Annotated in this window: 102 protein-coding genes, 3 tRNA genes, 1 other RNA gene, 7 pseudogenes and 1 riboswitch (2 of these 114 only partly in view); of the genes and pseudogenes, 57 read left to right on the forward strand and 56 right to left on the reverse strand. The window is 59.1% G+C overall.

Features of this window, described 5'->3' with window-relative positions:
• The 6 genes and pseudogenes from napH to moaA all read right to left on the reverse strand — a co-directional run.
• Positions 1–90, reverse strand: the start of a protein-coding gene (gene napH / locus NMD14_13390; protein ID XEI31767.1) for a quinol dehydrogenase ferredoxin subunit NapH. 786 nt of this gene lie to the left of the window's left edge; 90 of the gene's 876 nt are visible here — the first part of the coding sequence; the start codon lies at positions 88–90; its stop codon lies beyond the left edge, outside the window.
• Positions 87–824 (reverse strand): ferredoxin-type protein NapG, encoded by a 738-nt coding sequence (gene napG / locus NMD14_13395; protein XEI31768.1) that lies wholly within the window; start codon positions 822–824, stop codon positions 87–89. The genes napH and napG overlap by 4 nt, the downstream gene beginning before the upstream one ends.
• A 16-nt stretch (positions 825–840) precedes the next feature.
• Positions 841–3330 carry a nitrate reductase catalytic subunit NapA gene (gene napA, locus NMD14_13400; protein XEI31769.1) on the reverse strand — a complete coding sequence of 830 codons (2490 nt, stop codon included), beginning with the start codon at positions 3328–3330 and terminating at the stop codon, positions 841–843.
• A 101-nt stretch (positions 3331–3431) separates the two neighbouring features.
• The gene (locus NMD14_13405; GenBank protein XEI34764.1) at positions 3432–3686 is read right to left on the reverse strand and encodes a chaperone NapD; all 255 of its coding nucleotides are present in this window, start codon (positions 3684–3686) and stop codon (positions 3432–3434) included.
• 29 nt (positions 3687–3715) lie between these two features.
• Positions 3716–4258 (reverse strand): ferredoxin-type protein NapF, encoded by a 543-nt coding sequence (gene napF, locus NMD14_13410; protein ID XEI31770.1) that lies wholly within the window; start codon positions 4256–4258, stop codon positions 3716–3718.
• Between the two features lie 238 nt (positions 4259–4496).
• Positions 4497–5491, reverse strand: a pseudogene (gene moaA / locus NMD14_13415) (GTP 3',8-cyclase MoaA).
• A riboswitch (molybdenum cofactor riboswitch) is annotated at positions 5479–5632 on the reverse strand. It overlaps the preceding pseudogene by 13 nt.
• Positions 5633–5710: 78 nt before the next feature.
• Between moaA and narQ the strand changes: the two are divergent.
• The 3 genes from narQ (at position 5711) to NMD14_13430 (ending at position 8788) form a co-directional block, all read left to right on the forward strand.
• Positions 5711–7423 (forward strand): nitrate/nitrite two-component system sensor histidine kinase NarQ, encoded by a 1713-nt coding sequence (narQ, locus tag NMD14_13420; protein XEI31771.1) that lies wholly within the window; start codon positions 5711–5713, stop codon positions 7421–7423.
• Positions 7423–8061, forward strand: a complete 639-nt coding sequence (narL, locus tag NMD14_13425) for a two-component system response regulator NarL (GenBank protein ID XEI31772.1) — start codon at positions 7423–7425, stop codon at positions 8059–8061. Before narQ ends, narL begins: the two co-directional genes overlap by 1 nt.
• Positions 8062–8164: 103 nt before the next feature.
• The gene (locus tag NMD14_13430) at positions 8165–8788 is read left to right on the forward strand and encodes an LON peptidase substrate-binding domain-containing protein (GenBank protein XEI31773.1); all 624 of its coding nucleotides are present in this window, start codon (positions 8165–8167) and stop codon (positions 8786–8788) included.
• A gap of 202 nt (positions 8789–8990) precedes the next feature.
• Here NMD14_13430 and NMD14_13435 read toward each other — a convergent pair whose 3' ends face one another.
• Both NMD14_13435 and NMD14_13440 read right to left on the reverse strand, forming a co-directional pair.
• A complete protein-coding gene (locus NMD14_13435; GenBank protein ID XEI31774.1) occupies positions 8991–11087 on the reverse strand; it encodes an ATP-binding protein in 2097 nt (698 codons plus the stop codon).
• A 31-nt stretch (positions 11088–11118) separates the two neighbouring features.
• Positions 11119–12303, reverse strand: coding sequence for an FIST C-terminal domain-containing protein (locus NMD14_13440; GenBank protein ID XEI31775.1), 1185 nt, complete (start codon positions 12301–12303; stop codon positions 11119–11121).
• A gap of 113 nt (positions 12304–12416) precedes the next feature.
• Between NMD14_13440 and yvcK the strand changes: the two genes are divergently transcribed.
• Positions 12417–13331, forward strand: a complete 915-nt coding sequence (gene yvcK / locus NMD14_13445; GenBank protein ID XEI31776.1) for a uridine diphosphate-N-acetylglucosamine-binding protein YvcK — start codon at positions 12417–12419, stop codon at positions 13329–13331.
• Positions 13332–13370: 39 nt separating this feature from the next.
• On the opposite strand, the gene NMD14_13450 is transcribed toward yvcK, so the two are convergent.
• The 4 genes and pseudogenes from NMD14_13450 to lpcA form a co-directional block, all read right to left on the reverse strand.
• Positions 13371–13706 (reverse strand): Hpt domain-containing protein, encoded by a 336-nt coding sequence (locus tag NMD14_13450; GenBank protein XEI34765.1) that lies wholly within the window; start codon positions 13704–13706, stop codon positions 13371–13373.
• A gap of 313 nt (positions 13707–14019) precedes the next feature.
• A pseudogene (locus NMD14_13455) lies at positions 14020–15218 on the reverse strand (ISL3 family transposase).
• Between the two features lie 63 nt (positions 15219–15281).
• Complete coding sequence (locus NMD14_13460) at positions 15282–16115, reverse strand: class II glutamine amidotransferase (GenBank protein XEI31777.1); 834 nt, start codon at positions 16113–16115, stop codon at positions 15282–15284.
• 162 nt (positions 16116–16277) lie between these two features.
• Entirely contained in the window at positions 16278–16856 is a 579-nt protein-coding gene (gene lpcA, locus NMD14_13465; protein ID XEI31778.1) for a D-sedoheptulose 7-phosphate isomerase, read from the reverse strand.
• 255 nt (positions 16857–17111) lie between these two features.
• Here lpcA and fadE point away from each other — a divergent pair, with 255 nt between their 5' ends.
• Entirely contained in the window at positions 17112–19568 is a 2457-nt protein-coding gene (gene fadE / locus NMD14_13470) for an acyl-CoA dehydrogenase FadE (GenBank protein XEI31779.1), read from the forward strand.
• A gap of 179 nt (positions 19569–19747) precedes the next feature.
• Positions 19748–21004, forward strand: coding sequence for an amidohydrolase (locus tag NMD14_13475; GenBank protein ID XEI31780.1), 1257 nt, complete (start codon positions 19748–19750; stop codon positions 21002–21004).
• A 71-nt stretch (positions 21005–21075) separates the two neighbouring features.
• On the opposite strand, the gene NMD14_13480 is transcribed toward NMD14_13475, so the two are convergent.
• The 3 genes from NMD14_13480 to NMD14_13490 form a co-directional block, all read right to left on the reverse strand.
• On the reverse strand, positions 21076–24750 hold the full coding sequence (locus tag NMD14_13480) for a DEAD/DEAH box helicase (protein XEI31781.1): 3675 nt from the start codon (positions 24748–24750) through the stop codon (positions 21076–21078).
• 208 nt (positions 24751–24958) lie between these two features.
• Positions 24959–25306 carry an RnfH family protein gene (locus NMD14_13485; GenBank protein XEI31782.1) on the reverse strand — a complete coding sequence of 116 codons (348 nt, stop codon included), beginning with the start codon at positions 25304–25306 and terminating at the stop codon, positions 24959–24961.
• The gene (locus NMD14_13490) at positions 25299–25733 is read right to left on the reverse strand and encodes an SRPBCC family protein (protein ID XEI31783.1); all 435 of its coding nucleotides are present in this window, start codon (positions 25731–25733) and stop codon (positions 25299–25301) included. The genes NMD14_13485 and NMD14_13490 overlap by 8 nt, the downstream gene beginning before the upstream one ends.
• A gap of 169 nt (positions 25734–25902) precedes the next feature.
• Here NMD14_13490 and smpB point away from each other — a divergent pair, with 169 nt between their 5' ends.
• The 5 genes and pseudogenes from smpB (at position 25903) to NMD14_13515 (ending at position 29588) form a co-directional block, all read left to right on the forward strand.
• Complete coding sequence (gene smpB, locus NMD14_13495; protein XEI31784.1) at positions 25903–26391, forward strand: SsrA-binding protein SmpB; 489 nt, start codon at positions 25903–25905, stop codon at positions 26389–26391.
• A 164-nt stretch (positions 26392–26555) separates the two neighbouring features.
• Positions 26556–26915, forward strand: a transfer-messenger RNA (tmRNA) gene (gene ssrA, locus NMD14_13500).
• Positions 26916–27079: 164 nt separating this feature from the next.
• A complete protein-coding gene (locus tag NMD14_13505) occupies positions 27080–27634 on the forward strand; it encodes an integrase arm-type DNA-binding domain-containing protein (protein ID XEI31785.1) in 555 nt (184 codons plus the stop codon).
• A gap of 27 nt (positions 27635–27661) precedes the next feature.
• Positions 27662–28804: an IS4 family transposase gene (locus tag NMD14_13510; GenBank protein XEI31786.1), complete on the forward strand. Its 1143-nt coding sequence runs from the start codon at positions 27662–27664 to the stop codon at positions 28802–28804.
• A 28-nt stretch (positions 28805–28832) separates the two neighbouring features.
• Positions 28833–29588: pseudogene (locus NMD14_13515) on the forward strand (tyrosine-type recombinase/integrase).
• Positions 29589–29722: 134 nt separating this feature from the next.
• On the opposite strand, the gene NMD14_13520 reads toward NMD14_13515, so the two are convergent.
• Positions 29723–30022, reverse strand: a complete 300-nt coding sequence (locus NMD14_13520; protein ID XEI34766.1) for a hypothetical protein — start codon at positions 30020–30022, stop codon at positions 29723–29725.
• 154 nt (positions 30023–30176) lie between these two features.
• Here NMD14_13520 and NMD14_13525 point away from each other — a divergent pair, with 154 nt between their 5' ends.
• The 3 genes from NMD14_13525 (at position 30177) to NMD14_13535 (ending at position 32147) form a co-directional block, all read left to right on the forward strand.
• Positions 30177–30560, forward strand: a complete 384-nt coding sequence (locus NMD14_13525; protein ID XEI31787.1) for a hypothetical protein — start codon at positions 30177–30179, stop codon at positions 30558–30560.
• Between the two features lie 581 nt (positions 30561–31141).
• A complete protein-coding gene (locus NMD14_13530) occupies positions 31142–31669 on the forward strand; it encodes a type II toxin-antitoxin system MqsA family antitoxin (GenBank protein ID XEI31788.1) in 528 nt (175 codons plus the stop codon).
• Entirely contained in the window at positions 31662–32147 is a 486-nt protein-coding gene (locus NMD14_13535; GenBank protein XEI31789.1) for a hypothetical protein, read from the forward strand. The genes NMD14_13530 and NMD14_13535 overlap by 8 nt, the downstream gene beginning before the upstream one ends.
• Before the next feature lie 12 nt (positions 32148–32159).
• Here NMD14_13535 and NMD14_13540 read toward each other — a convergent pair whose 3' ends face one another.
• Positions 32160–32330: a regulatory protein GemA gene (locus NMD14_13540; protein XEI31790.1), complete on the reverse strand. Its 171-nt coding sequence runs from the start codon at positions 32328–32330 to the stop codon at positions 32160–32162.
• A 29-nt stretch (positions 32331–32359) separates the two neighbouring features.
• On the opposite strand from NMD14_13540, the pseudogene NMD14_13545 reads away from it, so the two are divergent.
• Together NMD14_13545 and NMD14_13550 are read left to right on the forward strand one after the other, a co-directional pair.
• Positions 32360–33706, forward strand: a pseudogene (locus NMD14_13545) (molybdopterin-dependent oxidoreductase).
• Positions 33707–34061: 355 nt separating this feature from the next.
• Positions 34062–34397: a hypothetical protein gene (locus tag NMD14_13550; GenBank protein XEI34767.1), complete on the forward strand. Its 336-nt coding sequence runs from the start codon at positions 34062–34064 to the stop codon at positions 34395–34397.
• A gap of 213 nt (positions 34398–34610) precedes the next feature.
• Here the strand turns inward: NMD14_13550 and NMD14_13555 are convergent, their stop codons facing one another.
• The 3 genes from NMD14_13555 to NMD14_13565 all read right to left on the reverse strand — a co-directional run bounded on the left by NMD14_13555 (position 34611) and on the right by NMD14_13565 (position 40276).
• Complete coding sequence (locus tag NMD14_13555) at positions 34611–35468, reverse strand: aldose 1-epimerase (protein ID XEI31791.1); 858 nt, start codon at positions 35466–35468, stop codon at positions 34611–34613.
• Positions 35465–36916, reverse strand: coding sequence for a sugar porter family MFS transporter (locus tag NMD14_13560; protein ID XEI31792.1), 1452 nt, complete (start codon positions 36914–36916; stop codon positions 35465–35467). Before NMD14_13560 ends, NMD14_13555 begins: the two co-directional genes overlap by 4 nt.
• Before the next feature lie 81 nt (positions 36917–36997).
• Positions 36998–40276 carry a DUF5107 domain-containing protein gene (locus tag NMD14_13565; protein XEI31793.1) on the reverse strand — a complete coding sequence of 1093 codons (3279 nt, stop codon included), beginning with the start codon at positions 40274–40276 and terminating at the stop codon, positions 36998–37000.
• Between the two features lie 119 nt (positions 40277–40395).
• On the opposite strand from NMD14_13565, the gene NMD14_13570 reads away from it, so the two are divergent.
• The 3 genes and pseudogenes from NMD14_13570 (at position 40396) to NMD14_13580 (ending at position 43800) form a co-directional block, all read left to right on the forward strand.
• Complete coding sequence (locus tag NMD14_13570; protein XEI31794.1) at positions 40396–41592, forward strand: ROK family protein; 1197 nt, start codon at positions 40396–40398, stop codon at positions 41590–41592.
• Positions 41593–41914: 322 nt separating this feature from the next.
• Entirely contained in the window at positions 41915–42472 is a 558-nt protein-coding gene (locus tag NMD14_13575; GenBank protein XEI31795.1) for an IS1595 family transposase, read from the forward strand.
• A gap of 129 nt (positions 42473–42601) precedes the next feature.
• A pseudogene (locus NMD14_13580) lies at positions 42602–43800 on the forward strand (ISL3 family transposase).
• Positions 43801–43984: 184 nt separating this feature from the next.
• On the opposite strand, the gene NMD14_13585 reads toward NMD14_13580, so the two are convergent.
• Positions 43985–44060: transfer RNA gene (locus NMD14_13585), tRNA-Thr, on the reverse strand.
• An 89-nt stretch (positions 44061–44149) separates the two neighbouring features.
• A complete protein-coding gene (locus NMD14_13590; GenBank protein XEI31796.1) occupies positions 44150–44890 on the reverse strand; it encodes a phosphatase in 741 nt (246 codons plus the stop codon).
• Positions 44891–45363: 473 nt separating this feature from the next.
• On the opposite strand from NMD14_13590, the gene NMD14_13595 reads away from it, so the two are divergent.
• The 6 genes from NMD14_13595 (at position 45364) to NMD14_13620 (ending at position 53738) form a co-directional block, all read left to right on the forward strand.
• Positions 45364–46017: a TetR family transcriptional regulator gene (locus tag NMD14_13595; GenBank protein XEI31797.1), complete on the forward strand. Its 654-nt coding sequence runs from the start codon at positions 45364–45366 to the stop codon at positions 46015–46017.
• 48 nt (positions 46018–46065) lie between these two features.
• Positions 46066–48405 carry an acyl-CoA dehydrogenase gene (locus NMD14_13600; GenBank protein ID XEI31798.1) on the forward strand — a complete coding sequence of 780 codons (2340 nt, stop codon included), beginning with the start codon at positions 46066–46068 and terminating at the stop codon, positions 48403–48405.
• A 167-nt stretch (positions 48406–48572) separates the two neighbouring features.
• Entirely contained in the window at positions 48573–51635 is a 3063-nt protein-coding gene (locus tag NMD14_13605; protein XEI31799.1) for an efflux RND transporter permease subunit, read from the forward strand.
• A 15-nt stretch (positions 51636–51650) separates the two neighbouring features.
• A complete protein-coding gene (locus NMD14_13610; protein ID XEI31800.1) occupies positions 51651–52700 on the forward strand; it encodes an efflux RND transporter periplasmic adaptor subunit in 1050 nt (349 codons plus the stop codon).
• Positions 52701–52815: 115 nt separating this feature from the next.
• Entirely contained in the window at positions 52816–53337 is a 522-nt protein-coding gene (gene ruvC, locus NMD14_13615) for a crossover junction endodeoxyribonuclease RuvC (GenBank protein ID XEI31801.1), read from the forward strand.
• A 152-nt stretch (positions 53338–53489) separates the two neighbouring features.
• On the forward strand, positions 53490–53738 hold the full coding sequence (locus NMD14_13620; protein ID XEI31802.1) for a DUF3297 family protein: 249 nt from the start codon (positions 53490–53492) through the stop codon (positions 53736–53738).
• A 127-nt stretch (positions 53739–53865) separates the two neighbouring features.
• Here the strand turns inward: NMD14_13620 and NMD14_13625 are convergent, their stop codons facing one another.
• Together NMD14_13625 and puuR are read right to left on the reverse strand one after the other, a co-directional pair.
• Positions 53866–55143 carry an FAD-binding oxidoreductase gene (locus tag NMD14_13625; GenBank protein XEI31803.1) on the reverse strand — a complete coding sequence of 426 codons (1278 nt, stop codon included), beginning with the start codon at positions 55141–55143 and terminating at the stop codon, positions 53866–53868.
• Positions 55144–55188: 45 nt separating this feature from the next.
• Positions 55189–55790: pseudogene (gene puuR / locus NMD14_13630) on the reverse strand (HTH-type transcriptional regulator PuuR).
• A 404-nt stretch (positions 55791–56194) separates the two neighbouring features.
• Here puuR and NMD14_13635 point away from each other — a divergent pair.
• The 6 genes from NMD14_13635 (at position 56195) to NMD14_13660 (ending at position 64557) form a co-directional block, all read left to right on the forward strand.
• A complete protein-coding gene (locus tag NMD14_13635) occupies positions 56195–57658 on the forward strand; it encodes an NAD-dependent succinate-semialdehyde dehydrogenase (protein XEI31804.1) in 1464 nt (487 codons plus the stop codon).
• Positions 57659–57838: 180 nt separating this feature from the next.
• Entirely contained in the window at positions 57839–59131 is a 1293-nt protein-coding gene (gene gabT / locus NMD14_13640; GenBank protein XEI31805.1) for a 4-aminobutyrate--2-oxoglutarate transaminase, read from the forward strand.
• A 207-nt stretch (positions 59132–59338) separates the two neighbouring features.
• The gene (locus tag NMD14_13645) at positions 59339–60661 is read left to right on the forward strand and encodes an APC family permease (protein XEI31806.1); all 1323 of its coding nucleotides are present in this window, start codon (positions 59339–59341) and stop codon (positions 60659–60661) included.
• A gap of 489 nt (positions 60662–61150) precedes the next feature.
• A complete protein-coding gene (locus tag NMD14_13650) occupies positions 61151–62458 on the forward strand; it encodes an APC family permease (GenBank protein XEI34768.1) in 1308 nt (435 codons plus the stop codon).
• Between the two features lie 305 nt (positions 62459–62763).
• Entirely contained in the window at positions 62764–63912 is a 1149-nt protein-coding gene (locus NMD14_13655) for a Na/Pi symporter (GenBank protein ID XEI31807.1), read from the forward strand.
• A gap of 174 nt (positions 63913–64086) precedes the next feature.
• Complete coding sequence (locus tag NMD14_13660; protein XEI31808.1) at positions 64087–64557, forward strand: FKBP-type peptidyl-prolyl cis-trans isomerase; 471 nt, start codon at positions 64087–64089, stop codon at positions 64555–64557.
• Between the two features lie 349 nt (positions 64558–64906).
• Here the strand turns inward: NMD14_13660 and NMD14_13665 are convergent, their stop codons facing one another.
• Complete coding sequence (locus NMD14_13665) at positions 64907–65305, reverse strand: META domain-containing protein (protein ID XEI31809.1); 399 nt, start codon at positions 65303–65305, stop codon at positions 64907–64909.
• Between the two features lie 157 nt (positions 65306–65462).
• On the opposite strand from NMD14_13665, the gene NMD14_13670 reads away from it, so the two are divergent.
• Positions 65463–65942: a hypothetical protein gene (locus NMD14_13670; GenBank protein XEI31810.1), complete on the forward strand. Its 480-nt coding sequence runs from the start codon at positions 65463–65465 to the stop codon at positions 65940–65942.
• A gap of 3 nt (positions 65943–65945) precedes the next feature.
• Here NMD14_13670 and NMD14_13675 read toward each other — a convergent pair whose 3' ends face one another.
• On the reverse strand, positions 65946–66425 hold the full coding sequence (locus NMD14_13675) for a putative 4-hydroxy-4-methyl-2-oxoglutarate aldolase (GenBank protein ID XEI31811.1): 480 nt from the start codon (positions 66423–66425) through the stop codon (positions 65946–65948).
• A gap of 42 nt (positions 66426–66467) precedes the next feature.
• Entirely contained in the window at positions 66468–66875 is a 408-nt protein-coding gene (locus NMD14_13680; GenBank protein ID XEI31812.1) for a DUF3293 domain-containing protein, read from the reverse strand.
• A 397-nt stretch (positions 66876–67272) separates the two neighbouring features.
• On the opposite strand from NMD14_13680, the gene arcA reads away from it, so the two are divergent.
• Positions 67273–67992, forward strand: coding sequence for a two-component system response regulator ArcA (gene arcA, locus NMD14_13685; protein ID XEI31813.1), 720 nt, complete (start codon positions 67273–67275; stop codon positions 67990–67992).
• Positions 67993–68147: 155 nt separating this feature from the next.
• Here arcA and NMD14_13690 read toward each other — a convergent pair.
• Positions 68148–68222, reverse strand: a tRNA-Gly gene (locus NMD14_13690).
• Positions 68223–68237: 15 nt separating this feature from the next.
• Positions 68238–68311, reverse strand: a tRNA-Gly gene (locus tag NMD14_13695).
• 201 nt (positions 68312–68512) lie between these two features.
• Here NMD14_13695 and cydD point away from each other — a divergent pair.
• From cydD to NMD14_13715, 4 genes are all read left to right on the forward strand, one after another.
• Positions 68513–70282 carry a cysteine/glutathione ABC transporter permease/ATP-binding protein CydD gene (gene cydD, locus NMD14_13700; protein ID XEI31814.1) on the forward strand — a complete coding sequence of 590 codons (1770 nt, stop codon included), beginning with the start codon at positions 68513–68515 and terminating at the stop codon, positions 70280–70282.
• Positions 70275–72005 carry a cysteine/glutathione ABC transporter ATP-binding protein/permease CydC gene (gene cydC / locus NMD14_13705; GenBank protein XEI31815.1) on the forward strand — a complete coding sequence of 577 codons (1731 nt, stop codon included), beginning with the start codon at positions 70275–70277 and terminating at the stop codon, positions 72003–72005. The genes cydD and cydC overlap by 8 nt, the downstream gene beginning before the upstream one ends.
• 174 nt (positions 72006–72179) lie before the next feature.
• Positions 72180–72551, forward strand: a complete 372-nt coding sequence (gene rcsF / locus NMD14_13710; GenBank protein ID XEI31816.1) for an Rcs stress response system protein RcsF — start codon at positions 72180–72182, stop codon at positions 72549–72551.
• A 9-nt stretch (positions 72552–72560) separates the two neighbouring features.
• A complete protein-coding gene (locus NMD14_13715) occupies positions 72561–72947 on the forward strand; it encodes a DUF488 family protein (protein XEI31817.1) in 387 nt (128 codons plus the stop codon).
• Positions 72948–73099: 152 nt separating this feature from the next.
• Here the strand turns inward: NMD14_13715 and NMD14_13720 are convergent, their stop codons facing one another.
• Positions 73100–74098 (reverse strand): NAD-dependent epimerase/dehydratase family protein, encoded by a 999-nt coding sequence (locus tag NMD14_13720; protein ID XEI31818.1) that lies wholly within the window; start codon positions 74096–74098, stop codon positions 73100–73102.
• Positions 74099–74309: 211 nt separating this feature from the next.
• Between NMD14_13720 and tsaA the strand changes: the two genes are divergently transcribed.
• The 4 genes from tsaA to NMD14_13740 all read left to right on the forward strand — a co-directional run bounded on the left by tsaA (position 74310) and on the right by NMD14_13740 (position 78126).
• Positions 74310–75014: a tRNA (N6-threonylcarbamoyladenosine(37)-N6)-methyltransferase TrmO gene (tsaA, locus tag NMD14_13725; GenBank protein XEI31819.1), complete on the forward strand. Its 705-nt coding sequence runs from the start codon at positions 74310–74312 to the stop codon at positions 75012–75014.
• 300 nt (positions 75015–75314) lie between these two features.
• Positions 75315–75863, forward strand: a complete 549-nt coding sequence (locus tag NMD14_13730) for a cytochrome b (protein XEI31820.1) — start codon at positions 75315–75317, stop codon at positions 75861–75863.
• Positions 75864–76069: 206 nt separating this feature from the next.
• On the forward strand, positions 76070–76744 hold the full coding sequence (locus NMD14_13735; protein XEI31821.1) for a response regulator transcription factor: 675 nt from the start codon (positions 76070–76072) through the stop codon (positions 76742–76744).
• Positions 76744–78126, forward strand: a complete 1383-nt coding sequence (locus tag NMD14_13740) for an ATP-binding protein (GenBank protein XEI31822.1) — start codon at positions 76744–76746, stop codon at positions 78124–78126. Before NMD14_13735 ends, NMD14_13740 begins: the two co-directional genes overlap by 1 nt.
• Here the strand turns inward: NMD14_13740 and NMD14_13745 are convergent.
• Both NMD14_13745 and NMD14_13750 read right to left on the reverse strand, forming a co-directional pair.
• A complete protein-coding gene (locus NMD14_13745; protein XEI31823.1) occupies positions 78107–78319 on the reverse strand; it encodes a hypothetical protein in 213 nt (70 codons plus the stop codon). The genes NMD14_13740 and NMD14_13745 overlap by 20 nt on opposite strands.
• A gap of 5 nt (positions 78320–78324) precedes the next feature.
• The gene (locus NMD14_13750) at positions 78325–78666 is read right to left on the reverse strand and encodes a DUF805 domain-containing protein (protein XEI31824.1); all 342 of its coding nucleotides are present in this window, start codon (positions 78664–78666) and stop codon (positions 78325–78327) included.
• Between the two features lie 533 nt (positions 78667–79199).
• Here NMD14_13750 and NMD14_13755 point away from each other — a divergent pair.
• The 13 genes from NMD14_13755 (at position 79200) to NMD14_13815 (ending at position 91764) form a co-directional block, all read left to right on the forward strand.
• Entirely contained in the window at positions 79200–79592 is a 393-nt protein-coding gene (locus NMD14_13755) for a hypothetical protein (GenBank protein ID XEI31825.1), read from the forward strand.
• A gap of 35 nt (positions 79593–79627) precedes the next feature.
• Positions 79628–80167 (forward strand): hypothetical protein, encoded by a 540-nt coding sequence (locus NMD14_13760; protein ID XEI31826.1) that lies wholly within the window; start codon positions 79628–79630, stop codon positions 80165–80167.
• A 226-nt stretch (positions 80168–80393) separates the two neighbouring features.
• On the forward strand, positions 80394–81062 hold the full coding sequence (locus tag NMD14_13765; protein XEI31827.1) for a winged helix-turn-helix domain-containing protein: 669 nt from the start codon (positions 80394–80396) through the stop codon (positions 81060–81062).
• Complete coding sequence (locus NMD14_13770) at positions 81059–81538, forward strand: hypothetical protein (GenBank protein XEI31828.1); 480 nt, start codon at positions 81059–81061, stop codon at positions 81536–81538. The genes NMD14_13765 and NMD14_13770 overlap by 4 nt, the downstream gene beginning before the upstream one ends.
• 610 nt (positions 81539–82148) lie before the next feature.
• On the forward strand, positions 82149–84056 hold the full coding sequence (locus NMD14_13775) for a fructose-specific PTS transporter subunit EIIC (protein XEI31829.1): 1908 nt from the start codon (positions 82149–82151) through the stop codon (positions 84054–84056).
• A 445-nt stretch (positions 84057–84501) separates the two neighbouring features.
• Positions 84502–84807, forward strand: coding sequence for a PTS fructose transporter subunit IIB (locus NMD14_13780; GenBank protein ID XEI31830.1), 306 nt, complete (start codon positions 84502–84504; stop codon positions 84805–84807).
• On the forward strand, positions 84807–85574 hold the full coding sequence (locus tag NMD14_13785) for a PTS sugar transporter subunit IIA (GenBank protein XEI31831.1): 768 nt from the start codon (positions 84807–84809) through the stop codon (positions 85572–85574). Before NMD14_13780 ends, NMD14_13785 begins: the two co-directional genes overlap by 1 nt.
• A 104-nt stretch (positions 85575–85678) precedes the next feature.
• Positions 85679–86602: a 23S rRNA pseudouridine(2457) synthase RluE gene (gene rluE / locus NMD14_13790; GenBank protein ID XEI31832.1), complete on the forward strand. Its 924-nt coding sequence runs from the start codon at positions 85679–85681 to the stop codon at positions 86600–86602.
• Positions 86602–87093, forward strand: coding sequence for an NUDIX hydrolase (locus tag NMD14_13795; protein ID XEI31833.1), 492 nt, complete (start codon positions 86602–86604; stop codon positions 87091–87093). The genes rluE and NMD14_13795 overlap by 1 nt, the downstream gene beginning before the upstream one ends.
• Positions 87094–87250: 157 nt before the next feature.
• The gene (gene mnmA / locus NMD14_13800) at positions 87251–88357 is read left to right on the forward strand and encodes a tRNA 2-thiouridine(34) synthase MnmA (protein ID XEI31834.1); all 1107 of its coding nucleotides are present in this window, start codon (positions 87251–87253) and stop codon (positions 88355–88357) included.
• Positions 88358–88380: 23 nt separating this feature from the next.
• Entirely contained in the window at positions 88381–88995 is a 615-nt protein-coding gene (gene hflD / locus NMD14_13805) for a high frequency lysogenization protein HflD (protein XEI31835.1), read from the forward strand.
• Between the two features lie 129 nt (positions 88996–89124).
• Positions 89125–90495, forward strand: coding sequence for an adenylosuccinate lyase (gene purB / locus NMD14_13810; GenBank protein XEI31836.1), 1371 nt, complete (start codon positions 89125–89127; stop codon positions 90493–90495).
• Between the two features lie 138 nt (positions 90496–90633).
• Positions 90634–91764 carry a cupin domain-containing protein gene (locus NMD14_13815; GenBank protein XEI31837.1) on the forward strand — a complete coding sequence of 377 codons (1131 nt, stop codon included), beginning with the start codon at positions 90634–90636 and terminating at the stop codon, positions 91762–91764.
• Positions 91765–91825: 61 nt separating this feature from the next.
• On the opposite strand, the gene NMD14_13820 is transcribed toward NMD14_13815, so the two are convergent.
• The 6 genes from NMD14_13820 to NMD14_13845 form a co-directional block, all read right to left on the reverse strand.
• Positions 91826–92347, reverse strand: coding sequence for an N-acetyltransferase (locus NMD14_13820; GenBank protein ID XEI31838.1), 522 nt, complete (start codon positions 92345–92347; stop codon positions 91826–91828).
• 6 nt (positions 92348–92353) lie between these two features.
• A complete protein-coding gene (locus tag NMD14_13825) occupies positions 92354–93985 on the reverse strand; it encodes a GNAT family N-acetyltransferase (protein ID XEI31839.1) in 1632 nt (543 codons plus the stop codon).
• Complete coding sequence (locus tag NMD14_13830; GenBank protein ID XEI31840.1) at positions 93985–94599, reverse strand: glutathione S-transferase family protein; 615 nt, start codon at positions 94597–94599, stop codon at positions 93985–93987. Before NMD14_13830 ends, NMD14_13825 begins: the two co-directional genes overlap by 1 nt.
• Positions 94600–94635: 36 nt before the next feature.
• Positions 94636–95274, reverse strand: a complete 639-nt coding sequence (gene pdxH, locus NMD14_13835) for a pyridoxamine 5'-phosphate oxidase (GenBank protein XEI31841.1) — start codon at positions 95272–95274, stop codon at positions 94636–94638.
• A 143-nt stretch (positions 95275–95417) separates the two neighbouring features.
• Positions 95418–95747, reverse strand: a complete 330-nt coding sequence (locus NMD14_13840; protein XEI31842.1) for a hypothetical protein — start codon at positions 95745–95747, stop codon at positions 95418–95420.
• Positions 95744–97750: a M12 family metallo-peptidase gene (locus NMD14_13845; GenBank protein XEI31843.1), complete on the reverse strand. Its 2007-nt coding sequence runs from the start codon at positions 97748–97750 to the stop codon at positions 95744–95746. The genes NMD14_13840 and NMD14_13845 overlap by 4 nt, the downstream gene beginning before the upstream one ends.
• A 216-nt stretch (positions 97751–97966) precedes the next feature.
• Between NMD14_13845 and NMD14_13850 the strand changes: the two genes are divergently transcribed.
• Positions 97967–99178 carry a methyltransferase domain-containing protein gene (locus NMD14_13850; GenBank protein XEI31844.1) on the forward strand — a complete coding sequence of 404 codons (1212 nt, stop codon included), beginning with the start codon at positions 97967–97969 and terminating at the stop codon, positions 99176–99178.
• Positions 99179–99297: 119 nt separating this feature from the next.
• Positions 99298–100496 (forward strand): annotated as a pseudogene (locus tag NMD14_13855) (ISL3 family transposase).
• Between the two features lie 54 nt (positions 100497–100550).
• Here NMD14_13855 and NMD14_13860 read toward each other — a convergent pair.
• Positions 100551–100895, reverse strand: a complete 345-nt coding sequence (locus NMD14_13860) for a Grx4 family monothiol glutaredoxin (protein XEI31845.1) — start codon at positions 100893–100895, stop codon at positions 100551–100553.
• A 288-nt stretch (positions 100896–101183) separates the two neighbouring features.
• Between NMD14_13860 and sodB the strand changes: the two genes are divergently transcribed.
• Positions 101184–101768, forward strand: a complete 585-nt coding sequence (gene sodB / locus NMD14_13865; GenBank protein XEI31846.1) for a superoxide dismutase [Fe] — start codon at positions 101184–101186, stop codon at positions 101766–101768.
• 111 nt (positions 101769–101879) lie between these two features.
• On the opposite strand, the gene NMD14_13870 is transcribed toward sodB, so the two are convergent.
• The 17 genes from NMD14_13870 to NMD14_13950 form a co-directional block, all read right to left on the reverse strand.
• The gene (locus tag NMD14_13870; protein ID XEI31847.1) at positions 101880–102692 is read right to left on the reverse strand and encodes a VacJ family lipoprotein; all 813 of its coding nucleotides are present in this window, start codon (positions 102690–102692) and stop codon (positions 101880–101882) included.
• 84 nt (positions 102693–102776) lie between these two features.
• Entirely contained in the window at positions 102777–104045 is a 1269-nt protein-coding gene (gene ccmI / locus NMD14_13875) for a c-type cytochrome biogenesis protein CcmI (GenBank protein XEI31848.1), read from the reverse strand.
• Positions 104042–104521 (reverse strand): cytochrome c-type biogenesis protein CcmH, encoded by a 480-nt coding sequence (locus NMD14_13880; GenBank protein ID XEI31849.1) that lies wholly within the window; start codon positions 104519–104521, stop codon positions 104042–104044. The genes ccmI and NMD14_13880 overlap by 4 nt, the downstream gene beginning before the upstream one ends.
• Before the next feature lie 11 nt (positions 104522–104532).
• Entirely contained in the window at positions 104533–105063 is a 531-nt protein-coding gene (locus NMD14_13885) for a DsbE family thiol:disulfide interchange protein (GenBank protein XEI31850.1), read from the reverse strand.
• On the reverse strand, positions 105060–107015 hold the full coding sequence (locus tag NMD14_13890) for a heme lyase CcmF/NrfE family subunit (GenBank protein XEI31851.1): 1956 nt from the start codon (positions 107013–107015) through the stop codon (positions 105060–105062). Before NMD14_13890 ends, NMD14_13885 begins: the two co-directional genes overlap by 4 nt.
• A gap of 82 nt (positions 107016–107097) precedes the next feature.
• Complete coding sequence (gene ccmE / locus NMD14_13895) at positions 107098–107589, reverse strand: cytochrome c maturation protein CcmE (protein ID XEI31852.1); 492 nt, start codon at positions 107587–107589, stop codon at positions 107098–107100.
• Positions 107586–107792, reverse strand: coding sequence for a heme exporter protein CcmD (gene ccmD / locus NMD14_13900; protein XEI31853.1), 207 nt, complete (start codon positions 107790–107792; stop codon positions 107586–107588). Before ccmD ends, ccmE begins: the two co-directional genes overlap by 4 nt.
• 2 nt (positions 107793–107794) lie before the next feature.
• Entirely contained in the window at positions 107795–108535 is a 741-nt protein-coding gene (locus tag NMD14_13905; GenBank protein XEI31854.1) for a heme ABC transporter permease, read from the reverse strand.
• Between the two features lie 170 nt (positions 108536–108705).
• On the reverse strand, positions 108706–109374 hold the full coding sequence (ccmB, locus tag NMD14_13910) for a heme exporter protein CcmB (protein ID XEI31855.1): 669 nt from the start codon (positions 109372–109374) through the stop codon (positions 108706–108708).
• Positions 109375–109378: 4 nt separating this feature from the next.
• Entirely contained in the window at positions 109379–110023 is a 645-nt protein-coding gene (ccmA, locus tag NMD14_13915; protein XEI31856.1) for a cytochrome c biogenesis heme-transporting ATPase CcmA, read from the reverse strand.
• Between the two features lie 198 nt (positions 110024–110221).
• Positions 110222–110599: a DUF2802 domain-containing protein gene (locus NMD14_13920; GenBank protein XEI34769.1), complete on the reverse strand. Its 378-nt coding sequence runs from the start codon at positions 110597–110599 to the stop codon at positions 110222–110224.
• 28 nt (positions 110600–110627) lie between these two features.
• Complete coding sequence (locus tag NMD14_13925) at positions 110628–111116, reverse strand: chemotaxis protein CheW (GenBank protein XEI31857.1); 489 nt, start codon at positions 111114–111116, stop codon at positions 110628–110630.
• A 69-nt stretch (positions 111117–111185) separates the two neighbouring features.
• Positions 111186–112058, reverse strand: a complete 873-nt coding sequence (locus tag NMD14_13930) for a chemotaxis protein CheW (GenBank protein ID XEI31858.1) — start codon at positions 112056–112058, stop codon at positions 111186–111188.
• Positions 112055–112849, reverse strand: a complete 795-nt coding sequence (locus NMD14_13935; GenBank protein XEI31859.1) for a ParA family protein — start codon at positions 112847–112849, stop codon at positions 112055–112057. The genes NMD14_13930 and NMD14_13935 overlap by 4 nt, the downstream gene beginning before the upstream one ends.
• A 4-nt stretch (positions 112850–112853) precedes the next feature.
• Positions 112854–113774, reverse strand: coding sequence for an OmpA family protein (locus NMD14_13940; protein XEI31860.1), 921 nt, complete (start codon positions 113772–113774; stop codon positions 112854–112856).
• Positions 113775–113776: 2 nt separating this feature from the next.
• Positions 113777–114514, reverse strand: a complete 738-nt coding sequence (locus NMD14_13945) for a flagellar motor protein (protein ID XEI31861.1) — start codon at positions 114512–114514, stop codon at positions 113777–113779.
• Between the two features lie 2 nt (positions 114515–114516).
• Positions 114517–115343, reverse strand: the 3' portion of a protein-coding gene (locus NMD14_13950) for a chemotaxis response regulator protein-glutamate methylesterase (protein ID XEI31862.1). The gene runs 292 nt beyond the window's last position; the window shows 827 of its 1119 coding nt (coding positions 293–1119); its start codon lies beyond the right edge, outside the window — the gene reads right to left on this strand; the stop codon is at positions 114517–114519.

Raw genomic sequence — 115343 nt, forward strand, 5'->3', positions numbered from 1 at the left:
GAATTGACTCAGCCGACGCAGCAGCAGGAAGCGGTGGGAACGCCACCACCCCAGCTTGATGCGAGCCTCTTCCCCCGGATAACGACTCATAACCCCTCCGGTTTGCGGGTGGGCAGGGTGAGCCTATCGCCGATGAGCGACTTGTTCCCCGCCTTGGCCTTCTCTTCCCAGCCGAGCCGGTAGTGATGACCCAGCTCCCCCTTGGCGAGCTGGCGAGGCACCACCTTGATGGCCGCTTCCTCCAGCACGCAGGCGTGCTCGCACTTGCCACAGCCGGTACAGATATCGCTGTGTACCGTAGGCAGGAACATGGCGTGCTTGCCGGTGCGCTGGTTATGTTGCAGCTCAAGGGTGATCGCCTTGTCAATCAGCGGACAGACCCGATAGCAGACATCGCAGCGCAGACCCAGATAGTTGAGGCAGGTCTCGTGATCGATGAGCACTGCCACTCCCATCCGGGCCTGATCGATGTCGGTCATCTGCTGATCCAGCGCCCCGCTCGGACAAGCCGCCACACAAGGGATGTCATCACACATCTCGCACGGCACGGCACGCGCCTTGAAATAGGGGGTGCCGGTGGTCACAGGGTCAAACAGCCGGGCGAGCTTGAGGGTGTCGTAGGGGCACGCCTCGACGCAGAGCCCGCAACGCACGCAGGCGCCGAGAAACTCTGCTTCATCGAGGGCGGCAGGCGGGCGCAGCGCCTGGGCAGGCACAGCTTGTACCTGCTGGCGTGCCACGCCACCGAGCCCCACGCCAAGCAGGCCCACACCGCAGGCCCCCTTGGCCATGTCGGCCAGAAACTGGCGACGACTACGACTCATCTCGCACTCCCCCGCCTTAAGCCTTCATCACCTTGACGGCGCACTTCTTGTAATCGGTCTCTTTCGAGAGCGGATCGGTGGCGTCCAAGGTCAGCTTGTTGACCAGCTGGCTGGCATCAAAGAAGGGCATGAAGACCAGTCCTTTCGGCGGACGGTTGCGACCACGGGTCTCGACACGGGTCTTCACCTCGCCACGGCGGGAGGAGACGATCACCTCTTCGCCACGACGCACGCCGCGAGCCTTGGCATCATCCGGGTGCATAAACAGCACCGCATCCGGAAAGGCGCGATAGAGCTCGGGCACCCGACGGGTCATGGTGCCGGTGTGCCAGTGTTCCAGCACACGACCGGTGGAGAGCCACAGATCGTACTCTTGGTCCGGCGACTCGGCGGCGGGCTCGAACGGCAGGGCGAAGATGACCGCCTTGCCATCGGGCTTGCCATAAAAACGCACCCCCTCGCCCGCTTTCACATAGGGGTCGAACCCTTCGCGATAGCGCCACAGGGTCTCTTTGCCATCGACTACCGGCCAGCGCAGACCGCGCGCTTCGTGGTACTGATCGAACGGTGCCAGATCGTGACCGTGGCCGCGACCGAAGCTGGCGTACTCCTCGAACAGACCTTTCTGAACGTAGAACCCGAAGTGCTCGGCCTCGTCGTTCAGCAGCCCTTTGCTCTGCTCTTTCGGGAACTGGTTTACCTGACCGTTGGCATAGAGCACGTCGAACAGGGTTTTGCCCTTCACTTCCGGCATCTTGGCAATCAGCTCAGCCGGCCACACCTCCTCAACCTTGAAGCGCTTGGAGAACTCCATCAGCTGCCACAAGTCGGACTTGGCCCCTTCCGGCGCTTTCACCTGCTGGTGCCAGAACTGGGTGCGGCGCTCGGCGTTACCGTAGGCCCCCTCTTTCTCCACCCACATGGCGGTGGGCAGGATGAGGTCAGCGGCCTGGGCGGTGACGGTCGGGTACGGGTCAGAGACCACGATGAAGTTGCGCGGGTCACGATAGCCAGGCAGGCGATCGGTATTCATGTTGGGACCGGCCTGCATGTTGTTGTTACACATCACCCAGTAAGCGTTGAGCTTGCCATCCTTGAGCATGCGATCTTGCAGCACGGCGTGGAAACCCACCTTGTCGGGAATGGTCCCCTCCGGCAGTTTCCAGATCTGCTCGGCAATGGCGCGGTGCTTGGGCTCGGTCACCACCATGTCGGCAGGCAGACGGTGAGCAAAGGTACCCACTTCACGCGCGGTGCCACAGGCAGAGGGCTGACCGGTCAGTGAGAAAGGACCATTACCCGGCTCGGAGATCTTGCCGGTCAGCAGGTGGATGTTGTAGCAGAGATTGTTGGCCCAGACGCCACGGGTATGCTGGTTGAAACCCATGGTCCAGTAGGAGACCACCTTCTTGCCCGGGTCGGCATAGAGCTTGGCCAGCTTTTCCAGCTTATCTTTGGAGACGCCGGAGAGCTTGGAGACCGACTCCACATCGTAATCCGCCACGAACTTGGCAAACTCCTCGAAGGTCATCGGAGTGGCGTCGCCGCTGTCCGGGTTCTTCGCTTTCTGCTGCAGCGGATCGGTCGGGCGCAGGCCGTAACCGATGTCGGTGACCCCCTTTTTGAACACAGTGTGCTTGTTGACGAAGTCCCAGTTCACCTTGTCGTTCTGGATGATGTAGTTGGCGACATAGTTGAGGATCGCCAGATCGGTCTGCGGAGTGAACACCATGCCGTTGTCCGCCAGCTCGAAGCTGCGGTGCTCGAAGGTGGAGAGCACGTGCACCTGCACATCCGGGTTGGAGAGACGGCGATCAGACATCCGCGACCAGAGGATGGGATGCATCTCGGCCATGTTGGAGCCCCACAGCACGAACGCATCGGCCTGCTCGATATCGTCGTAGCAACCCATCGGCTCGTCCATACCGAAGGTACGCATGAAACCGACGACCGCAGAGGCCATGCAGTGACGGGCATTGGGGTCGATGTTGTTGGTACGGAAACCGGCCTTCATCAGCTTGGCGGCGGCATAGCCTTCCCAGACGGTCCACTGGCCGGAGCCGAACATGCCGACGGCGGTTGGCCCCTTCTCTTTCAGGGTGGCCTTGAACTTCTCGGCCATGATGTCGAACGCCTGATCCCAGCTGATGGGGGCGAAGTCGCCATCCTTGTCAAACTGGCCGTTCTTCATCCGCAGCATCGGCTGGGTCAGGCGATCCTGGCCATACATGATCTTGGAGAGGAAGTAGCCCTTGATGCAGTTGAGGCCACGGTTGACCGGTGCATCGGGGTCGCCCTGAGTCGCCACAACCCGACCATCCTGAGAGCCCACCAGCACGGAGCAGCCGGTACCGCAGAAGCGGCAGGGAGCCTTATCCCAATGGATGGCCGTCTTGTCGGTACTGGTGATGAGATTGGCTGCCAGCGTGGGGGCACTGACACCGGCCACGGCAGCGGCAGCTGCCACCGCGTTGGCCTTCATAAAGTCGCGTCGACTCAGCTTCATGGCATATCCTCACATTGCTTATCGCGTAATAGTTGTCGAATCTGTCGAACGGGAGCCAGCCATCAGCGGCAGAGGGCACGCCCGGCATCCCATCACTCTTTTCAGTGACCGCCCAGTTCATCGAACTGGTGGTAAATCAGGGCGGCAGAGAGCACACCCGGCATCGCCTGTATCGCATCAATGGCCGCCATGATCGGCCGCTGGCTCGGACCTTCCAGGGTCACTACCAGCTTGCCCTCGTCACTGACGGCGTGGATCTCGGCCCCTTCAAGGGCACCAATCTGCTCGGCGAGCTGATGGCGCAAGGGGGGCTGGGTCAGCACCACCAGACTCGATACATGGAACTCCTGATCCATTGTGGCTTCTGTGTCACACGGCTTCTGACTCATTCTGACTCCTGCTTGAGGGTGGGCTGGCTCGCACCACCGGATGGGGCGGCTCGCCCGTCGACCTTGATGCTGCCAACCGGACAATCCTGCACACAGGCGCCGCAGCCGTTACAGCGATCCGGCGCCACTGTCGGGGTGGGCACGCGCCCCAGTACCGGAATAAAACGAATGGCATTGGGCTCGCAGCTGTCCTGACAGCGCTGGCAGAACACCTGGCCATTGGCCAGACAGTTGGCCTCGATATGGGCCTTGTAGTGCCAGGGGGACTCGCTGGTCGGGCGAAACAGCGGCGCCTTGCAGACCGTGACGCACTCGGTGCAGAAAGTGCACTCACCACGCTGGAAATCGACAACCGGAAAACCGCCCTCGCCACTCACCAGGATCTGCTCCGGGCAGGCGGCCAGACAGTCGCCGCAGCGGGTGCAGTCGGCGACAAATGCCGACCAGTTGACTGACCAGGGCAACTGCACCGGCGGTTCGGCAGTTCTCAGCCGACCCCGGAACAGACCGCGGCGGGCAAGATCGATCTCATCCGGCATGTTGACTCCTGTCCTGGCGAGGAATGGACCAAGTTGAATATCTTATTGGCATTCTTGATACCAATTATAAGAGTGGGTCTATATTGCGGCCCTGACAAGTTCAGGGATATACCACCAGGGAGATAAACAGGAGGGATTCTTGCGCCAGATCAAAGCCTTGCAGCGCAATAAAAATGGAGGTATCGGTTAAAATACCTCCATGTGAGGATTGCTATTTAATCGTTGGCGATTTTTGCGGTTATCCGCCGATCGAGGCGAGATGAGGGGTGATGCCGGCATTGCCCTCATGGAGACGATGGGTGGCACTCTTGCCCGCCAGTGCCGCGCGAATGCGCTGTTGCAGCTCATCGGATTGCGCATCTGCGCCGAGCAGATCCCGCAGGTCGATGCCGTTGTCGCCAAACAGGCACAGATGCAGCTTCCCCAGTGAGGAGACCCGCAGCCGATTGCAACCGGCACAGAAATCCTTGCTATAGGGCATGATGAGCCCCACCCCACCTTGCGAATCGGGGTGCATAAAGACCTGCGCCGGGCCGTCATCCGTGCCCCGCAACTGCTGCACCCAGCCGCTCTCCAGCAAACGCTGTTTGATCTGCTCGCCGCTGACATGGTGGTCACGAAACAGGGCATCCATCTCGCCGGTCTGCATAAGTTCGATAAAACGCAACTCGATGGGCTTGTGCCTGATCCAGCCCAGAAAGGCATCGAGCTGGTAGTCGTTGAGCCCCTTGAGCAGCACCGCATTGATCTTCACCGATATAAAACCGGCGGCCAGTGCCGCTTCGATCCCCTCCATCACCTCCGCCAGCTTGTTTTCACCGGTGATCTGGTGAAACTGGCGGGGGTCGAGACTGTCGACACTGACATTCAGCGCGTTGAGTCCGGCATCAAACCACTCTTGGGCCCGCTCCTTGAGGCGATAGCCGTTGGTGGTCATGGCGACCTTCTCGATACCCGGGGTGGTAGCAATCACATTGACGATCTCGGTGAAATCGCGGCGCAGGGAAGGCTCGCCCCCCGTGATGCGCACCTTGCGGGTGCCCATGGCGGCAAAACCGCTGACCACGCGGCGGATCTCGTCAATCGAGAGAAAGGGTTGACGCCCCGCTTTGTGACCTTCCGGGGGCGATAGCCGTCAGGCAGGCAATAGGTGCAACGAAAATTGCACACATCGGTGACTGACAGACGCAAATAGTAAAAACGACGGGAAAAACCATCTTCAAGTGGCAACATAAACACCTTTCCAAATACGGGAGGCCAGGGCATTTCTTTCCTGACCCTTACAGCTCGACGATTGTGTTCAACTGTCGGCTGACGGCTGGTTTCCCCCTATCGCTAGGACGTAGGCAAAACCGCTCGGAGTTCATCTAGTTTTTCGATGCTAACACAAGTTGGAGTACACTCCCACGCATCTTGCGGGGTCCTTATCACTATCCAGAGGTGCGCATTAGTATGGGAAAACGGTTCAGGGTCCATTCGGTCAGCAGCGCCATTGGCCGCGCCATGGTGTTGATCCTCTTCATGGCCAGCCTGATCGCGCTGGTCGCCATGGTCACCCTCTTCTACTCGGTCCCCGATGCCAAGGCGATCAACCTCTCCGGTTCGTTGCGGATGCAGGCCTACCGGATGGCCTACGAAATCGAGCGGGGCGACAGCGTACTGGGGCGCCTCTCCCAGTTTGAAGAGACTCTGCACGCCGAAGAGCTGCAAGAGACCCAGCGCTGGATCACGCCCGCCTCCCTGCGTCGCACCTATGGCGAGGTGCTCGACCAGTGGCAGGTGATGCGCCAGCACATCGAGGATCGCACCCCCAGACGCTACACCGATAACACCGAGCAGTTTGTGGCAGCCATCGACCATTTCGTCAATCAGATGCAGTACCACGTGGAGTTCAAGGTGCGGATGCTGGCGCTAGCGGAGGGGCTCGGGCTGCTGGCCATTATCACCATCGCCTGGTTCACGGTGCGCTTCACCCGCCAGCAAGTGGTCGCCCCCCTCAACCAGTTGGTCTACTGCGCCCGCCAGATCCAGCGGCAGGATTTCAATCTCCAACTGCCCACCCACGGCGAAAATGAGCTGGGGGAGCTGTCGCGCGCCTTCGTCACCATGGCGGACGAGCTGGGCAAGCTCTATCGGGAGCTGGAGAACAAGGTGGAAGAAAAAACCGCCAAGTTGCAGCAGGCCAACGACACCCTCTCGTTTCTCTACTCGACCGCCCAGAAGCTACACGCCGCCCCGCTCAGCACTCGCACGCTGATCAAGCTGCTGGATCGCGCCGCCGCCCACCAGCATATCGACCATATCCGGCTGACTCGCTTCGAGCACAATGCCATGCCGGTCTATATCTCGGGGCGCACCGGCTGGCCCGGTGATCTCGACGCGGTGGCCAGCTTCTATCTGCAGATGGATGAGCAGGAGTTCGGCCGCCTCGATATCATCAGCCAGCACCCCATCGATGAGCGGTTGATCAAGAACTTCACCATGCTGCTGGCTCAGGTGCTGCACAAGGACCAGACCCTGCTGCAACAGCAGCGACTGCTGCTGATGGAGGAGCGGGCGGTGATCGCCCGGGAACTGCACGATTCGCTGGCGCAGGCCCTCTCCTATCTCAAGATCCAGTCCACCCTGCTCAAACGCTCCTACGCCAAAGGCCAGCAGGATAAGGCACAAGAAGCGATGCAGCAGATCGACGAGGGGCTCAGCAATGCCTATACCCAGTTGCGCGAACTGCTTGGCACCTTCCGCCTCACCATCGGCGATGCCAATCTGGGGGAAGCAATTCGGGTGATGCTCGATCAGCTGCAACCCCAGACCCAGGCCGACATCCGGTTCCATTACGGGCTGGCTGACAACGACCTGGAGGCGGGTCAGCATATTCACATTTTACAGTTGATCCGTGAGGCAGTGCTCAATGCCATCAAACATGCCAACGCGCAAGTGATTGATGTTAGCTGTGAGACCCTCGCCAATGGTAACATCGAGGTTCAGATTTCAGATGACGGTGTCGGGATCGGACTCGCCAGCTCGGCGATCAACCATTACGGTTTGAGCATCATGAACGAACGTGCCAGCAAACTGCATGGTCTGCTGACCATCAACGAGCAGCAACCACAAGGCACCTGCGTGCATCTGACCTTTCCCACCAGTCTAGCGAGAGACGCCTGATGGACGAGATGAAATACACTGTTCTGGTCGTAGATGACCATCCCCTCATGCGCAAAGGGATTGTGCAGTTGCTGGCTCTGGAAGAGAACATGGAGGTGACAGGTGAAGCCTCCAACGGCACCGATGCCGTGGCACTGGCCAAAGAGTCCGAGCCGGACCTGATCCTGCTGGATCTCAACATGAAAGGACTCTCCGGCCTTGATACCCTCAAGGCGCTGCGGGCCGAAGAGATCACCTCCCGGGTGGTGATCCTCACCGTCTCCGATGCCCGCCAGGATGTGGTGGCCCTGCTCAAGGCCGGTGCCGATGGCTACCTGCTCAAAGATACCGAGCCTGATCTGCTGCTGGCCCAGCTGGCCGACGTGATGACAGGCAAACAGATCCTGAGCGAACCGCTGCGCCCCTATCTCGAAAACATCTACGAGCTGGATCACCTGCAGCAGAAGATGGAAAGCTTAACGCGTCGCGAAATGCAAATCCTGCGCGAAATTGCAAAAGGCCTCTCCAACAAACAGGTCGCCTCGGTACTCCATATCTCCGAGGGAACGGTCAAGGTTCACGTGAAGAGCCTGCTGAAGAAACTCGAGGCGCAAAGCCGTGTGGAAGCGGCTGTCATGTATCTGGAGCAGCGCAACTAAGCGCCCTCAACCGCCCGAAAAGCCACCCTCCGGTGGCTTTTTTCATCCTCTGGCACAGTCGCTGCATTGTCCGATTCAGCAACGACTCAATGGAGGATGGAACATGAAACTACAACCTTTGGCACTGTTCCCCTTGCCTTCCCACATACTGCCGGGCGGCAAGCTTCCTCTGCGTCTGTTCGAGCCACGCCACCTGCAGATGCTCAAGGAGTCATTCATCAACGATCAGGGCTTTGGCATCGTGATGGAAGAGTCCACCACCTCGGGACAATCCGGCCGCATTCTGCCGGTGGGCACCCGGGTCAAGGTGACGGACTTCTACAGCCTCAATGATGGCCTGCTGGGGGTAACGGTGCTGGGACTGGAGCGCTTCTGCATCCACGAGATGGAGACAGACGAGATAGGCCTGCGCCGGGCCAAGGTGGAGATGCTGCCCAACTGGCCGAGTACCCACTCAAATTTCAACGACAAGTTGCTGGTCAACCGCCTGCGGGAAGTATTCGAGCAGTATCCGGAGCTTGATGAGCTCTATCCAGACAAGCGCTTTGAAGATGCCGCCTGGCTCTGCCAACGCTGGCTCGAGATATTGCCGATGCCGATTTATGAAAAGCAGATGCTGATTGCCAAACAAAACAGCGAAGCAGCCCGTAAATTTCTGCATCGCCTGATTTCACAATCACAAAAACAAGCATTGCAAAATGCAATTATTCCAACAATGAAAATCTGAAATTTGCATTTTGCGAATGAGTAGGAACACAACAAACCATAACAAGAGAGAGCCGCTGCGCTAAACGGCCAAAATTGAACACAAAAGAGTCCTAAAAAAGTTGGCACAGATTTTTCATATAGATTGATACAACCCGATTTATCCCGTGCTCTCTTCAGTATTTGCTGAAGAACTGGTCAACCCACAAAGTTGACCATTTTTTTTATCCGCGCGTCGGCAACCGCTGACCAAAGTGACGCTGCAAACACTCTCTCAGCCGTGACAAGGTGATGGGCTTGGCGAGAAAGTCATCCATCCCCTGCGCCAGACAGCACGCCTTGTCCTCTGCCATCGCATTGGCAGTCAAGGCGATGATAGGCATGGTGCATCCCAACTCACGCAAGCGCCGGGTGGCTTCCAGTCCGTCCATCAGGGGCATCCGCATATCCATCAGGATCAGATCCGGGAGCTGCTCATCCACCTGCGCCAGCGCCTCCAGACCATTGGCTGCCAGCCGTACCTTGCCCACCAGTTTTTGCAGCATCAGCGACACCACCAACTGGTTCACCGGGCTGTCTTCCACCACCAACACATCCAGTGGTAGCAGTACCGGAGCCCCCTCCTCCCGCTGCGGCTGGCTATGGCAAGGCAGCGCCATGCCAGGCAGTTCGAACCAGAAACAACTTCCCTGGCCCGGCTCGCTCTTCAGGTGGATCTCACCTCCCATCAGGGCAACCAGACGCTTGCTGATGGCAAGGCCCAGGCCGGTACCGGAAAAACGCCGAGTGGCCGAGTTGTCAACCTGGGAGAAGGGTTCAAACAGCAGCGCCTGATCCGCATCAGCGATCCCGATCCCGGTGTCGGAGACCGAGATCAGCAGCTTCTCATTCTGCCAACCCAGGTGCAGTGTCACCTGCCCCTGCTCGGTAAATTTGAGGGCGTTGTCCAGCAGATTCCCCATCACCTGCGACAGACGCATCTGATCGCCCTGCAACTCCCAGGGGACCGACTCATCGACCCGATAAACCAGTGCGATCCCCTTGGCGGTCGCGCGAGCTTGCAGCGGCTCGACCAGAGATTGGCAAAGCTGGACGGGTTGCAGGGTCTCGCAGTGAAACACCAGGGTTTGCGACTCGATTTTCGAAAAATCGAGCACGTCATCGATGATGGTTTGCAGCAATCTGGCCGAGTGGGTGGCATGGCGCAGCAGGCTCTGTTGCTCCGGCGCCAGCTCGGCATGCTGCACCAGATCGAGCATTCCCAGCACCGCATTCATGGGCGAGCGGATCTCGTGGGTCATCATGGCCAGAAACTGGGACTTGGCACGGTTGGCAGCTTCGGCCTCATCCCGCGCCCGCGCCAGATCCTCTTCCCTACGGATCTGGTTGCTGATATCCCGGGCAGTGCCGCGATAACCAATAAACAGGCCATCATGGTCAAAGCAAGGCTCGGCGCTCACCTCCATCCAGCAGGGGCCGTGTTGCAGCGCGACCTGCATCCGCACCCCTCGCACCGGCTGGCGCAGCTCCAAAAGCTGCAGGTATTTCTGGGCATCGCAGCTCTGCTTGTTGCAGACGTAGTCATAGAGGGTCGGCCGGGTCGCCTGCGGGGTCATCTCATCCAGATAACCCGGCTCTGAGGCATAACTGAGGCGATGTTCGGCATCGGTCTCCCAGAACCAGTCGGAGGCCATGGCGGCGAAGCTGCGAAAACGGATTTCGCTGGCCTGCAGCGCCTCGGTCTTCACCGCCACCTGCTCCTGCAAGCGGGCCCGATAGGTGATGTTGACCAGCGCCTGGGCGATAAGCGGGCGGCAACGCTCCATGGCGGCCTTGCTGGTAAGATCGAAGGTGCCCGCCCGGGCATGGCGGCAGATGAGGGTGGCGGTAAAACCGGGAGCCTGCAGCCCGGTCAGCATCACGCTGGCCCAGCCCGGCTCGTTCGCCAGCGGCGCCAGCTCAGGCAGCTGGGCAGGATCGTAAATTACCAGGGTTTCACCCGAGATGGCGCGGGCAAAGGCCGGGGTCATGCGCCAGCTGCGAACAGAGAGCATCGGTTCGGTACTGAGGTGGGTGCTCCCCCGCTCCCCTTCCCAGGCCACCACATCCGCGTGCTCAAAGCCGATAAAGGGTTTGAGCACCTGGATAAGGCTCTCCAGTACCTGCTCCAGCGTCTTGGCATCGGCGAGGGTGGCCACCCCGCCCAGCAGGGTCTGGGACTCGTGACGATACTTGGCCTCGCGCTCGCGGCAACGCACAAGGTCGACTAGCGTGGTCTGCAATTTGTCGCCGAGGGCTTCCAGTTCACTGTTGCCAATCATCTTGTTGCCTGCTCTGTTATGTTCTGCCGACTCAACGGGTCAGGAAAATCACGCTCGATACCATCAGGTTGCCGTGGGCCAGCTCGCCATTGGGCAGCCGCCCCTGCTCGCCGAAGGTAAAGGGGGTGATAAACGGGATCTTGCCGAGACGAGCCTGGCTCTGCTCGACAAATTGGCACAACATATCACCAAGAGCCAAACGGCAACCAGCACAAAAGATGATGAGGGCGCCGATAGGCTGCCATTCCACATCGACTCCATAGCCCGGCTCAATGCGCATGGCATTGAGGCTGCGCTGCAACAACCCCTCCTGACTGCTGTACATCAGCAGCAGGCGCTCCCCCTGCACCACATCGGTAAAGAGCCGCAGCCCGCCCTGTTCGGTCACCGCCTCGGGATGAGTGAGCTTGTAGTAGGGAATGCCATCCAGCGATCCCACTTGACGGGCCAGCGGGGTGAGCGTGGTCTCCCGCAAAATCGCCCCCACCGGCCAGGGCTGCTCGCGTCCGCACCAGCGGGCATAAACCTCGGCGGCGGGCTGGTGATCGATGGTGAGCACCTCCCGCCCGTCGCAGGCGGTGATCTCGCCGCTGAATTCGGCAGGGACATAACCGGAGTGAAACTGAAAGGCCAGCTGGCAATCGGGATAGAGCACCGCCAGCGCGATGCCATCCTGACTCACCGCCTCATCCCAGCAGAGTTGCCAGTCACCGCTGACGCTGTTGTCTGCCGCGGATCCACCGACCACCGGCACCGAGGCACCGAGCTCGGCCTCGATACCGGCCAGCAGCCCCTCCTCCTTGCCGGGACTGGCGTGAAACAGGATCAGCTGGGGCAACTCGCCCGGTCGACCACAATCGCTCATGGCACGGCGCAGCAACTGCCGCACATCCACCCCGTCACCGCAGGCACCGGCCACCCCGAAGGCCCCTTTTTCGTCATAAAAAGCTGCAACCGCCACTCCGAACCCCTCTATGGCGTGGTGTCCCATCTCGGTCATCACCCCGCCACAGGAGCTGCACCCCAGCAGGCGGGTCGTCGGGAACTGGCGTTTGAGCGCTTCGCGCAGTATCGCCCCGTCATGGGCTTGGGTAAAATAGAGTAACAGCAGGGAGGGGGCCTGATTGGCATGGTGGCGCAGCTGCGTGCAGATCTCTTGGGCCGCCAGCGATGAATTCCGGGCGAGGGAATGAACGGTCAGAAACTCCAACACCATCTCCTTGTTTTATCGGATAGCAGTCGCAAGCAAAAATCATACCCTTATCAAACAATTATCTCGCTTCGCTTGCTAACATAGCGGTCAACTGAGACCAATGACAGGACGCCCATATGTGGCAAAAAAACATCAATGACTTCGATCGGGTCGTTGCCATCGGTGGTGGCCACGGCATGGGGCGAGTGCTTTCGTCCCTCTCGTTTCTCGGTCAACGGCTCACCGGCATCGTCACCACCACAGATGATGGCGGCTCGACCGGACGCCTGCGCAAGAGTCAGGAGTGCATCGCCTGGGGCGATCTGCGCAACTGCCTGAACCAGCTGGTGACCGATCCCAGCATCGGCAGCCTGTTGTTCGAGTACCGCTTCGCCGGCAAAGGCGAGCTGGCGGGCCACAACCTTGGCAACCTGATGCTGCTGGCGCTCGATAATCTCTGTGTCCGTCCTCTTGATGCTATCAAGCTGATCAGTGACATGCTCAAAATCGAGTCACAACTACTACCCATGTCTGAATTTCCCACCGACCTCTGCGCCCATATGGAGTGTGGCACCCAGATCCTGGGAGAGGTCTCCATCGACCAACTGGCAACGCCCCCCCTCTCCCTCGGCCTGATGCCGGAGGTGCAAGCGACCCGGGAAGCAGTGCTGGCACTGCAGCAGGCTGACATGATCATTCTGGGGCCGGGCAGTTTTCTCACCTCCATCATGCCGCCACTGCTGCTGGCCGAGATCGCCCAGGCCATCAACGAGAGCAGCGCCATGCTGGTCTTTGTCTGCAATCTGGTGGCGGAAAATGGCCCTGCCAGCCAGCTGGATCTGATGAGTCAGTGTCGCTGGCTGGAGTCCCGGGTCGGTCAGGGTCGGCTGGATGCTATCCTGGCCCCACAGGGCGCGGGTGATGCGGGGGACTGGCAAGGACGATTGATCGAAGCCGAGCTGGGCGAGCTTGAGCTGCCCCATCGGCACGATCGGTTGAAGCTGAAACTGGCGCTGGACCGGATCATCCAGCAACTGCTCAACCAGCGTTAGTTAACGGTCACGGCGCCCCGGTATCCCTGCATGGCGCCGTTACTGATAATCGGCAAGAAACGCCAGCACCTGGGGCAAGGAGACCTCCAGAAGTTGCAACTGGCGCTCTGCCTCGGCCACATCGGCCTGCTTGCTGGCCATCTCCAGCGCCATCACCTGCTGGTAGCTCGGCATAGCACCATAGCTGCCACAGGATGATTTCATGCTGTGCGCCACCCGAGCCAGCGCCTCCCATTCCCCCTGCTCATAGAGGGGTCTGAGCTGACTCAACTGCTCGCCCACCTCTTCAATAAATACTGCGATGACCACGGGCAGCATATCCTGACCGATATCCTCGGCCAGCTGCTGCAACACCTTGCGATCCACCCACTCCATGCGAGGCACCTCCAGAACGGTATTCAAACAGACCATACTATAGATAGTTTTCGATGTCGTGGCTCACGGCCAGGCAGTGACGACCCATCCGATTGGATGGCTCAGGGAATAAAGTGGCAAAAAATGTGATCAATATCGAAATAGCGATACTGAAATGCCCATCAAGACAACAACTTAATTGCCATAAATTAACAAATGATCAACAATCAAATTCGTCAGAGTGCTGCTGCTCAGCAACACCTCTCATCCCTTTTGCCTTTTATGGCTGCTGCGAAGAACCAGGGTAGGTATCTACCCTGGTATTTTTTTAGGTTCATCGCGTCTTTCCGGGGAAGGCGGCCTTGATTTTCAGGAAAAAGTATTCTGAGTCCCGAAATCCATAAGCCATGCGTTTGATCACCTTGATCCGATTATTCACGCCCTCCAGCAGGCTGGTGTGCATGGGAAAGATTGCGCTGGCCAAAATCCCCCGGGTGTAGCGGCGAAGGTTTTTGGCAAAACGCTCTAAGGGCTCCAGGCCACTTTCCTTCGCTTGTCGCATCCAGGCCTTCCATCGTCGCCAACCTTCCCTGACACTCGGGGCGTACCAGATTTCCTTCAGGGCCTCCTTGAGAACATATGCTGTCGCCAAGGGCTTATTGGCTTCCAATAGCTCTTGTAATTTCACCGCCTGGTCTTCCTTGAGATTTTCTCGATTGCGCAGGAGTAACCAACGCGCCAGCTTGACGACCTTGCGAGCCGGCTTGTCATGCTTTAATGCATTGGCTTGATCCACCCGAATTCGGTCGAGCACTTTGCGGCCATAACCGGCCACCACATGGAACAAGTCATACACCACCTCCGCCTGTGGACAGTGCTGTTTCACTTCCAGATCGAAGGCGGAGTTCATGTCCATGGCCACCGCTTCAATCTGTTGGCATCGTTCGCCCATCAGCTCGAAAAAGGGGCGAATAGCCTCTCGGCTGTTGCCATGCCCCACCCACAAAACGCGAGTCCGTTCAGCATCCATGATCACTGTGGCATAGCGGTGGCCTTTATGCAGGGCGAATTCATCCATCACCAGCCGCCGCACCGAGCCGGGCTCAAAGGTGCCAACACTGGCCTGTAGCCGACGCTTGTCGATGGCCTTGATGGTATGCCAGTGCAGTCCGGTGAGCTGGCTGACATGACTGATAGGCATCAACTCAAGCAAGGCCTCTACCCAGCGCAGCAATCGCTGTGTCAGCCGGGAGCTGGGGGTAACCAATCGATATGCTCAGAAACCCGACCACACCGCAGGCAGTCAACCCGACGGACGGGGACTTGCAGATGTACGCGAAGTTCAAGGAGGTCACGGTCACGAACCGTGCGCATTCGGCGGTCATGGATGAGTGGACAGGGCTGATGGCACTGACCACAGAGCGGTAGATGATTGGCGAGAGGCTCAAGAGCCAATGTGATTTGTGTGGCAGAGCGGCGATGGACAGAAACGTCGTAACCTGGCCAGAACGAGGCAAAATCAATATGATGCATAGCGACAGCAGGGTAAGGGAGTCGGGTTGTTTGGCGACTACCAGTTTACCCGAACCCTGTCTGTCAACTTACTCTTCCCCACGCTTCCGCGAAGAACCTTTTTTTATCTCGCTCAGGCACGCCCTGATTGGTCGCTACCCGCTCCCCCATGCGAAACAGATTGAATTCGCCGGGCGCCATTTTGACCCAGTTCTCATTGCCGGTCAGCGGACGGGTGGTGATCAGGGTCACCACATCGTTGGGGGTGGTCTCGCGTTGAAAGTCGATCACCACCTCCTCATCCAGCAGGCTCGCCTCGCCAAACGGCGCACAGCGGGTCAGCCAGTGCAGGTTGTTGCTGCAGTAGCTCATCACATACTCCCCGTCCGAGAGCAGCATGTTGAACACCCCGAACGCTCTGAGCTCGTCACACAAGGTGGCGAGATAGCGAAACATGGCGGGAAAGTTGGCAGGACGCTTGGGATATTTTTGCTCCAGCCGATCGAGCAGCCAGCAGAAGGCGTGCTCACTGTCGGTATCCCCCACCGGACGGTGACGGCCGGTTGGCAGCTTCTTGTAGCCAGTCAGCTGACCATTGTGGGCGAAGGTCCAGTAACGGCCCCACAGCTCACGGGTAAAGGGGTGGGTATTTTCCAGCGACACGCAGCCACGGTTGGCCTGCCGAATGTGGCTGACCACGGCGCAGCTCTTGATGGGCAGCGCCTGTACCAGTCTGGCGATGGGAGATTGGGCGCTGGGCTCGGGATCCTTGAAGGTGCGAAAGCCCTTCCCCTCGTAAAAGGTGATCCCCCAGCCATCCTTGTGGGGCCCGGTCTTGCCGCCGCGCAGCATCAACCCGGTAAAGCTGAAGCAGATATCGGTCGGCACATTGGCACTCATGCCGAGCAGTTCGCACATATCCGGCAGACTCCTTTCATGATTTGGCTTGTGTCATGGTCGACCAGCACGCTGGTTCGATAGACAAGGGGAAGGCGCAATCCCTTCCCCTGTGACTGGCAATAACCGATCGATGGCGAACCATGCTACCGGCGTTGCCCTTGTCTGGTGACGATGGCCTGATTACTTGGCCATCTCTTTTTCGACCAGCTGGATCAGGATGTGGATCACCTTGATGTGCACTTCCTGAATACGGTCGGCATAGCCAAAGTGCGGCACGCGGATCTCGACATCCGCCAGACCCGCCATCTTGCCGCCATCCTTGCCGGTCAGGGCGATCACTTTCATCCCTTTGGCGCGGGCAGCCTCGATGGCTTTCAGGATATTGCCGGAGTTGCCGCTGGTGGAGATGCCGAGCAACACGTCGCCACGGCGGCCGACCGCTTCTACGTAGCGGGAGAAGACATAGTCATAGCCAAAGTCGTTGGAGACGCAGGAGAGGTGGCTCGGGTCGGAGATGGCGATACCGGCGTAACCCGGACGGTTCTCGCGATAGCGACCGGTCAGCTCTTCGGCAAAGTGCATGGCGTCACAGTGGGAACCACCGTTGCCGCAAGAGAGCACTTTCCCCTCTTCTTTGAAAGAGTCAGCGAGCAGTTTGGCGGCCGCTTCGATGTTTTTCAGGTTCTGCTCATCAGCCAGGAAGGCCTGCAGCACGCTGGCAGCTTCGGTCAGTTCATTGCGGATCAATTCTTGGTACATGATGTCTCTTCCACTGTTTTTAGTGTGCGTGTAGATCGCGGCTATTCTCGCACAAGCGAATCGCCCAGTCGCCCCCTGCAAGCCACAGCGCTGGCGGTGCGTGAGCGTTATGGGGATCACAGAGGGAAGGTAATGAAGATGTAAACAGCTTGATAACTTTATGCGTATGAATTACAACAGGGGCCATATCCAACAGGTCAGACCTCTGGATCAGTGACGCCACGTTGGCAACCTTATACACGCAAGGAGCAAGCAATGACGACGACCCTCACTCTGCTCGGGGTGATCCTGGTTATCGGAGCCCTGGCCTATCGCCGGGTATCCCTGTTCATCTCCACCCTGGTCACCGGCGCCACCCTGGTGCTTGGCGCCATCTATGGTCACGTGCCCTTGCTGGTATGGGCGCTGTTCGCGGTGATCGCCATCCCGCTCAACCTGGTGGAATTTCGCCGCAATCAGATAACCAAGCCGCTTTTCAAGCTCTACAAATCGATCATGCCGGAGATGTCCCGCACCGAAAAAGAGGCGATCGAAGCGGGCACCACCTGGTGGGAAGCCGATCTGTTCGCGGGCAATCCGGACTGGAAAAAGCTGCACGCCATCCCGGTCAGTACCCTCTCTGCCGAAGAGCAGGCCTTTATGGATGGTCCGGTCGAGGAAGTGTGCCGCATGGTGAGTGACTGGGAAGTGACCCACGAGCGCGCGGATCTCTCCCCCGAGGTGTGGCAATACCTGAAGGACAACAAGTTCTTCGCCATGATCATCAAGAAGAAATATGGCGGCCTCGAATTCTCGGCCTACGCCCAGTCCTGCGTCCTGCAAAAGCTGTGCGGTGCCAGCGCCGTGCTCGCCTCCACCGTCGGCGTTCCCAACTCGCTGGGCCCGGGCGAACTGCTGCAGCACTATGGCACTGACGAGCAGAAAGATTACTACCTGCCCCGCTTGGCGGTGGGCAAAGAGATCCCCTGCTTCGCCCTGACCAGCCCGGAGGCGGGTTCTGACGCCGGCTCCATCCCCGACTTCGGTATCATCGCTAAGGGCGAGTGGGAAGGCAAAGAGGTGCTCGGTATGCGCCTCACCTGGAACAAGCGCTATATCACGCTCGCACCTATCGCCACCGTACTGGGCCTCGCCTTCAAACTGCGTGATCCCGAACACCTGCTGGGTGACGAGGAAGAGCTCGGTATCACCTGCGCGCTGATCCCCACTCACATCAAGGGGGTCGGCATTGGCCGTCGCCACTTCCCGCTCAACGTGCCGTTCCAGAACGGCCCGACTCAGGGCAAGGATGTGTTCGTCCCGCTCGATTTCATCATCGGCGGCCCGGCCATGGCAGGTCAGGGCTGGCGTATGCTGGTCGAGTGTCTGTCAGTCGGTCGCGGCATCACCCTGCCCTCCAACAGCACAGGTGGCGTCAAGATGCTGGCCCTGGCGAGCGGTGCCTACAGCCGCATCCGCCGTCAGTTCAAACTGCCCATCGGCAAGATGGAAGGGATTGAAGAGCCGCTGGCCCGCATCGGTGGCAACGCCTACATCATGGGCGCCGCAGCCAACCTGACCGTGACCGGTATCGACCTTGGCGAGAAGCCGTCGGTCATCTCCGCCATCGTCAAATACCACCTCACCGACCGTGCCCAGAAGTGCATCATCGATGCCATGGACATCCACGGTGGCAAGGCCATCTGCATGGGCCCCAACAACTATCTGGCACGCGGCTATCAGGGTGCCCCCATCGCCGTTACGGTGGAAGGGGCCAACATCCTGACCCGCAGCATGATCATCTACGGTCAGGGCGCCATCCGTTGCCACCCGTATGTACTGCCGGAGATGCTGGCTGCCAGCCATCCCGACAAGGAGCAGGCGCTCAAGGATTTCGACAAGGCAGTATTCAGCCACGTCGGCTTTGCCATCAGCAACCTGGTGCGCAGCTTCTGGCTGGGTGTGACCGGCGCTCGCTTTGCCGCGGCCCCTTACAAGGATCAGACCAAGGGCTACTACCAGCAACTCTCCCGCCTCTCGGCCAACCTGGCGTTCCTGTCAGACATGGCGATGGGCACCCTGGGTGGCGAGCTCAAGCGCAAGGAGCGGGTCTCCGCCCGCCTTGGCGACGTGCTGAGCCAGCTCTATCTCGCCTCCAGCGCCCTCAAGCGCTATCAGGACGAGGGACGCCAGCAGGCCGACCTGCCGCTGCTGCACTGGGCACTGCAAGATGCCATGTTCAAGGCCCAAGAGGCGATCGACGAGCTGCTGCGCAACTTCCCGAACCGCTGGATTGGCCTGGCCCTGCGCGCCGTGGTGCTGCCGCTGGGGCGTGACCTCAATCGTCCTTGCGACAAGCTGGACCAACAGGTTGCCCGTCTGCTGCAAACCCCGAGCGAAACTCGCAGCCGCCTGGCCAAGGGCCAATACCTGACCCGTGAAGAGGGCAACCCCTTCGGTCTGCTGGAGCAAGCGCTCGATGACGTGCTGGCCGCCGAGCCGCTGTTCGAGAAAGTCTGCAAGGCTGATGGCATCAAGCGCCCCTTCATGGCACTGGACAAGGTGGCCGACATGGGTCTGGCTGCTGGCGTACTGACCCAGAGCGAAGCCGAGCTGCTGCGCCGCGCCGAAGTGAGTCGCCTGCGCACCATCAACGTTGATGATTTTGACCCCATCGATCTGGTAGCCAACAAGAAGCTGTTTGAAGCCTCCGCTTACCATCACGCGGCCTGATAACCAGCTATCGACAACGCCTCCCTTGTGGAGGCGTTTTTTATGGGCGCTCACCACTATTCACGGCTCTCACAGCCACCACTCGCACACACAGCACCCCCGACCAGCTGCTGGCCCCGTGTGGTAAGCCGCGAAAAAAGGCACAATAGCCGACAAATCGAATCACCAAGGAAGCCAAGATGACCCTTGAGCACCTGATCCTGTGGCGCCGCGACCTGCACCGCCTGCCGGAAGCCGCCTGGAAAGAGTTTCGCACCACCAGCCTGATTGCCCACCACCTGAGCGAGCTCGGTTATCGCATTGTGCTCGGCGACAAACTGCTGGCCAGCAATCTGATGATGGGGCGCGATGTCGATGTGGCGGCCGAGAAGGCTCGCGCCCGCCGTCAGGGAGCCCATCCCGACTGGCTGGAGCGGATCGGCGATGTCACCGGGCTGATGGGAGAGCTGGATACCGGCCGTCCCGGCCCGACCCTGGCCTTTCGCTTCGACATAGATGCGGTGGAGGTGGAAGAGTCCGACGCCGAACAACACCAGCCGCAGCAGGAGGGTTTTACCTCCCACAACAAGGGGTGGATGCACGCCTGCGCTCACGATGGCCACACCGCCATCGGCATGGGGCTGGCCAGCCAGCTGATGACGATGAAAGAGCAGCTTTGCGGTCGCATCAAGCTCTTCTTCCAACCCGCCGAAGAGGGGTGCCGCGGTGGCAAGGCGCTGGCCGCCGGGGGAGCACTCGATGACGTGGATGCCCTGCTCTCGCTCCATATCGGTATTCACGCCGGTAGCGGCGAGCTGGTGATCAACCCCACCGAGTTTCTCTGCTCCACCAAGTTCGACGTCCACTTTATGGGCACCGCCGCCCACGCGGGGCTCGAACCCAACGCCGGTAGCAATGCGCTGGCCGCCGCCTGCATGGCCACCACCGCCATGCTCGGCATTCCCCGCCACCGCGACGGCATGACCCGCATCAACGTCGGCCAGCTTCACGGCGGCAGCGGGCGCAACGTCATTCCTGACCATGCCGAGCTGCACGGTGAAACCCGTGGCGCCGACAGTGCCCTCAACGACTACATGTTCAGTCAGGTACAGCGCATCGTCGAAGGGACCGCCCTCGCCCACGGTGTCACCTATCGCATCATCAAGCAGGGTGAGGCCATTGCCCTCGACAACAGCCCGGCACTGCAGGCCGAGCTGGCGGCGCTGGCCCGCAAGCAGGGGCTCGCCACCATCCAGACTCGCCGCTTTGGCGCCAGCGAAGATGCCGGTTTTCTGATGGAGCGGGTGCAAAAACAGGGGGGCGAAGCGGCTTACCTCATTCTGGGGGCCGATCTGGCGGCACCACACCATCACAACGAATTCGATTTCGATGAGCGGGTGATGCAAAGCGGGGTCGAGCTGCTGGCCGCCTGGATACACGCCAGGTTAAGCATCTGACCCATGAAAAAAAGCGGGAACGGCAATAACGCCATTCCCGCCAGATCCAACCAGGCCACGGTGATTCAACATTACCGTTCGGTCAGCAACCCCTTAATGACATTGGCATCGATCTGGGCCACCTCATTCTGATCGCCCAACACCCCCTCGGCCAGTTCCCGCTTCTGGGCATGCAGCGCCACAATTTTCTCTTCCACCGTCTGCTCGCACACCAGTCGATAGACGGTGACTGGCTCGGTCTGGCCAATGCGGTGAACCCGGTCACTGGCCTGATCTTCCACTGCCGGGTTCCACCAGGGATCGAGGTGAATAACCGTGTCGGCCTCAGTCAGGTTGAGCCCGGTCCCTCCCGCTTTCAAACTGATCAGAAACAGCGGGATGGCCTGATTTTTGAAACGCCCGATCGCCTCCTGCCGCTGTTTGGCGCTGCAACTACCATCGAGATAACAGTAATCAAGGGATACCGCCTCTAGGCGCTGCCGCAACAGGGTCAGCAGATCGACAAACTGGCTAAAGACCAGGATCCGGTGGCCGTTATCTATCGCCTCCTGCACTAATTCGAGCGCCGCATCCAGCTTGCTTTGTGGCTGTTGCCAGTCAGGCAGCAGCAAGGCCGGTGAACAGCAGATCCGGCGCAGCCGGGTGAGGTTGCTTAGCATCAACATCAGGTTGTGCCCCTCACCTCCCTCCATCTGACTGATGGCCTCGCGGCGACTCGCCTCATAAAGAGCGAGCTCGGGCCCGGAGAGCTGGATGTGATGAACGATCTCGGTTTTTTCTGGCAACTCGGCCAACACCTCGCGTTTGAGGCGGCGCAGCACGAAGGGAGCGATCACCCCTTTCAACTGGGCAAGATGAGCCGGATCCCGACTCGCCTTGCCAAAGCGCTGTTTGAAGTGGGTTTTATTGCCGAGCAGCCCCGGGTTGATGAAGTTGAACAGGCTCCAGAGCTCACCGAGATGGTTCTCGACCGGAGTGCCACTCAGGGCGAGTCGGAACTCACCATCCAGCTTGAACAACGCCTTAGCGCGTGCCGTACTGGCATTTTTAATCTGCTGCGCCTCATCGGCCACTATGGTGGCCCATTTAATCTCACTCAGCTCACCTTGGTTGGTCACCAGCCCGTAGGTGGTCAACAACAGGGAACCTGGCCCCAGATTAGCCAACGCAGCCCCGCGGTCTTGCTGCTCATTGAGCACCTGCACCGCCAGCTCAGGGGCAAAACGGGCCGCCTCCTCACACCAGTTAGCCAGCAGTGAGGTAGGCACAATCACCAGGGCCGGCCCCTGCTCTTTTCGCAGGCGCAGCAGGGTTAACGCCTGGATGGTTTTGCCCAGACCCATATCATCGGCAAGGCAGGCACCGAAGCGGTGCTGTGCCAGATTGGCCATCCACTGCACCCCCACCCGCTGATACGCCCGTAGCGGCGCCATCAACTCGGCAGGACAGCTGGCCTCCTGACGCCAGGAGTCGGTCAGCGTGCGCCAACCTTGATCCCCGTTGACCGTGCTTTGCTCAAGCAGATGCATCAGCGGATAGGCCAACCGCTGGCTTACCTGCTGCTGCTCATCCACCAGCGCCGCCAGCGTGGTCAGCCGCGCAAGCAAGGCATCACTTAACATGAGCTGGGCCTGCTTGCCCTCCAGCGTGATGTAACGCCGGCCCCCGGCTATTTGCCGCAGCAACATGCGCAGGTCCAGCACCTGTTGCCGATCGACCTGCAGCTCACCATCTATGGCAAACCACTCCTGCTGCTGCTCGATCCGCAGAGTCAGTGACTCTTCCCCCAGCAGACGCACCCGCTGGCTGTCGCTATGCCATTGCAGGCGAACCCCTAGCTCGTCGAGTACCGCGAACCGATCCAGCATGGGGAGCATCTCAACACCGCTCAGCGACCAAGGCCCCTTGCCAGCCAGCCCCAGTGCCTTGGCCACGGTTTTGGTCAGCGCACTCTCTTGCTTCAATGTCCGCTGCCAATAGTGATGTGGCGTTTGCCAATCTTTAATGAACTCCGCCCCCAGTCCCAAGGGGATCGCCTTGCCCCCCACCAACTGGTTAACCAACTGCAGATTAAGCGTCTCTTTTTGCAAATCAGCCAATAGCACCGCATCGATGGGACAAGGGCTTAACCGGGTATGGCTGCAAAGCGCCGGATGCGCACTGATCCAGTCGAGTTCAGGCTGATTGTTGAGGGTATCAGCCAATTTGGGTAATGCCTCGACTGGCAGTTCAGGCATCCGCTCAAGATGGGGCAGCAACGCCTGCACCTGTGCAGGCACCGCCTCCACTTGCCACAGATCGGCGGCAATGGGGGTAATTTTCTTACTCCTGGTCACCGGAACCGCGGTACCGTCACTCATCAGGGTCGCTTGCCAGCGACCTTCGCGCTCTTCAATGACCACCAGTGGCGAATTGAACAACAGGGCGAGCGAAGTCCCCTCGGCGGTTTGCAGCCGGGGATGTTCCGCCAGCATCCGTAATGTGCCGATATCCGGTGTACCGTAATAGGTATTGCGCATGCTATGGGCAATACGCAGATCCTGCTCATCGGCCACCTCGGGATAAAGATTCTCGATATCCCACATATTGTGGATCACCCGGCCACCGCTCCAGCCACCTTTGACACTCTCTTTTTGCAGCCGGCAGACCAGCTCCGCGCCACGCTTGTCAAGCTGCCACACCAGCCGTTCACGCTTAACCACTTCTGGCGGTGACAGAGGTAACGTTTGAAGCCAGCGCTCCCACAATGCGGGACGATGGATCGCAAAGATTCTCAAGGCGGTTGGTCGCTCCTGCAACAGACGCAGCAGATCCTGACAGAGCGCCATCAACAGATTCTCGGGGACCGCATTCAAAAAAGGTTCAACCCGCCAGTTGGCCAATTCGTCAACGTCAACGCCCGACTGCCCTGCCTGCCATAACACACAGAGCACCAGCCAGAGTTGTCCTAGAGGAAGATGGAGCTGGGAGCCAAACGCCTCAACCGGGCCACGCCACTCACGCATCAGGAGGAGGGGAGAAACACGATCTTTCTCGCCCAAAAGCTGTAAGGGCTCCACGAGCCAGGGATGCTGTTTCTTTGCCCAGGTGATCGCCGGTTTGTGCCACTTGGTGATATCTCCCCCCACCACTGCCAGCAGGCCGAACCAGATCACGGTCAAACCACCAGGGAAAAAGCCTTTCTGACCGGTTCGCGCTCGCCATGTCAGCAACGCCAGCTCCAGCTCGCCTGCTTGCCCGACGCTATCCCCCTGATAGTCATGCAACAAATCGACAAACTCGCGCGGACCTCTCGCATAGTCAGATGTCCGTTGCGCCAGCAGACAATCCTGCTCGAATTGCATATAGGAGAGCTGCTCCGCTATCGCATCCCCCTCTCCCTCATCCCGCAACTCACCCCACGGGTAACCTTGGATACCATTGAGGAACGCCTCCTCATGCCAGCATCTTGCAATCACTTGTTGCATCGAGAGGGAGAGATAACCAAAGACCCGGGTGGCCCCATGGGCGCCGAACAATTCCCGATCTACCTCCCTCAGCTCACGCTGATACCAGATTGCTTTTTTCCCTTGCATCAGGGTGCTGGCGTAGGAGGAGTAATTCCAGCTGGAGAAACGCACCCCATCCGGAAAAGCGTCTGGTTGACGGAAGTGGAGATAAAGCAGATACCAGAACCCCTCGGTTGCCAAGACATAGAGTCCGTTTCGCTCCTTACTAATCATCTCGGTATCAACCAACTCGGCCAAGGCCTTTCTCTCAACCGGTGTGAGCGTATGACCCCGCAGCCGTCCAAGCTGAGTCATATTGCAGTGATGCTGCTTGGCCACATAAAAAAGTAGTTGGTTATGAACAGTGCTTAAGTGCATGGCGGCACTCCTGAAATGCTAGAAATGGCAGAGGCGATAACAGTGGCTTACGGGGGTTAGCGGGGCGATGACGAACAAACAGGGCCCCTTATTCGCCCCGTTTGCGGTGAATGTCGGGGCGACCGCCGGTCACGCTATCGGCTCTCCCCTCCTCTTTGGCCTTCTCGGCGCGCTTTTTGCGCATCTCGCGGGGATCGGCGATGAGCGGGCGGTAGATCTCGATGCGATCGCCGTCGTGCAACGGCTCGCTCCCTTTCACCGGGCGGCTGTAGATGCCGAACTTGTTGACCGCCAGATCGATCTCGGGATGCTTGTGCACGATGCCGGACTGCTCGATGGCCGCCTGTACACAGGTCTCGGGCGCCACCCGCAGGGCAATCACCGTCTGCTGCTGGGGCAAGGCATAGACCACTTCGATATTGAGCAGATCAGACACCGTACACCACCTTAGCGCGGTTGGAGAAGGCGGAGACCATAGAGCTCACCAGATCGCGGAACACCTGACCGAACGCCACCTCGATGAGCTTGGAGGTGAATTCGAAATCGAGATCAAACTCCACCTTGCAGGCGTCCACATCGAGCGGGGTAAAGGTCCACCAGCCCGCCAGCTTGCGGAACGGGCCATCCACCAGCTCCATCCTGATCTGACGGTTCACATCCAGCTGATTGCGGGTGGTAAACGTCTTGGCAATCCCCGCCTTGGCCACATCGACCGACGCCATCATGTAGTCATCGCCAGCCTCGTGGACACGGCTGCCGACACAGCCGGGCAAAAACTGCGGATAGGCATCCACATCGTTAACCAACTTGAACATCTGTTCTGCACTGAACATCACCAGGGCACTGCGCGTAATTCGGGGCATGGCTTTTCCTCATCCAATCGGCGCGATTTTATCACCATGTTTCGGGTTGTGGAGGTAAAACCTCAGTCAAACCGCTCAGAAAGCCACCACTTGACCTGCTGCGCGTTTTACAGCCGCCCCTGCCTACGTATAATACGAGCCTCCTAGTCATTGCCGGAAATCGCCCGTCATGAGCAAAAAAAACAGTAAAAACAAAGCCGGGTCCAGCACCATTGCACTCAATAGAACCGCGCGCCACGAATACTTCATCGAAGAGAAGATCGAAGCGGGTCTGTCCCTGCAAGGGTGGGAAGTCAAATCCCTGCGGGCGGGCAAGGCCAACATCAGCGAGGCCTATGTCATCTTCCGCGATAGCGAAGCCTACCTGTTCGGCTCCAGCTTCCTGCCACTGCAAGCGGCCTCCAGCCACGTGGTATGTGACCCGACCCGCACCCGCAAACTGCTGCTGAGCCGTCGTGAACTCGACAAGCTCGAAAGCCTGATTGCCCGTCAGGGCTACACCGTGGTTCCCCTCGCCCTCTACTGGAAACAGTGCTGGGTCAAGGTCGAGATCGGTCTGGTGAAGGGCAAGAAAGAGCACGACAAGCGCGAAGATACCAAGGCCCGCGAATGGGATCGGGAAAAAGCCCGCATCATGAAGAACAAGCATCGCGGCTAACCTGCTAAGCAGGATCAGGACGCCAGTTCACCTTCCCCCAGCGCAGCTGGCCCTTCAGGCTCAGCTGCGTACAATAAATCGGCAAACAGACTGGTTGCCAGAGGGAATGGGTATCAACGCCTTGCTATGACAGCATTTTTGCGTACAATCGCAATTAACAACTTGGGGCTGATTCTGGATTCGACAAGATTCACGAAACCCAAGGTGCATGCCGAGGTGCGGTAGGCCTCGTTAACAAACCGCAAAAAAATAGTCGCAAACGACGAAAACTACGCACTAGCAGCTTAATAACCTGCATAGAGCCCTTCTACCCTAGCTTGCCTGTGTCCTAGGGAATCGGAAGGTCATCCTTCACAGGATCGTGTGGAAGTCCTGCTCGGGGCGGAAGCATTAAAACCAATCGAGCTAGTCAATTCGTGGCGTGTCTCTCCGCAGCGGGTTGGCGAATGTAAAGAGTGACTAAGCATGTAGTACCAAGGATGTAGTAATTTTGGACGGGGGTTCAAATCCCCCCAGCTCCACCACATACCGGTCCAACAGTGACCAACAAAGTCCAAGAAACCCGCATAGCGTAAGGCTTTGCGGGTTTTTTGTTGTCTTACGCTGTCCAATGGGATGCGTTGCCATCCAGCCCTTTTAGGCATATCGTTAGGTATATGGTTCTGTATACCTTCAGGAGCGTATGCCTATGCCTCGTATCACCCGCCCCTTGTCCCCAACCGAGATCAAAGCAGCCAAGCCCAAGGAGAAGGAATACACCCTCTGCGACGGGGCGGGCCTAGAGCTCGTCATCAAGCCCAATGGTTCTAAATTGTGGCGCCTGCGTTACTACCGCCCTCTCACTAAGCAGCGAAATATGATCAGCTTCGGCTCATACCCTACGATGTCATTGGCTGACGCAAGAGAGAAGCGCTCCGAAGCCAAAACGTTGCTGCAACAAAACATCGATCCCCAACACCATCGTGACGAGCAGGTATCCGCTGCGTTATCGCTGAGCGAGCACACCTTTGAAGCCGTCGCCAAACGCTGGCTTGATGTCAAACGCCCTTCCGTTACCCCTGCATATGCTGAGAATCTTTGGCGCTCGCTCGAAGTGTACCTGTTCCCCGAGATAGGCACAGTGCCCGTTATGGAAATAAAGGCACAGCGAGCCATCAAGATCATCGAGCCTATCGCAGCCTTAGCCATCCCCTCATATGAGCGAGGCATGACGCGGTTTTCGGGGTATGATCGCCGGTATTGACCGACAAATACCGAGCGACAGCCCGCCATGTTCAATCACGAGATGATCCTTAACCACATCGATGACATATTCGGCCACGACATGCATGCCAAGCGTGCCTTGTCGCTCGCCAATGCCACTCTTGGCGTTATCGAGTCAGGAGCATTAGCCATTCATGCCATCGGCAATGGCCTCTCGCTGGCCAATGGGCTGGAGCGAAAGCATGCCGTCAAACAGGTCGACCGCCTGCTCACCAACACCAGCTTCAACGTCTGGAACCTGTTTGATGACTGGGTGCCCTATGTGGTGGCCGAGCGCACCGAAATCGTCGTTTCAATGGACTGGACCGAATTTGATGCGGATGACCACAGTACCCTGGTTATCAGCCTGCAAACCAGCCATGGCCGCAACACGCCGCTCTTGTGGAAGACCCACCAGAAATCGCTGCTCAAAGGCCAGCGCAATGCCCATGAGAAAGCGCTGCTGACCAAGCTCAAACAGACCTTGCCGGAAGGGGTATTTGTCACCGTGGTCGCCGACCGGGGCTTTGGCTATAGGGAGCTGTTTGAATGCCTTGAGCAAGAGCTGGACTTTGCGTATGTCATTCGTTTTAAAGGAAATATTCTGGTTGGCTATCCCGATATGGAACAGGTGCCAGCCAGTGACTGGCTGACGCCAACCGGACGGACTCGCACACTCAAAGAGGTGGAGCTCACCGGCCAGCGGCAACGGGTCGAGCGGGTCTATTGCTGTCACAAGAGCGGCATGAAAGAGCCCTGGTTTCTAGCCAGCAATCGGGTCGATTTGAGCGCCGCCAAGGCATTGCAACTCTACGGCCAACGCTGGGGTATCGAGACCAGTTTTCGTGACATCAAGGACTACAAATTCGGCATGGGGATGGGAGAGGTACACATCAAAAATCCGGCCCGCCGCGACCGGCTGTTTCTGTTCAGTGCGCTGGCGATAGTGCTGTTAACCCTGCTGGGCAAGGCGGGTGACAGTGCAGGTCTGGAGCGGACCATCAAGGTCAATACGAGCAAAACGCGGACCTACTCGTTCTTCCGGCAGGGGGTCATTTATTACCAATTACTGCCCAAGATGAAAGAGGACTATGCTCGCTTACTGATGGAAAAGTTCACCTATTACCTGAAGCAGCACCGGTTATATACCCGCACATTTGGAATTATTTGAGTCTTAAAAAATGAGGGGATCAGTAAGTATCGCAGCAGCAGGAAAACTCGAAACCGTGCGTCGCCTCACCCAGCGGGTGAACGAAATCATGACCTTCGCCGTCAACTCTGGTCTGATCGACGCCAACCCTTGCTCGGGGATCAGCAAGGTATTTCAGCGTCCAGCCAAACAGCACATGCCCAGCATTAACTCCAACCAGTTGCCGGAACTGATGAATCGGCTATCGAAAGCCAGTATCAATTTGCAGACACGCTGCCTTATCGAATGGAGCCTGCATACCTTGGCTCGCCCCAGCGAAGCAGCCGGAGCCCGGTGGGCAGAGATCGATATGGAAAAGAAACTCTGGCGGATCCCACCAGAGAGAATGAAGAAGCGCAGAGGTCATGATGTGCCATTAACACCACAGACCCTTGCCTATCTGGAACTCATGCGACCGATCAGCGGCCATCGTGAATTTATCTTCCCTGGTATCCGTAATCCTAAAACGCACACCAACGAGCAAACAGCCAATGCGGCCTTAAAACGAATGGGATATGAAGGGACCTTGGTCGCTCATGGCCTGCAAGCCTTGGGCAGCACAACCCTTAACGAGAGAGGATTTGATCGAGACGCTATCGAGTCCGCCTTGTCACATTCTGACAAGGACGAGGTGCGTAGCGCCTATAACCGCACGGATTATCTGGAACGTCGCAGAGAAATGATGGTCTGGTGGTCAGAGCATATAGATGCCGCATCCAAGATCGGCTCAGCGCTGACATGGATACCACCAACAATGGCTGGTTAAGTTATTTACTGGCCCCGAACTGATTATCAATAAAGCAGAAGACAAAAAAAAGACTCCATTGGCACCCACAAAACAAGTATCAGATGATCCTGTTGGATGTGATCACTACTCGTTGAGGTTTGCCTGATACAACATTAGATACAGGGGAGAGCCTTGGCTCTCTCCTGCGACAAGAACCTATAAAGATCCCGCCTCCTGCCTTTTGATGTGACGACCGCAGAAATACTCCGCCTGTGTAGCGTTATCACCGTAAAGCCGGTGCCTGCATCAAACACGACGATAGAGAGGGCCGGGCTTAGGCTGGCAATCAGGTCACAGCGGGCGGGCGCCCAGTAGTTCTGGCGATAAAAGGGCTCGGTATGGGCTGGGGTCAGATGGTTATCCCCGGTTTTTTTCAACCAGACCCGATGCAATTTGCTGCGGGAACTTTGCACTTCCACATCATACCTGCGCAGGTATTTCACATAATCTGGGGGGCGATAGCATTGATCGGAGTAATGATAATGTTCAGTGGTATCAACCTCACTCGATCTCGTCTAAAAAAGCTCAGAAACCGCCTCTACTGCCGACTCGCCCCAAGGAGGGGAAATGGCACGACGTTATTATCGGCGCAAACGGAGCTCACTGGTCAGCGATACTGCCAGCACCATGCTGCGGATCAGCTGGCTAGGCGCACTCATATTCGGGGTGGCCGGTTTCATTATCTTCTCTCTGCTTGTGCCCTGGTTTTTGCAAAGCTTGCTGGCATCGCAGCAACATGCGGTATCACCGGGCACCTTTGACCCGACCCCCTTGCTGGCTCAGGTGTTCGGTCGCCGTCTGCACTGGGCTGAAAGATTGGGTGAAATACTACTTTGGCTTGGGGTAGTCGTCGCAGCACTAAAGCTCTTTTTGGGAAATCTGGCTAACTACAACCACCATCCCGGCCTGCTCGGTTTTCTGGCTCGCTTGTTGGCGCGGTGGAGTGACTAGACAAGATGCTGGCGAATGTAGTTCAAACATCCGGGGTAGAACCCACTGCCCCCCCAGCCATTATGATAGTATTGTCATCTAGCCTCGCACGGGTATGTTTTGTGAGCTGCACACCCTTTCATCAAAGAATAAGTGGAAAAAAATTACCATAATGGTAAATAATGTCAGTGCCTACACAGGGCAACCACCCGCAGAGGACGCATCTGATGCCGAGCGCCGTCTAGCTGGTCCCCTTTATAACCCAGCCGATGTGATGGCAGTGTTGTCAAGCGGGAGCACTATCCCATGGACAAGAGATTGCAAGAGTGACTTGCAAGGATTGGCGTTTGACGAGGCTGATATTCAACAGTTGCTGCGTGACACACTGCAGCATGGGCGGTACCTCAATTCTCAATGGTGTGTACAACGCCCAACTGGCCCTTGGGCTGCTTGTGACGCATACCAATTAGGCCGAGATGAGTGGAATGAGTACGCGCACAGGGATTTGCGCGTGGAGTACTACATCAAGTTCGCGATAGGTAAAACAGGCAAGATACTACTGTTGGTATCGGCCCACGTACCTACACGCTAGGAGGTTCAAGATGGCTGCAACCGTATGTCCGATTTGCGAATCGGGCCATCTGCATCATCAGATTGAAGATATCGAAGTCGAATACATGGGTCACACTGCCATGCGCCCAAGCCACTACTCTGTGTGTGACGCTTGCGGTAGTGAGCAGGCAACGGCTGCCGACCTACGGCACAACAAACGAGACACACTGGCGTTTAGAAAAATGGTGATGGGTCTCCTCACGGGAGCCCAAGTACGAGCATTACGGCAACGCTGGGGGATGACCCAAGAAACCGCTGCTCGTGTATTTGGTGGTGGTCCTGTCGCATTTTCCAAGTATGAAGCGGACGATGTTATCCAATCTGAAGCCATGGACAAGTTATTGAGACTTGCTGATGAGATGCCCTTGGTTCTGCAACGACTGAGACGAGATGCAGGGGTCGTCTATCAAGCGCAAGATCCATGGCAGATCGTTGCTATCGATATGGCAAACGCCGGACGTCAGCAAGCGGTCATCACGACCAGACGTAACTTCCAGCATGAGGTTAGTTATGGCTAAGGCCAACAAGGTACTGCAAGAGGCCATTGATGCTCTTGTTATCAACGACGTCTACTTGCATTCCTCACATGCAGCTTGCCTTGATGATTTTGATCCAAAGTACTTTAGCGGTATGGATCAATTGCAGGTGCAGCAAATGCACATTGTTGAACAAAGCCAGTTATTGACGCTGGATGGTGGGCAAGAACTGCTGCGAATTTTTATCCGTATGGGCACTCGCTGGATCCAACCTGTTACAGAGGGTGAACATGACGAAGAAAGTGAGCCTCAAATCAAGGCAATCATCGAAGCTGACTTTGTTGCAGAATACCAAGTCAAGACGGCACTATCGCAAGAGTGTATAGATGCGTTTTCTTTGCAAAACGCCAGCTATCATGTCTGGCCTTACTGGCGAGAATATCTCTGCTCCCAATGTGAACGGATGAGGTTACCCAGAGTTGTTTTACCCACTTTGCAAGTTCCTCGATCAAACAAGTAACCACTCGCACAGTTAACGCTGTGACCACTTTTTCAGCGCCTCCAGCACTTTGACGGCCAGAGGCGCATCCAGCCAGCCCACCTCGGCCACCCCTACCCCGCCGTTTAAACGGGCGGTCATCCGTTGAACCCAGTGGTTTAATGCAGTTTCCGAACCATCCCTGATGATGCCAAGGCGGGCCATCTCGCACCAGATGGCTGCCGGTCAATACCATCTGCACCTACTGCGGGGTCGGCTGCGGCGTCACCCTCTATGTCGATGAGGCGCGCAACCGCATCCGCTATGTGGAGGGGAACCGCAACTCACCGGTCAACCAGGGGCTGCTCTGCGTCAAGGGACGCTTCGGCTTTGACTTTATCCAGAGCGAGGAGCGCCTCACCACCCCGCTCATCCGCAAGGATGGCGAGCTGGTGCCCGCCAGCTGGCAAGATGCCATTGAGTTGGTTGCAGAACGCTTCACCGCCCTGCGCCAACGTTATGGCAGCGATGCGCTGGCAGGTTTCTCGTCGGCCAAAACCACCAACGAAGAGAACTACCTGTTCCAGAAGTTCATGCGCCGGGAGCTGGGTACCAACAACGTGGATCACTGCGCGCGGCTCTGCCACGCCTCCACCGTCACCGGGCTGGAAGCGTCACTCGGCAGCGGCGCCATGACCAACGACATCCCGAGCATCGACCACTCGGATCTCATCTTCATCATCGGCTCCCATATCAAGCGAGCCGTCACCACGGGCAAGGCCCGGCTGGTGGTGGCCGACCCGAAGCGGATCGAGATGGCCGATCATGCCAGCCTCTATCTGGCCCACCGCCCCGGCACCGACGTGATGCTGCTAAATGGCCTGATGCAGCAGATCATCCAGCACGACTGGCACGACAAGGCCTATATCGCCGAGCGGGTGGAAGGGTTCGAGGCGCTGCAAGCAGAAGTGCTCTCCCCCGCCTATGCACCGGACAAGGTGGCCCTTGTCACCGGCGTACCGGCCGAGCAGGTGATCGAGCTCGCGCGCCTTATCGGCAGCGCCGAGCGCACCGCCATCTACTACTCGATGGGGATCACCCAGCACACTACCGGCCACGACAACGTGCGGGCCATCGCCAACCTGCAACTGCTGTGCGGCAACATCGGCATCGAAGGGGGTGGCATCAACCCGCTGCGGGGCCAATCCAACGTGCAGGGTGCCTGTAACATGGGGGCGCAGCCCAACTGCCTGCCCGGCTATCAGAAGGTGGCCAGCCCCGAAGTGCATGCCCGCTTCGCGGCCGCCTGGCAGCAGCCAGACTTGCCGCGCACACCCGGCCTTACCCTCACCGAGACCATCGATGCCGCCTGCGCGGGCAGCATCAAGGGGCTCTACGTGATGGGTGAAAACCCGGTGCTGAGCGATCCGGATCAGCACCACGTCATCGAAGGGCTCAAGCAGCTGGAGTTTCTGGTGGTGCAGGATATCTTCCTCCCGGAAACCGCACAGCTCGCCGATGTGGTGCTCCCCTCCTGCTCCTTTGCCGAGAAGAGCGGCCACTTCACCAATACCGAGCGGCGGGTGCAGCGCATCTCCCCCGCCCTCAAGGCACCGGGTGAGGCGCGGGAGGATTGGTGGATCATCCAGCAGATCGCCAACGCCATGGGTGGCGACTGGCGCTATCAACACCCGCAGGAGATCACCGCCGAGATCTGCCGGGTCACCCCGCAATACGCCGGCATCCAGTGGGACAAGGTGGGAGCGCAAGGGCTACAGTGGCCTTGCAACGATGCGGCGCCCGAAGGCACTCGCCTGCTCCACGGCAAGCAGTTCACCCGCGGCAAGGGGGGAGATGGTCGCCACCCCGTTCCGCTATGCCGCCGAACTGCCCGACGAGACCTATCCCATCGTGCTCACCACCGGCCGCCTGCTGGAGCAGTTCCACACCGGCACCATGACCCGCAAGACCAAGGGGCTCGACAAGCTGGCTGGGCCACGGGTGATGATGAGCGTGGTGGATGCGCAGCGGTTGGGCATCAGCAACAGCGAGCGGGTGAAAGTCACCAGTCGCCGCGGCCATATCGAACTGCCCGCCTTCGTGACCAAACGGATGCAACCGGGTGTAGTCTTTATCCCGTTCCACTTCGCCGAAGCCCCGGCCAACCGGTTCACCATCAATGCCACCGACCCTCACGCCAAGATCCCCGAGTTCAAGGTGGCAGCGGTGCGCATCGACAAGCTGACCAGCCAACACAACTCAACACGACAACCAGAGATGGAGATAGCCTGACCGGAGATCAGGTAACACGCAGGATAATCCGCAATAAAAAGAGCCACCTGACGGGTGGCTCAGACTATTGAAAAACCCCCTAATTTCAGAAAAACAGGGTTTTCTCATCAAGTAAAATCAATGCGTTACGATGACGATTTTGGCTTTGTCAGCAATCTGAGCCACCTGACGGGTGGCTCTTTGCGCTCACCAATACCACAAGCCAGATCATTATCAGCCCCCGGACGCCACTGTCAGGGTCATACCGATACTCATACGGTCACCTCTGGCGAGTAGCCGCAAACCGGGGTGACCGGCCAGGTGGTGGGCATTGGCGGCATGACTCTGGGGCTCCAGACAGACGAAGCCACTCCCCTCATCGGGCTGATAGAGCATCAGGAAGGCACACTCGCTTGAAACCAGCAGCCGCTGCTGGCGGGCAGGATGGTCAAGCTCGGCCTGACCGCGCCAGCCGCCATAACAGTGGTTGAGCCACCCTTGTGGTCGAGCCCACTGGCGAAAATCGAGGTGTGGCGCCAGCCTGCTCGACCAGTCGGTCGGCAGATGCTCCGCTCCCTCTTGCCAGACGCCGCTAGCCAGAAAACGAATCTTTGTCTGCTCGTCGCGCCAGAAGAAGGGGTGAAAACCCGCGCCGTAGAGACAGGGGCTCTCCCCGAGATGGGTCAGGCTGATCCGCGCCACCAGGCTCGCCCCCTGCAGCCGATAGTCGATCTCCGCCAGATAGTGAAAGGGACCATTCTGGCTGTTGAGCTGCAAAGTCACCGAGCTGTCGGTCAACGCCACCGGTTGCCATCGCTGTAGCCAGCCATCCCCATGCAAAAAGAAATCGGGATCGAGCTCGCTCGCGGGCAATGCACACGCCTCTCCCCACAACTCAAAACGGTTGCCTGCGACCCGGTTGGCCAGCGGCAACATGGGAAACAGCGCGCTCTGGCCGGGATGCCAGGGCTGCGCCGGGTCAGTGTCGCGCAACAGCGGGCGCCCCTGCTCATCCTCCAGCCCCAGCAGACAGGCCCCTTGTGTTGAAACCCGCATCCGAAGATGCGGGTTGCCCAATGTGTAAACCGTCATGCCGAGGCGCTCGCCTTGGTCGGCGTCAGTTCGACCTTGCCCTGGGCCAGTTGGGCTTCCAGTGCCTCCAGCGTCACCCCTTTGGTCTCGGGCACCTTGCGATAGATAAAGATGAGACCGGCAAAACAGATAAGGCCATAGAGCAAGAAGCTGCCCGCAGCCCCCAACCCGGCATTGAGCAGCGGGAAGGTGTAGGTCAGCACGAAGCAGGCGATCCAGAGCGCCAGCGTACCGGCCGACATCGCCAGCCCACGCACCCGATTCGGGAAGATCTCCGAAAGCAGCACCCAGGTGACCGGCGCCAGGGTCAAGGCATAGATGGCGATGGCCGCCAATACCAGCAGCAAAACCGGCAGCCCCAGTACGCCTGTGGCGTAGGCCACCGCCATCATGCCGTAGATAATGGTCAGTCCCGCCGAGCCAATCAGCATCAGTTTGCGGCGGCCAATCTTGTCCACCATGGGCAGCGCGATCAGGGTAAACAGCAAGTTGATAAGACCGGTGGCGACGATGGATTTGAGGGTGCTGTTGATGTCAAACCCGGCGGAGGCAAAGATCTCCTGCGCATAGTTGAAGATGACGTTGATGCCGCACCACTGCTGGAACACAGCCAGTACAATCCCGATGATGAGGATCGGCCGCACCGAAGGTCTTCCTAGCTCCGCCAGCGACACCTTGTGGGTCTCGCCCACCAGAGTTTGACGAATATCGGCCAGGGTCTGCTTGGCATAAGCATCCCCGCCAATCTTGCCGAGCATGCGGGAGGCTTTCTCATACTGACCATCTTTGGCCAACCAGCGCGGTGACTCCGGCACGAAGAACATCAACACCAGAAACGCCAGCGCAGGTACCAGCTCGGCACCGAACATCCAGCGCCAGCCGGACTGGCCGTTCCAGGTCGCCAGAATATCGGCCTGAGTCGCATTGCTCGCCACCGGATCGGCGATCATCAGATTCACCAGCTGAGCCGCCAACACCCCGATGACTATGGTGAGCTGGTTGATGGCCACGAACTTGCCGCGCTTGTTGGCCGGGCTGATCTCGGCGATGTACATGGGTGAGAGCGCAGAGGCCAGACCGATGCCGATCCCGCCGATGATGCGATAAACCACAAACAGATCGAAGTTGCTGGCCGCAGCCGTGCCCCACGCCGAGATGGTGAAGAGGATGGCGGCCAGGATCAGCGGCTTCTTGCGACCAAAGCGGTCGGCTGACCAGCCGGAGATGGCAGCCCCCAGCACGCAGCCCACCAGCGCCGAGCTCATGGCCCAGCCAGACTGGGCCGGATCCGTGATGGCAAAATAGGCCTCATAGAAGGGCTTGGCCCCGCCAATCACGACCCAGTCATAACCAAACAGCAGGCCACCGCAGGCGGCCACCAAACAGATCATCCAGATGTAGCTCATATTGAGCCCATTCGTATCCAATTGATTTTTCGTGCGTTCCATGACTCATCCTTTCTATCTTGTCGATTGTAGGGTGCAGTGGCGCCCCTCACCGTGGCGGGGCGCCGGTTTTTGTTATGAGAGTTATGAGTGGAGTGACAGCTCGCGGCAGATCAGGGCAAAGAGGTGTCCCTTGTCGTGAGCCGGGTTAAGGGTGAGCAGCTCTCGCAAGGTCTGTTCACAACCATCCCGCTGACCCAGCCCTAACAGACCGAGTGCTCTGACCAGCAGACAGTGCTGGCGATGTTTGTGCTGCGGGTCGTCATCCAGCACGATGAGATCCGGCAGTGAGACGGCGAAGAAGTCCGCCTCGATCGACTCGCCCATCGCCTGCTCGGCCCAGCCGACCATTCCTTCAAAGAGACGCTGCGCCTCCGCAACCCGACCAAGACGTGCCAGCGCCATACCCTGATAGAAGAGATAATCCACCGGCTGATCGTTGTAGTAGCGGCTGGCCCCCAGCGAACCCTGACCCAGGCAGGCCAGTTGCAGGCACTGGGCCGCCAGACTCTGGTTGTCACAGGCCAGATGGCAGAGCGCCAACAGGTAATGGATATCGTTGTCGGTCTGTCCTACCAGACGTCCCTCCCCCAGATTGAGGGGGTAGTGCAACGCCTGTTGCAGCAACGGAATGGCCTGCTCGTGGCGTCCCTGAATCATCAACGCCAATGCCCGGCGTTGCTGATTGATGAGGTACTGGCCGGTCACCTTGCCCTCGCCCCCCTCCCAGGGGTGGAATTCGCGCAGCCGCAAGATCTCGGCGGCCGCATCCAGCTGGCCGGTGATGTGATAGAGGCTGAGCAGTTCGGCGGTCAGGTCGTCGCGCTTGAGGACCACCTCACGATGCGCCTCCAGCAGCGCCAACCGCTCGCTTGGCACCATGGCGCAGCGCTTGTGCAGCTGATCCAGTTCAAACAACAGGCGGGCATCATCCGGCTTGAGGGCAAAGGCCCGGCTCAGACACTGCTCGGCCGCCACCGGATCGCCGCTCTTGTTGAAGTGATAGATGCCAAGGTTGCGCCAGGCTGGGGCAAACCCGGGCGCCTGCTCGCACACCTGCTGCCACAGTGCGATAGCTTGCGGGTAGCTGCGCTTGCTGTAGTGGAAGCAGCCCAGCAGGTAGCTGGCAAACCAGCTGTGGGGCAGTTGCGCCAGCATGGCCACCTCGCCAAGGGTATTGGGGAAGCGCACCTTGCGGCTAAAGGCCTGCTCGGCCCGTTGCAGCAGGGCATCCTGCGCCTCACCTTCCGGCAACAATGCAGCCTGGAACAGCAGCGGCAGGGTCTCCTCCACCTGCAGTGTTGAGAGCAGTTGCTGCGCCAGCTCGGGGCGTCCCAATGCCAGCAGATCGCTTGCCAGGAAGCAGAGATTCACCCCGCGCCCGTTGCACAGGATGCGCAGCGCCTCGAGATCGGTCGGCTGCTCGCTTGCCAACCAGCGCAAAAAGGCCAGCTGATAGTGAAGCGGATAACGGACTCGCTGCTCGTCGATATAGGCGATAGCCGCCTCCCGCTGGCCAGACTCCAGCAGCGCCAACCCTTTGAGGGCGATAGCGCCGTAGTGGGTGCCGTTGACGGCGAGGCTGCGCTCGACAAATTGCAGCGCTTGCGAGGCATCGCGGCGCACCATGGCGATACGGGCCAGCCCGAAGAAGCCGCTGTCGCGGCAGTTACCGCTCCAGGTCGCCTTGTAGAAGTCATCGAAAGCAGCATCGAACTGCCCCAAACGCTCCTCGATGTGGCCGCGCAGCAAGCTCGCCTTGCCACACTGGGGGTTCTTGTTGAGGCGATGGGAACGGACCAGCGCCTGATTGACGTAGGTCAGCGCCTGCTCATAGTTGGCGCGGTTGTACTCCAGCGTTGCCAGCGCCAGGTTGCAGCGATAGTCGCCGCCATCGAGCTCCAGTGCCCGCAGGTAGTAATCAAAGGGCGAGCGGCTGGCGTGCAGGTACTGCTCAAGATGCTGGCCGATGAAGTAGAGCTCGTCGACCGAGTCGAGATTGACGGCAGGTTCCGGCGCCGTGGCCGGATCCGGCAGGGCTTCGCCTGCGGGCTGATGCTCGAGATAGCTCAGGATCGGCTGGCCCTGCTCATCCAGCAGGCGTACCTGCAAGCGCCCCTCGCTGGTGATGGCCTGCGGCTCAAGCCAGGCCTGACCCGGCTGCAGATCCAGAGGCAACGTAAACAGTACTCCGCCCTCGTCACTTACCTCGAACCGGGCCCCGCAAAGCGGCGCCACCGCATAGACTCCGCAGACGAGGCCGTCATCGCTGCGCTCCAGCTTGATGGCGGCACGGGTGTTGGCGTTTTGCAGGGTACCGAGGGTGTTGTAGGGCAAGAAGTTCTGCACAAACACCTTCTCCTCCCCCGCATCCAGCCAGGTAAAGTCAGGCTGGTTGTCGGTATAGACCCCGGTCATCAGCTCGATGTAGGGGCCGTTGTCATCGGTCAGGTTGCGATCCCAGGCCAGACCGAAGTCACAGTTACCCCAGCTCCACTGCTTCTTGCCCGGCGAAACGTGGTGATCCGCCACGTGCAACAGGCCGCCCTGCTCGTCATGGCAGTAGGCACCGACAAAGTCGTAGTCGGACTTGTCCGCCATGTAGGAGGTGGGCACCGGAATATTGCGGTAGCGGGAGATATCGACTCCGGCGGAGTAGTCCACCTTGTAGTAAGTGCCGCGAGCGATGGGGAAAGCGCTGACGTCGCGCTTGCCGTGATCGTAGACGGCAGTGACGTCGGGCGGGAAAACGCTCTGGTGGGCATCGCCCCCTTTCACTGCCGGGTTGGACCACCAGAGGAAGTGGCGCGGCGTGTCGTTGCCGTTGAACACCTTGCCAGTGATCTCGATAAGCGCCTTGTCGGGATAGAGGGTAAAGCCCGCCATCACCTGCAGACCACGCATCGGCTCCACCTCGCCCAGCCAGACGGTCTTGGCGCCGCCCTCCAGTTCCGTAATGGTGAAGTCCACCGGCATGAAAGTGGTGGGTCTGTGGTGTTGCGGCCAGTTGAACTCGATGCCGCCGGAGATCCAGGGCCCCACCAACCCCACCAGCGCCGGTTTGATCACCTCGTTGTAATAGACGAAGTCGCGATTCATCACCTTGTCGTAGGCACGGTGGATACGGCCACCCAACTCCGGCAGCAACATCACCTTGATAAAGTCGTTCTCCAGCCAGACCGCCTGATAGGACTTCATCTGCTTCTGGCCGGTGAGGGTGTCGATCACCCCATAGGGATAGACGGCCCCCGAGGAGCCCTGATAGACCCGCGTCTCGAGAAACATGGGGTTGGGATCTTCAGCGCCTACCTCGTAGGTCGGCAGTGAGATGGTCTCTACCCAGACCTTGACATCAGCTCTCATTAATCTCGCCTCACTCAACATTTGTTAGTAAAATTTTCAGTGAGACCAGATTAGAATGGTTAAACCTGCATTAATTGCTGAAAGATCACGCAATACAGTAAGCGGAGTTTAGTGAATCGATGAGCATAGGGTTGAACAACCAGAAGGTCCGCCACCACAACAAGCAGGTTCTGCTGGCCCTGCTCTATCAGCTCAAGGAGGCGAGCAAGTCCACCCTGGCGCGCCACTGCGAGCTCTCCATTCCGGCGGTCAGCAAGATCCTTGACGAGTTGGTGGCCGATGGCGCCATCAGCCACAGCGATCAGAACCTCTCCCAGCGCGGCATCAATGGCGGCAGCTACCGCATTGCCAGCGGCCAGGGGGCCATTCTTTGCCTCAATATCAGCCCCACCCATCTGGAGAGCATCCTGGTGGATAACCTGATCACCCCGCTAGATGAGTTCAGCGACCAGAAGATTGCCCCGCAAACCCCCGATGAGCTGCTGCACCTGATTGAAGCGCACTACTACCAACACAAGCGCCGCCACAAGGGACTGGCGATCCGGCTGGCCTTGGCGGTACACGGTCAGGTCAACCCGGCGACCGGGGTGTCGCAAACCATGCCGCAAGCCCCCTGGCACGCGCCAGTTGAGCTCAAGTACCTGCTGGAGGAGCGGCTGGGCTGCGAGGTGATGGTGGATAACGACTGCATCATGCTGGCACTGGCCCAGAAGTGGCAGGGCCGGGAAGGGAACGGGGATTTTTGCGTCATCAACGTCGATTACGGTATCGGATCGGCCTTTATCATCAACGACCAGATCTACCGGGGCGCCCTGTTTGGCAGCGGCCAGATAGGCCACACCATCATCAATCCGGACGGCAGCGCCTGTGCCTGCGGCCGCTATGGCTGCCTGGAGACAGTTGCCTCGCTGTTTGCCATCAAAAAGCGGGCCCGGGTCTTTCTCAAGCAACAAGCCAGTGCCGACAACCCGGCGCAGGCGGGTGTAGAGCTTGATACCGCCCAACTGCTCGCGCTCTACCATCAGGGGGATGCCATGATCCGCGCCCTGGTGGACGAAGGGGCCCGTGCCATTGGCCTGAGTCTCTACAACTTCCTCAATATCCTTAACATCAACCGCATCTGGCTCTATGGCCGCAGTTGCGATTTTGGTGAAACCTGGCTGCAAACCATCGTCAGTCAGACCGGCGCCAACCCGTTCGACTGCAGCGATGCGGTCAACGCCACCCATATCCGTTTCGGCAAGCTCAGCCGCGCCCAGCAGGTGATGGGGATTGGCTATCTCTATGTGGAGCGAGCCTTGGCAAAAGCCATGTAAAAAAGGGGCGCTGTTCCAGAGCCGTATTGGTGGCAAGCGTTATACTTATTTCAGGTTATTTGAGTAAGGAGCTTGCCATGGACAGCCAAGCGTTTTCCTCAATGCTGCGTTCTTTTGCCCAGCTCGACCCAATCCAACTAGAACGCGCCCAGGAACAACTTCGTCACCATCTGCAACGTGATCAACTCCATCAGCATTGGCAAACCAGAGCGAGGCTGTCGCAGCATGCCCCTGTTGCAATTCCTCCCATGTCATTCATTGGGGACGTGCTCGTGGTCAGCAGCGGTTCCGTTGTAAGGCATGCGGCAAAACATTTAATCAATTGGATGGTTCTGCTTTGGCGGGGCTTCATCACAAGCACAAGTGGGCTGCCTATGCTGACTGCCTCAGTCGTGGGTTGTCGCTGCGAGCCGCAGCCAGAGAGTGCGCCATCAACCTGAAGACCGCATTTCGTTGGCGCCATCGCTTTCTACGCTACGCACTGACCACTCGAGCCAAGCAATTGGCCGGGATCGTCGAGGCCGATGAGGTATTTGTAGCCGGATCATTTAAGGGACGACGTCATCTGGATCGTCCAGCAAGACGCCGGGGCGCGAAGGGTAAAAAACGTGGGCATATACCCTTGGTCCCGCTCTTAATCGTGCTAGATCGATATGGTCGAGAAAGTGATGCTGTGTTGTTAGATAAAAGCCTGAGTCAAATCGAACCTTCCCTAAAACCACGCCTCACGGCGGGAACAATCCTGTGCACGGATGGCAATCTAAGTTACAGCACGATTGCACAGAACGCGCCGGGCGTGATCCATAAGCGGTTGATCGCCAGCGCTCATCATCGAGTAGAAGATGATGTTTTCCACATCCAGACCCTCAAAAATACGTGAGTCGTTGGCGGGAATGGATGGCCAAATTTCAGGTTCTTCGCGGAAGCGTGGGGAAGAGTAAGTTGACAGACAGGGTTCGGGTAAACTGGTAGTCGCCAAACAACCGGACTCCCTTACCCTGCTGTCGCTATGCATCATATTGATTTTGCCTCGTTCTGGCCAGGTTACGACGTTTCTGTCCATCGCCGCTCAGCCACACAAATCACATTGGCTCTTGAGCCTCTCGCCAATCATCTACCGCTCTGTGGTCAGTGCCATCAGCCCTGTCCACTCATCCATGACCGCCGAATGCGCACGGTTCGTGACCGTGACCTCCTTGAACTTCGCGTACATCTGCAAGTCCCCGTCCGTCGGGTTGACTGCCTGCGGTGTGGTCGGGTTTCTGAGCATATCGATTGGTTACCCCCAGCTCCCGGCTGACACAGCGATTGCTGCGCTGGGTAGAGGCCTTGCTTGAGTTGATGCCTATCAGTCATGTCAGCCAGCTCACCGGACTGCACTGGCATACCATCAAGGCCATCGACAAGCGTCGGCTACAGGCCAGTGTTGGCACCTTTGAGCCCGGCTCGGTGCGGCGGCTGGTGATGGATGAATTCGCCCTGCATAAAGGCCACCGCTATGCCACAGTGATCATGGATGCTGAACGGACTCGCGTTTTGTGGGTGGGGCATGGCAACAGCCGAGAGGCTATTCGCCCCTTTTTCGAGCTGATGGGCGAACGATGCCAACAGATTGAAGCGGTGGCCATGGACATGAACTCCGCCTTCGATCTGGAAGTGAAACAGCACTGTCCACAGGCGGAGGTGGTGTATGACTTGTTCCATGTGGTGGCCGGTTATGGCCGCAAAGTGCTCGACCGAATTCGGGTGGATCAAGCCAATGCATTAAAGCATGACAAGCCGGCTCGCAAGGTCGTCAAGCTGGCGCGTTGGTTACTCCTGCGCAATCGAGAAAATCTCAAGGAAGACCAGGCGGTGAAATTACAAGAGCTATTGGAAGCCAATAAGCCCTTGGCGACAGCATATGTTCTCAAGGAGGCCCTGAAGGAAATCTGGTACGCCCCGAGTGTCAGGGAAGGTTGGCGACGATGGAAGGCCTGGATGCGACAAGCGAAGGAAAGTGGCCTGGAGCCCTTAGAGCGTTTTGCCAAAAACCTTCGCCGTTACACCCGGGGGATTTTGGCCAGCGCAATCTTTCCCATGCACACCAGCCTGCTGGAGGGCGTGAATAATCGGATCAAGGTGATCAAACGCATGGCTTATGGATTTCGGGACTCAGAATACTTTTTCCTGAAAATCAAGGCCGCCTTCCCCGGAAAGACGCGATGAACCAAATTTCACGGAGTAGGGACAGACTACCTGGAAAACTACCTTGCTTGGTTTCGAGTGGTGAACCAGGAGCCGAATACATCCTGTTCATGGCTGCTTGGTGGAGTCACTCGGCTCACCTACACGTAAAGGGAACAGCGCCAAAAAAGGGCAGGTTTCACAAATGAAACCTGCCCTCACGATCTGGTGCCGATAAGGGGAATCGAACTCCCGACCTTCGCATTACGAATGCGCTGCTCTACCAACTGAGCTATACCGGCTTGTTGCTCTCCACATTCATAAAAAATGACCGACAAGTCAATTGAGCCAACTCGATTTTATTAGTTGGCTCAGGGCGTTAGAGCCCGATTTACAGATCGGCAAACTCGGGGATATGGGCCCGGCCGCGGCTTTCGAGAAATTCAAGCAGGGCGCGGGGGGAGCGCACCAGGATCCGCTCTTGCGGGAAGCCCGCTTCGGTCACCAGACGGTGACAGTGGTCAAAATCACCCAAGCTGAAAGCAACGTGGGAATCGGAGCCGAAAGTGAGATAGGCTCCCAGATCTCGCGCGGCTTCCACGATGGCGCGGCAGTTGCCTTCGCTCCCCGGGCGCGAGTGAATGAAGGAGGAGTTGTTGATTTCCAGCGCCACCCGATAGTCGGCGGCCGCCTTGACCACAGCCTGAATGTCGATGGGAAATGCGGGGTTGCCAGGGTGGCTGATCATGTCGACCCGGCCGCTCTTGATGGCGTTGAGCATCGCCTGGGTATGGGTAGCCTGATCGCAAGGAGGGAATACCTGCTCATGAAAGCCCGCCATGATCATGTCGAGGCGCGACTCATAGCGCTCGGGAAAATCGATCTCCCCCTCCAGGTTTTTGATGTTGGCCTCGATACCCCGCAGGATCCCCACTCCGTCCACCACTCTTGGCAATATCGGCAAGTTGGCAAAGTGCCAGACATGAGGGGCATCGGCCATCTCGGGGCCGTGATCCGTGGTGGCGAACAGCTTGATCCCCTTGGCCCTGGCTATCGGCAGATAGTCGTGGATGGTGCTGTAGGCGTGGGTGCTGGCAATGGTGTGAGTGTGGGTATCGACCGGGTACTTCATCTTCTCTCCCCTCATATTTTGAAAGGGCAGCATAGCAAAGAGCGGCAGCTTGGGCCACGCCAGTGCTTGCCACACTTTGTCACAAAATACCGCGAAGCTGACATAGTCTGAAGGGCCCTGGCTGGCATAGTGCCCCCGTCGATACATGCCTGAACTCGCATCGACAGTTTGCCGTCAGGATGACGCGAACTCACTTTCCCCACCGTCGCGCCCTGCGGCGGTTTTTTTGCCTGCAAACCGCAAACCGGTAACAAACGCGCAAAAACAAAAAAAGGCCCAACTAGCATGGTGCAGGTTGGGCGAGACTTAATGTTTAATTGCAGTGGCATAGATATAGAGTCCTGCTTTTTGACTAAGTTCCGCCCACTTTGCTTTTTTCCTCGAAAAACATTCCGCTAACACTCATTCACATTCTCTTGACACTTCACGTTATGAAACGTACTTTTTAAACATTCGTTTAAGTGAGGTGTCCAGTGAGTAAAATCGATACCAAAAACCGTATTCTCGACGCCGCTGAAGTGCTGTTTGCCGAGCGGGGATTCGCCGATACCTCTTTGCGTCTGATCACCAGTGAGGCCGACGTCAATCTGGCATCGGTGAACTATCACTTCGGCTCCAAGAAGGAGCTGATCCAGGCGGTGCTCGACCGTTATCTGAGCCTGTTTATGCCGGATCTCGATGCCCGCCTGCGGGTACTGATGGAGCAGGAGCAGCTGACCCTGCTGCAACTGTTTGAAAGTTTTGTCGAGCCGCTGATGAAGCTATCGGCGGTGCGGGCCAACGGCCCGGCCATCTTCATGCAACTGCTGGGGCGCGGCTATATCGACAGCCAGGGCCACCTGCGCCGTTTTATCACCGCCCACTATGGCCCCATTTTGCAGCGGATCACCCAGGCGATCTCCAAGGCCAATCCGGCGCTGTCTCCAGCGGATCTCTTCTGGCGCCTGCACTTCACCCTGGGCACCGTCGTATTCACCATGGCCTCCGCCGATGCGCTGCGCGACATCGCCCTGGCCGACTTTGGCCAGCAGCTCGATGTGGAAGGGCTGGTGCGCAATGTAATTCCTTATCTGGCGTCCGGTGTCGGGGCGCCCGTGGAGTCGACCAGGCTCTCCCTGGCCGTGTAACAACCAACAATAAATCAACGGAAACAGTGAAATAGAAGGAACTTCGGTATGATCACATTGCTTGTCCTGCTGGTGCTGGCGATAGCCGTTGTGCTCGGCGTGCCCTCCATCCGTAAAAAGGTGGTAACCCGTCCGGTGTTCGGCATCTTCAAGAAGATACTGCCGCCCTTGTCAGCCACCGAGCGGGAGGCCATGGAAGCCGGCTCCGTCTGGTGGGATGGCGAGTTGTTTCGCGGCAACCCCGACTGGAAAAAACTGCACGGCTACGGCAAGGCCGAGCTGACCGCAGAGGAGCAGGCCTTTATCGACAATCAGGTCGAAACCCTGCTCGCCATGGTTGACGACTTCAAGATCGTCAACGAAACCAAAGACCTGCCGGAACCGGTGTGGGACTATCTGAAGAAGGAAGGCTTCTTCTCCCTGATCATCCCGAAATCCTACGGCGGCCGTGAATTCTCGGCGATAGCCAACTCCACCATCGTCACCCGCATTGCGACCAAGAGCCTGAGCGTGGCGGTCACCGTCATGGTGCCGAACTCCCTTGGCCCGGGCGAGCTGCTGATGCACTACGGCACCCAGGCCCAGAAAGATTTCTGGCTGCCGGGGCTGGCCAATGGCAAAGAGGTGCCCTGCTTCGCCCTGACCGGGCCGGAAGCGGGCTCCGATGCGGGCGCCATTCCTGACAAGGGGATCGTCTGCAAAGGGATGCACAAGGGTGAAGAGGTGCTGGGTATTCGCCTCAACTGGAACAAGCGCTACATCACTCTGGCGCCGCGTGCCACCGTGCTGGGGCTGGCGTTCAAACTATATGACCCGGAAAAACTGCTGGGTGACAAGGAGGAGCTGGGCATCACCTGCGCACTCATCCCCACCAGCCACCCGGGTGTGCGCGTTGGCGATCGCCACTACCCCATGGGTCTGGCGTTCCTGAACGGCCCGACCTTCGGCAAGGATGTGTTCATTCCGCTCGACTGGATCATCGGTGGCCCGGATTACGCCGGTCGTGGCTGGCGCATGCTGGTGGAGTGCCTCTCCGCCGGTCGCGGCATCTCGCTGCCTGCCCTTGGCACCGCCTGTGGTCACATGGCGAGCCGCACCGTGGGCGCCTACTCCTATGTGCGCAAGCAATTCGGCATGTCCATCGGTAAGTTTGAAGGGGTGCAAGAGGCACTGGCCCGCATCGGCGGCCTCACCTATCAGCTGGAAGGGGCCCGTCGCATGACCGCCGGTTCCCTGGACTTGGGTCAGGCACCGGCCATCGTCACCGCCATCTCCAAGTACCACATGACCGAAATGGCGCGCCAGATCATGGATGACTCCATGGACATCCACGCCGGTCGTGCCATCCAGCTGGGCCCGAAAAACTACACCGGCTACGCCTACATGGGTATTCCGGTCGCCATCACGGTGGAAGGGGCCAACATCCTGACCCGCAACCTGATGATCTTCGGGCAAGGGGCTACCCGCTGCCACCCGTACGTGTTTGCCGAGCTGGAAGCGGCGGCCGATACCGATGTGGAACGCGGTCTCGAGAAGTTTGACGCCCTGCTGATGAAGCACATCGCCTTCGGCGCCGGCAACTTCTTCGGTTCCCTGTTCCAGGGGCTGACTCTGGGCCAGTTCAACAGCGCACCGGTAGCTGGCGAAACCGCCCGCTACTACAAGCAACTCTCCCGCATGAGTAAAGGGCTGGCCCTGTGCGCCGATGTCTCCATGCTGATGCTGGGTGGCGATCTCAAGCGCAAGGAGATGATCTCCGCCCGCCTGGGTGACGTGCTGAGCCACCTCTATCTGGCCTCCGCCACCCTCAAGCATTACGAGGATCAGGGCCGCATGGTCTCCGACCTGCCGTTCGTGCAGTACGCGGTGGAGCGCAACCTCTACCTGATTGGCAAGGCGTTCGAGGGCTTCTTCCAGAACTTCCCGAACAAGGTGGTGGGTGCCGTACTCAAGCGTGTGGTATTCCCGTTCGGCGTCGGTTACAAGATGCCGGCCGACGATCGCTGCCACGCCATCTGTCTGGCCATGATGAAGCCGGGCGAGTTCCGCGACCGTCTGACCGCCCTCTGCTACGTAGGCAAGGACGAAGCGGATCCGGTCGGTCTGATGGAGCGTGCCTTCCAGGCCATGGTCGCCGTGCAGCCCTACGAGAAGAAGCTGGTACAGGCCCAGAAAGAGGGCAAACTGCCCCGCAAACTGGCCCTGCCGGAGCTGGTTGCCGCTGCGCTGGCCGGTTCCATCCTGAGCAAGGACGAGGCAGACAAGCTGCTGGCCGCCGATGCCCTGCGCTACGAAGCGATTCAGGTAGACAACTTCGCCCCGGGCGAGCTGGAAGGCTTCTCCCAGCAACCAAACAAGCAGCCAAACAAGGTCGATCACGCCGCCTGATCCCCTGGCAAACCAGTACCAAACCGGCCCTCGTGGCCGGTTTTTTTGTTTGTTAACCATGCATTTACAAGCCGGGAGAATTCCAGTTAAATGCTTGAGTCCCTGTTGCAGGGGCTTTGGAAGCAAGGCCAGCGGAATGGCCGATAACAACAACTCAGGAAGAGTGAATGAACCTCGCCAAAACGGCGATCGAACGCCCCATCTGGGTGGCGGTTTCGATCGTGCTGATTTTCCTGCTGGGCCTGCTCAGCATCCGGGGACTGCCGATCCAGCTGTTCCCCGACATCGACCGTCCACACCTCAACATCTCGGTGAACTGGCGTTCCGCCTCGCCGCAAGAGATGGAGTCGGAGATCACCGACCCCATCGAACAGGAGATGCAGGGGATCCAGGGGCTCAAGAGCCTTGTCAGCAACAGCTATCCCGGCTTTACCGAAATCGACATGGAGTTTGCCCTCGGCACCGACATGCAGCGGGCCCAACTCGATGTGATCTCGCGGCTGAACCGGGTCTCGGGATTGCCGGACAAGATCGGCGGCCCCTACGTCAACAACTACAGCAGCAACGATACCCTCACCTTCTTCTTCATCCAGCAGCTGCCCGGTGCCAAAGGGGTGATCGATGATCATCAGGCGCTGATCGAGGCGCGGGTCAAACCCGAGTTGGAGCGCATCGAAGGGGTCTCGACGGTCACGATCGAGGGGATCAACGCGCGCCAGATCCAGATCCGCTTCGACCCCTACCGCGCCGCCGAGCTGGGGGTGGAGATCCCGGTGCTGGCCAGCCGCGCCACCACCGGCTGGGATGTATCAGCCGGTACCCTCGACATCGGTCGCTGGGAGTACAAGCTGCGCTTCGCCGGTCGCTACGATGTCGAGACGCTGGGGGACAAGGTGGTGGACTGGCGCAATGGCCTGCCCATCTATCTGCGGGATGTGGCGGAAGTAAGGGTGGCCAGGGAAGAGAACCCGGTGCTGCGGATCCAGAACGGCAATACCGCCATCGCCGCCCAGATCTTCAAGGAGAGCGGTGCCAATGCCCTGGCCTCCCTTGAGGCGATCAAGGCCCGGGTGAACGAGCTCAACCGCGAGGTGCTGGAGCCGGTCGGGCTGCACATGGAGCAGTCGTTCGATGCCTCCCTCTACATCAATCGCGCCGTCAGCATGGTCACCGCCAACCTGGGGCTCGGGGTGCTGCTCTCCTGCGCCATCCTCTGGCTCTTCCTGCGCCAGCTCAAGGCGACCCTGATGATTGCCCTCGCCATCCCCATCAGCATCATGCTCACCTTCTGCCTGCTCAAGGTGATGGATCGCACCCTCAACATCATCTCGCTGGCGGGCATCGCCTTTGCCGTCGGCATGGTGCTCGATGCCGCCATCGTGGTGCTGGAGAGCATCTACCGGCGCCACGAGCGGGGGGATTTGAGCAAGGCGGAGGCAGCGCTCGAAGGTACCCGTCAGGTGTGGACGGCGCTGGTCGCCTCCACCCTCACCACGGTCGCCATCTTCCTGCCGGTGCTGCTGCTCAATGATGTGGAGGGTCAGCTGTTTGCCGATCTGGCGCTCACCATCGCCTGCGCCGTGACGGTCTCCATGCTGGTCGCCGTCATCGTGCTGCCTGCGGTGGCGGCGCGCTGGATGGGACATGAAACGCTGACCGACCCCTATGAGTCGCTGTGGCAGCGCACTACCCGTCACGTGATCCGCTGGACCTCGACCTCACGCCAGCGCTGGACGGTCATCACCCTGATGATGAGCCTACCGGCACTGGCCACCTGGGCGCTGCTGCCCAAGATGGACTATCTGCCGGACGTGAAACGAGACGCGGTGGATGTCTGGATGAACTTCACCCCCGGGGTCAACCTCAAGGCCCAGCGCGAAGAGGTGATCGATACCCTGATCGCCCGCCTCGCCCCCTACATGAAGGGAGAGAAAGAGCCAGCCCTCAAGAACTACTACATCTTGCGTTACCTGGGGGGCGCCCAGATTGGCGTGCGCCCCAAGGACGAGACCCGCATCAAGGAGCTGGAGAGCCTGTTGATGAAACAGCTGCTGGTGGGTATTCCCGACACCCGGGTGTTCGGCGGTCAGGGGTCGCTGTTTGGCGGCTTTGACAGCGAGAACGGCGTCTCCCTGCTGCTGCAGGGGGGCAACCTGCCCGAGCTCTATCAGGCGGCCCGTGCCAGCATGGGGATCCTCAGCAAGGACCTGCCGGGAGCACAAATCCGGCCCGAGCCGAGTCTCGACTTCACCGCCCCCGAGCTCAAACTGGTGCCGCAAGATCGGCGCCTCGCCGAAGTGGGTTGGGATCGCACGCCCCTGCCCACCATCATCCAGACCTTTGGCGACGGCTTGCGGGTTGGCGAGTATTTCGACGGCGAGGATCGGCTCGACATCATGCTGATGGGGCAGAGCTCCGCCAATCCGGACGAACTGAAGGCAGTGCCGCTGGCTACCCCCTCCGGGCGCATCGTTCCCCTTGGCGAGCTGCTGCGGGTAGAGCACGACATGGGCCCGGCCAGTATCTTCCGGACCGATGGGCGGCGCAGCATCAGCCTGCAGATAGCGCCCCCGGCGGGCATGACCATGGAGCAGGTGCTCGACACTCTGAAAAACCGCAGTTTTGCCGCCATCCGCCCCCTGCTGCCCGCCGGTGGCGAGCTGCGCATTGCCGGCAACGCCGACAGCCTGCAACAGGCGCTCGACAATCTGGGGACCATCTTCCTGTTTGCCGTGGTGATCCTGCTGGTGCTGCTGTGGGGAGTGTTTGCCTCCCTCAAGGATGCCCTGCTGGTGCTGCTCACCCTGCCCCTTGCCTCGGTTGGCGGCGTGCTGGCGCTGCAACTGAGCGGGCTGCTGGTGCCGCTGCCGATGGATCTGCTCACCATCATCGGCTTTGTCATCCTGCTGGGACTGGTGGTCAACAACGCCATCCTGCTGGTGCATCAGACCCGCACGGCGGAGCGGGACGGCATGAGCCGTCAGCTGGCGGTGGCCGATGCCCTGCAAAGCCGGATGCGCCCCATCGCCATGACCAGCCTCACCAGCATCTTCGGCATGCTGCCGCTGATGCTGAGCCCGAGCGAAGGGAGTGAAATTTACCGCGGGCTCGCCACCGTCATTGTCGGCGGCATGAGTTGCAGCACCCTGTTTACCCTGATCCTGTTGCCTGCCTTCCTGCGTCTCGGGGAGCAGGTGGCGATCCCACAACCCCTGCGCCAGCGGGCCTGAGCAAGGAGCTCATCGATGACACATATGATTACCCGAATGTTGGCTGGCGCAGTGCTGATAGCAGGCAGTGCGCTACCGGTATTGGCCGATCAGGGCAAGATGGTGACCCTGGCGGATGTGACCCGAGGGGATGCGGCCGCCAATATCTGGGTCAGCGGCACGGTGGCGAGTCGCCAGCAAGCGGCGCTCAGCGCCGAAGTGAGCGGCCGGGTGGAATGGATCGCCGAATTTGGCAGCCGGGTCAAAAAAGGGGATGAGCTGCTGCGCCTCGACAGCGCGGCACTGCGCCTCTCGCGGGAGCAGGCTCGCGCCGAGCAGGCGAAATGGCAGAGCAACCTGCGCTTCGCTCGCGCCGAATCCCAGCGGATCACCCGGCTGCACCAGCAAAAGAGCGCCTCCCAAAGCCAGTACGACAAGGCCAGCTACGATGTGGAGCAGGCCGCGCTGGCCGAGCGGCTGGCCGCCATACAGGTGAACCAGATTGAGGAACAGCTGCTCCGCAGCCACATCTATGCCCCGTTCGATGGGGTGGTGAACAACCACTTCATCCAGCCTGGCGAGCATGTGGACGCGGGCGAGCAGGCGCTGGAGCTGGTCAACCCGGATCAGCCGGATATCCGCCTGCAGGCCCCCATTCTCTGGGCCCAGCAGCTGGCGCCGCAAACCCGGTTGCGGGTGGAGGGGGAGCAGCTGAGCGGTCACGGCGTCTATTACCAGCGGGCTGCCAGCGCCGATCCCAAATCGCGGCTGATCGAGCTGCGCCTCAAACCGGAAGCAGGCAACTTCATCATCGGCTCGCCGGTACGGGTTGCCCTGCCACTGGGGGATCAGCAGAGCATGCTGCTGCCCCGGGACGCCCTGGTGCTCGGCACCGATGGCAGCGTGGTCTATCAGGTGGCACAGAGCGGCAAGGCGCTCAAGGTGAATCGGGTGCCGGTCACAGTGCTGTTTGGCGACAGCCAGCAGGTGGCGGTGAGCGGCGCCCTCAAACAGGGGGATCGGGTGGTGGTGCGCGGCGCGGGCAGCCTGCAGGATGGCGACACCATAGCGCTGTTCAAGGGTTAACCACGCCTGACACCGGCTGGCCAATCTTTACCCGCTTGACACGGGACATACAGCCAAACGGGCCACAGTTTGCTATCTTGGCGGCCATCACTCGCGTTTAGAGCAATCAACACCCATGAGCATTATTTTGGGCATCGATCCGGGTTCGCGGATCACCGGATACGGGGTTATCCGGGTCGTGGGCGGCAAGGCCGAATACCTTGGCTCTGGCTGCATCCGCACCGATTGCGGCGAGCTGCCGGAACGCCTCAAGCAGGTCTATGACGGGGTATGCGAGATCATTACCCAGTTCAAGCCCACCGAGTTTGCCATCGAGCGGGTCTTTATGGCACGTAACGCCGACTCGGCCCTGAAACTGGGGCAGGCCCGGGGCAGCGCCATCGTTGCCGCGGTCAACGCCTATCTGCCGGTGAGCGAGTACTCCGCCACCCAGATCAAGCAGGCGGTGGTGGGCACCGGCGGCGCAGCCAAGGAGCAGGTGCAGCATATGGTGACCCATCTGCTGAAACTCTCCGCCACCCCGCAGGCGGATGCGGCGGATGCCCTCGGCGTCGCGCTCTGCCACCTGCACACCCGCCAGAGCCTGATCAAGATGGCCGGCCGCGCCAGCAGCTCGGTCCGTGGCCGCTATCGCTGAGCCCGCCTTCGCATCACCTCTGTCAACAGAGCAGGGCCATCCATGATGACGCTGCCCTAATCGAGCCTGCGATGCCTGTTTTGTGGCTGCCTTGAATGCCATGGCGGCATTCTCTACAATGACCCACTTTTTATTCATTTCGGGTTATATCGATGAGCGATACCAGCACCAAACCGGCTCTGCCGGATCACCTCTCCTGCAATCCCCGCAGCCCTCACTATGTGGCCGCCTGCTTCGAGCACCCGATCGGTATTCGCCTGAACGGCAAAGAGCGCACCGATGTCGAGGAGTACTGCATCAGCGAAGGTTGGGTGAAGATCCCCTCCCCCAAGGCACTGGATCGCCGTGGTCAGCCCATCCTGATCAAACTCAAGGGCACCGTTGAAGCCTTCTACAGCTAAACAGCGCGCTGCAGTTTGATAAACAACAAGGCCACCCTCGCGGTGGCCTTGTTGTTTCCGGCATTGGTGCTGGCATCTGTGCTCGCAGAGCGGCAAGCACCAGCCCACATCTATTGCAAGGCGGCCCTTATACCCCCAACCGGTCGCGCAAGGTGTACCAGGCGGCGCCAGCGGCGGTGAAGGGAATACGGAACAGCCGCCCCCCCGGGAAGGGGTAGTGTGGCAGTTTGGCAAAGGCATCGAAGCGCTCCGCCTGACCACTCAGCACTTCGGAGAGTAGCTTGCCCGCCAGATGGGTGCAGGTGACGCCATGGCCGCTGTAGCCCTGCATGTAGTAGATGTTGGGGCCGATGCGGCCAAATTGCGGCAGCCGCGACAGGGTGAGCAGGAAGTTGCCGGTCCAGGTGTACTCCACCTTGACGTCCGCCAGCTGAGGGAACGTTTTCAGCATCTTGGGGATGATCAGCCGCTCGATATCCGCCGGATCCCGCGCGCCATAGACCACGCCGCCGCCATAGATCAGCCGGTGATCACCGGAGGTGCGGTAGTAGTCGAGCAGGTAGTTGCTATCCTCCAGACAGTAGTTTTGCGGCAACAAGGAGCGGGCCCGCTCCTCCCCCAGTACTTCGGTGGCGATCACCTGGGTACCGCAGGGCATGCTCTTGCCCGCCAGCTCGGGCACCAGATTGCCGAGGTAGGCGTTGCCCGCCACTACCACAAAGCGCGCCTTTACCGCCCCCTTGGCGGTCTTGACCAGGGCGGGCTGTCCCGGGGTGATGCTGGTGACGGCGGATTGTTCAAAGATCTGCCCTCCCTGCATGCGGATCGCTTCGGCTTCTCCCAATGCCAGATTGAGGGGGTGGATATGGCCACCGCTCTTGTCGAGCAGGGCGCCTACGTAGCGATCGCTCGCGACCACCTCGCGCACCCCCTTGGCATCGAGCAGCTCCAGCTGGTCATTGCCCCACTTCTGCCAGCGGGCGTATTGGGATGTGAGCTCGTGCAGCTGCTTCTCGGTCTCGGCGGCAAAGACGCCCCCCTGCTGCAGATCGCACTGAATGTTGTAGCGCTTGATCCGCTCGCGGATGATCTGGCCCCCCTCAAACAACATGGAACCGAGCAGCCTGGCCTGATCCGGCGGGCAGTTCGCTTCTATGGTGTCGATGTCGCGGCTGTAGGAGTTGACGATCTGGCCGCCATTGCGGCCGCTGGCGCCAAAACCGACCCGGGCAGCCTCCAGCACCACCACCTTGTAGCCCTTCTCCACCAAATGCAGGGCGCTGGAGAGGCCGGTATAACCCGCCCCGATGACGCAGACATCACACTCCAGCTGCTCGGTCAGTGTCGGGTAGGGCGCGTGTTTATTGGCGCTGGCTGCGTAGTAACTGTTTACATGTTCGGTCATGATCCCTGTTTCCTTACCGGTTCGGTTGCCAAACTACTGCCTAGATTAAAAACTGGCCGGGGTATGGGCGCTGACGATGCGACAGGTCTCCCCCGACGGATTGCTGAAGCTGTGGGGCTCGCCGGTGTCGATCACATAGCTGTCGCCCGCTTCCAGCGGATAACTCTGGCCCGCCACCGTCAGGACCACTGATCCCTCCAGCACGGTGCCGACCTCCTCCCCCTGATGGGTCACCTGACCGCCGGTGTCGGTGCCGGGGGGATAGGTCTCCAGCATAAAGCCGAGCTGGCGGCGGTTGTTGCCGTTGTGTACCAGCTTGAGGGAGACCCCTGACTGCCCAGCTCGATCAGCTGATCCGCCTTGATCACCACCTCCGGGGTGCGGCTCTCCTCCTCGGCGAAGAAGCGCGATAGCGGCAGACCATAGACGGTGAGCAGCTTTTGCAGAGAGGCGACCGAGGGGCTTACCTTGTCCTGCTCGATCATGCAGATGGCGCCGTGGGTCAGGCCGCTCAGCTCGGCTACCCGCCGCTGGGAGAGCCCCAGCTGATGGCGCACCGCCGCCAGCCGTTCTCCCATGCTGCGCGCCCCTGCGTCAGTCGCACTCAACGGTCGAGCTACGCCCTCCCTGCTCTGCGGTCCGCTCATGGCAAACCCCCTCTTGTTGCGCTATCTCTGCGTCCTTGCATCATCAACACCTCCTGCTCGCACCGGGTAACGCATCGCCTGTCACCCGCTGGTTAAAATAGCCGACCAGCTTTCCCTTGCCGTTCACTATGTTACACAGCGCAACCGTTCATTATTTTGCACACCCGATTTCACCACTCATCATCACACGCCCTGTCTCGACGAGGTAAACTGGGCTACACAGCCCATTTTCTAGCATGACACCACCTAACAATTCAAATATATTTAACACTTGAAAAACATTTCAGCTCAATTTATGGTCTTCCTGTGCTTATTATTTTATACGGCGGCAATGCAGAAAGGGCCGGTACATACCGGCAATCAGCTGCCCTGACCCACACTCGAGGCTTGCTATGTCAGGAACAATGACAGGAACAACTACCGATTCCAGCTTGATCAAATCCCGCGCCTATATAGATGGACAGTGGTGCGATGCCGCCAGCGGCCGCACCTTCGAGGTGACCAACCCAGCCAGTGGTGCCGTGATTACCCAGGTGCCCGACATGGATGCCGAGGATACCCGCCGCGCCATCGCGGCCGCCCACGCGGCGCAACCCGCCTGGGCGGCGCTGACCGCCAAGGAGCGCAGCAACAAACTCTACGCCTGGTTTGCTGCCATCACCGCCCACAGCGATGAGCTGGCCCGCATCATGACCTGCGAGCAGGGCAAACCGCTGGCGGAAGCCAAAGGGGAAGTGGTCTACGGCGCCAGCTTTATCCAGTGGTTCGCCGAAGAGGGCAAGCGCGCCTATGGCCGCACCATTCCGGGTTTCTCCAGCGACCGGCGTCTGGCTACCATCAAGCAGCCGGTGGGCGTGGTCGCCGCCATCACCCCGTGGAACTTCCCCATTGCCATGATCACCCGCAAGGCGGGTCCGGCGCTGGCCGCCGGTTGCACTATCGTCATCAAACCCGCCGCAGAAACGCCGCTCTGCGCGCTGGCGCTGGCGGTGTTGGCCGAGCAGGCGGGCATCCCCGCCGGGGTCATCAATATCGTCACCAGCCATCAGGCGAGCGCGGTAGGCAACGAGCTGTGCAGCAATCCGGTGGTGCGCAAGCTCTCCTTCACCGGCTCCACCCGCATCGGCAAGCTGCTGATGCGCCAGTGCGCCGACACCATGAAAAAGCTGTCGCTGGAGCTGGGTGGCAACGCCCCCTTTATCGTCTTTGATGACGCCGACCTCGATGCCGCCGTGGCCGGGGCGCTTGCCTCCAAATACCGCAACGCCGGGCAGACCTGCGTCTGTGCCAACCGGATTCTGGTGCAGGCCAGCGTCTATGACGCCTTCGCCGAGAAGCTCACCGCCGCGGTCACCGCTTTCAAGGTGGGAGATGGCATGGCGGAGGGCAGCCAGATCGGCCCGCTCATCAACCCCGCCGCCGCCAGCAAGGTGGCCGAGCTGGTGCAACAATCGGTCGCCGCCGGTGCCGAAGTGCTGCTGGGGGGCGAAGCTCACCCCGCTGGCCCCCTCTTCTACCGCCCCACCATTTTGGGCAAGGTGGATAAAACCAACCCCATCCTGCAGGAGGAGATCTTCGGCCCGGTCGCCCCGCTGGTGCGCTTCGAGACGGAAGCCGAGGCCATCGCCATTGCCAACGACACCCCCTACGGGCTCGCCGCCTACTTCTATGGCCGCGACATCGCCCGGGTCTGGCGCGTCGCCGAGCAGCTGGAGTACGGCATGGTCGGCATCAACGAGGGGATCATCTCCACCGAGCTGGCCCCCTTTGGCGGCATCAAGGAGTCGGGTCTGGGCCGTGAAGGGGCTGCCGAGGGGCTGGAGGAGTATCTGGAGACCAAATACCTCTGCTTTGGCGCCATTCGCTAGGGCAATAGCAACAAAGGGCATCGCATTTACAGATGCCTTTTTGCTGCAACCCATCGTTTTGATAGATAGAGGCAGATACAGCTGACCAATCCAATCGGCTGGTCGACGACAACGGGCGGTTTACCGCCTGCCACATTGTTTCAGGGAATATCGGGGGCTGCGGCCCCTCAGGGAGGAAAGATGAGTCAGTCAGAATCAAACAAGGCGTGGCAAGCGCGCCGCGAAGCGGCCGTGGTCAACGGCGTCGGCACCCTGCTGCCGGTCTTTATCGACCGTGCGCAAAATGCCGAGCTGTGGGATGTAGAGGGCAACCGCTATATCGACTTTGCCTCCGGCATCGCCGTGCTCAACACCGGCCACAACCACCCCAAAGTGGTGGCGGCGGTGCGTGAACAGCTGGAAAAATTCAGCCACACCTGCTTCCAGGTCACCCCTTACCCGGGCTATATCGAGCTTGCCGAGAAGCTCAATGCCCTGGTGCCCGGCCCGACTCCGAAGCGCACCCTGTTTCTCTCCACCGGCGCCGAAGCGGTCGAGAACGCCATCAAGATTGCCCGCGCCCACACCGGCCGCAGCGGCACCATCGCCTTCAAGGGGGGCTTTCACGGCCGCACCATGATGGGCATGGCGCTCACCGGCAAGGTGGTGCCCTACAAAACCGGCTTCGGCCCCTTCCCGGGGGAGGTCTATCACCTGCCCTTCCCGAGCGACTATCTGGGGGTGACGGAAGAGGATGCCCTGCACGCCCTCGACCTCTGCTTCAGTGCCGACATCGAACCGAGCCGGGTTGCCGCCATCATCATCGAGCCGGTACAGGGCGAAGGGGGCTTCTACCCCGCCTCCCCGAGCTTTATGCAGAAGTTGCGCAGCGTGTGCGATCAGCACGGCATCCTGCTGATCTGCGACGAGATCCAGAGCGGTTTTTGCCGTACCGGCAAGACCTTCGCCACCGAATATGCAGGCATCGAGCCGGATATCATGACGCTGGCCAAGAGTCTGGCCGGCGGCTTCCCGCTCTCTGCCGTGGTGGGCAAGGCGGAGGTGATGAACGCCGCCAAGCCGGGTGGTCTGGGCGGCACCTATGCCGGCTCCCCCATCGCCTGCGCCGCCGCCCTAGCGGTGCTGGAGGTAATAGAGGAGGAGCATCTCAACCAGCAGGCCCAGGCTCAAGGCGAGCAGATCAAGGCCCGCCTGCAGCAGTTGGCCGAGCGTTTTGACTGTATCGGCGACATCCGCGGCCCCGGCGCCATGGTGGCCATGGAGCTGGTAAAACGGCGTGATGCCAGCCAGCCCGATCCCGACCTCACCAAGCGACTGGTGGCCGAGGCAGGCAAGCGTGGGCTGGTGCTGCTGGCCTGCGGCGTGCGTGCCAACGTCATCCGCTTCCTGGCGCCCCTCACCGCCTCTCCGGCCTTGATCGAGGAGGGACTGGGTCTACTGGAACAGGCATTCACGGCCGCCAGTCAAGGCTAGACCCGCACTGTTTGCCGGTCGGAGGAAAAATACCGCCAGATAACCGCAGGCCGCCCATCGCGGACGGCCTGCTCGTACGGTATCATCGCCGCCCTAAAAAATGATGACAGTAGCGCTTGGTTCCCTTCAAGGCCGAGGCCCACTGTCACTGCGCCTGCGCCTGCCTGCTGCGCTGGTAATAAACAATAAATTCAAGGAGATAGGCCAATGGCTCCACGCCCGGCTCGATTGAAGCAAACCCTCACCCTGTGGCAAGTGGTGGTGATGGGATTGGCCTACATGACCCCCATGGTGGTGTTCGATACCTTCGGCATCGTCACCGACATCACCCACGGTCATGTCACCACTGCCTACCTGCTGGCCCTGGTCGGCGTGCTCTTTACCGCCACCAGCTACAGCCAGATGGTGCGTCACTATCCCTCGGCAGGCTCGGCCTACACCTATGCCCAGAAGGAGTTCTCCCCCGTGGTGGGCTTTATGGTGGGTTGGTCCTCCCTGCTGGACTACGTTTTCCTGCCGATGATCAACATGCTGCTGGCCAAGATCTACCTGAGCGCGCTGTTTCCTGACGTAGAGCCCTGGATCTTCATCTGCGCCATGACCACCCTGATGACCATCATCAACCTGCGCGGCATCGATCTGGTAGCCAACCTCAACGGCATCATCATACTGATCCAGATCGCCATCATTGTGGTGTTCCTGGCCCTGATTGGCTATGGCATAGCCCAGGGGAGGGGGGGGGCCGTCAGCCTGCAACCCGTCTATAGTGCCAATGCTGAGGTATTGCCGCTACTGACCGGCGCCACCATCCTCTGTTTCTCCTTCCTGGGTTTTGACAGCCTGAGCGCCCTGTGCGAAGAGACGCCGGAAGCGGGCAAGGTGATCCCCAAGGCCATCTTCCTGACCGCGCTGCTGGGGGGCCTCATCTTCGTAGTGGTAGCCTATGCCCTGCAGCTCTATTTCCCGGATGCCTCCCGCTTCAAGGAGCCGGATGCCGTGCTGCCGGAGATCGCCCTCTACGTGGGCGGCAAGCTGTTCCAGAGCGTGGTGCTGGTATGCGCCTGCGTCGCCGTACTGGCATCTGGGCTCTCCTCCCACGCAGGAGTATCACGCATCCTCTATGTCATGGGACGGGACAAGGTGCTGCCCCAGCGCACCTTCGGCTACATACACCCCAAGTGGCAGACCCCGGTGTTCAACATTTTGCTGGTGGGCCTGCTGGCGCTGTCGGCCATCAGCTTCGATCTGGAAATTGCCCTGGCCCTGATCAACTTCGGCGCTCTGGTAGCCTTTACCGTGGTCAATCTGTCGGTGATCGCCTGCTATTACGTGCGTCAGGGGCACAACAAGACCCTCAGGGATCACCTGCAATATCTGGTGCTGCCTCTGTGCGGGGCTGGGACTGTCGCGATTCTCTGGTTCAATCTGGAACAAACCTCCCTTATCCTCGGCCTTATCTGGGCGGGCATAGGGGGAATTTATCTGTTTTTACGCACCACTTTCTGGCGCGTATCCTTGCCGACCTACTGAGCCGTACCCCCTGCCACGTCTGGGCTGGCGTCCATCTCCCATACACCGGAATGGACGCCATTTATTGATATAAACCAGGTCATTGATAATTCTCTTGCCTGGAATGGCCTTAGTGGCTTGTCTTCCCCCCCCATCTGGGGCAAAATCCCGCCGCTTTCATAACCGATGTGATCCCACATCGGTTATTTTCATTTTGAAAAAAATCAATACCACTCGAGGCCGGAACAATTCCGGAAATGATATCGAGGTTCAGATGAACCTAATGCCGCAATGAGGAAAAATATGGGGCTCTTGTTTGCTTTGTCTCCGGTCGCCACCGGAACCTGCTTTGGTCGTCGCGCGACCAATGTCTGGGGTTTGCATACCGATGTTGTGAGTACGCGAGAACCCGGTCCCATGGCCTCAAGCCATTCCACTTCCTGCCATCCGAGCAAGGAGGAAGCCTGAGTGAGCCAGCAGCAACCCATTCGTCTGAAGAAAACCCTCAACATGTGGCAGGTAGTGGTGATGGGCCTCGCCTATCTGACCCCCATGGCAGTGTTCGACACCTTCGCCATCGTCGGTGACATCACCGATGGCCGGGTCGCCACCGCCTATCTGCTGGCTCTGGGTGGCATCCTGCTCACCGCCTTCAGCTATGGTCATCTGGTGCGCAAGTTCCCCTCTGCGGGATCTGCCTATACCTACGCCCAGAAGGTGTTCAACCCCTATGTCGGTTTCATGGTCGGCTGGTCATCCCTGCTCGACTACATGTTTATGCCGATGATCAATATCCTCTTGGCCAAGATCTATCTCAGCGCACTATTTCCGGGCGTCGAGCCCTGGGTGTTCATCTTCGGTCTGGTGACCGTGATGACCTTCCTGAACCTGCGCGGCATCAATCTGGTGGCCAACTTCAACGGTCTGATCGTGGTGATCCAGCTGGCCATCATCACCCTCTTTATCGGCCTGATGGCGTGGGGCATCTACCACGGCGAAGGGGCTGGCACCCTGATGAGCAGCCGTCCGTTCCACTTCGAGTCAGCACAGCTGGTACCGCTCTTTACCGGTGCGACCATCCTCTGCTTCTCGTTCCTGGGCTTTGACGGTCTGAGCTCGCTCTGCGAAGAGACCCCGAACGCTGGCAAGGTGATCCCCAAGGCGATCGTGCTGACGGCTCTCATCGGCGGCGTCATCTTCGTGGTGGTCTCCTACTGCCTGCAGCTCTACTTCCCGAGCCTCGCCCGCTTCCAGCATCCGGATGCGGTACTGCCGGAGATCGCGCTCTACGTTGGCGGCACCTTCTTCCAGTCCGTGGTTCTGGTCTGCACCACGGTCGCGGTACTGGCCTCCGGCATGGCGGCTCACGCCGGCGTCTCGCGCATCCTCTACGTGATGGGGCGTGACCGGATGATCCCGGAGCGGGTGTTTGGCTACATCCACCCGAAATACCGCACTCCGGCCATCAACGTGCTGATGGTGGGCGGTCTGGCCCTCTCCGCCGTGTCATTTGATCTGGATACCGCGCTGGCGCTGGTCAACTTCGGCGCACTGGTGGCGTTCAGCTTCGTCAACCTGTCGGTGATCGGTCAGTTCTGGGTTCGCGAGAAGCGCAATAAGACCCTCAAGGACCACATCGTCTATCTGCTGATGCCGCTGCTCGGCGCCGCCACCATCGGTGCCCTGTGGATCAACCTGGAGCAGAGCTCGCTGGAGCTGGGCCTGATCTGGGCTGGCCTCGGCGCGACCTATCTGTTCCTGCGTCTGGCGGTGTTCCGCATCCCGTTCCGTCAGTACGAGGAAGCGGCTGACGCCTGATCCTTTGCTGATAACGGATAGACAGAAGGGGAGCCATGGCTCCCCTTCTGCTATTTGATGGGCTGAAGATGGGGCACGACTATTGCCACACCACTCTCCCGCTACCTGTCGGTATAGGCTGACACGGAACAGATAGGGCGAATGAATCCACCAACCATACCAAGCGTCGCATGGCGAGCAAGCCACCAAAGCAAGTCATAAAACCATCACAAAAGTGTCACTTTGTCATATTTCTGTCATTTACCACTGATTAAATGCGCGGGTCATCAACTACCCAAGACGGAACGACCGTCTCAAGAGGCTTTATGCAACACCATCACTCCTTGTCACAGCCGCCCGCGACCCGCGCCCTGTTCAACTGGATGAGTGTCATCGTACTGGTCTACCTGATCCTGGTCGCCGTGGGCGCCATCTCCCACGGCTTCAAAGATTTCTCCGGCGGCGCCGAGGGCGCAGCCCAGATCTTCGCCTTTGCCAACAACCCCTTTGTCGCCCTGCTGCTGGGTATTCTCGCTACCGCGCTGGTGCAATCCTCCAGCACCGTCACCTCGGTGATCGTCGGTCTGGTGGCTGGCGGCCTGCCCATCAGCATGGCCATCCCCATGGTGATGGGTGCCAACCTCGGCACCACCATCACCAACACCATCGTCTCCATGGGCCATGTGCGGGATCGCGCCGAGTTCCGCCGCGCCTTCGCCGCCGCCACCGTGCACGACTTTTTCAACCTGCTGGCGGTGTTCATCTTCCTGCCGCTGGAGCTGATGTTCAGCCTGCTGCAACATAGCGCCGAGTGGCTGGCCAACCTGCTGGTAGGCTCCGCCAACATGTCGATGAAGGGCATGGATTTCATGAAGCCGCTGACCGCACCGGCCCAGCAGCTGATTGACAGCGCCGTCGCCTTCCTGCCGGGCAAGGGTGCCGCCATCGCCACCATCATCATCGGTATTCTGCTGATCCTCGCCTGCGTCACTTATCTGGGCAAAGTACTGCAACAGGTACTGGTTGGCCGTGCCAAAGAGGTGCTGCACAAAGCGCTGGGCCGTGGCCCGCTGACCGGCATCACCTCGGGTGCGCTGGTGACCATCATGGTGCAGTCCTCCTCTACCACCACCAGCCTGATGATCCCGCTGGCCGGCGGCGGCGTGTTCAGCACCCGTCAGCTCTACCCCTTCACGCTGGGGGCCAATATCGGCACCACCATCACCGCCCTGCTGGCTGCCACCGCCATCAGCGGAGCCGGAGCCCAGCTGGCCCTGACCATCGCGCTGGTCCACGTGCTGTTCAACGTCTTCGCCGTGGTGCTCATCTATGGCATCCCCTTGCTGCGTGACCTGCCGGTGCGCGCCGCCGAAGGGCTGGCCCGGGTCGGCAGCGAGAACAAGCTGCTGGCACTGGGTTATGTGGCGGGTCTCTTCTTCGCCCTGCCCGCCCTGATGATGGTGGCAGCCAAGTAAGCGCCGCCACCATGACAAGGGGCGAGTCACCGACTCGCCCCTTTTTGCGCCTGCGTCACCGGGCTTTGCATGCCCGCTCACATCCTCCCGCCCTGTGGCTCGCCATCGGGGGCGGTGCGCGATAAGATGGCGCCCTCATTGCACTTTTTACATTTCATGGAACAGGAAAAACCGATGAAATTCATACTGATCGCGCTGCTCATCGCCGGTGTGGCCTACTACTTCTACTCCAGCAGCAACAACAAGAAGCTGGCGGCCGACAACGTGCGGATTGGCGCCGAGTTCCTCGCCAGCAACAAGGAGAAACCACTGGTAACCACCACCGCCTCCGGCCTGCAGTACGAAGTGCTGACCCCGGGCACCGGCACCGTTCATCCCACCGCCACCAGCAAGGTGAAGGTGCACTACGAGGGCAAGCTGCTGGACGGCACCGTCTTTGACAGCTCGGTCGCCCGTGGCGAGCCCATCGAATTTGGTCTCAATCAGGTGATCGCCGGCTGGACCGAAGGGGTACAACTGATGGTGGAAGGTGAGAAGACCCGTTTCTACATCCCCGCCAACCTGGCCTACGGCGACCGTGCCGCTGGCAAAATCCCGCCGGGATCCGTGCTGATCTTTGACGTGGAGCTGTTGGGTATCCAGTAACCGCGCAGGACGCTCCAGTGGCAATATCCCACTGAATCCGTGCTGATTTTTGATGTGGAGTTGCTGGGGATCCAGTAACTACCACATTCCATCAGCAACAAGGCGAGCATCATGCCGTTCATGACTCCCCCGCCCACCACCAGCTCGCCATCTGCCTTGGCGATGGTTCTTTTTGCTGATCGAGCTCGCTATTGAGCCCTGCCCCAGATAGGCGGGCAACGCTTGCTATCAAAACGAAGTGGCAAGAGGGTTGAGCGGAAGAGGGAGCATGCAGATAAACAGACGCCCTCTACAGCGAGGGCGTATCAGATCGTTTGACCCGCCTGAGCGGTCAGACGAGCGGCGTGATTTATTTGGCAGCAGGCACGGCGTTGAAGGTGAGCAGGGCTGCCTTGTTGACATCGCTCAGGGTCAGCTGATTACCGTTGATGGAGTAGGTTGCCACCTTCTCAAGCTGTTGCAGATACGCCATCTCTTTGTTCATCTCATCGCCGATGCACATCATGCGGGTTGCCCCCATAGCGCCCAACGTCAAGACACCGTCACCCTGCTTGGTGATACCGCCAAAATAGCGATTGCAGCCGCCCTTGCCCGCCACTTTGCCATCGACCACTTGCAGGGTGAAGGTATCGCCGATGGCACCTTGCAACTGCCAGTTGGATGCTTGCAGTTGAGCCATGCTGGAACCTGTTGCCATTGCGCAACCTCCCAGTGCCAGCGCGGCCAGCAGAGTCAGTTTCTTGTTCATGGATCCACCTTGTAATAATTAAAACAATCAATAAGGCTGCCTATTTATCATGGCTGGCGCCCATGACAAAGGATTTTATTGTGATCTCGCTTCACTTTACTAACAGCTGGCATGTGCCATGCTTGAGTTCAGTTCCGAACCCAGGGAGGGGAAACGAATGGTCAAATCGCTCATTATCACACTGCTTGTATCCTGCGCCAGCATAGCCGTACAGGCCGCCGACTGGGCGGTGGTTCAGCCGCAATCCAACCCGTCTCTCTATGTCAAAAGTTACTCGGGTGTGCTGCTCAATGGCCATAGCCATCACAGCGACAGTTTTGATCTCTGGCTGGTCAATAGCGGCTATCAATATCCGGTGGTGGATGATGTGACCCTCTTTATGGAAGCTGGCCCGGCAGTAACGGATCAGAATCGCACATCCGGCTTCAATATGAGTTCGGGGGTACGCTACCAGCTCTCTCCGGCATTCAATATCGGCAGCCAAATCAAGCATCTCGACCTCAACAAGGCCAGCACCCTGCTGGAGCTCAACTCCAGCCTGCTGCTGACCCCCAGACTCTCCCTCACCGCCAACTATGGTGTCAGCACCATCACCGCCGATCAGGCGCTGAGTCTGGGCGTCGGCTTCAACTTCTGATGATCACAACAGCGGCGTGGCGCTCACCACCACGCCGTTGCGATCTGCATAGATGTAATCCCCTTCGTGGATGGTCACACCGGCAAAGCTGACCACAGCCCCCAGCTCTCCCAATCCTCGCTTCTCGGTCTTGACCGGACAGGCGGCCAGCGCCTTGACCCCGAGCGCCAGTGTCGCCAGAGTGCCCACATCCCGCGCCGCACCGTGGATCAGGATCCCCTCCCACCCCAACTCCACCGCCTTGACCGCCAACTGATCGCCCAGCAGCGCCCGGCGCAGCGAGCCGCCGCCATCGATCACCATCACTTTGCCGTGACCGGGACGGGCCACCAGATCCCGCACTAGACTGTTGTCTTCGTAACAGGAGAGCGTCACAGCGCGACCATAAAAGAGGGCCTTGCCACCAAAATCCTGAAACACCGGGTTGGCCACTTGCAGCAAGTCACCGTGTTGATCGCAGAGGTCGGGCAGGAGATCCAGCATGATTTGATTCCTTTCAGATGCATGAAGGAGTTTATTCTTTCATCAGGCAAGGTGTCTGGCAATCCAGAAGGATTCAATATTGCCCAGACAAACTGCTGATTTATCGGTTAATACAGGCACCAGCCAGAGCTGGCCATCCTCCACCCAGTAGAGGGCATTCTGGCCAAAACGAGCAGCCAGCTGACGGGCTTGCGGCAGGGAGAGCGCCACCGCCAACGATGACTCCTGCCAGCGCTCGTTGGGGTCAGCTCCCCAAAACGGCCCCACCACGGGCATCTGTAAATACGCGGTCAGATGGCGCCATAGCGCCCGTTCTCGACGTCGATTGCGACGCTCACTGACGCGCACGCTGGCCGGATTCCAGGCGGTGATGATTGCGAATGCAGGCCAGCCTGGCACCTCAAATGGCGCCATAAAGCAGATTTTCTTGTATTTTTCCCACAAATTCATGTCAATCACATGTTACATTCAGTTACATTTTATAGGGGCGAAAACCCGGTTCAGGCCAAGTATGATGCAGCTGTACCAGGGTTTGACCTATATCAAAACAGAGTTAAAAAGTTGCTATCTGACGGCAAAGAGTGTTGTTATGCTCCTGTTAACTGATAAAATGCGGCCACTTTCGTCATGGATGACCTTTCCAGGCTCTGCTCGACCAGACTTGTCGGGAACCTATAAGTGGCACAGGGATATTTGCCAGTACTGATGCCTAATTTTCGCGATATTCCGACCTGACTTCATACCCAAGATGACGTAATAAATTTTCAGGATCAGTCAGGAAATCGGTGTTAAACGCCAAAGAGTGTTAAATTTTAGATAATTAACTGATAAGAATCTGGGAATACTCATGCAAACACCACACATTCTGATCGTCGAAGACGAACTGGTCACACGCAACACCCTGAAAAGTATTTTTGAAGCGGAAGGCTACATCGTACTCGAAGCCAACAACGGCGACGAAATGCACCAGGCCCTCACTTCCCACACCATCAATCTAGTGATCATGGATATCAACCTGCCGGGCAAGAATGGCCTGCTGCTGGCCCGTGAGCTGCGTGAGAACGACAACATCGCCCTGATGTTCCTGACCGGTCGTGACAACGAAGTAGACAAGATCCTGGGTCTGGAGATAGGTGCAGATGATTACATCACCAAGCCGTTCAACCCGCGCGAACTGACCATCCGTGCTCGCAACCTGTTGAGCCGCACCATGAACGTGGCGGCCGGTGGCGAAGAGAAGAAGCTGGTTGAGCGCTACCTGTTCAACGGCTGGGCACTGGATATCAACAGCCGTGCACTGGTCAGTCCTACTGGCGACATGTTCAAGCTGCCGCGCTCCGAGTTCCGTGCCATGCTGCACTTCTGCGAAAACCCGGGCCAGATCCAGACCCGTGCCGAGCTGCTGAAGAAGATGACCGGCCGCGAGCTCAAGCCCCACGACCGCACCGTCGATGTGACCATCCGTCGCATTCGCAAGCACTTCGAAAGCGTCAACGATACTCCGGAGATCATCGCCACTATCCACGGCGAAGGCTACCGTTTCTGTGGTGAGCTGGAGCAGGAATAAGCTCCCGCTACGCAGTTGATCTGAAAAGGCGCCTAGGGCGCCTTTTCTGTCTCTGCGGTTTGCCTTAAAAGCTGAGAAACGCTGAACGTGACGGCGCACAAGATAGATGAAAAACAAAAAGCCCACTCGCAGGAGTGGGCTTTTTGTTTTGAAGCTGGAGCGGGCAGCGGGAATCGAACCCGCATCATCAGCTTGGAAGGCTGAGGTAATAGCCATTATACGATGCCCGCCTGGCATCTGAAATTTGGAGCGGGTGATGGGAATCGAACCCACGTATGCAGCTTGGGAAGCTACCGTTCTACCATTGAACTACACCCGCGTCAGGGCTCCTACTATATGCATTTTGCCGCCGAGCGCAATGGCGCCTTTGCCACTTTTTTCAATAAATCAATCTGTTCGGACAAGGATTGAACAGACGGTTGCTTTTTCAATCAAACATTTTCAACACAGATAATTTACAAGGTTGCCAAGGCCAAACGGCAAGGATAGTCTTGCGCCACTCGACGCGAGGATGGTGGTAATGGATAAAAAAACGCAAAAACGTCTCTATGGCTGGTTGCGCAAGCAATCGAGTCACGGTCGCCGCTGGATCACGATATCCATCGCTTTTGGCCTTGGCCAGGGCATTCTGATGGTGGCGCAAGCCTGGCTGCTGGCGACCCTGTTGCACGGCTTTATCATCGAAGGCTCAACGCCTGAGCAATCCATCACACTCTTTATTACCCTGCTGCTGGTGACGCTTGGCAAGGCCGCGCTGGCCTACGGCCGCGAAGTGGCCAGTTTCAAGGCGGGCAGCGCGGTGCGCCAGACCATCCGCCAGCTGGTGCTCGCTCGCTTGAGTCGCCTCGGCCCTGCCTATATCCAGCGCCGTCCGGCCGGTAGCTGGGCCAGTCTGTTGCTAGAACAGATTGAAAACATGCAGGATTTCTTCTCCCGCTATCTGCCGCAGATGGCCATCGCCGTCTTTATTCCGGTGGTCATTCTGGTGGCTATATTCCCGGTCAACTGGGCGGCGGGCCTGATCCTGCTGGGCACTGCCCCCCTCATCCCCATCTTTATGATCCTGGTGGGTGTGGGCGCCGCCGATGCCAACCGCCGCAACTTTCAGGCGCTGGCTCGCCTCTCCGGCCACTTCCTCGATCGGCTGAAGGGGCTGCGTACCCTGCAACTCTTTATGCGTACCCAGGCGGAAGGTGAAGCCATTCGCGATGCCTCGGAAGATTTTCGCGAGCGCACCATGGAAGTGCTGCGCCTGGCGTTTTTGAGCACCGCCGTGCTGGAGTTCTTCGCCGCCATTTCGGTAGCGCTGGTTGCCGTCTATTTCGGCTTCTCTTATATCGACCATCTGAACTTTGGTAGCTATGGGGTCAAGGTCACCCTCTTTACCGGCCTGTTCGTGCTGTTTCTCGCCCCCGAGTTCTACGCCCCACTGCGGGAACTGGGTGCCCACTACCACGCCAAGGCGCAGGCTATCGGCGCTGCCGAGCAGTTGCTTGAATTCCTCGAAGCCGAGGTGAGCGAGCCGGCCGCAGGCACGGCGCCGTTCCATGCCGACAGCCCGGTCAAGGTAGAGGCCAAAGCCCTTGAAGTGCTGAGCGCCGAAGGCAAGGTGCTGGTCGGCCCTATCGATTTCACCCTGGAAGCCGGTTCGCGTACCGCCCTCATCGGCGTCAGCGGCGCAGGCAAGAGCTCGCTGGTCAACGCCCTGCTCGGCTTTGCCCCCTATCGCGGCGAACTCAAGGTCAACGGGCAGGAGCTCGCCACCCTCGACATGAGCCAGTGGCGCCTGCAACTGGGTTGGCTCTCGCAAAACCCGCAGCTGTTCCACGCCTCCTTGCGCGACAACCTGCTGCTGGCCAAGCCAACGGCCAGCGATGCCGAGCTGGAAGATGCCCTGAAACGGGCGCAGGCGTGGGAATTTGCCATGGAGAAGGGGCTCGACTATCCGGTCGGCGATCAGGCCGGTGGCCTCTCGGTCGGTCAGGCCCAGCGTCTAGCACTGGCGCGAACCCTGCTCAAATCAACCCAGCTGATGGTGCTAGACGAACCAACCGCCAGTCTGGATCGCCACTCCGAACGCGCCATCATGACCACCCTCGAGCAGGTGATGGCTGGCCAGACCCTGCTGATGATCACCCACCGCCTCGACCAGCTTACCAGGATGGACAAGATAATGGTGCTGGCCCACGGCCAGCTGGTGGAGCAAGGCAGCTTCCAACAATTGAGTCAGGCGGATGGGCCTTTTGCCCGCCTGCTCTCCCAACGTTCCGGAGGTTCTCTCGATGAGTGATCTGTTGCCATTTCTGCGCCTCTATCGCCAACACTGGCTCAGCCTCACCATTGGTTTGCTGCTGGCGCTGGTGACCCTGGCCGCTGGCATGGGGCTGCTCTCCCTCTCCGGCTGGTTCCTCTCCGCCGCCGCGGTGGCGGGAATGACCGTTGCGACGACCCATGCCTTTAACTACATGACCCCTGCGGGCGGGGTGCGCTTCTTCTCCATCGTCCGCACAGCCGGTCGCTGGGGTGAGCGGGTAGTGAGCCACGATGCCACCTTCCGGGTGCTGACCCGTTTGCGGGTCTGGTTCTGGCAGAAACTCTCGCCGCTCTCCACCGGTACCCTGGCCGGTTTCCGTCAGGCGGATCTGCTCAACCGGCTGGTGGCCGACATCGATGCGATGGACCACGTCTATCTGCGGCTGATCACCCCCATAGGCGCGGCCCTGCTCAGCACCGCCGGACTGGTCTTCTTCCTGTCGTTTTTCGACAGCCGCCTCGCCCTCACCCTGGGTGCCATTCTGCTGTTTGGCATGATTGCCCTGCCGCTGGTGTTCTACTTCCTCGGCCGTCGCCCCGGTCAGGCGCTGATTGCCGAAAAATCGACCCTGCGTACCCGGATGGTGGACTATCTGGATGGTCAGGCCGAACTGCAGATGTTTGCCGCAGCTCCCAAGGCGCTGGCTGAGCTGCAACAGGCAGAACAAGCGCTGCTCGCCGCACAGGCCCGCATGGCCAAGGTGAGCGGGCTGGCCAACTTCTCGGTGCAACTGCTGAGCGGCTGGACCCTGACCCTGATGCTCTGGCTGGCCGGTCATGGGGTAGCGGGTGCTGCGCCCGACCCCATTACCGCGCTGATGGTCTTTGCCACGCTGGCAAGCTTCGAGGTACTGATGCCGCTGGCCGGTGCTTTCCAGCACCTCTCCACCAGCCTCACCTCGGCCCGTCGTTTGAACGAGATCCTGCAAGAGGCAAAAGCCCCCGTGTGGGGCGACGAGCAGACTCACGCCAGCGCTGGCGCACTGCAAATCAACGACCTCTATTTTGGCTACCCGGGCAACCCCCAGCCGGTACTGCGTGGCTGCACCCTGCAACTGCACGCCGGTGAAAAGCTGGCGCTGCTGGGCCAGACCGGCTGCGGCAAATCGACCCTGATGGGCCTGCTGACCCGGGAGTGGAGCCCGCAGGCAGGCAAGATCCTGCTGGGTGGCAAGCCGCTCACCGACTACAGCGAAGGGGCGCTGCGCGCCTCCATCTCGGTAGTGAGCCAGCGGGTGCATCTGTTTGCCGACACCCTGCGGGGCAACCTCAAGCTGGCCGCCCCTACCGCCACTGACGCGCAGCTGATTGCGGTACTGACCCAGGTTGGACTGGCCAATCTGCTGGAAGACGAAGCGGGCCTCAACGCCTGGCTCGGTGACGGCGGCCGCCCCCTCTCCGGTGGTGAGCGTCGCCGTATCGGCATCGCCCGCGCCCTGCTGCACGATGCGCCGCTCTGGCTGCTGGACGAACCGACCGAAGGGCTCGACAGTCAGACCGAGCGGGAGATCATGGATCTGCTGTTCCGGCTCGGGGCAGATCGCACCTTGCTGCTTATCTCCCACCGCCTGCTGGGGATGGAGCAGATGGACCGGATTGCCCTGATGGAAGAGGGACAGATCCGCCTCTGCGCCCCGCACGACGAGCTGCTGGGGGATGATTACTACCGCAGCCTCTATCAGCGGCTGGCTCCTGTTTGATATCAGGCTGATATCAGGCTGATGGGGGTCACACCCTGACAACCGGGCGCAAAACGGGGCTGGTCGCCGCAAGCGGCTGGCCCCTATAATGTCCCCCTCATTATTCAACAAGATGCCGACATGGAGCGCCTGCGCATTTCTACTGTCCTCATCACCGACACAAGATACGAGACGATGAAACGCCTGATCCTGATGATGCCCCTGATTGCCTCCGGCTGTGCCAACTACGCCTTCAACAGCAATCTGGATAAAGAGAACTTCGACGAATACTTCAAACCCGGTAGCGTGCGCATCTATGAACAGGATGAGCTGGCTGACCTCAACTACCTCTACCTCGGTACCATCGAGGGTGAATCCTGCCAGGCCGATGCCAAGCAGCCGGTGCCCAACGCCGGTGAAGCGCGCACCCTGGCTCGCCGCCGCGCCGCCGACATGGGTGGCAACGGCGTCACCATCGACAAGTGCGCCGAGTTCAGCGACACCCCGGGCTGCCTGAAACAGGTGATCTGCTACGGGCAGGCGCTGAAAGTGGCCGAAGAGAAGTAAGCAGCGACCATGGCCCTCGCCATCGTTCGCCTTGGCAGCCCGCGCCAGCCCGATGAAGGGCTGCGGATCGGCACGGTGCGCCGCCCGCCCCGCGGTGTACCCAAGAGCGAATTTGCCAACCAGCATTGGTACGACGTCTGGTTCCCCAACCTGGCCCCCAGCAGCGAGACCATGAAGCTGGGGCAGGCAGCCGAGACGCCCGCCCAGTGGGCGGCGTTTGGCAAACAGTACAAGGCCGAGATGGCGCAACCTGCCGCCAGGCATGATCTGGCGCTGCTGGCCGCCCTCTCCCACACCACCAATCTGTCGGTGGGTTGCTACTGCGAGCAGGAGTCCCGCTGCCATCGCGCCATTTTGCGCGAATTGCTGGTAGCCGCTGGCGCCGCTATTCGCTAGCGAGACGGCGGTGCGATGGGGAATCGCGTCAGCCGGTATTTGGCAGCCATCAGGTATGGATAGACAGAGAGGGCATCCCGCGGGATGCCCTCTCTCGTTCTGTTCGCGCCGCTGCATTCTCGGCAGCAACACTATGATCCCGCCACTCTTTCCTATTGCAGAGAGGGTTCCAGCAACTGCTGACGCAGCGAGGTCTCCTCGGCCTGAGTCATGGCATGTTCCGCCACTCCGGCGACGGGTTCGATGGCCAGCCAGTGGGCAAGATCGGCGGCGGTCTCCTCCAGCGGCCGAAAGTTCAACCCCTTCACGATGGCCGCCTCGGCACTGATAAAGCCGTAACCGGCAAACTCCGCCTGCGCGCAGGGCAGCAGGGTGGGATAGCTCTGCCAGGGCTCGATACCGGCCGCCATCAAGGTGGGCCAGGGCAACCATTCGGGCTGGATGGGACTGGCTGGCTGCAACCGGGCGCTCAGCCGCTCCAGCCAGTCACTCAGGGTAATACCGGGTTTGAGCAAGTTGAATGTGCCCCCCAACTGCTGCTCGGCGGCCCGCAACACAAACTCGGCGCAGTCGCGCACATCGAGGTACTGCAAGCGATCCTCGCCACAGCCCGGCAGCAACCAGGGCCCGCCCTGCTGCACCCGCTTAATCCACCAAGCCATCCGTCCGGTGGGATCATGGGGGCCGCACAGCACGCCCGGGCGCAAGATGCAGAGCCGCTCGCCCCAGCGAGCGCGATACTCCTGCTCGCACAACACCTTGAGCGGGCCATAGTCGCTGGGCATTTCCCCTTCGACGATAGGGTGCTGCGGCGCCGATTCGTCCATTCCGGGGATTGAGAAATCGCGATAGACGCTGATGGTGGAGATGAAGATCAGCCGCGCGCAGCGCCCGAACAAGGCCGCAGAGAGGCTCGCCGCCTGCTCGGGGCGATAGCAGCAGGTGTCGATGGCGAGATCCCACTGCAACCCGGCCGCTTGCAGGGCGCTCAGGCTCTTGTCCCTGTCGCCGGTGAGCTGCACCAGATCGCGCCAGTCCGGATGCTGGTGCAAGCCGCGGTTGAACAGGGTCACTTCATGGCCCCAATCCAGTGCCAGCGTGGTGAGGTGGCGCCCCAAAAAGCCGGTGCCACCGATAATCAGCAGTTTCATCCCTCTCCCTCCCTTCGGCGCATCTGCGCACATTTCATCCTGATGCGCCCGTTGCCACCACCCTACGCAACTTGGCACGCGGGCACAGCCCCCGACTGGCCGGGATGGGACAGGGATCACGGCAGCGCAGCAGAAATGGGCGTAATGAGGCCAAGCCTGCGTTTTGGGGCTGCCTGTGCTAAATTGCCGGGGTTTTCAGTCAGGATCCGCCATGAAGTTCGAAATCGACACCCTCGGGATCATCCGCTCTCCCTACAAGGAGAAGTTCGCCATCCCCCGCCAGCCCGGTCTGGTCAAATCGGCCCGCGCCCGTCTCGAGCTGCTCCCCCCTTACGATCAGCCGGATGTGCTGCGCGGCATCGAGCAGTTCTCCCATCTGTGGCTCAGCTTCGTGTTTCACCAGACCATGGCGCAGGGCTGGCACCCGACGGTGCGTCCGCCGCGCCTTGGCGGCAACGAGCGGGTCGGTGTCTTTGCCACTCGCTCCACCTTCCGCCCCAATCCGCTTGGCCTCTCGGTGGTCGAGCTACACGGGATCGGTCGCGAGCGGGGCAAGCTGTGGCTGGAGCTGGGTGCGGTGGATCTGCTCGATGGCACCCCCATCGTCGATATCAAACCCTACATTCCCTATGCCGACAGCCTGCCGAATGCCCGTGGCGGCTTTGCCCCTGACGCCCCCACCCCGCCGCTGGCTGTGCGTTTCAGTGCCGAGGCCGAGCTACAGCTGCAACCCTGGCTCAAGGCCCATCCCGAGCTGCGCCAGCTGGTGAGCGAAGTGCTGGCGCAAGATCCACGCCCCGCCTACAAGAAGGGCAAGCCCGATGAGAAGGAGTACGGGGTGCGACTGTTTGACTGCAACGTCCGTTTTCGCATCAGCGAGCCGGATTGCGTGGTGCTGGCCATCGAGCCCGCCTGAACCTGGGCGGGACGAAAGGTCATCCGCCATCGCTGATGCTATTTCACGCCTTCTTCACGTCACAAGGGGATTAATGAGCCTGTAAATTGTGTGGCATTGATCAGACTATCGACCCGGTTGCCAGTGATACCATGCCGACTGTAGAGGGCATCCCCTCTCTGACTGATGCCAACGGCAGGCTGCCGGTTGATGGCAAGCATGGCAGTCCGGCTGGTGCCGCCAAAGGATCAGGCCTCGCCCCGACACGTTTAAGTGCGGGGATGCCACACGGATGTGACAACACTTCGAAGGAACAAACCTATGCTGATGAACAGTGAACAACGTTATGGCACCCTGAATATCGGGCTGCACTGGCTGACCCTGTGGGCCATGATCGCCGTCTACGCCCTGATTGAATTTCGCGATATCTTCCCCAAGGGCGACCCGGGCCGGGATCTGATGAAGGAGTGGCACTTTATGCTGGGGCTGCTCATCTTCGCCCTGGTGTTTGTCAGACTGGCCCTGCGCTGGATCAGCCCGACGCCCCGTATCGTGCCCGAGCTTTCCCCCGTCATGCACAAACTGGCAAAACTGGCCCACCTCGCCCTCTACAGTTTTCTCATCCTCACCCCGCTGTTTGGCTGGCTGCTGCTGAGCGCCGCGGGCAAGCCCATTCCCTTCTTCGGGCTTGAGCTGCCTGCCCTGCTCTCCCCCAGTCCGGACCTGAAGGGGCTGATCAAGGAGGTGCATGAAACGCTGGGTAATATCGGTTACGCCCTGATCGGCCTGCACACGGTGGCGGCCCTCTATCACCACCATATTCTCAAAGACAACACCCTCACCAATATGCTGCCACCGCGCCGCAGCTAACAAGCAGCTGAACAAAAACAGAAGGGGCACGCATTGCCCCTTCTGTTTTTTTAAACGCAACAACGCTTAGGTCTCTAACAAGTCCCAATCAGCAGAACGCCTTATGATTCAGTCCCGATACAGGAGATGGGCGATAGGATTCGAATTGACTCGCAGCGACATACACTTTCTAATTGACAGACTGGCCCCTTATGACCGCTCACATCATGAAAATTCTGTTGGTCGAAGACGACAAGCTGCTTAATCACCACCTCTCCTCTCTGCTGACCGAAGCCGACAATCAGGTCTACAGCACCGACCAGGCTGGGATTGCACTGCACTACGCCGCCGACTATCCCATTGATGTGGCCATCATCGACCTCGGTCTGCCCGATATGGACGGCCTGCAACTGATCCGGCAACTGCGCGAACGGCAGATCCCCTTCCCCATCATTGTGCTGACCGCCCGCGGCAACTGGCAGGACAAGGTCGAAGGACTGGAAGCAGGTGCTGATGACTATCTGGTCAAACCGTTTCAGAAAGATGAGCTGCTGGCCCGACTCAATGCGCTGGTACGCCGCAGCGCCGGTTTTATCTCGCCCAGGGTAAAGGCCGGTGATTACGAGCTCGATCTCTCCCGCAAGGAGCTGACCATCGCCGGAGAAGTGGCGGTGCTCACCAGCTTTGAATACCTCATTCTGGAGTACCTGATGCGCAACGCCCGTCAGGTTGTCTCCAAGCAGCAACTGCTCGACCAGCTCTACGGCGACGGCGAAGGGGACCCCAACACCATCGAGGTGATGGTGAGCCGCCTGCGCAAGAAACTGGATCCGGAAGGGACGATTCAACCCATCTCCACCATCCGGCGTCAGGGTTACATCTTCAACCTCTCCTGTAACTGATGACGTTTCATCTGCTGCGCCCCATCAAGATGATCCGCAGATCCCTGCACATCAAACTGCTGCTTAGCTCGCTGCTGGTCATCGCGCTGATCATGGGGTTTGCCGTCTACGCCCTCTACCTCGGCCATATCGAGGAGCAGAGCCAGAAGGCCAGCGCCCGGATGCAGGAGAACCTGGCCAAGCTGTTCTCCTCTACCAAGCCAGTCAACAGCGAAGCCACCGAGATCGGGCGCATTTCCCGTCAGGTCAGTAACAGCAATCTCGATACCCTGATCTGCCGCGCCGATGGCGAACTGATCTGGTCGAGCCTCAATATGCCGGAGGTAATCAGCGCCAAGCCGACCATCTGCGGCGATCTGATGAGATATCTGGGAGGGATGGATCTCGACTACTTCTTCAAGAAGCACACCATCAAGAACGGCGAGAGCTACTTTGTCTACAGCCTGCGGTTTATCCGCAACCCCGGCAGCGGCACCACCGCCTACTACGTGGTGATGATCGACTCGGCCAAACGCTACCACGAAGAGTCCCGCACCTATCTCTACCAGACCGCCAAACAGGCGCTGCTCGCCTATTTACTGCTGGCCGGGTTGCTGCTGCTCACCACCTTCTGGAGCCTCAGCTCCCTGCGCACCATCGCCCGCCAGATCGACGACATCCGGGCCGGCAAGCGGGATGACCTCTCGAGCGATGTTGAGCGGGAACTGGCCCCGCTGACCGACTCCATCAACCAGTTGCTGGAGAACGAACGCCAGCAGACCCAGCGCTACCAGCACGCCCTCAACGATCTCGCCCACAGCCTGAAAACCCGGCTGGCGCTGATCCAGATCACCACCCGCGAAGTGAAGCTGGGGCGGGAGATCCACGACAACATCAACGAGCAGATCCTCACCATGGATCAAATGATCCAGTACCAGCTCAGACGCGCCGTCACCGGCCGCCAGCGTCTCGCCAGCAAGGGCACCGAGCCGGTGCCGCTGATTGAAAAACTGCTGGCCAGCCTGACCAAGGTCTATCGTCACAAGAAGCTGCAAACCCACTTCAAGTTCGATGATGACGCCATTTTTCACGGCGAACAGGGCGACCTGATGGAGTTGATGGGAAACCTGCTCGACAACGCCTGCAAGTTTGCCATCAGCGAAGTGAAGGTAACGGTGCGCAGCCATCTCGAACGGCTGCGCATCGAAGTGGAAGATGATGGCCCGGGTATCGACCCGGCCAAATCGGAGCAGATCTTCCAGCGCGGCGTGCGGGCTGACAGCTCGCCCGGTCAGGGCATCGGACTGGCTGTAGTCACCGAGATTGTCCACAGCTACGGTGGCCAGATCCGGGTCGATGAATCCCCCCTCGGCGGCGCCCGCTTTACCCTGGACCTGCCCTGAGCGGTATTGTCTGCGCAGCCTTATTGGCAGTATCTTTAGCGGCAGTCAATTGAAAAAAGAGCTGAAAAAGCTTGGTTTTGAGCTGACGTGATCGCCAAACAAAACCGCCTCGTCCACAGCCATGACCATCCATAAATGACAAAACACCGCCAACTGGCGGTGTTTTGTTATAGCCATAAAGCAGCAATGCCATCCCTTTTACAGCAACGCCTCACCATAACGGTTGGCTTCATTAGAGCCTTTTTGCAATTTAATCAGTAGCAACCAAATAAATCCGATGATAGGTAATGCAGCGATCAGCAAATACCAACCGTTACGATTAGTATCATGTATCCGACGCACAGCCACAGCTGCACAGGGAATAATAGTCAGCAAGCCATATACGCCAAGCTCATAATTTATATGATCCGGGGAGTTGAACGCCAGTGTTAAAATGACAGCGATCACGGTATGAAACAGCAAGAACATAAAGTATTCTTGGCGTGATGCACGCCCGTGGAAATTAAAGTAGTTTTTGAATGCTTTAAAGTACCAATTCATCACACACCTCTACATTTACATTATTACATTAGGTTAAATTCGTTGTTGTGCCAATTCGATGTCACGATTGGCTGGAACAGCTCAACAATATCCAATAGTTTGAGTCATGCCAACACAATGAAAATTATTAAAATATATTAAAGCTAAAAAAATATCAAAACGCTGAGGGAGGATTAGTAACATTAACGAAACAAATGCGCAAAAAAAGATCAACGGACATAAAGACACGCCTGAACCAAGGAGCATGCATAAGGTCGCGTGTAAATCCAATTGGCAAACCTGTTTTGCCTGGTCAAAAAACGCTCACAAAATTGCCATCCCCCCCTAATCTGCGAGCATCACAACACGAGGAACGATTGGCCATCTTATCGACAAAAATGCTTCAAAAGCCCGACACGCCGCCAGCATAATCATGATTTAATTTTTTAATGGTTTTTAATAATTGTTTTTGGTTGGCATCTAACTAGACCGGCCAGTTACGCTTCAGGTCAGAACAGAACGTTCCACATAACAGATGCCAAACAGGTGAGAATATGAAAAAAAGTTTAGCCGTGCTTGTTACCATGACCTTGCTGACCACTGGTTGCTCGGATATCAGCACTCGTGATGCCTTGATTGGTGCAACTGCATTGGGTGCTGCCGGTGCGATCGGTTATTATGCCGGGCATCATAAAAAATCTGGGAGAGCGAACGGCTCAGCACAATTCGATCAGCAAGATCTGATCGGTGTACGTGAAAGCCAAGCTAATGAAGAATTACAGGATCATGGCTTTCATATGGTCGATGGCTGGCAGAATGACAATGGTAACCATGCATCTTTTTCCATCTGGTATAACAACGACTCTCAGCAGTGCTTGCAGCTGAAAAGTGTTCATGGCGACATAAAAAATGCGTCTAACACCAGTAATGAAAATTGTCACGCTTAATTGACAACCATATTATCAATTTCAGGAGTTATCCTATGAAAAAGACCTACAAAAAATTTCTTGCTGCAGCAATTTTACTGAATGTTTCTGGTTGCACATTATCCGTGATGGCCGCCGAAACTGCCGACCTTAATTATCAGGATATTGGTTGGGCCAAACAGGAGCTGAGCGATCGTGGTTTTGTTAAAGGTGCTGCGCCCAGCAGTGCCACTGAATATTGGTGGAACGGGCAAGAACAACAGTGCATCCGCCTCGCGATCAAACATGGCAAGGTCAATGACATCACTGACGAACAACGTGATGAGTGTGGCGCTGTCGCACAACGCTCTCACTCTTCACACTCTTCACACTCTCGCTATGACGACAGCAAACCGCAACTTGCAGTCAACCAGATGCCTAGCTACTGCCTGAATTTTGCAGCTGAAGACATGGGAAAAGACAAGGATGATGTCAGCACCCTGCCTGCCGAAAAAAGCCATGGCAAATACGTGGTGCCAGGGCAGAGTGACGATGTTTTCTTCGAGTGTACCTTTAGCAGAGATGGCTCTTTCCTGGGTATGAACATCAAGCGTTAACCTACCCTCTTCCTCTGCTCAAGGCAGGAGTCTGTTGTGACGACTCCTGCCTTTACTCAATATCAGCCACCACAGAAGTCTGTCAGGTGCATCTATCCCTTGACAAAAAAGAGTGCTCTCAGTCAGAGTTCACCACCAAGTTGGCCTTCAACACCCTGACTCTCGAGACGCTCACCACGCCATGCTTCCGGATCACCATTCCCATTTGCACTCTTTCGGCCGATTCGTGCTGGACACCAAACAACTTACGCTCACTCGTATGCAAGATAGCGAGCCATCGGTCATTCGCGTCTCTGCTGCTGAAGCACGTCTCCTGCATTACTTTCTCACTCATACAGGCACCTTGCTCAACAAAGAATCGCTGCTACAAACCGGCTGGTTGGGTCGCCCGGTCAGCGCCAGTTCACTGCCGGTCGCCATCGCAAACCTGCGCCGCTATCTCGATACGCCAGAACAAGAGGTGGTGATCAGAACCTTGCCACGACAAGGCTATCTATTCATGCTTGCCCCCGGCGCTGGCGCTGCACAAGATGCCGAGCGGCCCCTGCCGCAGGATCTGAGTGAAGAAGAGGCTGCAGCCACCCCCGTCATGTCGACCGCTGATGACACAACCTATCCGTTATCTGACACGCCCCCCGGGGAGCCAAAACCGATCCCACTGTCGACTTGGCAGCAAAATCTGATGCTGGCCATGATGGGGGGATTTGTCCTCTTGCTACTGCTGACCGGTATTTATTTGAGCACCACCTGGGTCTCGGTTAAATGCGAATCGGCCGGAGAAGGGATCCTCTGTCATACCCAGAAGCCAGTCAGTCAACTGCCAACCCCAAAGCAGGGAGAGATCTGGCTGATGGTGGGTGACGAGCAGGCAAAATTTCAGGAGAAACAGCGATGAAACGTAGCATATTGACGCGACTACTCTATGTGTCGAGCTCGCTGGGGATGCTGCTGGTCTCACTGATACTGCTAAATAGTCTGGGTTGTGACTACGAAATGCGTCTGTCGTCCAAAGCCGCTGATTATTATGCCGTTTGCCGAGCGGGCAAATTTACCGTCATCGAACGCGAACACAGCACCAAAGCGACCTGGATGGTCACGGCATATCAGGCTGTGGTCGGTAGCCAGCTCATTTTCTTCGTCACTGAACGTTCTCAGATTGAAGCCCCACAGACAAAATCGCCTTTGAATGACCTTAACGAGATGCAGGGCAGCTTCACCATGCCCCTTAACTATGGCTGGAAGAAGTTGACCCCCAACCAGATAGCCATTTTTCAACACTCACCTCACCCGGAAATACTGCAGGGCCATTTTGAAGGTTCACTGGATTTCTACCACAGGTTCTGGCCTTCCGCGCCAGTGAAAGCACAGTAAATCCCCACTCCATACCCGGCCCTCCAAGATAGAAAGGAGGGCCTATCACCTCTTGTGCGACAGGAAGAGTGAGCGCTGAGTGGAGAGGAATATGATGTGGGCCCACGCTTTTCACGAACGCCGTTATGATCAGTCAGCACGGCCAACCCCCGCCATATCTTGGTTCTAGTGCGGCTCAACCCATTTCTCCACCTTGTTCTGCTCACGCCTCCCCTCTGACGGCCCCTCGCCTGCCGCCAGCAGGGTCGTTTACGTGCGCTGGCTCACATCCTGTCACCGTTTTCACTTCACAAATTTATAGAAAGACGCCCCCCTTCTGCTGAGCGAAAATACGCCGAATGGCCAATGCGCCGCACCACAGACAAACATAAGAAATTGATTTTACTCGCAAATAAAATAACGAGCGATTCGGTTCGCCCCTATTTCAGTCGCGTTCCAGCTTTGCGATCAGGGTCACACTCAAGGTGTTTTGGCACAAAAATCCAGTGATTAGCACATTTGTCCGATAGGGCCGGGGCGGGTGAGCCGCGATAATGTTCAGGTCATTTTTATCCAGTACGTCGATACATACTCACGCATAGCTTCCGTCACCGGAAGCGGGGAGAGCGCCATGATCACCACCTTGATCAATGAACACCTGATCAACCTCGATTTGAAAGCGACACGCAAAGAGGAGGTCTTCACCGAGATGGCCCGCCTGCTGGTCGCGCAAGGCAAGGTTCGCGACGAGCAGCAGTTCGTCAAGGATCTATGGGCCCGCGAAGAGCTGGACAACACCGGTTTTGAGGAGGGCGTAGCCCTGCCCCACGCCAAGAGCGCGGCGGTAAGCACCCCGGCGGTCGCCATCGGCATCAGCCGCAACGGCATCGACTACGGCGCCGAAGATGGCAAGCCGTCCAAGCTGTTCTTCATGATCGCCTCCCCGGCCGGTGGCGCCAACCATCATATCGAGGTGCTGGCCGAGCTCTCCGGCAAGCTGATCGAAGAGGATTTTATCGCCAAACTGCTGGCGGCCAAGACCCCGGCCGACGCACTGGCACTGCTGCTCGAGAAGAAAGAGCCACAAGTGGCCACCCCGGCCGCCGACAAGGGGCTGATCATCGGTGTGACCGGTTGCCCGGCCGGTATCGCCCACACCTATCTGGCGGCCGAGTCGCTGGAACGCGCCGCCAAGGAGCTGGGTTACGAGGTGAAGGTGGAGACCAACGGCTCCATTGGCGTCAAGAACAGTCCGACAGCGGACGAGATTGCCCGCGCCAGCGCCATCGTGGTCGCCTGTGACAAGCAGGTGGATATGGCCCGCTTCGCTGGCAAGCCGCTGGTCAAAACCAGCGTCAAGGCCCCCATCAAGGATGGCAAGGGTCTGATCGAGCAGGCACTGAAAGCCCCGGCCTATGTGGCTGGCAAAGAAGATAAAAAAGGTGAAGAGAAGAGCGCGGGCGGCAGTTCCGATCTCTATCGCTACCTGATGAACGGCGTATCGCACATGATCCCGTTCGTGGTAACCGGCGGTCTGTTGATTGCGCTGGCGCTGGCCATCGGCGGCAACCCGACCCCGAGCGGCATGCAGATCCCGGAAGGGAGCATGTGGAACCAGATCCTCAACGTGGGTGTGGCCGCCTTTACCCTGATGATCCCCATTCTGGCGGGCTATATCGCCTACGCCATCGGTGATCGTCCGGCGCTGGCCCCGGGCTTTATCGGCGGCTGGATCGCCAACAACGGCAGCTTCTACGGCGCTGACGCCGGGACCGGCTTTATCGGTGCCATCATTGCGGGCCTGCTGGTCGGCTATCTGGTCCGCTGGATTGCCACCCGCCAGTACCACAAGATGGTGCAACCGCTGGTGCCGATCCTGATCGCCCCCATCGTCGGCTCCCTCTTTATCGCTGCAGTATTCATCTTCATTATCGGCGCCCCGATTGCCGACATGATGACCGGCCTCAACGCCATGCTGCTCTCCATGAGCGGTGGCAGCCTGGTGCTGCTGGGTATCGTGCTCGGGGGGATGGCCGGTTTTGATATGGGTGGCCCGGTCAACAAGGTGGCCTTCCTGTTCTCGGTCGGCATGATCGCCTCCGGTCAGACCCAGTTTATGGGTGCCATGGCCTGCGCCATCCCGGCTGCGCCCCTTGGCATGTCGCTGGCGACCGTGCTCGGTCGCAAGCTGGGTATCTTCGATGCCTCTGAAATCGAAGCGGGCAAAGCCGCCGGTGCCATGGGTCTGGTGGGGATCTCCGAAGGGGCGATTCCGTTCGCCGCCCGTGATCCGCTGGCCGTTATCCCGGCCAACATTCTGGGCAGCATGACCGCCGCTGTGATGGCCTTCCTGTTTGGCATCACCAACAGCGTTGCCCACGGTGGCCCCATCGTGGCCCTGCTGGGCGCCGTCAACAAGCCGCTGCTGGCGCTGCTCTGCATGGTCTGTGGTGCCATCGTTACCGGCGTGGTGGCGGTTACCCTGAAAAAGCTGCGGGTCAAAAAGAGTGACGAGGTGACCCTGGCCAAGGCGGCCTGATCGTCATCCCGCCAAGCCGCCCCTTGCTCCTACGTTACGGGGCAGTGAGGGGCGACCAGACCGGACGAGGCCACCAGCAGGTGGCCTCGTTTTTTTGTCGGGTTCGAAAGAGCCTGTCTGCCTCTGCTGTACGACATCGGTTGGTGATCCTCTCCACGCCTCACGGCCGGATCCCGCCAAAAGAGGACATGTGCTTCCCCCCCAAGGATGGCTCTCACGCCATTTGCAGCGCGCCTCCTTAAAGTCACGCTACCTGATGTTCTTCTCCGCGGCCTGTATCGCGGTAGCCAAAGAGTGCAAGATCCACCGCATCAAGCGCGAACTGAACGCCGCTCAAGGGGCAGGCATATCCCCATCAAGATCCCACTTTTCATATGGACTTTTGGTAAAAGCCCCCCGCGGGCGCTATCTTGTTGCTCCCCCTTGTCAGCATCACAGAGAGCAGATGAAGATCGTCGCCGTCACCGCTTGCCCGACCGGTATTGCCCATACCTATATGGCTGCCGATGCCCTGCAAAAAGCCGCCACTGCGCTGGGGCTCAAGATCAAGGTCGAAACACAGGGCGCCATGGGCATGGAAAACATGCTGACCGCCCGCGATATTGCCAGCGCCGACCTGGTGCTGATTGCCTCCGATATCGAGATTGAGCAGAAAGAGCGCTTCCTCGGCTGCACCATCCATCAGGTGAGACTGGAAACCGTGCTGCTGGATGCCAACGCCGTACTCAAGGCCCTGCCGATCCCGGCCTGATGCTGACCCGCGAAATCACCTTCTACTGCCAGCAGGGGTTGAGCATCACCCAGGCCAAGCAGTTGAACCGGCTGGCGGGGATGTTCAAATCCACCATCCGCTGCGCCAACCTCACCCGGCGCCAGACCGTTGCCGCCAGCAACCAGCTCTCCCTGCTGACCCTCGCCACCCAACCCGGCGACCTCTGCCAGTTGCAAATTGAAGGGTGCGATGCCGAACTGGCCCATATGGCCTTCACCTGCTGGTGCGGCGAACTGGGTCAACCGCTGGTGCGCCCGCACACCGCCGCGCTGGCGGAGTTGCGACTGGCCAACGCCCTGCCCGACTACCAGTTTGCCCTGCGCCAGCTGGCCCACAGCCCCGAACCGCTGACCAAGGCCGAGGCCCTCGACCATCTGATCGATCTGCTGCCCGCCGAGCTGATCACCGACCGCGCCACACTGACCGCCGCGGTAGAGCGGCGCGAGCAGGTCTCGGCCACCATCATCCGCCCCGGCCTTGCCATGCCTCATGTATTGAGCGAAGGGATCAGCCAGCCAGCGCTGACCCTGCTCAATTGCAAGGAGCCCATCGAGTGGGGCTCTCAAATCGGGCAGGTGCAGACCATCATTTTGCTGGCGGTGCCGGTTGGTAGCGGACGGGAGACCCTGCGCCCCCTCACTCGACTGGCGCAGGCGATGATCGACGATGTGGTCAGCCACGCCCTGCTGTTGGCGGGCTCGGCCCCCGCCCGTCAGGCTATCGTCATCGAGAGCCTGCTGAGCTAGGCGAATTGGCTCTGGGCGCTGCTTGCTGTAACGCCAGCCATTCATCCTGCCCTCAGCACCCTGTGGTACACTCGCTGCCATCGTCTGTCTGAAGTGTGTATCCGATGAAATCTCCCCGCCCCCGTCTCTCTGTCAGCCGTTCGCCGCGCGATAACGCCCCGCGCACGGCGGCCAAACCAGCCGCACCTCGCCATGCATCCCCCCACAAACCGGAGCTGGCCCCAGCGGATCGCAAATTGCTCCTGCTGAACAAGCCCTACATGGTGCTCTGCCAGTTCACCGACGAGGCGGGCCGCGAGACCCTCAAGGATTACATCAAAGAGCCCGGCATCTACGCCGCAGGTCGGCTTGACCGCGATAGCGAGGGGCTGCTGCTGCTCACCAACGATGGCAAGCTGCAGGCGCGCCTCACCCAGCCGGGGGAGAAGACCCCCAAGACCTACTGGGTGCAGGTGGAGGGGATCCCGAGCGAGGAGCAACTGGCCGCCCTGCGCGCTGGGGTGGAGCTCAATGACGGCATGACCCTGCCCGCCGGGGCGCGCATCATGGATGAACCTGCGGTGTGGCCGCGCAATCCGCCGATCCGCGAGCGCAAGGAGATCCCCACCAGCTGGCTGGAGATCACCATCATCGAGGGGCGCAACCGGCAGGTACGGCGAATGACCGCCCATATCGGCCACCCTACCCTGCGCCTTATTCGCTACGCCATCGGTGACTGGACCCTGGATGGACTGGCACCCGGCGAGAGCCGCAGCATGCCTGCCCCCGAGCTGGCGCCGAGCTCCAGCAGCCGCCCGCGTCCCTCCTCATCCCGTTCAGGCGCTCATACCGCCAAACCGGCCAAACCGGCAGGGGAGGCACCACGGCGGGCCAGCCAGCCGAGACGGGACGAGCGTCTCAGCAGCACTCACCCAACCGAGCGTTTAACCTCAAGCCCGAACGGTGGCAAACCCCGCAGCAGCGGGCGAGGAACGGCACGCAGACCCGCCCGTGCGGGCAATCCAGATAGCAGCGACAAGGAGTCATGATGAGCAATCAGGCAGAGCAATCGACCACCCGCCACGCCCCCATGGAGGCGCGCCTGACGGTCGCCGCCCTGGTGCAGTGGCAGGGGCGCTTTCTGGTGGTGGAAGAGGAGATAAAAGGCCAGCGCCGTTTCAACCAACCCGCCGGCCATGTGGAGCCGGGGGAAAACCTGCTTGAAGCGGCCTGTCGTGAGCTGAAAGAGGAGACGGGTCTGACCGCCACGCCGACCGCCTGGCTTGGTACCTATCTGTTCAAACCGGCCGACAGCGAGGCCACCTATGTGCGCACCGCCATCATCTTCGACCTTGAAAAAGCGCCGGGTCAGCACCATCCAGAGGATCCTGACGGTGATGTGCTGGCTTGCCACTGGCTCACCCTGGAGGAGATCGCCGAGTGCAAACCGGCCCTGCGCAGCCCCTTGGTGTGGCAGTGCATTCAGGATTATCTGGCGGGTACACGGCTGCCGCTCTCGGCCCTCAAGGCCTTTATCTGAGGCCATTTGACACTCTTTTTCGGTGACAACGGCCAACAACAGAAAAACGATTTCCTGCTATCAGGCTCCTGATGGGAACTGCGGCATGGATATGTGACCGGGGGCGCAAAACTCTGGTAGAATACGCCCCGTTTAAACGAACTGGTAACTTCGACTAATGACAGACAACAGCCAAATCAAGGTGATCGTCGGCATGTCCGGCGGCGTGGATTCTTCCGTCTCGGCCTACCTGCTCCAGCAGCAGGGCTATCAGGTCGAAGGCTTGTTCATGAAGAACTGGGAAGAAGACGACACGGACGAGTACTGCTCTGCCGCCCAGGATTTGGCTGATGCCAAGGCCGTCTGCGACAAGCTAGGGATGAAACTCCACACCATCAACTTCGCGGCCGAGTACTGGGACAATGTGTTCGAGCACTTCCTCGAAGAGTACAAGGCTGGCCGCACGCCGAACCCGGATATCCTGTGCAACAAGGAGATCAAGTTCAAGGCGTTCCTCGAATTTGCCGCCGAAGAGCTGGGTGCCACCTACATCGCCACCGGCCACTATGTGCGCCGTGACGACAGCACAGGCCGCCCGCGCCTGCTGCGCGGTCTCGATACCAACAAGGATCAGAGCTACTTCCTCTATACCCTGAGCGAGAAGCAAGTGGGTCAGAGCCTGTTCCCGGTTGGCGATCTGGAAAAGCCCGAGGTGCGCCGCATCGCCGAGCAGCTCGATCTCATCACCGCCAAGAAGAAAGACTCCACCGGCATCTGCTTTATCGGCGAGCGCAAGTTCAAGGACTTCCTGGCCAAGTTCCTGCCCGCCCAGCCCGGTAACATCGAGACCGTGGATGGCAAGGTGATCGGTGAACATCAGGGTTTGATGTATCACACCCTGGGCCAGCGCAAGGGCCTCGGCATCGGTGGTCGCAAAGATGCCACCGAAGAGGCCTGGTATGTGGTCGACAAAGAGGTCGAACGCAACGTGCTGGTGGTGGCGCAGGGCGAGCATCCCCGCCTCTACTCCGATGGCCTGATCGCCAGCCAATTGCACTGGGTGGATCGCACTCCGATCCGCGAGCCGCGTCGCTGCACCGTCAAGACCCGCTACCGCCAGCAGGATATCCCCTGCCTGATCCAGCCCATCGACGATGAAACCATCCGGGTCATCTTCGACGAAAGCCAAGCTGCGGTGACCCCGGGCCAGTCCGCCGTCTTCTACGACGGGGAAGTGTGTCTGGGCGGCGGCATCATCGAACAACGTTTCAGCCATCCGGTTTGAATCCTTAACAGAAGGCAGCAGACGTGAGCGATAAATTCCAAGACAGAACAATGGCCTTTGCCGGCATCTGCCAGGCCGCGTATCTGGTGCAGAAGGTGGCCCGAGACGGCAGCTGTGACGAGGCGGCCCTGCGCGAGAGCCTCTCCAGCATTCTGGTGACCAACCCGAGCCAGCCGCTCGAGGTGTTCAACAACACCCATCTGGCCATACGCGACGGCTACCGTGCGCTGGTCGAGCAGCTGGGTGCCGACGGCAGCCAGAAGAATGCCGAGCTGACCCGCTACGTGGTGAGCCTGATTGCACTGGAGCGCAAGCTGGCCAAGCGTAAGGACATTCTCAACATGCTGGGTGAGCGGATCAGCCAGATCGGTCGCCAGCAACAGCACTTCGATCTGCTCGACGAGCAGATTTTGGCCAACATGGCGAGCATCTACAGCGATCTTATCAGCCCCATCGGGCCACGCATCCAGGTGGCGGGTACCCCGCTGTTCCTGCAGCAACCGCTGGTGCAGCACAAGGTGCGCGCCCTGCTGCTGGCGGGCATTCGTGCCTGCGTGCTGTGGCGTCAGCTCGGTGGCAGCCGCACCCAGATCATCTTCGCTCGCAAGAAGATGGTGGAGCTGGCCAAACGTTACTAATCATCGGCTCGCGCGCGGGCAAGCGAGGTCAACATCAGGGTGAACAGCCGCACATCCGCCCTGACGACGACTCAGCCCCACGCGCGAGTGGATACGGATCCCCCACACAAATCATCAGGAGTTCACCCCATGGAGCTGTCCGCGCTGACTGCTGTTTCCCCGATTGACGGTCGTTATGGCGACAAGGCCGATGCCCTGCGCCCTATCTTCTCCGAATTCGGCCTGCTGCGTTTTCGCGTCGAAGTCGAGGTGCGCTGGTTGCAAAAACTGGCCAGCCACGCCGGGATCCCGGAAGTCCCTGCCCTGAGCGCGGCCGCCAACGCCCTGCTCGACGGCATCGTCAGCAACTTCAACGAGAGTGACGCCGCCCGTATCAAACAGATCGAGCGCACCACCAACCATGATGTGAAAGCGGTGGAGTACTTCCTCAAAGAGAAGGTCGAAGTGAACCCGGAGCTGGCGGCTGTCAGCGAGTTCATCCACTTCGCCTGCACCTCGGAAGACATCAACAACAACTCCCACGGTCTGATGCTGAAAACCGCCCGCGAAGAGGTCATCAAACCTTATTGCGAGAAGCTGATCGGCGAGATCAAGCGTCTGGCCCACGAGTACCGCGATATGCCGCTGCTCTCCCGCACCCACGGTCAACCGGCGACCCCGAGCACCATGGGCAAGGAGATGGCCAACGTCGCCTACCGTCTGGAGCGCCAGTACAAACAGATCATGGCGGTGGAGATCCTCGGCAAAATCAACGGCGCAGTCGGCAACTACAACGCCCACATCAGCGCCTATCCGGAAGTGGACTGGCACCAGTTCTCCGAGGAGTTCGTGACCTCCCTGGGTCTGACCTGGAACCCCTACACCACCCAGATCGAGCCGCACGACTATATCGCCGAGCTGTTCGACGCCATGGCCCGCTTCAACACCATCCTGATCGACTTCGACCGCGATGTGTGGGGTTACATCTCGCTGGGTCACTTCAAGCAGCGCACCATCGCCGGTGAAATCGGCTCCTCCACCATGCCGCACAAGGTCAACCCCATCGACTTCGAGAACTCCGAAGGCAATCTGGGTCTGGCCAATGCCGTGTTCCAGCATCTGGCGAGCAAGCTGCCCATCTCCCGCTGGCAGCGTGATCTGACCGACTCGACCGTGCTGCGCAACCTGGGTGTGGCAGTGGGTTACTCCCTGATTGCCTATCAGGCGACCCTGAAGGGCATCTCCAAGCTGGAAGCCAACAGCGATGCCATGGCCGCTGACCTGAACGCCAACTGGGAAGTGCTGGCCGAGCCGATCCAGACCGTGATGCGCCGCTACGGTATCGAGAAGCCTTACGAGAAGCTCAAAGAGCTGACCCGTGGTCGCCGCGTCGATGCCGAAGGGATGCGTACTTTTATCGACACCCTGGAGTTACCGGAAGCAGTCAAGGTGGAGCTGAAGAAGCTGACCCCGGCCAACTACATCGGTGACGCCCAGCGTCTGGTTGATCTGCTGAAGTAAGCCAACCGCTACTGACGAAGGGGCCCTGTGCACGATACGCTACAGGGCCCCTGTTATTTTCCTGCCACGGCAGGATCCCGAGTGGCTTTTCCCAAGCCCGCCTTGGGCAAAACCTCTTTGCGAGACACGAGAAACAGCATGTACGAACTCAATCTGGATATCGCTCACTTCCTTGAGCACTACTGGCAGAAGCGTCCGCTCCTTATCAAGGGCGGCTTCAAGGACTTTCAGGATCCCATCAGCCCGGACGAGCTGGCGGGTCTGGCCATGGAAGAGGTGGTAGAGTCCCGCCTCGTCACCCGTTTCGACGGCAAGTGGGAGGCGGCCCACGGCCCCTTCGAATCCTACGACCATCTGGGCGAAGAGAACTGGACCATTCTGGTACAGGCTTGCAACCACTGGGCTCCCGAGGTGAACGAGCTGGCCGTGCCGTTCCAGTTCATTCCGGGCTGGCGCCTGGACGACGTGATGGTGAGCTTCTCCACCCCTCACGCGGGTGTCGGTCCCCACATCGACAATTACGATGTGTTTATCACCCAGGGTCTGGGCAAGCGCCACTGGCGCGTTGGCGATGCCAAGCCGCTCAACGAGTTTGCCGCCCACGCCGCCCTGCTCCATTGCGAGCCGTTCGAGGCGATCATCGACGTCATCATGGAGCCGGGCGACATCCTCTACATTCCGCCCGGATTCCCCCACGAAGGCTACGCCATCGAGCCCTCGATGAACTTCTCGGTCGGTTTCCGCGCACCGGATGCCAAGGCGCTTATCTCCTCCTTCGCCGATCACCTGATCGACAACGAGGTGCGCACCGAGCGTTACACTGACCCGGATCTCAAGCCCCGTGCCCGTCACGGCGAGATCCAGCCCCACGAGCTACACCGTCTGCGCGAGCTGATGCAGCAGGCACTCGATGACGAGACCCTGTTCAAAGAGTGGTTTGGCACCATGATCTCCGAGGCCAAGCACGATCTGGATGTCAATCCGGTCGAGCCGGACTACAGCGCCGAGGAAGTGGCCGACCTGCTGACCCAGGGCGAGCCCGCCATCAAGGTGCCAGGTCTGCGCACCGTCTGGTTCAGCGGCGAGAGCCAGCAGTGCTATATCGACGGCGAAGCCTGGACCCTACCAAGCATCGATCCCGCCGCCATTTCGCTCTTGTGTGACAAGGACATCATCACTCAGGCCGACATGGTTGAACTGGCCGATCAGGCCGGCTTCCTGCAACTGCTGACCCGTCTGGTCAACCGCGGTTACTGGTTCTTCAACTGATCCAGCTGTGACGGAACGACAAAAGGCGCCTTATGGCGCCTTTTTCAGAGATATCGACGATTCATCCCTCGATCGGTGCTTCGTCAGGCAGTTCATCAAACAGGGGGTGGTAGAGCACCTCACCCTGCACAGCCGCAAAACCGCCTTCCTGCAGCTCCATCGCCATAAAGCAGTCGGCGGGGACTTCGTAGATGCAGTGCAGGTCGAACTCGCTGGCCGGGCGGAAACCGAAACGGCTGTAGTAGGCCGGATCGCCGAGTACCACCACCCCTTTCCAGTCCATCTCGAGCGCCGTATCAAGCCCTTCACGGATCAGATCCGAGCCAATCCCCTGACCTTGCCAGTCGGGATGGACCGCGACCGGCGCCAGACCGAGCCAGGGCCCTTCGATGCCATTAATGGTGATCGGGCTTAGCATCAAGTGCCCCATGAACTCGTACTCTTCCTCCTCGACCATGGTCACCACGGCAGCGCCACATTCACGCAGACGGTTGACCAGTTCGGCCTCATCGGAACGACCGAAGACGGCACTCAGCAGCTCATAGACCGGCAGCATGTCGCCGGGGCGCTCGGTTCTCAACATCAGGTATTACTCCTCGTACTGCAGAGCGGGCATTATTCCACACAACAGTTGGTCATTCTGAGTACCTTTGTCCAAAAATGGGAGGGTGCACTCAGGAAAACGCGCTGCAAACTGCTGCTTCAAGGCTGACAGCGTAGCCGGGGTGACCCTGCTCATCGCCTCACAGTAGGCCAGCCAGAGGGCGGGAGCCTCCCGCGCCAGCCGCGCGAAGGTCAATTCGGGTGCTTGATGCCAACAGCCATCCAGCTCGTCGACCAGCTCCGGCAGCTCCACCAGCAGCCGTAACTGCTGATAACGTATCTGCGGCGAGTCACCTTGGTCACCCAGCGCCTGCGCCAGCAATGGGTTGAACCAGTGGAGCCGTGATGCGCGCTCCTCACTGCTGAGCAGATCGGGCCCCTGGCGCTGCAGCGCGGCCAGTTGCAGCAGCCATGCCAGCCCCTGCTCATCCCTGTCTTTCAGCAACACTCCAGCAAGATGGGGCAACTGCTCCGGATCGGCCTGATCCAGCAGATCAACGGGGTAACAACGGAGCTCCAGCGCCCCCCCAAGATGCGGCGGACAGCAGGGCTCCTCACCAGTTCCGATCTCATCCACAAAGAGCGAGAGGACCAGCTTGCCGTTGGCACTCTGTCGATCCGACCTTGCTGAATCGCGCAGGATCACCACGGCAATCCGCTCATCCGCCAGCCAATGGGAGATCTCATCGAGCAAGGGGGCGGGCAAGGAGCGGGCGCGATCCAGCCGCCAGTAACTCACCTCGCACGGCTGGCGACCACCGAGATGGCGCAACCCGCGATAGTGCATCCCCAGTTTTGCCATCACCCTGCCTGAGGCGAGGTTGTCCGGCATATGGCGAGCCGTCAGCGCTGGCAATTTCAACTGCTCAAAGGCAAACCCCTTGACCAAGCGGGCGGCCCGGGTCGCCAGACCGCGATTCTGCCAGGGTACGCCAACCCACCAGGCCAACTCGCCGTTCCAGTGCAAGGCGATCACCCCGATCAGCGCCGCCCCTTGCTCCTCTGGCAAGGTGATGGCCCAACTCCAGCCAAGCCCAAGCGCCGCCTTGCGCCAGCAGAGCGCCAGCCAGTCGCGGGCTCCCTCCGGCGGATAGGGGTGAGGAATATTGAGGGTGTAGCGGGCCAGCGCCTGGTCGCTGCAGTAGCGCGCGATCTCGCGATCATCGGTCGCCTGCAGTGGTCGCAGCACGACGCCTGATAGCGGCTGATCCTCAGCCAAGGTCGGCACCGTCACGCGGCGTGCCAACAGACGATTGAGCACAGCGCCCAAATCGGCCTCGGGGGTGAGCGGCAGATCGGCCCCCACCGGCCCAAGAGTAAGCAGCCCCTGCTCCCTGGCGAGGGTCAGCAGCGAGGTAGAGGCGCTGATCAGGACTTGGCGGCTGGGATCAACATGAAAATCCGCCAGCAGATCGCCATCGAGCCAGGCGGCCAGCAGGGCTCCCGGACAGAGCACCCCGTCAGGAGGGCTGCTCGCCCAGGGAGCATCGGTTTGATCGAGGGCGGCGGCCGCCTCTTTGCCGAGCAGCAGCTGCCAGCGATGACCTTGCTGCTGCCAGTGCAGCAACAGCGCAGCCCACTGCGGTTGCCACAGACTGGCCTCGATCAGCAGTTCCATCAGCGGGTCTGACAGGCCGCTGGCAGCGTCAGGTGACGGGGGTGGGCCTCGATACGGGCGATCCAGCCGCGAATGGCCGGCCATCCCTGCAGGGAGAAGATCCCCTCCTCTGCCACATGGGTGTAGGCATAAAGGGCGATGTCGGCGATGGTCGGCGCATCACCGCACAGGTAGGGGCTCTGTTTCAGCTGCTGCTCCATCACCGCCAGCGCCTTCTCGCCACCGGCTTTCAGCCCGTCGAGCCGCGCCTCCTGGGACTCGGGGCGGCCGAGATAATGAACAATAAAGCGGGCCACTGCGATGTAGGGCTCATGACTGTATTGCTCGAAAAACATCCATTTGAGCACCTCGGCCTGCTGGCGCGGATCAGTTGGCCACAAGGCGCTGCCTTGCGCCAGATAGAAGAGGATGGCATTGGATTCCGCCAGCGCATCGCCTTGGCCAATCTCCAGCACCGGGATCTTGCCATTGGAGTTCATGGCCAGAAACGCGGGGGTACGGGTATCCCCCGCCTGAATATCTACCGCGACCCACTCAAGGGGCAGCGCCAGCCAGCGGGCCAGCAACCACACCTTGTAACAGTTGCCTGAACGCAGATCACCATACAGACGCATACACACTCCTTGTGAACACGGATTTGAACAGCGCGATCAGGGGGCAAGACGCTCGATATGCCAGCCATCCCCTTCGCGAGTGTAGAAGAAGCGGTCATGCAGCCGGTGCTCGCCCCCCTGCCAGAATTCCACCGTTTCGATCACTACCCGGAAGCCACCCCAGAAGCTCGGCAACGGCACGTCGCCATTGGCAAACTTCTGTTTGAGCTCGAGGAACTTGGCCTCCAGCACGCCGCGGGCCGAGATACGGGTCGACTGCTTGGAGACCCAGGCGGCGATCTGACTATCCTTGGGACGGCTGTGGAAATACTTCATCACCTCGAAGGTGCTCATCTTCTCCACCCGACCGGTGACGTGAACCTGTCTGTCCAGCGTGTGCCAGGGGAAGAGCAGGCTGATACGGGGGTTGCTCTCCAGCTGCTGCGCCTTGCGGCTACCCATGTTGGTGTAAAACACCATCCCCTGGGCATCGTAGTGCTTGAGCAGCACGGTACGCTGCCAGGGCTGGCCGTCGGCATCCACGGTGCCCACCACCATGGCGGTGGGATCGGTCAGTTTGGCCTCACAAGCCTGCGCTAGCCACTTCTCGAACAGCGCCAGCGGCTCGGCCGGCAGATCGGCCCGGTGCAACCCGCCACGGGAGTATTCACGGCGCAGATCAGCAACATCCATCATCTTGATTTTCCTTCAAATAAATAATGGTTCCACGACCATCAAGAGAATGATTGCGGGCATTGTGCTCCGCTCATCTGTCAGTGACAAGCCATAACACAACGGGGAGGCGACTGCCTCCCCGTTGTTGATTCACGACATGCTCATCACTGGTTAGAAACTGCGGATTTCAATGGGCAATGAATCATCATGCGCTGGTTATACTCACGGGCGTAAGCACTCAGCCTGGCATGTGCCTCTTTCTGCTCGGGTCTTATCACATCACCCAACCCATCCAGATAACGCACGCCGCAGCGAGCCTTTGCCTTTGCCTGCTGCTCGGCTGCAATACCAGGGGCGAACTCCCCCCGCCCGGCTATCACTATCAGGCGATAATCCTGCCTGGCGAGGTTTGCACTCAGCTCCTGTTCCAGCGTACGGGCATCGACCTGACAGCCACCGAGCGTGGCAAACAGCAGCAGAGGGATTCCCCTCATGTGCGCCTCCGTTGCCAGCCAAGCAGCGCCAGTGCCAGCGTCCACAATCCGAGCGAACCACCACCACCGCCGCCGCCACCTAAAGTCGATCCACCTTGTACCAGAGGCAGTTTGAGGGGGCTAATGGCAAAGAAGATGTTGCCGCTGCAAGCCACTTTCAGCCTGACGCTGCTGGTGAGATTGGCGGGCAGCGTCACTGTTGCTGCGCCATTATTGAGTTGTCCGGCAGCAAGCATTGTCCAGCTTATGCCCTCATCCTGGGTCACCGAGATGTCCACTTTGCTGCAACTGATAGGTGCCACCGTGGTGCTCGCCACATCCCATGCCACTGCCTGACTGGCCCCTGGCGTGAGAGTGACCCCAGAAAGTGGGCTGGTGATACGAAATGCCGCGCCGGTATTGATCACTTGCACTTTCATGTCATCACTGGCGACGCCACCCTGACCATCACGCACCGTCAGTCTGAAATTGAGATCCCGGTTGGTGGTCGGCCAAGCCTCCCCCTTGGCAAGCGTGCCGGAGAGCAACGATGGCAGGCTTGGCAAAATCCGCTCGGCAGAACGGGTGGGGGAAACAAAGCGAAACAGCGGCCGGGAGCCATCATCAACCATGGTTGCGACACTGCTCGATTCGTTGCCCAGATCGATCTGCTCCCAGTTGTAGAGCAGAGGATCACCGTCCAGATCCCCACCCGCGCCTTTCAACATAAAGGCCGTATTGGCCGGGATCACATAGTCCCCCCCTGCTGCCGCCTGCGGGGCATTATTGCTTAACGCGAGCGTGGTTCCGCAAGTCGATACGGTCGCCATATGCGCCCGCATCTGCTCGATGGATTTGCTGTGAAAATAGGGATCGCTGTGCGGCTGGATATTCTCCTCACCACAGATGCCGGCATAGGCCATGATGGAGCTGCCGCTGCCCGGCTCATAGGCTTGATTCGCAACCCGGGTACCTGCACCGCAACTCCCGGTAGTGCCGTTGAAGGGGTGATCGGCACCGAACTGGTGGCCAATTTCGTGGGCAACATAGTCGATAAAGAAAGCATCTCCTACGGGGTCTGATGAACCCGTCATACCTGACGACTTGGCCCCATAGGGGTAATAAGGCGGCATGGCATCAACACATAACACCCCCAACCCCGCCAAACCTCCGCCACCGGTGTTGAGCACATGGCCGATATCAAATGCTCCCAAATCACCATCAGCAAAGGCCTGCGCCTGCACATCGACGTTGTGATCCGCATCCGCATCGGTGTTATCAAAGGGATCACTGGCCGGGTCAGTAAAGATCACACTGTCATTACCACTGGCCAGCAAGAACTCGGCCCCCACGTCGCGCTGATAGACTTCGTTCACCCGGTTGAGCAGGGTGGCAATGGCCGCCATGGTCAGCACTTTGGACCCACCGTGATATCGGGTGTACTCACCTGCTGCCGAGATAGCGATGGTGTAACGCTTGCGGACATTGCCATCCACTTGCACCTTGCGTACCCGTTTGCTGACACCCGGCCCGATCACCTTGTCGGCATCCTCTTCCAGACGACTATGGGCATCCTGCTGGTAGTAAACTGCATACCCCTCGGCATTGCGCAGCGGGTCAACGAATACTGTCTTGCCCTGATAGCTGAACATGCCATGGAAACCGTGCGGGCCCAGGTCAAAACGCCCGGTCTCTACCGGTTGGGCCGGGTTATACCCCTTGAAAGTCAAAATGTCGGGATACTTGGCGGCAAGATCGGGGGGCAACAAGTCGTAGGGCTCCAGTGTGAAGATCACCTCCCCCCCATCGGGCAATGGCAAGGTAAGCTGACGAGCCCCTGCTTGCAGCCCGGCAAAATAGTCGAGTGGCACCTTGGCAACCCGAAACTGATTGGCCCGAACCTCATAACCTTGCTCCGCAGTCGCTCTGGCGGCGACCGTGCTCCACTCGCTGGCCATCAGGCTGGTTGACCCCAACAAACTGGCCACCAACAGGGCCAACGAACAACTACTGCTCACATGCATCTTTGTCATCCTTGTTTTCATGCACTTTTTTGAACCATCACCGGCATCATTATCCCGCCGCATCAAGAAGCCCGGCGCCACTGTTTCAGCCACTCATCCCATGGGGAGTGTTGCGCCAACCCCTTCTAACCCCTATCATTGCGCGGATTTGTCAATTTTAGAACTGCCCCTCTTCACAAAGGTGCGGTTCATCTCTATCTGGCCAAGGTTAATCTCATGCTCAAATCCCCACTGTTGCCCCGTTTCGGGGATCTGGTCGTTGCCATTGTTGACGATGTGCTCGGTCAGGGTCTTACCCTCGACCGTGCTTATGCCCGTCACTTCTCTGGCATCGAACTCAAACCGCAAGAACAGGCAAGGATTGCCCTGGTCACTGGCGACCTGCTGCGTCGTCTCAGCCTCTATTGCGCCCTGACCGGCATTCAGGTGCGTCAGGCCGAAAAGAATGTCTGGCCGCTGCTACACAGCTGGCACGCCTTCCACAAAATTGCCCAGCCCAACAACCCGACGCTGGATCGCTTCAATGAAGAGGCCTTCCGCCGCCGTCTGACCGAGGCGAAGAAGAACCCGGTGCTGATGGATGGTTGCCCGAGCTGGCTGGAGAAACTCGGCAACGAGCAGTTGGGTGACGCCTGGCCTGCCGAGCGTGCCGCCCTGGCCTGGATGCCCAAGCGTTACCTGCGGGTCAACACCCTCAAGTGCACCCGTGATGAGCTGCAGGCCATTCTGGCCAAAGAGCATGTCACCACCATTCCGGTTGAAGGTGTGGAAACTGCCCTGCAGGTCACCTCTGACGCCGCCCTGTTCCGCACCAAGGCCTTTGCCGATGGTTGCTTCGAACAGCAAGACGCTGGCTCCCAGCTGGTTGCTGCGGCTCTGGAAGTCGCCCCGGGCATGCGCGTCATCGACGCCTGCGCCGGTGCCGGTGGCAAGACCCTGCATATCGCCGCCATGATGCAGGGCAAAGGTCGTCTGCTGGCGATGGATGTGGAAGAGTGGAAGCTGGAGAACCTCAAACAGCGCGCCCGTCGCGCCGGTGCCCACAACGTGGAGACCCGGGTCATCACCAGCAGCAAGACCGTCAAGCGTCTCAAAGAGAGCGCGGATCGCGTACTGCTGGACGTGCCCTGCTCCGGGCTGGGCGTCCTCAAGCGCAATCCGGATGCCAAGTGGCGTGATACCGCCGAGCGTCTGCCGGTGCTGGTCGCGTTGCAAGAAGAGATCCTGCAGCGTTACAGCCAGATGGTGAAGGTCGGTGGCCTGCTGGTCTATGCAACCTGCTCCATCCTGCCGCAGGAGAACCGCCAGCAGGTGGACAAATTCCTCGCGGCCAACGAGAACTTCCGTCTGCGTGACGATCACACCGTGAGCCCGTCTGAGACCGGCTTTGACGGTTTCTACATGGCCCGTATCGAACGGATCGCCTGATGCCTGTCGTGGCATAAAAAAGGTTCTTCGCGGAAGCGTGGGGAAGAGTAAGTTGACAGACAGGGTTCGGGTAAACTGGTAGTCGCCAAACAACCGGACTCCCTTACCCTGCTGTCGCTATGCATCATATTGATTTTGCCTCGTTCTGGCCAGGTTACGACGTTTCTGTCCATCGCCGCTCTGCCACACAAATCACATTGGCTCTTGAGCCTCTCGCCAATCATCTACCGCTCTGTGGTCAGTGCCATCAACCCTGTCCACTCATCCATGACCGCCGAATGCGCACAGTTCGTGACCGTGACCTCCTTGAACTTCGCGTACATCTGCAAGTCCCCGTCCGTCGGGTTGACTGCCTGCGTTGTGGTCGGGTTTCTGAGCATATCGATTGGTTACCCCCAGCTCCCGGCTGACACAGCGATTGCTGCGCTGGGTAGAGGCCTTGCTTGAGCTGATGCCTATCAGTCATATCAGCCAGCTCACCGGACTGCACTGGCATACCATCAAGGCCATCGACAAGCGTCGGCTACAGGCCAGTGTTGGCACCTTTGAGCCCGGCTCGGTGCGGCGGCTGGTGATGGATGAATTCGCCCTGCATAAAGGCCACCGCTATGCCACAGTGATCATGGATGCTGAACGGACTCGCGTTTTGTGGGTGGGGCATGGCAACAGCCGAGAGGCTATTCGCCCCTTTTTCGAGCTGATGGGCGAACGATGCCAACAGATTGAAGCGGTGGCCATGGACATGAACTCCGCCTTCGATCTGGAAGTGAAACAGCACTGTCCACAGGCCGAGGTGGTGTATGACTTGTTCCATGTGGTGGCCGGTTATGGCCGCAAAGTGCTCGACCGAATTCGGGTGGATCAAGCCAATGCATTAAAGCATGACAAGCCGGCTCGCAAGGTCGTCAAGCTGGCGCGTTGGCTACTCCTGCGCAATCGAGAAAATCTCAAGGAAGACCAGGCGGTGAAATTACAAGAGCTATTGGAAGCCAATAAGCCCTTGGCGACAGCATATGTTCTCAAGGAGGCCCTGAAGGAAATCTGGTACGCCCCGAGCGTCAGGGAAGGTTGGCGACGATGGAAGGCCTGGATGCGGCAAGCGAAGGAAAGTGGCCTGGAGCCCTTAGAGCGTTTTGCCAAAAACCTTCGCCGTTACACCCGGGGGATTTTGGCCAGCGCAATCTTTCCCATGCACACCAGCCTGCTGGAGGGCGTGAATAATCGGATCAAAGTGATCAAACGCATGGCTTATGGATTTCGGGACTCAGAATACTTTTTCCTGAAAATCAAGGCCGCCTTCCCCGGAAAGACGCGATGAACCATAAAAAAGGGGAGCCAGTGGCTCCCCTTTTTGCATGATGCGAATACGACCTTATTCGGCGGCCGCGTCATCCTGCTTGTACTTGGCAGCAGTCTCCTTGATCAGGGACTGCAACTCACCAGCCTGGAACATCTCGATCATGATGTCACAGCCGCCGATCAGCTCGCTCTCAACCCACAGCTGGGGGAAAGTTGGCCAGTTGGCGAATTTCGGTAACTCGGCGCGGATATCCGGGTTTTGCAGGATATCGACGTAAGCAAACGGCTCGCCACAGGACATCAGAGCCTGGGAAGCCTGGGCAGAGAAACCGCAGCTCGGAAGCTTGGGGGAGCCCTTCATGTACAGGATGATGGGATTGTCAGCCAGTTGCTGTTTGATTTTTTCGATAGTTTCCATAGGTGCCTCACTAGAGCGATTTCGGCGGCCATTCTACTGCAATCTTGCCGGAGCACAAACTGACAAAGGGGTGACCCGGCTCGAATTGCGCAAAGAACCCACTCAGGCTTGATCGCGATCATGGCGCCAATCAAGAGTTGTTAGGCCATCTTTGATACTGCTACAATCCCTTGGCTTTGGGCTACCTTGCCCCCTCATTTTAACAACAACTCTTTTCACATATAGAAAAGAGTACGCAATGTCTTGCAACCGTCGCCTTCGCACGGTCCAGCCAATGGAGAGTAGAAAATGGCATTCGAACTTCCCGCTCTGCCCTATGCAATTAACGCTCTGGAACCGCACATCTCCCAGGAAACTCTGGAATATCACCACGGCAAGCACCACAACACCTACGTGGTTAATCTGAACAATCTGGTGCCGGGTACCGAGTTTGAAGGCAAGTCTCTGGAAGAGATCATCAAGAGCTCCAGCGGCGGCATCTTCAACAACGCCGCCCAGATCTGGAACCACACCTTCTACTGGCACTGCCTCTCCCCGAATGGCGGTGGCGAGCCGACTGGCGCCCTGGCTGATGCCATCAACAAAGCATTCGGCTCCTTCGCCGAGTTCAAAGATGCCTTCACCAAATCTGCCATCGGCAACTTCGGCTCCAGCTGGACCTGGCTGGTGAAGAAAGCTGACGGCTCTCTGGCCATCGTCAACACCTCCAACGCCGGTTGCCCGCTGACTGAAGCCGGTACCACCCCGCTGCTGACCGTTGACCTGTGGGAGCACGCCTACTACATCGATTTCCGCAACCTGCGTCCGAAGTACATGGAAACCTTCTGGACCCTGGTGAACTGGGAATTCGTGGCCAAGAACCTGGCTGTCTAATCAGCCTCGCTTGCCAACACGCCTCGCTCTTGCGGGGCGTTTTTATCTCCAGATAGCAAAGAAAGTAAAAAAGCGCCCGCAGGCGCCTTTTCACATATCGGGATGGCCCGCTTACTGGTCCAACTCATCCATATACTCATCCAGATTGGCATCGTCAGCCTGCTTTTGTTGAGACGCCTTCAGCTCGGTCTGCTTGCCCGTCACCTTGTTCTGGTTGTATTGCAGATAAAAATCCTTGGTCAGGGCGTAAGGATCGAGCGAGTTGTCGATGATCCGCTCCTGATCGATCAACTTGGCGCGGGTACCCAGGCCATCCAGCACCCAGTGCACCACTCTCAACGGGAAAGTCAGCAAAGCATAAGGGAAATACAATGTATCAACGGTATCACCCACCAGTTTGCGGGTGGTGGTCGGGCCGTAGACCGGCACCATGATGTAGGCACCATCTCCGATATCGGCGCGGCCCAGCACGGTATTGAGCTCCAGCTTGTTGCGTGCAAGGCCAGCATGTTTGGCCACATCGAAGATACCCAGCAGACCGACCGTGGTGTTGAGGGTAAAGCGCCCCAAGTTGGTGCCTGCCCCTTTCAAATCACCGGTGATCAAATGGTTCACCATGCTGCTCGGTTCATTGAAGTTTTCCACCAGATTCTCGAGGCCATCCTTCACCCCAGTCGGCACATAACGTGCGTAGGTATGTACCACAGGGCGAGCCACATAGGGCTCCAGCACATCATAGTTGACCGCCCACATCGCCCGGTTGGCCCCTTGGAAGGGGTCACGCGGATCGGCCGCGGTACTGGTGGCGCCCGGAGGATTGATCCCGGGATGAAGATCCAGACTCGCTGGGCCAGGCTTGGGCGGGCCCCCGGCACAGCCAGCCAGCAAGAGGGCTGCCAGTATGGCTCCTGAACGAAGATACATATGATTGTCCTGACGCTTTATTTTGATTTATCAGAAGTATAGATAACCCGGCCCCATCCAGGGGCCGGGTTATTCAAAGGCATATTAGAGGGCGTGATCGATGCGGATGTCAATCGGCGCTGCAGGGATATCGGCCGTCTTGACCGGCACGGAGACCCCTTCAAAAGCCCCTTCCTTGTTCATCACATTACCACCGCGCGAAAGACGCGCCTTGAACTGCAGCTCCGGATAGGCCGCCAGCTTGCTGCCTTCCATCATGGCATCGCCATCTCCCAGCGAGAGGGTTACAGGCAGCATGGGGCCTGCGATCTGCTTCACGGCGATGGGCATGGGTGGCCCATTTGGGATCACTGCAAAGACGAAGAGATGGGCATCCTCCGGCATCTGGATACCTGCCGCCAGCGTGATATGGAGGGGGAATTCCCCCTCCTTCACTGCCACCGGTTGCCGCTGCCCGGCACTCTCCTTGGCGGTGTCCGGGGTCGTCACCTCGATGCCGCGCTGCTTGAGCTGCGCGCGGGCATACTCCATGGAGCGCTCGACCATCACGTAACGGGGGGTGCCTTTCTCCATCAGGGGTAACATCGCCTGCCAGCGAGCCAGAGCGGTCTGGAAATCCTCTTTCTGCAGCGCCATAAAGGCATAGACGGAGCGCGCCTCGATATTATCAGGCTCCTGCGCGATAGCCGCCTGCAACAGGGCATCCGCTTGCGCCTCTTTCCCCGTCATCATCAGCGCCTGCGCGTAGGGCACCGCCACCAGCGATTTCTGGGGGGCAAGCGTGTAGGCCCGCTCCAGCGCCTCGCTGGCCATCTCGGGATCGTTGCCATCCAGCGCCAAGCGTCCCAGCAGCAACCAGCCGCGGTAGTCATTCGGTTCATCCTTGAGGCGGGTACGCAGTGCCAGCGTGAAGTCCAGCAGATCCTGCTCGGTCACCTGGGCATCGCGTTCCACCAGAATGCGATTGCTCAACTCGCCAAGACGGCTGCTGGCATCTTGCCAGCGACTCACCTCTTGCCAGGAGCCCAACTTGTAGTAGAGCCCCAGACTCACCACCACCAGCACCAAGACACCCGGGATCCAGATCAGACTCTTGCCACTGCGGGCAGTCTGCTCCACATCGGGAATATCATCCAGCAAGCTGCGTTGCAGCTCGACCAGCGAGTCGGACTCCTCTGCCAAGACCCCCTGCTCGCGCTCTTCGCCAATTTCCAGCAACCGCTGGCGATAGAGCTGTTTGTTGAGCGCCGAGCGACTGATGCTCTGTTTGCCTTCACCACGCCACAGCGGCACGACGAGCGCCAGACTCACCAGCACCAGCAAGCCCGCAATCACTATCCAAAAAGCGGTCATTGTTTCTCTTCCTCTTTGAGCAGCTCGGCCAGTCGGCGCTGCTCCTCCTCGCTCAGGGCGTTATCCAGTTGTTTTTTCACCGCAGGGGGCCGGCGGCTGCGCATCACGACCACGGCGCCACCGATCAGGATCACCAGCAGCGGGCCGAGCCAGAGGATCAGGGTGGAGGCCATCAGGGGCGGGTTATAGAGGATAAAGTTGCCGTAGCGGGCCACCATGTAATCCACGATCTCCTCTTTATCCTTACCCTCGCGCACCATCTGGTAGGTCTTGTCGCGCAAGTCCTTGGCCAGCCCCGCATTGGAGTCGGCGATATCCTGGTTCTGGCACTTAGGGCAGCGCAGCTCCTTGGTCAGTTCGCGAAAGACCTGCTCCTGATTGCCGTTGTCGAAGGTGTAGACATCGATAGCGGCCATGGCCGGCGCTTGCACTATCCATCCCAGCAACAGCAGCAGGGAAGCAATAAATACTCTCATCAGGGCTCCCCTCACTTCATGGCATCAAAGATGGGTTTGAGGGTCGACGCCCAGTTTTCGGGGTTGATATCCCCCACGTGGCGATACCGGATGATCCCCTTGCTGTCGATAAAGAAGGTCTCCGGCGCGCCATATACCCCGAGATCCAGCCCCAGCATGCCGTCCGGATCATAGAGATTGACCTGATAGGGGTTGCCCAGCTCCGCCAGCCACTTGATCGCCTTGTCGCGCTCATCCTTGTAGTTCATGCCAATGATGGGAATGCCCTGCCCTGCCAGCTGTTTGAGGTAGGTGTGCTCGCCGTAGCAGGTCGGGCACCAGGTGGCCCAGACGTTGAGCAGCATGGGACGACCGGTCAGGATACTGCGATCGTGCTGCTTGTTCAGATCGTAAATGTCCTGCAGGGTGAACATCGGCACCTCTTTGCCCACCATCACGGACTCAAGCTTGGTGGGATCGGAGTAGAGCCCCTTGAACAGGAACACAGCCCCCAGCAAAAAGACGATAAAGGGGATTAAAAACAACCAGGTCTTTTTGTTCATGCCTTGGCCTCCTCTTCACGACGGCCGAAACGGTAACGCTTGTCGAGCATCGCCAGCACGCCACCGATGGCCATAAAGACGCCACCGAACCAGATCCAGCGCACGAACGGCTTGTAGTAGATCCGCACTGCCCAGGCCCCGTTGTCGAGCTGTTCCCCCAGCGCCGCATAGAGATCACGGGTGATACCGGCATCGATGGCCGCTTCGGTCATCGGCATCCGGCTCACCTTGTACATCCGCTTCTCAGGCTTGAGCAGGGCGACCTGCTCGCCATTCCGGTTCACTTCCAGCACCCCCTTGAAGCCATCATAGTTGGGGCCGTTCTTCTCTTTGATCCCGGCAAAGACGAACTCGTAATCGGCAAAGTGCACCCGATCACCCGCCTGCATTCGAAGGTCCTTCTCGATGCTGTAATTCTGGGTGCAGGCGATACCTATGATGCTGACTGCCAGCCCCACATGGCCAAGGATCATGGCCCAGTGGCTGTTGCCAAGCTTGCGCACGCCGACCGCAAAGTTGTGTTTGTGGGTCGCTCGTGCCCAGGTCTCCTGCACGCTGGTAACGATGATCCAGGCGCCCAGACCAATCCCTACCGCCGCCCACGGCTTGAAGGTTTCGGCAAAGGCTAGCGGCAACAGCACGGCAGCGGCCAGACTCAGCACCAGTGCCACGACCACCTTGCCTCTGAGTTCCCCCAGCTCCTGACGACGCCAGCGAAACAGCGGGCCAATCCCCAGCAGCAGGGCAAACGGGATGATCAGCCAGCTGTAGATGTGGTTGAAGAAGGGAGTACCGATGGAGATGCTCCCCAGCCCCAGCTCCTTGTGCACCAGCGGCAGCAAGGTGCCGAGCAGCACGGTCAGCAGACCCGCCACCAGCATGATGTTGTTGCAGAGCAGCAGGGTCTCGCGACTCCACAGCTCGTGTTTGCCGTGGCTCTTCACCTGCGAGCCTTTGAAGGCAAACAGCAGCAAGGATGAACCGATCACCGCCAGCAGGAAGCCGAGAATAAACAGGCCGCGGGTCGGGTCGGAGGCGAACGCATGGACCGACACCAGCACGCCGGAGCGCACCAGGAAGGTACCGAGCAGGCTCAACGAGAAGGCAGAGAGGGCCAGCAGCACGGTCCACGCCTTGAAGGTGGCGCGCTTCTCGCTCACCGCCAGCGAGTGCAGCAGAGCGGTCCCCGCCAACCAGGGCATGAAGGAGGCATTTTCTACCGGATCCCAGAACCACCAGCCGCCCCAGCCGAGCTCGTAGTAGGCCCACCAAGAGCCGAGCACGATGCCCAGGGTCAGGAATACCCAGGCCGCCATGGTCCAGGGGCGCGACCAGCGAGCCCAGGTCGCATCGAGACGGCCGGTCATCAGCGAGGCAATGGCAAAGGCAAACGCCACCGAGAAGCCCACATAGCCCATGTAGAGCATCGGCGGATGGAAGATGAGGCCCGGATCCTGCAGCAGGGGATTGAGGTCACGACCATCGACCGGAAAATAGGGCAAGGTACGGGTGAAGGGATCGGAGGTGAACAGCACGAAGGCGGTAAAGCCGACCGAGATCAGCCCCAGCACGCCAAGTACCCGCGCAACGGCATCAAGCGGCAGACGGCGACTGAACATGGCCACCGCCGCAGTCCAGCCCCCTAAGGTCAGAACCCACAGCAGCAGGGAACCTTCATGGGCCCCCCATACCGCCGAGATGCGATAGGCGAGCGGCAGCAGGCTGTTGGAGTTAGTGGCCACATACTGCACGGTGAAGTCGTTATCGATAAAAGCCCAGGTCAGGCAGAGAAACGACAACAGCAGTAGCAAGAACTGGGCATAGGCGAGCGGACGGGCCGCCGACATCATGCCAAGACGCCCCCAGCTGGCGCCAAGCAGCGGGTAGCTGCCCAGCAGCAGAGCGGTGGCAAAGGCCAGGATCAGCGCAAACTGACCTAATTCCGGGATCATGAAGGCATTCCTTTCAATTGAACGGTGACAACAGCCGCATCACGCACGGCAGGCAAAGCGAAAAAGGCAACCACCACAGGGATCACTGCTTGGCTCCCTTCAACTGCGCCTCGGAGTACTCCGGCTTGAAGTGCATGCCGTTGGTGGCATCGGCCACTTCCGGCGGCATGTAGTTCTCATCGTGCTTGGCCAGCACCTCGAACGCCTCTACGGTCGTGGCATCCTTGAGGGTGCCCTGGGCAACAATCCCCTGCCCTTCACGGAACAAGTCCGGCAGGATGCCGTCAAACTCGACCGTCACCAGATGACCGCCGTTATCCACCAGCTTGAAGGCCACCTTGAGGCTCTGGGGATCCCGCTGTACCGACCCCGGCAAGACCAATCCACCGATGCGCAGGCGCTGCCCCTCTTCCGGCTTGATCTTGTCCGGCCCCTTCCCCTCCACCAACTCGCTCGGGGTGTAGAAGAGGTCGATATTCTGACTGAGGGCGTAGAGCACCAGTCCGCTGACGGTCGCCAGACCCAGGGTGATGGCCAGAATGATGGTGAGGCGTTTTTTGCGTCTCGGATTCATAGGGTGTTCTCCATCTGCCGGGCCGCCTTGCGACGGGCCTCACGCGCCTGTTTGCTGCGCAACTCGCCGAGCAGGCTGCGGGTTTTCATGCGGGTAGAAATGATGATGCCGACCAGACACACCAGCGTCAGGCCAAAAGAGAGCCAGACATAGAAGGCGTAACCGCCCATCGCCATAAAATCACTGAAAGAGGCAAAGTGCATGCTTACTTCTCCTGCTCTGCAATCTCTTTGACCCAGGGACGATGCCACTCCCGCATCAGGAGTTCATTGCGAAAACGCATCAGGGTCAGGGCACCGAGAAACGCGGCAAACGCCAGGATCATGATCAGCAGCGGCCAGAGCATCTCGGGCGAAATGGACGGTTTGTCAAATTTGGTGATGGTGGCTCCCTGATGCAGGGTGTTCCACCACTCCACCGAGTAGTGAATGATGGGCAGGTTGATCACCCCCACCAGCGCCAGAATACCGGCGGCACGGCCAGCGACCACCTTGTCACTGAAGGCGTTGTAGAGGGCAATCACGCCGAGGTAGAGAAACAGCAGGATCAGCTCAGAGGTGAGCCGTGCATCCCACACCCACCAGGTTCCCCACATCGGCTTGCCCCAGGCGGCACCGGTAAAGAGGGCGATAAAGGTAAAGACGGCGCCGACCGGCGCAATGGCTGCAACCGTCATGTCCGCCATCCGCAGTTGCCACACCAGGCCGATAAAGGCAGCCACCGCCATAGTGGAGTAGGCACCCATGGAGAGAATGGCGGAAGGCACATGGATATAGATGATCCGGAACGAATCTCCCTGCTGGTAATCCGCTGGCGCAAACGCAAGGCCCCAGACAGTACCGATCACAAACGAGAGCAGACTAATCACCGCAAACCAGGGCAACAGCGTGCCTGCCAGCTGATAGGCCCGCTCCGGTTTGGCATAAGGGTGCAACCATTTCCACATAGCTCACAAAACCTTTTTGTTATTAATCGTTTGGCGAGGCCTACCATACCGACCACGGGGCAGCATCAAATACCCCGAAAGCAATAAGCGGCGCTCTCCTTGATCCATCGCAACATTATTTTTTGTAAAAAGACTCCGTTCGGAGCCAAATCCAGTTCAGCACACTGCCATCAGTTGAGGCTGACCCGCAATGCCGCCGACACAGCCAGCGGCGTCAGCGTCAAAGCGCCCACCAGCATGGCGGCCAGAATGGCAAGCTGCCCGCCATAGGGCAAGCTCATCCCCGCGGCATCAATGGCTGAGGTGGCAAAAATCAGTACCGGAATATAGAGCGGCAGGATCAGCAGACTGAGCAGCACCCCGCCTTTGCGCAGCCCCACCGTCAACGCGACCCCGACCGCGCCGAGCAGGCTCAATACCGGAGTGCCTAGTGCCAGCGTCGCGACGACGGCCAGATAGGTGTTCATATCCAGCGACAGCAAAATCGCCAGCAAGGGAGAGATCAGCAGCAGCGGCAAGCCGGTCAGCAGCCAGTGAGCGACCACTTTCGCCAGCGCCAGCAAGCCCAGCGGGTGCGGCATCAGCATCATCTGCTCCAGCGCACCATCGGCAAAGTCGTCGCGAAACAGTCGCTCCAGCGACAGCATGGCCGCCAATAGCGCCGCCACCCAGATAATCCCCGGGGCAATACGGGCCAGCAGCTTGGGCTCCGGGCCAATCCCTAGCGGAAACAGGGTGATGACGATGAGGAAAAACCAGAGCGGATTGAGAATATCGGAACGCTGGCGCAGGGCCATCAGCAGTTCACGGTGAATAAGGTGCATAACTGCGCGCAACATGGCGTTACTCCTGCAATGTCGAGGCGAAGGGGGTCAACGAGATACTCTTCAGCCGTCCCTGCATCAGAGTCAGATCCTGATGGGTGGTGAGGATCACCATGCCGCCCCGTTCGGCGTGGGCCAAAAAGAGCTGCTCGAGTACCTTGACCCCCTGCTTGTCGATGGCGGTAAAGGGTTCATCGAGGATCCAGAGCGCCGGTTTCTGTGACAGCCAGAGTCTGGCCAGGGCCACGCGGCGTTGCTGACCGGCAGAGAGTTGCCCGGTCGGGTTCTCTTCAAACCCGGCCAGCCCTACCCGGGCCAATATCTGCCACAAGTCAGTCTCTGTTTGCTGCGGGTGATGCAACTGCTGGTAGAACTTCAGGTTTTCAAAAGGGGTCAGCGCCGCTTTGACGCCGGGCTGATGACCGAGATAGAGCAGCTTGGCATGATACTCATCACGACAGTGACGAATATTCTCCCCATTCCAGCACACCTCACCGGCAAATGGTTGCGACAGCCCGGTCAACAACCGCAACAGGCTGGTCTTGCCGACACCGTTGGGCCCTTCGATTTGCACCAGATCGCCGGGCGCCACAGAGAAAGAGAGGTGTTCAAACAGAGTGCGATCTTCGCGCACGCAGCTCAGATTGTTAACTTGAAGCAGCATGGGGATTTTTTCAGAGAAAATGAAGCGGTCTGCATCTTAACACAGTATTGGAATAGGTCTTTTCAAAGATGCAACAATTGAACTGACTGGCGACCGGGATCACAAAGAAAATACGGCAGAAACAACCCGCTCAACGCAGCTGGCGGGAAAGCGACTGCGCGCCATAAAATTCAGGAAGGCAGTTGCCTTCCTGAATCATCAAGAGCGACCTTTTCGCAACGATATCAAGAGCTCGGCCTCTGCCTTTGGCAACTCGCACTCACTCATGACTTCATCAAGATCGGCGCCCAGTTCGACCATCTTGGCCGCTCGGCTGTAGAGCCTGCGCTCGGGATCCTGCAGGGTCAGCTCTTGCTGGCGATCATTGACCTGCTGCATTGCCCCTTCCACCGATTGCAGACGCTGCCCCATGCCAATAGCACCGGTATGGAGCTCCATCATTTGCTTACGCAAGCTTTCCAGCTGACCTTGCAGCGTTGTCACACTGGCCTCGGACTCCTGTTTGCTGCGCTTGCTCTTGAACCAGCTATAAGAGGCAAACGCCAAGGCAATCAGGGACACCCCCAAGGCAACCATCTCGATTATCAAAACATCACCTTACTTATCAGAGGGAACCAATATCTTCCCACTCTTCATCGGAGAGCAGCTTGTTCAAGTCAACCAGGATCAGCAGTTGGCCATCGCGGTTGCTCACCCCCTGAATAAACTTGGCGCTCTCTTCCGTGCCGACTGCAGGAGCCGCATCGATTTCGGAAGAGCGCAGATAAACCACTTCTGCCACGCTGTCGACCATGATGCCGATCACCTGCTTCTCGGCCTCGATGATCACGATCCGGGAGTTTTCACTCACATCACCGGAAGGCAGACCGAAGCGGGAACGGGTATCGATGACAGTCACCACATTGCCACGCAGGTTGATGATCCCCAGTACGTACTCCGGCGCACCCGGCACCGGCGCAATTTCGGTGTAGCGCAACACCTCCTGAACCTGCATCACATTGATGCCATAGGTTTCGTTTTCCAGTTGGAAGGTTACCCATTGCAGCACTTCATCTTCGGCCAGATTCTGTGCAATATTGCGCTTTTCTGTCATGTTTTTATTCCTTTTATGAAAACGTCTACTGCTAAAACTAGCAATAAAACAGCTCGATTGCAGAAGCTATCAGCGACCTTCTATGTTCACCCCGCGCTCCAGCATCAGGCGTAGTTCGCGAACGTGTAACAGGGCACACATTTTTTCTTTGACCATGCCTGCCAACCAGGGGCGCTTGCCCTCCTGATGGCGCCACTTGACCTGCTCACGATGTAACAACTCGGTCCCTTTCAGGTGATGACACGCCAGCCCCCAAGGGGATTCGCCAAGCATAATCAGGTACTTGTAATCATCCATCTCGAGATGCTGGCCCGGCATGACCCACTGGGCCGTATCGACCACATTCATCTTCTGCTCGCGGGAAGTCATGATCCCCTTGTACCAGCGCGGCTGGCCAAACAGGGAGGTGATCTCGCCCAACTGATAAATGCCGCCAAGCTCGGTCAACGGCACCGCAAACGTCACGCCAGCGACATCAAAAAAAAGGGCCTGAAACTCTTTACCGGTGTCGATATTTTCCCAAGCGACAGGCTCACAGGTATCTACTGGATCAACCTCCAGCGCCGTCTCGGTCAGAATAGTGGTATGGGGCTCTACAGCCTCGGGAGCAAGCACTTCAGCCGGCCATTCCGGCTCCACCGGCAACAGTGACTCTTCCGCGACAATCTCCAGCGGTGCGGTGAGTGTTGCTTCCTGGGTGAAGGCGTCATTCTCAAACTGGACTTGTCCCACCTGCGCCAGCAACTCACCGAGCTGGGCAAGCCGTGGATCGTTTTCGAGGTAAGGTGCAGCGACCACATCGGGAACGCTCTGGGACTGACGTAGCAACTGCAATACCGGGGCGGATTGACGCTCTTCCACCTCATCCAGCACCAGCGGCTCATCGAGCAGCAGAGAGTGGAAATAGTCATCCATCGCTCGGACTTGAATGGTATCGCTCATGCCGTCACCTCATGAACCCGTTGCCGCTCGAGGGCATCAAGATGGTTGAGCAGCGTTTCGTATGCATAGGTTCCGCGACTCCCGGGAGAATAGATAGACGGGGGGATATGCAGCAAGCTGGCATCCCGAAATTTGGTATCAATGGGGATCACCGCATTCCACACCGAATCCCCATATTGATCCTTGATCGATTTCAAGGTCATCAGAGAGGCACGGGTACGCTTGTCAAACATGGTCGGGATCACGGTATAACGGAACTTGTCACGCTTGGAGCGCTGCATGATCTCAAATGTTTTCATCATCCGCTCCAACCCCTTAAGCGCGAGAAACTCGGTCTGGACAGGCACCAGAATACGGTCGCAGGCCGCCAGCGCGTTGACCATCATCACCCCCAGCACCGGCGGGCAATCGATCAGCACGTAATCATATTGATCCTGAATACGCAGCAGTGCCCGCTTCAGTACCAATCCCATGCCCTCACGATTGCCCATCACCCGATCAAGGGTCGCCAGGGTAATGGATGCTGGCAGCAAATGGATATTGTCGAACTTGGTCTTGAGCGTCAGTTTATTGACAAGCTCGGCGGTCGGTTTGACCGCCTGAAACAGCTCATAAAGAGTGCCATCGAGGCGATCGGAATCAAAATCAAGATATGCAGTCAGCGAGGCATGGGGATCGGTGTCAATCAACAGCACCCGCTGGCCACGCTGGGCCAGGATCCCGGCAAGCGAGACCACTGTGGTGGTTTTACCCACTCCACCTTTCTGGTTGGCAACCGTCCAAACAATCACTGTATCAATCCTGCCTTGTTGTTATGCGTATGCCACCACCGGGCAAGGTGATCACCTTTATCTCTCCTGCATCCACCGCCTGCTGCACCGCAGGAACCGGCTTGGCAACCACTGGGGGCGTTGCAACCACAGGTGCCGGCGGCACCCAGGCAAATTTGGAGATAGCGACCACAACCTTGCGATTCTGCAGTCTGCCCTGTTCGCTGCTGTTGTCAGCAAAGGGGGAAAACTCGCCATATGCCTCGAACGCCAGACGCTGGGGGGCGATACCATCGGCGATCAAACCATTGAGTACCGCCTCGGCCCGAGCGGCAGAGAGCGCCCAGTTAGAACGATAAATTTCATTATTTATCTGTTGGTTATCGGTATAACCCCGAACCCTTACATAGTTATCGACCGGTTTGAGAATACTTGAAAGAGTATTAATGACCGGTGCAGCGTTTGGTCCCAAAAAGGCACTGCCGCTGCCAAACAACAAGCCGGCACTGAGTTCAACCGTCAGCCAGTTTTCATCTTGTGTCAGTTTGACGATGCCGGCATCCACCAGCGCTCCCATGCTCTGTTGCAACTGCATATCGAGTTGCGCAAGTGTCGTGCCATCTTGCAGCACTGGCACACCAGAAATCGGAGCAAGTGAAGGAGCGGGGGATGCAGGGCTTTCCAGCAACGAGGGGGATGCAGAGACCGCATTGTCCAGCAGGGAATTGCCCTGCCCCTCCAGCAAACCGTGACTCCCGGGTTGCATGACACTGAACGCCTGACTCATGCCATCGATCACCGCGCGGTACTTGTCCTTGTTCACCAGCGCAACGGAGTAGAGCACCACGAACAGGGCAAAGATCAACGTCATATAATCGGCATAGGAGACCAGCCAACGGTCAAGATGCTCGCGACCCTGCAAGTGCAACCGATAGCGCTTGCGCATGGCTACTCTCCTTTCAAATAGGCCCTGAGCCGACGCTCAACCTGCACACCATTCTCACCATGGGAGATGGCCAGTAGCCCTTCCAGGGTCATCTCCTGAAAGAGTGCATAGTGATAGTGAAATGCGCGTAGCCGGTTGGCGATAGGCAGGTAGATAAGGTTGGCAAACCCCACCCCATAGATGGTTGCCACAAATGCAACTGCGATGCCCGCCCCCAGCGCGGACGGATCTTCGAGATGAAACATGGCCTGGATCAAGCCCAGCACAGCACCGATGATCCCGATGGTCGGACTGTACCCCCCCATGGCCTCAAATACCCTGGCAGCATGTTCATTGCGCTCCTGCTCGATATCGATGTCAGCCTCCAGCAGCATACGTATATCCTCTGTGGATACCCCATCGACAATCATGCCAAGCCCTTGGCGGGTAAAGTGGTCCTTCTCCTGCTCGGCCTGATTTTCAAGGGCCAGCAGCCCTTGCTGGCGCGCAAAAACGGCCCACGACTGCAACCGTTCGGCCTGCATCGCGAGATCTTGCCGGGGAGGGGTAAAAATCCATAACAGTTGGCGCAACGCCAGCAGAATGTACTTGGCAGGAGTCTGCAATGTCACAGCACCGACAGTACCACCCAGTACGATCAGAAAAGCGGGGCCGTCCACCAACGTCAACAGGGAGCCACCATGCCACAGCTGGGCAATAGCAATAGCCCCCAATGCCAGGAGCAGACCGAGCAAGCCCATGATTAGCGCCCCAACTCAACCAGAATACGCTGGGCTACCTTGTCCAGAGGAAGTGATTCGCTGGCAATCCCTGCCTTGGCAACCGCTTGGGGCATCCCATATACCACGCAGGAAGCCTCATCCTGAGCCCAGATGGTCGAGCCCTGCTCTTTCAGCAGTCTGGCACCATCACGGCCATCGGCGCCCATACCGGTCAGCACAATCGCCAGTACCTTGTCGGCATAGGTCTTGGCCGCCGAGGCGAAAGTGATGTCAACACAAGGTTTGTAATTTACCTTGTCGTTGCCATCCACGATGCGGATGCGGGCACCTACGCCACGCCCTTCCAGCAGCATCTGTTTACCACCAGGCGCCAGATAGGCATGGCCCGGTTTGAGCACATCGCCATCCTCGGCCTCCTTGACGCCAATCTGGCACAAGCCATTGAGACGGGCGGCAAATGCGGCGGTGAAGGTGGCAGGCATATGCTGAATAAGCAGGATGGGATGGGGAAAATCCCCCGGTAACTTGGTCAGCACATTCTGCAGAGCCACAGGCCCGCCGGTAGAAGTGCCGATTGCCACCAACTGATACGTCTTGCCACTGCGCTTGAATGAGGCGCTTGGAACAGCAGTGCGTTGCAAGTCAGACTGACGATCTGGAGTTCTGGGCGCAGTGCTGCCCAGCGGAGCACGAGCAACCGGCTCGGGTGCTTTGGGGCGGGCCGCAGATGTCATCAGGAAGCGCTTGCGGGAGATCTCCTTCACCCGCTGTTGCAACAATCTGACCGCTTCGTCCTTGTCTCTGGCAATGTCTTCAAACTTCTTGGGTAAGAAGTCGATGGCTCCGG

This window comes from Aeromonas veronii (genome assembly GCA_041319085.1).
Taxonomy (GTDB): Bacteria; Pseudomonadota; Gammaproteobacteria; order Enterobacterales; family Aeromonadaceae; genus Aeromonas; species Aeromonas veronii_F.

Excerpts from the sequence above, each read along its gene's own strand:
- NMD14_13680 (XEI31812.1), bottom strand. The coding sequence starts at position 66,875 with ATGAATTTGTGGGAAAAATACAAGAAAATCTGCTTTATGGCGCCATTT.
- NMD14_13625 (XEI31803.1), bottom strand. The coding sequence starts at position 55,143 with ATGACCGAACATGTAAACAGTTACTACGCAGCCAGCGCCAATAAACAC.
- NMD14_13650 (XEI34768.1), top strand. The coding sequence starts at position 61,151 with ATGTGGCAGGTAGTGGTGATGGGCCTCGCCTATCTGACCCCCATGGCA.
- yvcK (XEI31776.1), top strand. The coding sequence starts at position 12,417 with ATGTGGCAAAAAAACATCAATGACTTCGATCGGGTCGTTGCCATCGGT.
- NMD14_13675 (XEI31811.1), bottom strand. The coding sequence starts at position 66,425 with ATGCTGGATCTCCTGCCCGACCTCTGCGATCAACACGGTGACTTGCTG.
- napF (XEI31770.1), bottom strand. The coding sequence starts at position 4,258 with ATGCCGGATGAGATCGATCTTGCCCGCCGCGGTCTGTTCCGGGGTCGG.
- NMD14_13795 (XEI31833.1), top strand. The coding sequence starts at position 86,602 with ATGAGCAATCAGGCAGAGCAATCGACCACCCGCCACGCCCCCATGGAG.
- NMD14_13555 (XEI31791.1), bottom strand. The coding sequence starts at position 35,468 with ATGACGGTTTACACATTGGGCAACCCGCATCTTCGGATGCGGGTTTCA.
- NMD14_13920 (XEI34769.1), bottom strand. The coding sequence starts at position 110,599 with ATGGTTGCCTTGGGGGTGTCCCTGATTGCCTTGGCGTTTGCCTCTTAT.
- NMD14_13550 (XEI34767.1), top strand. The coding sequence starts at position 34,062 with ATGACCCGCAAGACCAAGGGGCTCGACAAGCTGGCTGGGCCACGGGTG.
- NMD14_13750 (XEI31824.1), bottom strand. The coding sequence starts at position 78,666 with ATGAATTGGTACTTTAAAGCATTCAAAAACTACTTTAATTTCCACGGG.
- NMD14_13600 (XEI31798.1), top strand. The coding sequence starts at position 46,066 with ATGATCACATTGCTTGTCCTGCTGGTGCTGGCGATAGCCGTTGTGCTC.
- NMD14_13720 (XEI31818.1), bottom strand. The coding sequence starts at position 74,098 with ATGAAACTGCTGATTATCGGTGGCACCGGCTTTTTGGGGCGCCACCTC.
- NMD14_13730 (XEI31820.1), top strand. The coding sequence starts at position 75,315 with ATGCTGATGAACAGTGAACAACGTTATGGCACCCTGAATATCGGGCTG.
- NMD14_13785 (XEI31831.1), top strand. The coding sequence starts at position 84,807 with ATGCTGACCCGCGAAATCACCTTCTACTGCCAGCAGGGGTTGAGCATC.
- NMD14_13655 (XEI31807.1), top strand. The coding sequence starts at position 62,764 with ATGCAACACCATCACTCCTTGTCACAGCCGCCCGCGACCCGCGCCCTG.
- NMD14_13840 (XEI31842.1), bottom strand. The coding sequence starts at position 95,747 with ATGAGGGGAATCCCTCTGCTGCTGTTTGCCACGCTCGGTGGCTGTCAG.
- NMD14_13435 (XEI31774.1), bottom strand. The coding sequence starts at position 11,087 with ATGATTGGCAACAGTGAACTGGAAGCCCTCGGCGACAAATTGCAGACC.
- NMD14_13525 (XEI31787.1), top strand. The coding sequence starts at position 30,177 with ATGGCACGACGTTATTATCGGCGCAAACGGAGCTCACTGGTCAGCGAT.
- rluE (XEI31832.1), top strand. The coding sequence starts at position 85,679 with ATGAAATCTCCCCGCCCCCGTCTCTCTGTCAGCCGTTCGCCGCGCGAT.
- NMD14_13740 (XEI31822.1), top strand. The coding sequence starts at position 76,744 with ATGACGTTTCATCTGCTGCGCCCCATCAAGATGATCCGCAGATCCCTG.
- NMD14_13645 (XEI31806.1), top strand. The coding sequence starts at position 59,339 with ATGGCTCCACGCCCGGCTCGATTGAAGCAAACCCTCACCCTGTGGCAA.
- arcA (XEI31813.1), top strand. The coding sequence starts at position 67,273 with ATGCAAACACCACACATTCTGATCGTCGAAGACGAACTGGTCACACGC.
- NMD14_13860 (XEI31845.1), bottom strand. The coding sequence starts at position 100,895 with ATGGAAACTATCGAAAAAATCAAACAGCAACTGGCTGACAATCCCATC.
- NMD14_13530 (XEI31788.1), top strand. The coding sequence starts at position 31,142 with ATGGCTGCAACCGTATGTCCGATTTGCGAATCGGGCCATCTGCATCAT.
- lpcA (XEI31778.1), bottom strand. The coding sequence starts at position 16,856 with ATGTACCAAGAATTGATCCGCAATGAACTGACCGAAGCTGCCAGCGTG.
- ccmE (XEI31852.1), bottom strand. The coding sequence starts at position 107,589 with ATGAATCCGAGACGCAAAAAACGCCTCACCATCATTCTGGCCATCACC.
- narQ (XEI31771.1), top strand. The coding sequence starts at position 5,711 with ATGGGAAAACGGTTCAGGGTCCATTCGGTCAGCAGCGCCATTGGCCGC.
- NMD14_13845 (XEI31843.1), bottom strand. The coding sequence starts at position 97,750 with ATGCATGTGAGCAGTAGTTGTTCGTTGGCCCTGTTGGTGGCCAGTTTG.
- NMD14_13745 (XEI31823.1), bottom strand. The coding sequence starts at position 78,319 with ATGGCATTGCTGCTTTATGGCTATAACAAAACACCGCCAGTTGGCGGT.
- narL (XEI31772.1), top strand. The coding sequence starts at position 7,423 with ATGGACGAGATGAAATACACTGTTCTGGTCGTAGATGACCATCCCCTC.
- NMD14_13930 (XEI31858.1), bottom strand. The coding sequence starts at position 112,058 with ATGAGCGATACCATTCAAGTCCGAGCGATGGATGACTATTTCCACTCT.
- NMD14_13430 (XEI31773.1), top strand. The coding sequence starts at position 8,165 with ATGAAACTACAACCTTTGGCACTGTTCCCCTTGCCTTCCCACATACTG.
- NMD14_13850 (XEI31844.1), top strand. The coding sequence starts at position 97,967 with ATGCTCAAATCCCCACTGTTGCCCCGTTTCGGGGATCTGGTCGTTGCC.
- NMD14_13715 (XEI31817.1), top strand. The coding sequence starts at position 72,561 with ATGGCCCTCGCCATCGTTCGCCTTGGCAGCCCGCGCCAGCCCGATGAA.
- NMD14_13760 (XEI31826.1), top strand. The coding sequence starts at position 79,628 with ATGAAAAAGACCTACAAAAAATTTCTTGCTGCAGCAATTTTACTGAAT.
- mnmA (XEI31834.1), top strand. The coding sequence starts at position 87,251 with ATGACAGACAACAGCCAAATCAAGGTGATCGTCGGCATGTCCGGCGGC.
- NMD14_13885 (XEI31850.1), bottom strand. The coding sequence starts at position 105,063 with ATGAACAAAAAGACCTGGTTGTTTTTAATCCCCTTTATCGTCTTTTTG.
- NMD14_13540 (XEI31790.1), bottom strand. The coding sequence starts at position 32,330 with ATGGCCCGCCTTGGCATCATCAGGGATGGTTCGGAAACTGCATTAAAC.
- NMD14_13610 (XEI31800.1), top strand. The coding sequence starts at position 51,651 with ATGACACATATGATTACCCGAATGTTGGCTGGCGCAGTGCTGATAGCA.
- NMD14_13905 (XEI31854.1), bottom strand. The coding sequence starts at position 108,535 with ATGTGGAAATGGTTGCACCCTTATGCCAAACCGGAGCGGGCCTATCAG.
- NMD14_13825 (XEI31839.1), bottom strand. The coding sequence starts at position 93,985 with ATGGAACTGCTGATCGAGGCCAGTCTGTGGCAACCGCAGTGGGCTGCG.
- NMD14_13925 (XEI31857.1), bottom strand. The coding sequence starts at position 111,116 with ATGACAGAAAAGCGCAATATTGCACAGAATCTGGCCGAAGATGAAGTG.
- NMD14_13490 (XEI31783.1), bottom strand. The coding sequence starts at position 25,733 with ATGCCCCGAATTACGCGCAGTGCCCTGGTGATGTTCAGTGCAGAACAG.
- NMD14_13570 (XEI31794.1), top strand. The coding sequence starts at position 40,396 with ATGAGCATAGGGTTGAACAACCAGAAGGTCCGCCACCACAACAAGCAG.
- gabT (XEI31805.1), top strand. The coding sequence starts at position 57,839 with ATGAGTCAGTCAGAATCAAACAAGGCGTGGCAAGCGCGCCGCGAAGCG.
- NMD14_13665 (XEI31809.1), bottom strand. The coding sequence starts at position 65,305 with ATGAACAAGAAACTGACTCTGCTGGCCGCGCTGGCACTGGGAGGTTGC.
- NMD14_13605 (XEI31799.1), top strand. The coding sequence starts at position 48,573 with ATGAACCTCGCCAAAACGGCGATCGAACGCCCCATCTGGGTGGCGGTT.
- NMD14_13660 (XEI31808.1), top strand. The coding sequence starts at position 64,087 with ATGAAATTCATACTGATCGCGCTGCTCATCGCCGGTGTGGCCTACTAC.
- NMD14_13590 (XEI31796.1), bottom strand. The coding sequence starts at position 44,890 with ATGAAGTACCCGGTCGATACCCACACTCACACCATTGCCAGCACCCAC.
- NMD14_13890 (XEI31851.1), bottom strand. The coding sequence starts at position 107,015 with ATGATCCCGGAATTAGGTCAGTTTGCGCTGATCCTGGCCTTTGCCACC.
- NMD14_13755 (XEI31825.1), top strand. The coding sequence starts at position 79,200 with ATGAAAAAAAGTTTAGCCGTGCTTGTTACCATGACCTTGCTGACCACT.
- sodB (XEI31846.1), top strand. The coding sequence starts at position 101,184 with ATGGCATTCGAACTTCCCGCTCTGCCCTATGCAATTAACGCTCTGGAA.
- ccmA (XEI31856.1), bottom strand. The coding sequence starts at position 110,023 with ATGCTGCTTCAAGTTAACAATCTGAGCTGCGTGCGCGAAGATCGCACT.
- NMD14_13820 (XEI31838.1), bottom strand. The coding sequence starts at position 92,347 with ATGTTGAGAACCGAGCGCCCCGGCGACATGCTGCCGGTCTATGAGCTG.
- NMD14_13475 (XEI31780.1), top strand. The coding sequence starts at position 19,748 with ATGACCCTTGAGCACCTGATCCTGTGGCGCCGCGACCTGCACCGCCTG.
- NMD14_13770 (XEI31828.1), top strand. The coding sequence starts at position 81,059 with ATGAAACGTAGCATATTGACGCGACTACTCTATGTGTCGAGCTCGCTG.
- ccmB (XEI31855.1), bottom strand. The coding sequence starts at position 109,374 with ATGTTGCGCGCAGTTATGCACCTTATTCACCGTGAACTGCTGATGGCC.
- NMD14_13830 (XEI31840.1), bottom strand. The coding sequence starts at position 94,599 with ATGCGTCTGTATGGTGATCTGCGTTCAGGCAACTGTTACAAGGTGTGG.
- pdxH (XEI31841.1), bottom strand. The coding sequence starts at position 95,274 with ATGATGGATGTTGCTGATCTGCGCCGTGAATACTCCCGTGGCGGGTTG.
- NMD14_13405 (XEI34764.1), bottom strand. The coding sequence starts at position 3,686 with ATGGATCAGGAGTTCCATGTATCGAGTCTGGTGGTGCTGACCCAGCCC.
- NMD14_13450 (XEI34765.1), bottom strand. The coding sequence starts at position 13,706 with ATGGAGTGGGTGGATCGCAAGGTGTTGCAGCAGCTGGCCGAGGATATC.
- NMD14_13945 (XEI31861.1), bottom strand. The coding sequence starts at position 114,514 with ATGGGCTTGCTCGGTCTGCTCCTGGCATTGGGGGCTATTGCTATTGCC.
- napG (XEI31768.1), bottom strand. The coding sequence starts at position 824 with ATGAGTCGTAGTCGTCGCCAGTTTCTGGCCGACATGGCCAAGGGGGCC.
- NMD14_13510 (XEI31786.1), top strand. The coding sequence starts at position 27,662 with ATGTTCAATCACGAGATGATCCTTAACCACATCGATGACATATTCGGC.
- ccmI (XEI31848.1), bottom strand. The coding sequence starts at position 104,045 with ATGACCGCTTTTTGGATAGTGATTGCGGGCTTGCTGGTGCTGGTGAGT.
- fadE (XEI31779.1), top strand. The coding sequence starts at position 17,112 with ATGACGACGACCCTCACTCTGCTCGGGGTGATCCTGGTTATCGGAGCC.
- rcsF (XEI31816.1), top strand. The coding sequence starts at position 72,180 with ATGAAACGCCTGATCCTGATGATGCCCCTGATTGCCTCCGGCTGTGCC.
- ccmD (XEI31853.1), bottom strand. The coding sequence starts at position 107,792 with ATGCACTTTGCCTCTTTCAGTGATTTTATGGCGATGGGCGGTTACGCC.
- smpB (XEI31784.1), top strand. The coding sequence starts at position 25,903 with ATGAGCAAAAAAAACAGTAAAAACAAAGCCGGGTCCAGCACCATTGCA.
- NMD14_13775 (XEI31829.1), top strand. The coding sequence starts at position 82,149 with ATGATCACCACCTTGATCAATGAACACCTGATCAACCTCGATTTGAAA.
- NMD14_13780 (XEI31830.1), top strand. The coding sequence starts at position 84,502 with ATGAAGATCGTCGCCGTCACCGCTTGCCCGACCGGTATTGCCCATACC.
- NMD14_13815 (XEI31837.1), top strand. The coding sequence starts at position 90,634 with ATGTACGAACTCAATCTGGATATCGCTCACTTCCTTGAGCACTACTGG.
- tsaA (XEI31819.1), top strand. The coding sequence starts at position 74,310 with ATGAAGTTCGAAATCGACACCCTCGGGATCATCCGCTCTCCCTACAAG.
- cydD (XEI31814.1), top strand. The coding sequence starts at position 68,513 with ATGGATAAAAAAACGCAAAAACGTCTCTATGGCTGGTTGCGCAAGCAA.
- NMD14_13870 (XEI31847.1), bottom strand. The coding sequence starts at position 102,692 with ATGTATCTTCGTTCAGGAGCCATACTGGCAGCCCTCTTGCTGGCTGGC.
- NMD14_13460 (XEI31777.1), bottom strand. The coding sequence starts at position 16,115 with ATGTGCGAACTGCTCGGCATGAGTGCCAATGTGCCGACCGATATCTGC.
- NMD14_13560 (XEI31792.1), bottom strand. The coding sequence starts at position 36,916 with ATGGAACGCACGAAAAATCAATTGGATACGAATGGGCTCAATATGAGC.
- NMD14_13440 (XEI31775.1), bottom strand. The coding sequence starts at position 12,303 with ATGGTGTTGGAGTTTCTGACCGTTCATTCCCTCGCCCGGAATTCATCG.
- NMD14_13735 (XEI31821.1), top strand. The coding sequence starts at position 76,070 with ATGAAAATTCTGTTGGTCGAAGACGACAAGCTGCTTAATCACCACCTC.
- NMD14_13620 (XEI31802.1), top strand. The coding sequence starts at position 53,490 with ATGAGCGATACCAGCACCAAACCGGCTCTGCCGGATCACCTCTCCTGC.
- NMD14_13535 (XEI31789.1), top strand. The coding sequence starts at position 31,662 with ATGGCTAAGGCCAACAAGGTACTGCAAGAGGCCATTGATGCTCTTGTT.
- purB (XEI31836.1), top strand. The coding sequence starts at position 89,125 with ATGGAGCTGTCCGCGCTGACTGCTGTTTCCCCGATTGACGGTCGTTAT.
- NMD14_13565 (XEI31793.1), bottom strand. The coding sequence starts at position 40,276 with ATGAGAGCTGATGTCAAGGTCTGGGTAGAGACCATCTCACTGCCGACC.
- napA (XEI31769.1), bottom strand. The coding sequence starts at position 3,330 with ATGAAGCTGAGTCGACGCGACTTTATGAAGGCCAACGCGGTGGCAGCT.
- NMD14_13505 (XEI31785.1), top strand. The coding sequence starts at position 27,080 with ATGCCTCGTATCACCCGCCCCTTGTCCCCAACCGAGATCAAAGCAGCC.
- cydC (XEI31815.1), top strand. The coding sequence starts at position 70,275 with ATGAGTGATCTGTTGCCATTTCTGCGCCTCTATCGCCAACACTGGCTC.
- NMD14_13880 (XEI31849.1), bottom strand. The coding sequence starts at position 104,521 with ATGAGAGTATTTATTGCTTCCCTGCTGCTGTTGCTGGGATGGATAGTG.
- ruvC (XEI31801.1), top strand. The coding sequence starts at position 52,816 with ATGAGCATTATTTTGGGCATCGATCCGGGTTCGCGGATCACCGGATAC.
- NMD14_13670 (XEI31810.1), top strand. The coding sequence starts at position 65,463 with ATGGTCAAATCGCTCATTATCACACTGCTTGTATCCTGCGCCAGCATA.
- NMD14_13940 (XEI31860.1), bottom strand. The coding sequence starts at position 113,774 with ATGCGCAAGCGCTATCGGTTGCACTTGCAGGGTCGCGAGCATCTTGAC.
- NMD14_13635 (XEI31804.1), top strand. The coding sequence starts at position 56,195 with ATGACAGGAACAACTACCGATTCCAGCTTGATCAAATCCCGCGCCTAT.